Origin of the sequence: Bradyrhizobium sp. 190, from assembly GCF_023073415.1 — a bacterium.
GTDB lineage: Bacteria > Pseudomonadota > Alphaproteobacteria > Rhizobiales > Xanthobacteraceae > Bradyrhizobium.
The window spans coordinates 1-86,639 of the sequence record NZ_JADPJL010000016.1; the positions used below are offsets into that span (position 1 = coordinate 1).

Here is an 86,639-nt window from a genome sequence, read left to right on the forward strand (position 1 = left end):
CCGCTCCCTTCCGGTCGGCAATCTAGCGCCGGCCCGTTTCTATGCCACAGGGGGAGCGCAGCGCCGCGCATAGTTTTTTAGAAGGAGCGCTCACCAAGGTGAGATTGCTGAGCGCAAAGCGATGATCGACCGCGAGCATGATCTGTCGATCACCAGGCAGGTGGGAGTTTTGCAGATCAGCCCGCGGCAGCGTTTATTACCTGCCGCGGCCGGTGCCGGACGCCGAGCTCGCGATCATGCGGCGTCTCGACCGGCTGCATCTGGAGTTTCCCTTCGCCGGTTCAGCAAATGCTGAGAGGCCTGCTGGCTGCCGAGGGGTGCAAGATCGGCCGCCGGCATGTGAAGACACCGATGCGGCGGATGGGATAGAGGCGCTCTATCGCCGTCCGCGCACCACCAGACCCGAGCCCGGCCACAAGATCCATACCTGCTGCGCGGCATTGAGATCACGCGACCCCGAACCAAGTCTGGGCGATGGACATCACCTACATCCCGACGGCGAGTGGCTTCGTCTATCTCGCCGTGGTGCTGGACTGGGCAACACGTCGTGTTCTGTCGTGGCGGCGTCGATCACCATGGAAGCAGTCTTCTGCGTCGAGACGCTGGAGGATGCCTTGGCTCGCCGAAGAAGCGGCGCAGCGCCTCACGCACCACGGCTCCTCCACGAGATCCTTGGCAATCACCTTGTGGCCCGCGGCCTGCGGCTTAAGTCGGTTAGCAAGTTTCCTTCCGCACACGGGCGTACCGAAATGGCCTACGGCGAGTCTCCTGCCGGTTGGAGCGCTGTAATCGTTGTTCGCTTACTGACAACGGCAGAGCTGCTGTCACCTTCAAAACAGCTGTCGCCTGAAGCTGGGCTATGTTTTTGAAAGCGAAATCAGAAGCTTAAACAGCAAGAACAGCGCTGGCATGGCGGTTGCTAGTAGGTTGCCGCAACACTGACTGAGGGCTGAGTGCACGCCGACGCGCAAAGACTAGCGATGCTCTCCTTCCCTGAACCCGTGTGCCCTGTTTCTAAGGAGAAACAAGCTCGCGCGCAAATCGCGCAATCTTTGGCAATCGGTTGATGGAGAGCAACATGGCTTCACTGAGACAAATCGCATTCTACGGCAAGGGTGGCATCGGCAAGTCGACCACCTCACAGAACACGCTGGCGGCGCTGGCCGAGATGGGCCACAAGATCCTGATCGTCGGCTGCGATCCCAAGGCAGACTCGACCCGTCTGATCCTGCACGCCAAGGCCCAGGACACTATTCTGAGCCTGGCGGCGAACGCCGGCAGCGTCGAGGACCTCGAAATCGAGGACGTGATGAGGGTCGGCTACAAGGACATCCGCTGTGTGGAGTCGGGTGGCCCGGAGCCGGGTGTGGGGTGCGCCGGCCGCGGCGTCATCACCTCGATCAACTTCCTGGAAGAGAATGGCGCCTATGAGGACATCGACTACGTCTCCTACGACGTGCTCGGCGACGTCGTCTGCGGCGGCTTTGCGATGCCCATCCGCGAGAACAAGGCGCAGGAGATCTACATTGTGATGTCCGGTGAGATGATGGCAATGTATGCCGCCAACAACATCTCCAAAGGCATCCTGAAATATGCCAACTCCGGCGGCGTGCGGCTCGGCGGCCTGATCTGCAACGAGCGGCAGACCGACAAGGAGCTTGAGCTGGCGGAGGCGCTGGCCAAGAAGCTCGGCACCCAGCTGATCTATTTCGTGCCGCGCGACAACGTCGTGCAGCACGCGGAACTGCGCCGCATGACCGTGCTGGAATATGCGTCGGACTCCCAGCAGGCCGATCACTATCGCAATCTCGCGACTAGGATACACAACAATGGGGGCAAGGGCATCATCCCGACCCCGATCTCCATGGACGAGCTCGAGGACATGTTGATGGAGCACGGCGTCATGAAACCGGTCGACGAGTCCATCGTCGGCAAGACCGCCGCCGAACTCGCCGCCTCGTAAAGAGAGCGCGCGAATGAATGCCGGCCTCCTCGATCTTGGCTCTGGGAGGCCGGCGTTCTGGCGAAGATTTGGCGCCAGCACCGGATTCGCCGAAGCATGCTTGACCGTAGTGGATTCGTAAAGCGATGTTCGAAGTACAATGGTTCCGATGAGTATCACCAGAGTGCCTGACGAGAGTGGCGAGCCACATACCGCAATTGCGACCTATCAGCTGCTTACAGGCTGCCATCCCGCAAAGGCCGACTTCAATAGCGACACCGATTTCGATCGCCACGTGCTTGCGTCCATTCTGGCCGCCGCGGCGATGGAGCGCGGGTGGATTTCCGACAAGGCCGGCCTGTCCAGCGAAGAGCTGGCGGCATTGCTGGAGCAGCACTTTCCGTCGATTCGGATCAATGCCGAGCAGCAGCTGTTGCATTTCAAACGCGATGGGAACGATGAGGTCGCTACGTTGCGTGATCTCCTGCTCGCGCAACGATCGACCGAGGGGGAGACCGGCCGCTGGCTGGCTGCAATGATCGCGCGTCGCGCCCTCGAGCCAAATCACTTATGGGAAGATCTCGAATTACGCGATCGTGACGAAATCTCCCGCCTGTTAAGCCGTCATTTCGCGCCGCTCGCCGCGCGCAATATCAACAATATGCGCTGGAAGCGCTTCTTCTATCGAACCCTATGCAAGGACGATGGCCTCGTGATGTGCACGACGCCGGTGTGCACGCAATGTAACGACTTCAACCTCTGCTTTGGCGATGAGAGCGGCGAGAGCCGGATGGCAGAGCGGCGACGAGACGCTCTGTTGCCGGCGGATGCCCTAGCTGAGGCGCGCCGAACGGATCGTCTGTTGGCGAGCCTTCCTGTCGAAAACCGCGCCGGTCCTGGGGGGGGCGACGACGTACAGGTGGACGCGGCTGAGGCCGATTTTGGCGGGCTGGCCCGTCGGTTTTGCGACGCTGTCGCGTTTGCAACAGCCGGGCTGCCGTGAAAATTGGCGCTTTCTCAGTGAATTAAGTCGAATGCTGACTTGGCATGCGGGTTGCTGAAACCTTCTTTGGCAAGAGCAACAAGGAGCCCCCATGACCGCCGCCGCCGCTGCGAAATCTCCATGGTCCGACACGGCTCGGACCAAGCCGATCGTGCTCACCGACACGACGCTGCGCGATGGCGAGCAGGCCCCGGGCGTCGCCTTTACCACGGCCGAAAAGGTAGCGATCGCGCAGGCGCTGGCACGGGCCGGAGTCACTGAGATCGAGGCGGGGACACCCGCCATGAGCAGTGGAGATCGCCGCCATCCGCGCCATTGTCGAAGCCGACCTGCCGCTCACTACCATTGGCTGGTGCCGGATGCGTGAAGCCGATATCGACGCAGCGATCGAGGCCAAGCTGTCCATGGTCAATGTGTCGATCCCGGCCTCTGACGTGCAGATTGCCGCCAAGCTTGGCGGTGACCGCGAGCTGGCACTGGAGCAGGTGAAGCGGGTGGTCGGTTATGCCCGCGAGCAGGAGCTTGAGGTCGCTGTCGGTGGCGAGGACTCCTCCCGCGCCGACGTCAACTTCCTCATCACGCTGATCGCAACTGCAAAGGCCGCCGGCGCGCGGCGCTTCCGCATTGCCGATACGCTCAGCGTGCTCGATCCCGACTCCGCCTTCGCACTGATCGGGCGTCTGCGCGCGACAACCGATCTCGACCTCGAATTTCACGGCCATGACGATCTTGGGCTCGCGACCGCAAATACGCGTGCCGCCATCAAGGGCGGCGCGAGCCACGCCTCGGTGACTGTAATCGGACTGGGCGAGCGGGCGGGAAATGCGCCGCTGGAGGAAGTCACGGTCGCGCTCAAACAGCTCTACGGGCGCGAAACCGGCATCGTGCTGCCGGAGCTCGAGAAGGTAGCCGTAGTCGTCGCAGCCGCGGCTACATGTGCGATTCCTCTGAACAAGGCGATCGTGGGTGGGCATGTGTTCACTCATGAATCCGGCATTCATGTCGATGGCTTGTTGAAGGATCAACGCACCTATCAGTCGCTCGACCCGCAATTGCTCGGCCGCTCCAACCGCATCGTGATCGGCAAGCATTCCGGACTTTCGGCAATCACCTCGCTGTTTAAGGAGTTGCAGCTCGCCATCAACGCAGAGGAGGCGAGGCGGATCTTGTCGCGGGTGCGCCAACATGCCGTCGAGCACAAGGGGCCGGTGCCGCGCGAGACCGTGGTGGCGATCTGGCGCGACGTCTGCGAACGATCGTTGACCGACTGCGCGTGAGGGCCATGTCCAGCATCGTTACCACCGATCCAGTTGCAGCTATCTCTCCAGGGCGAAAGCGCTCGCTGCGCGCGCTGATTCGCGGTGACATTGGTTGTGTGTCTCTGCGCGGTCGCTCGGCGCACAATCAGCTCGCGAAGTTGCTGACCTATCGCGCTCATCCTTACCGTGATCTGCTGTTGCACCACGAGCCCTCTCTGGACAGCCGGCTGGCGAATTCCGGAGCGGCTGTTGTTCCGGTTCGGCCGCTTCCTGGCTCATACCGACATCCATCCTGGCGCGACCGTCGACCTCTTCTTCATCGACGTGACGCCTGTGTCGTGATCGGCGAGTGCCGAAGTGGCTAGGAATTTAATGCTCTATTACCGCATCAGCCTTGGTGGCGTGTCTTGGTCGCGGTGTAAGCGCCAGCCTACCCTAGAGGACTGCGTGATGGTCGACGCCAGCACAAAAGACCATGGGTCCGATCAAGGTCGGATGCGACGCGCGCATCCGAGCGACAATTCACTTATCATCGAGAGCCGTCCGACGTCACCGTGGTCGGCATCCCGGCACGCGCGTGCGGTCGCAGCGGAGCCATCGCTGCTTTATCGGCGATTTCGACCTCGACCGTCATCTGATGCTGTTTCCGGCGACGCGATCGCCGTCCTGTTCGACCCATTTCGAGTTTCTGGAGGCGCGATTGGCCATACGCAGCGTCGCCTGCGCGAGGCGGGGCTGCCGCGAGGCGACCAGCCTATTCCGGGTCCCGAGCAGGGGTCGGCGACCTAACCCAGGGAGATATTCGATGAGCGACACACAATCGGCTGCCGGCATCCTCTATCAACTCAACAAGGCCTGCTCGGCGGAGGATTTTTTTGCCCTTCTCGGCGTCGACTACGACCCCAAAATCGTCAACGTCGCGCGCCTGCATATCTTAAGGCGCATGGGGCAATATCTCGCCAAGGAACAATTCGCCGGTGCCGCGGAGGCAGAGGTGACGGCGCGGTGCAAGGCGGTACTGGAGCAGGCCTATGCCGATTTCGTAGCATCATCACCGATCGAACAGCGGGTGTTCAAGGTGTTGCAGGATGCGGTCGCGGAGCCCAAGAAGCCGGCGGCCTTCGTGCCATTGAGTGCGCTGAAGTAACCCCGCGCATCACTTCAGTGACGGTTAGCAACTAACCATGTCGGATCGGCGCGTTAACCCGTCTTGCTCTTAATGGAGATCAACTCCATGCAGCAACGCGCGAAGTGGCGTTGTCGCATTCCCGACTATGTCGGACTTGAACTGCAGGCGATTTCGACAGTCAGTTTATCAACTTCTCGCAACGCATTGGTTTCACACCAAGTTTTCGATGGCGCCGCAACTGGTACAACACTTGCTGTTCTCCGACTAAGTCCGCCATTGACGCCGAGTTGACCGAATTATCGGCTGTCCGAGATGAGATTCGGAGCAAGACCAATGATGTTGTTGTTAATGCTCGCTACTCGCGCCGGGATGATCTTGTGGGTCACGTTCGCGATAATGCCGTTAGAAATTGCCTTTAACGCCATTGAGACCGGGATTGAGCGGGAGATGGCCGCCAATGGGTAACTCGCGCGTCCACGGTACCTCTGGAGCAGTATCGTTTGCGTCAAGGAGATCCCGGACTCTGCGGAGGTCCGCGTGCACCCCGTGACCAACACCCCCATGCGCCAAGAGGGCCGACCATCATCAACCCCTACGACCTGTTCGCGATGGAAGCCGCGCTCGAATAGCGTGACCGATTTGGCGACGAGATCATCATGCTCACAATGGGGCCGCCATCGACTGAGAACTCCCTGCGCAAGGCGCACCTTCGGTGCCGATCGTCCAGTGCTGCTGACCGACCACTTCTTTGCCGGCGCCGACACGCTTGCCACGACTTACGCGTTCGCGACCGCGATCCGGAAAATCGGTGATTGGTTTAGCACGCCCGATATCATCTTCACCGGCAAACAGATCATCGACGGCCACACCGCTCAGGTAGGGCCTGACATGGCTAGGCGGCTCGGTCTGTTGCAGCTCACCTATGTCGCCAAAATCGCCGGACTCGAGCTCACCTCCCGCCCCGTCGACGCGGAGCCGCGCGCCGAAGGCGGCGTGCAGGGGGTGCACACAAACCTGCCCTGCCTGATCACTAGGCTGGAATTGACGAACCAGATTTGCGGCGGCCTCGATGGTCGCCCCCCGTGCGCGGCACGGGCGCCGGTGGTGAAATCGAGCGCGCAGCAAGCCGGCTTCGAGGACGTCTCGAACGGTGCCTGCGCGGCTCACCGACCATCATCAAGTGGGTCTTTGCGCCTCGCCGCGCGCCGCCAAGGCGGTGCTAGTGGAAGCTGCCAAGGAGCCGGCGGAGCCGCTGATCGAACGCATCTTCGAGCGCAAACCGAAATCCGAAGCCTATCTTGCGGTGCTGGTGCGCTGATTGTGAGGAGTTTGAGCCATGAGTAGCGTCATCAAAGGTCCCACGCCTGCCGCCGGCGGCCGCGCAGCAGCGAAGAAAGAATTGCCGGAGCACTTCAAGGCCTACAAGCATATCTGGGTCTTCATCGAGCAGGAGCGCGGTCAGGTGCATCCCGTCTCCTGGGAACTCTTAGGTACGGGCCGCAAGCTCGCCGACAAGCTGAAAGTCGATCTCGCCGCGGTTGTAATCGGCCCGGAGGGCGAGGCGACGCGCAGCGCCGCCCTCGAATCCTTCTGCTACGGCGCTGATCTTGTATATCTCGTGGCCGACAATGTGCTATCGGAGTATCGCAACGAGTCGTATACCAAGGCGCTGACCGATCTCGTCAACACCTATAAGCCCGAGATCCTGCTGTTGGGCGCCACCACGCTCGGTCGCGATCTCGCGGGCTCGGTCGCGACAACGCTACTGACGGGTCTCACCGCCGACTGCACCGGACTCGACGTCGACGCGGATGGTTCGCTTGCGGCCACGCGTCCGACCTTTGGTGGCACGCTACTTTGCACGATCTACACCTTGAATTACCGGCCGCAAATGGCAACCGTTCGCCCACGCGTCATGCCGATGCCCGAGCGCGTCGCACGCGATGCCGCCCGTATCATCATTCATCCGCTTGCCCTCGTCGAAGACGAAATCGTCACCAAGGTCCTATCGTTCATCCCGGACCGGGATTCCGCAAAATCCAACCTCGCTTATGCCGATGTCGTTGTCGCCGGCGGCTTGGGCCTGGGATCGCTCGAGAATTTTCAGTTGGTGCGACAGCTCGCCGCCATGATTGGAGCCGAATTTGGCTGCTCGCGACCACTGGTACAGAAGGGCTGGGTCGCCTCCGACCGGCAGATCGGACAAACCGGCAAGACCATACGGCCAAAGCTCTACATCGCTGCCGGCATTTCCGGTGCGATCCAGCACCGCGTCGGCGTCGAGGGCGCGGACCTGATTGTCGCCATCAACACTGACAAGAACGCTCCGATTTTCGACTTCGCCCATATCGGCATCGTGACCGATGCGATTCATCTGCTGCCGGCGCTGACGGCCGCATTTCGTGCACGGCTGTCGCCGCATTCGCGCGACCGCATTGCGAGCTAGCGCCACTAGTGAGAAGGAGAGGCTCATGATCGAAGAACGTTTCGACGCCATCGTGGTCGGCGCGGGCATGGCGGGCAATGCCGCGGCGCTGGCCATGGCCAAGCGGGGCATGAAGGTGCTGCAGCTCGAGCGCGGCGAATATTCGGGATCGAAGAACGTGCAGGGCGCGATCCTCTATGCCGACATGCTGGAAAAGCTAATCCCGGACTTTCGCGAGGACGCGCCGCTCGAGCGCCATCTGGTCGAGCAGCGGTTCTGGATGATGGACGATCGCTCCCATGTCGGCCTGCACTACTGCTCCGACGAGTTCAATGAGCAGCGGCCGAACCGCTACACCATCATCCGCGCGCAGTTTGACAAATGGTTCTCCTCGAAGGTACGCGAGGCCGGCGCGACGGTGCTGTGCGAGACCACGGTGACCGAGCTCGCGCAGGATGCCAATGGCAAGGTCGTCGGGGTGCGCACGGATCGCGGCGACGGCGAAGTCCATGCGGATGTCGTGGTGCTGGCCGAGGGCGTCAACGGCCTGCTCGGCACGCGTGCGGGTCTGCGCGAGCGTCCCAAGCCTGATAAGGTGGCACTCGCGGTGAAGGAAATGCACTTCTTGCCGCGCGAGACCATCGAGGAACGGTTCAATCTTGAAGGCGACGAGGGCGTCGTGATCGAGGCGGTCGGCACCATTTCCCGCGGCATGACTGGGATGGGCTTCATCTATGCTAACAAGGAGTGCATCTCGCTCGGCATCGGCTGTCTCGTCGCCGACTTCCAGCGCACGGGCGAGACGCCCTATGGACTGCTCGATCGCTTCAAGCGGCATCCGTCCGTGGGGCGGCTGATCAAGGGTTCCGAGGTGAAGGAATATTCCGCGCATCTGATCCCTGAGGGCGGCTACAAGGCGATCCCGCAGCTTTATGGTGAGGGCTGGGTGGTGGTGGGCGATGCGGCGCAGCTCAACAATGCCATTCATCGCGAGGGCTCTAACCTCGCGATGACCTCGGGCCGCATCGCGGCCGAAGCAATCTCGCAGGTGCGGTCGCGCCGGGCTCCCATGAGCGCTGAGAATCTCGCGCTCTACAAGAGGATGCTGGACGACTCCTTCGTGATCAAGGATCTGAAGAAATACAAGGATATGCCGACGCTGATGCACACCAATTCGCAAAACTTTTTTCTCACCTATCCGCAGCTCGTCTCCAGGGCGATGCAGAACTTTGTGCGCGTCGACGGCACGCCAAAGACTGAGAAAGAGAAGGTGACGTTGAAATCCTTCGTTAATGCGCGGTCCTGGATAGGTTTATTCGGCGATGCATTCCGCCTCGCTCGCGCCTGGCGCTGATCAGCCAAATTCGATGCCGAACCCAAGGAGCTGAAACATGACTGTCGAGCCCTCCGTTCGCGTTGAGGATAAGTTGTTCTACAACCGATATCTTGTCGACGTTGGTCGTCCCCACATCAAGGTACGCTCGCACACCGAGCCATCGCCGCAGCTACTTGCGCTTTTGAAAGCTTGCCCCGCGCGCTGCTATGAGCTCAACGACAAGGGCCAGGTCGAGATCACCGTCGACGGGTGCATCGAGTGCGGCACCTGCCGCGTTATCGGAGAGCCCACCGGTGACATCGAATGGAGCTACCCGCGTGGGGGATATGGGGTGTTATTCAAGTTTGGGTGAAGGCTGTACGACAGGCGGCGTGTGCTCGCCATGGATTGAGACGATCTCGCGGCGGATACAGTTTCGCCTCGCACCGCTTGCGAGACTGAGATTGGAGCAAAGCTCGAACTCTGGTGAGGGGGGACTCTCCGCGAACTCATCGCTGTAATTCGGCGGATACTTCTCACGGACATCACCAAACGGGGAAACCGCCGAATGAGGCGGCCTGATCCAGCTTAGGCTCGCGAGCTTTTCTTCCGAGGAGCCGTGCGAAGTCGCACCTATGTTATTGAAAAGATGGTCATTTTACAATAATGTCGGCGATCGACGACATTCGCAGATGTCGCCGAACGGTAACTTTTCTTATTGTAAGCGAACGGTGACATCTGCTATTGTAGGCGAACGCTGACATTTGGATCCCCCATGCTCATACGCACACCTGCCGACCTAGGCGCCGTTATTCGCGACAGACGCAAGCGTCTCAAGCTCGATCAGTCGACACTGGCCAAACGCATTGGCGTCAGCCGTCAATGGGTGATCGATATCGAGCATGGTCACCCGCGCGCCGAATTGGCTCTCGTGCTCCGCGCCCTTGACGCTCTTGGCATCCTTTTGGATGCAAGCAGCGAGTCCAGTACTAGTACTAGTCGCGTCTCGGCACCATCCGCCGTCGATATCAACGCCATCGTCGCCAAAGCCAAAAAGGGCAAAGCATGACGAACGAACTTGTCGTGCTCTTGGATGGCAAAGAAGTTGGCCGCGTGCGCAGCGATGCGCGCGGCCGGCTGACCTTTATCTATGACAGCAACTGGCGCGGCACGCAGGGAGCTTATCCCCTATCACTCTCGATGCCGCTTGCCGCCGAGCAACATGGTCCCGCGTCCGTTCAGGCCTTCCTGTGGGGACTTCTGCCCGACAATGAGCGTGTGCTTGATCGTTGGGCCAAGAAATTCCAGGTCTCCGCCCGCAACGCCTTTGCCCTCATCTCTCACGTAGGGGTGGATTGCGCCGGTGCGATCCAGTTCGTCACGCCCGATCGGTTGGAAGCCTTGAGAACAGGCGAAAACGACAAGATCGAATGGCTCGGCCCGCCGGAAATCGCCAAACGGCTCCAGGCCTTGCGAGAGGATCACGCTGCCTGGCGTTTGCCGCGGGACACCGGCCAATTCAGTCTCGCGGGCGCCCAGCCGAAAACGGCTCTTCTTTTGAAAAAGGGCCAATGGGGTATTCCGTCTGGGCGCGTTCCGACCACGCATATCCTGAAACCGCCGACAGGCCATTTCGACGGACACGCCGAAAATGAGCACGTTTGCCTATTGCTCGCGCGCAATCTGGGCCTCCCGGTCGCAGACACCAAAGTGATGCGGTTTGAAAACGAAGTTGCCATTGTGGTCGAGCGCTATGATCGGCAACTCAGCGGAAACGACATCATCCGGATCCACCAGGAAGATGTCTGCCAAGCAATGGGCATCCCGCCGACGAAGAAATATCAGAACGAAGGTGGACCGACGCCAGCCAATGTGATCGACATCCTGCGTACCAACTCGACCGACCGCGCGGCCGACGTTCAGACCTTCGTTAGCGCCCTCGGCTTTAATTGGCTCATCGGGGGGCCTGATGCGCACGCCAAGAACTACTCGTTGCTTCTGGCGGGCGGTCCCCATGTACGTCTTGCGCCGCTCTACGATGTCGCCAGCATTCTTCCCTACGACGATGTGGACATTCGGAAGATCAAGCTCGCAATGAAAGTTGGAGGTGAATACAAGCTGGACTTAATCGGCTTGCGCCAGTGGCAAAAGTTTGCCCGCGAAACGCGCATTGATACGGACGAACTTATTGCCAGTCTGATCTCAATGGCTGAGCAGATTCCCGACCTCGTGACTGACATTCGCGCGCGAGCGCTAGAGGAAGGATTAGACAATGCCGTCATCGGACGGTTGGCCAAGGCATTGAGCACAAGAGCGCGAGATTGCGAACGTCTTCTGAGGGGCGGCTAGAGTTCGGCAAGTTGATCCGGCATGATCATCATCGGTCCGGTATCCGCCGGCGGAACCAACGCCGGCTTCCCGCAACGTCTTCTCATGGGCGTCCATGCAGGCGCCGCTGCCGTTGATGGCACTTACTGCCAGCGACCCATAACTCGAATCGGCCCTGTCCGCGCCGAGATCGCCGGTGACGATGCGGCGCATGGAAGCCGAAATGTGGTCGCGGCATCCCATACAACGACTAGAGATGCTGTTTGTGAATGCGATTGTAGTACCGCGAGGGCTCTTGGAGGGTGACGCAGATGCAGTCACTATGGATTTCGACTTCGCGCGATGATGAGGGACTCTCGCCCGTGGCCATCCGCGCATGGGCCTTGATCGGCTTGTTTGTCAATCTCGCTTTTGTTGGACTGGTCCTATTCTGCTGCTGAGCTCAGATCTGGCCAACTTAGGTTGATCGCATCCGGTCTCTGACCATGTCGTTTGGGTAACTTGCGTTGCTCTACCAAGCTTACGGAAAAATCGAACAATGTTGAAGACGAAAAAGTGGTGGTAGCTTTCGATGACGCAGATGCACTAGGTATTACAGCACGAAATGCGTCGAAGATTGTTGTGCCTTTGGCGAGCGTTTCCCGTATTCGGTCTCTGGTTTCGACACCGCCCTTATCCTGCCGTCTCATGAACTCGGCAGGTCATCGTCCATCGTTGCGGTGCGGATCGCAATCTTCGTGTCGATGTGCCCGTTGAAACCGATCGGCCCGCAATAGACCTCTCGCGTCACACGCTCGATCTCGGCGATAATTTCGAACCGCAGCACTTTTGGTGCCGTAATGCAGCCGCCCCGGAAAGGGTAGGGTGGCGGCTCTCAATCTCCTGCAACTTCTGAGATCGACGTTTGTGCGGTGAGGCATAGAATTCGTGATCGCTGGAACACGACCGAGTGCCGAGTGCAAACGCGTGCCACATTGGTACGCATCAGCTTGACGATCAGAGTGTTCGCGTCACGGTCCTTGTCGGGCCAGACTGGGACTCAGCGCGGCGTTAGTCTTCCTTGCAATCAGCGGAACGCCTGGCAGGTCGCCTCGATCCGCTTGCGCGGAGAGGCCGAAATCAGAGCAAAGCTCGGGCCCCTCCGCGAACTCAGGTTCGTAGATATCGCTCTAACCCTGACCCTCTCCCACAACAAGAGGGCGGATGCATCACTCCTCCGCCTGGACCACGCCGTGCCCGGCCGCCTCGATCGCAACCGCAACCGATTGCACGATCGCGGCAAGGCGCACCGCAGTCTGGATCGCGGCGGAACCGACGCCGGCTTCCTGCAGCGCCTTCTCATGGGCATCCACGCAGGCACCGCAGCCATTGATGGCGGAAACCGCCAGCGACCACAGCTCGAAATCGGCCTTGTCAACCCCAGGATTGGCGATCACGTTCATGCGCAACCGCGCCGGCATGCTCTTGTATTCCGGATTGGAAGCGAGGTGAACGAAACGGTAATAGACGTTGTTCATCGCCATCACGCAAGCTGCGGATTTCGCAGCCGCAACCGCCGCCGGCGTCATCACGGCAGCCGCCGCGGATTCCATTGCGGCGATCACTACCGGGGCGCGGGTCGCGATCGCGGTCGCCAGCAATAGCCCGTATTTGCTCTGCGGTGACAACGTCTCATCAGCCACCATCGACGCCAGATTGAGTCTGACGTCCTTGGCGAAATCTGGAATCTGGTCCTTTAATTGCTCGATAGACATGATACCTCAGGCTACTTTCAGAGTTTCGCCGCCGATCTCGCGGTTGCAGGGGCACAGCTCGTCGGTCTGCAGCGCGTCCAATACTCGCAGCGTGTCCTTCGGGCTGCGGCCGACATTCAGGTTGGTCGCATAAACGTGCTGGATGGTGTTGTCGGGATCGACGATGAATGTATAGCGATAGGCGACGCCGTCAGGTGATCGCACACCCAGGCCATCGACCAGCGCGCCATTGGTGTCGGCAAATTGCCAGATCGGCAGATGATGCAGATCCTTGTGCTCGCGCCGCCAGGCGAGCTTGCAGAACTCGTTGTCGGTCGAGCCACCCAGCACGACTGCATCACGATCGGCGAAATCGCTGGACAGGCGCGCGAACTCGGCGATCTCGGTCGGGCAGACGAAGGTGAAATCTTTTGGGTAAAAGAAGATGATTTTCCATTTTCCGGAGAAGCTATCTTCAGTCAACGTCTCGAATGCGCTCTGCCCCTCCTCGTACTGCAGGTGAAAGCCGGGCTTCACGCCTGTGATTTCGAACGACGGCAACTTACTTCCTATTCCAAGCATATTGTCCTCACAAGGTTGCTTTTGCGCGGAGAGCGACATTCCGGCAACAGCGAAGCAAACTATATGCCATTCGTCCTCAAAATCCTCGGTTGCCGGAATGCGACAATCGGATGCTTGGGCATGCAGGCATTTGAACGCCATCGTTTCGGCTGAATGCTTCACTGCTTCCTCATGGCGTGTGCAGGCGGCAGGTTGCAGCCGTTGAAAGAGTTGCCCAGCCACGGTTAAGTTACGACGGCGAAGCAATGTCGGGACTGGACAAGATGAAGGCTCAGCGCACGCAATGTCCTGACAAGCCTCGTGATCGCCGTGCTTGAGGGCACCACGAACGCTCAAAAGAGTGGGCGGGTACCGGGCGGTTTTCATCGATGGTCATCAGGCCGTGGACGATGACGGGCTCAAGGTTGGCGATGCCATGTCGGCCGTGATCAAGTCGTCGGATATGATGATCGGTAAGTAGCTCTAGCCGAACTGGAATGCGCCCGGACGCGCGGCAGGCGCCCTGTGATGTCGCGCCATCATTCCCCCACGACTTGGTGCTCGCAAGGTGTCGTGCCGAAATCTCCGGTGAAAGTCCGGAGGCGGCAAGGCATTTTTCGGGAACGCCGGTGAGGAGCGGCACGCCAGATATGATCGCATCGGCAAGTTCGTCGCGCAGATCTTGGACGCCTCCTGCTTGGAGAATTTATTGAACACGAGCAGATCGACATCCTTCGTTCATCGCGCAGGAAGGGATAACTGTGGCGCTGCCAAGCTCATTAGCCTAGAAGCTTACACCAAATGGCACCGGTGCCGGGTGGCTGGCAGATCGAAATCTCGTGCCCGTCATTTCGAGCGGGACCATGGTCTTCGTGCTCATTGCGTCCTGAAGTTTCGCTGGACGATGCTGCCGACGCGCGCGCGTTGCCGCGCGAGATCCTGGGTTAAGTCGGCGAGCAGCATATCGACTTCCTGTCCTGGGCCGGTAGAGGATTGTCATGACGCGGTTGGGATCAATCTAGGAGAAGTTAGTGAAGATGGCCTTGGTCCTCTTTCCGCTGGTATCAGGCCGCGGCGCTTTCCTGTCCAGCATCTTCCGCTGGCGTGGAAGCCGTTATAGCCGGCAGCGGAGGTCCAGACACCGTGAGCAGTGAGACGCCCTCGATCTGGGCAAATACGTCCATTCCATTCTCGAGCCCTAGCGTATCAAAGGAGAAACGCGTAATGCGCGCCAAAATCTCCGCGCCAGAGCCTCCGCTGCCGAGCCCAAGCAGCAGCGTGAGCTCACCCGGGCAGAGCGGCAAACAGGCCTTTATCCGCGCCGGAAAGACATTGAGCATGGAGTTTGCGAGCGGCGCTTCGCGTGCAAGGCTGACGTCGCTGGCTGCGATGCGCAGCCGCTGGTGCACGCCGGGTGGAAGGGGCGCCGCCGGCACCAGCAAGCGCGCACCTTTGACGGAGAGGATGAGTAGGCCATAGCGTCTGTCATAGCCGGCGGTCACGGCATCAAGGCTGACAGCAGCCTCGCGGCTTGCCGCAAGCGGCAGCGCAGGATCGGTCTGCAAGACATGTAACGGCCCAGCCGCAGTCACCGTGCCATGATCGGTGATAACGAGATGATCGGCAAGGCGTTCAATATCAGCCATGTCATGGCTGATATAGATCATCGGCAGCGCGAACTGTTTCTGCAGGCACTCGAGCAACGACAGAATCTCTCTCTTGGCGCAGCGGTCAAGAGCGGCAAGCGGCTCGTCCATTACAAGCAACTTTGGCTGGGATAACAGCGCCCGGCCGATTACAACGCGCTGCCGCTCGCCGCCGGCGAGGTGCGCTGGCGAGCGGTCGAGCAGCGGCGCGATACCCAGAAATGCGAGTACCTTCTCAAAGACGATCAGCATCGGTTCGCCTTTGGGCGTGCCGTAGAGCAGGTTTCTCTGGACCGTCAAATGGGGAAAAAGGGTTTCCTCCTGGAACACATAACCGATGGGGCGCAAATGCGGTGGGCGGAACATGGTCTCATCCTGCCACAACTCACCATCGATGCCACAGAAAGCGTCGGGTAAATGCTCGAGACCGGCGATGCAGCGCGCGATCGTGGTTTTGCCGCAGCCTGGCGGTCCGAAAATCGCTGCCACACCTTTAGCCGGTACGCTGAACTGCGCGTCGAGTGGAAAGCTACCCAACTGCCTCTTGAAGGCGATTTCGATCCGGCCTGGTGTGGCTGTTCTCACGTGCGCCTCGTTCCGCAGCATTTCTCGATCAACGTTAAAAGGATGATTACCGCAAAGGCGAACATCACCATGCCGCCGGCAAGCTGATTTGCTTCGCGCCAGCGCGACGCTTGGACATAGTCGAAGAGAAGGGCCGACACCACCTTGGTGCGTCCAGGAATGTTGCCGCCGATAATCAGTACGAGGCCGAATGCGCCGATTGTATGCGAAAAACCAAGCACCGCGGCTGTGAGAAAACCCGGTCGCGCCAGGGGCAGGGCGACGGTAAAGAACGCATACAATGGAGAGGCGCGCAAAGTGGCCGCAACTTCCAGCGGACGGTTGCCGATGGTAACGAAGGAGTTGCGGATGGGCTGGACCACGAAAGGCAGCGCCCACAACACCGATCCTACCACGAGTCCCGCAAAAGTGAAAGCGAACGTGCGTCCGCCCCAGAGAGAGGCGAGAAGGCCGCCAGGGCCGCTCGGGCCGAGCAAGACCAACAGATAAAAACCGATTACCGTTGGCGGTAGCACCAGCGGCAGCGCGATGAGCGCGGCCACCGCCTCAGCCCAAAAGCTCTTTGACCGTGCTAGCCACCACGCGAGCGGCGTACCAACGATTAGCAGGATCAGGGTCGTCAGGCTCGCGAGCTCGATCGTGAGCCCGAGCGATTGCCAGATTTCTGTCGAAAAGCGCCCCATGCACGTCTACTCCGGTCGTCGAACCCGTAGCCATCGCGCGCGACGACGGAGTGGGTTTCCGGTGTTTCGAGAAAATTGACGAAGGCGCGTATCACGGTGCTGTCGGCGCAAATCTTGACCAACATGGGGCCCTGCGGGATGGGGATATAAAGCTTCTTCGGCACCAGACAACGCGAACCACTGGCGCCGTTGGCCGAAAGGAACATCTGAAATGAAGCGCCTTGGGTGATCTGGCTGTACAACTGTCCACTCGCCCCAACCACGGCCTCGTCCCAGGTCTTCTGCTCGAACGAAGCTGCAGTCTCCTTCGCGGGCTCGCGAATCGCGGCGAGCGCCACATTGGTGTTCGCCGCCTCCGCATTTCCGAGCATAAGCAGAATCAGAGTTGCATTGATCAGGATTAATCGGGCAAGTGTCACCGGACAGCTCCTAGGGACGGAAACGGTGCCACTGCTTTCTGGTCACAGCGGCTCTTCGCTGCTCGATCCTAGCAATCGGCGTGCCGCTCGCAGAATTTGATGCGTGCCTTGCTTGAGAAGAGTGAAGCACGCATAGACGTCAGCTTGCCTTCTGGAATGGCGACACCCGTCGTCGGATGTCGGACATCGACGTCGTCAACCGCACACGGACTGGCATTACAAGATGGGGGGCAGACGTGATGCCGATCGCCTCTCGTCCAAGCTTGAAGATTGCTTCAGAATGGTGAAGGCAGTGTCGGGACTAATCGCCAATGTCACCAAGCGCGTGCGGGTTAAAGACCTTGGCTGGTTTGTCATAGGCCCGTTCGATTCGACAACTCATGGATCTCGGCTTTCATACAGCACAAGCTGCATGCCTGCGAATGATTTCATGATTGTCTTCAGAACGCGCGTCACTGCTCCGCGGCTCTATCGCTCGACTCGTGATCTGCATCGTCGCTCTCATCTAATTCTGGTTGACGTGATAGGTTAGCTCGAGGATCCACAATGCTAACCACGCTGCTCTGGCGTTGCCAACCGAACAACCCGTGTTCAATTTCTGACAACGGCGCAAAAGCACGTCGGGTTCAAAACACCGCGGCTTGCGCCGCCGTGGAGGCTTTGAAACCGTAGTCAGGCGCTTAAGTGCGCTGACGGCGCTGGCATGAGCGTTGCTATTGAGATGCCTCAACACGAAGTGAGGGCTGAAGGCACGCAGACGCGCAAGATAGGCGATGTTCTCCTTCCTTGAACCCGCGCGCCCCCGTTTCCTACAAAGACAAGCTCGCGCATAAAGCCGCGCAGCTTCTGGCAATAACCTTGGAGAGCAAAATGGTACTGCGCATGGAATCCGAGGCTCCTCCCATAAAAGTGCAGAGCTGGTTGCGTGGCCAGCCCCTGAGGAGCTTGCAAGGAGAAAAGGTCTACATCATCGAATTTTGGGCAACTTGGTGCGAGCCATGTGTGAAGGCGATGCCCCATTTGGTGCGACTCCAAGAGGAATACAGAGACAGGGGACTTGAGGTCGTCGGAGTCGCAGCTAACGAAGAAGGGCCAACGCTGGACGAGGCTCGAGCCAAGTTGGACGCGTGGTTGACCGAAAAATTCCCGAAGCTGGGCTATTCAATCGCGCTCGACTATTCAGGAGAAATGAACAAGCTTTGGATGGAGCCCAGTTCTTCACTCGGGATTCCTACCTCGTTCGTGGTCGACCGTGACGGCCACATCGCCTTTATCGGTCATCCGACGCAACTCGATAACGTCTTGCCGAAGGTTCTCAATGGCATCTGGCGCACCAGCGATGAAGCCAAAGCCGCCGATACGAAGCGAATCGGCGAAGCTCAGCGCCTGCGCGAAACACTAGCGTTGCGTAAGTCGATACTCGCCAAACTTACGCCCGCGATAAAGGCCGAGGATTGGGTGACGGCGCTTTCGGCAGCCGAAGAGGCCGTCGCCGTGATGCCGGACGACATCAGCTTCCGCCTGATTCATGTAGATCTTTTACTTCACAAGATGCACGACATGCGGACGGGCTTGCCGGCCATGCGCCGATTGATTCGAGACGCGATCGGCCAAAGATCGGAGGTGTGGATGGCCGGAGTTATGGGCGAACTCTTCGATCCGGTGAAGGACAACTCCTACGTTCCGCCTGCCGAGCGCTTTGCGATGGGCAAGGAGTTGGCCGAACACATGCTGACGCTGAATCCTCCGCAACGCGGCGAGGGCGATAAGTTCAAGTCCTATGGAGCGATCGCTCAATATTATTACGAGAGCGGCAACAAGGATCGCGCGATCGAGTTGATCGAGCTTGCGCTGAAGTCGTTGGACCATCCGGAGCCTATCCACGAAGAAGTGAAACAGCGCTTCGCGCCGCGGTTGCTTCAGGCCCTGGCCAACTACAAGGGTGAAAAGGTTTGTTACGGGAATTTCTGTTCGGCTCCGCAAAACAAGTCTCCTGAAGTGCCAAAGCGCAGGCGCCGGAGGAGAAAAAAATGAAAAAAGGGATGGTAATCGGAATTGTGCTTTCTGGTCCATGCCCCCCACTTCTCTGGCGGCCACTCGCAAGTGGTCGTCCCGTGAAATACCTGATTTTGAATCAGATTGATTAGGTGTTGTCTGGCGAAGAAGCTGGCCGGGATTTGTCACAACAATAGGCTGAGCTACCTAAGACGTCGGAACTTGTGGTCGTGGATGGCCTTGGTGACGTTGCCCTCCCGGCACAAAAGTAGTTGCGGCCCAGTCGACGCTCGGACTTAAAGTGGCCGATGACCGGCTCCGACCGCGAAGCTCCTCGCAAATTCGTTGACAATCGGCTCGTCTGCCGCGTCTACCCTGAGGTGAACACCCTCGTATAGTCAGTCGGGGTTGCGGTATAGGTTTATCAGCATAAGAGGCTTGATGGCGTTCCCGATCAGCGCCTCCCATTCCGAGATCACGGTTAAAGCGCGTGGCCAGCGATGTGACCACCCTGAAGGCGATGCTGCGCGCCGAGCGAGCGGCTCGATGCCGCGGCAGCGGAAGCTCAGGCACGAGCGCGACTGAGACTCGCTAGCAGCGCATAAGTTTCTCGTTCAATGCACTTCAGCAGATACTGTCTCCAACAATCTTTGAAGCGCTTGCGAGCCATGACGCTGTGTTGATTGGCAAACAGAGCTATCAGCGCTGTCTTCGGCAAGCGCTTCCGCGCATGTGTAGGGAACCTTGTCAATCGGCGCGAGGAGAACGAAACCGACAGCAAACAGAATTGCGATAAAGAAAGCGATGTCCGCGACCGATACGTAGAGAAAATTGACAATTCTTGAGAAGGCGGTTCTGGACGCCTCCTGAGGGATTTGTGCCATGATCGGCTCCGCTAAACCCAAACTTGCCGCACGCAGTGAGGCGCCGACAAATAGCGAAATCATTCGCTCAACGCCATAGGCGATTGGCTTGTCTCTAACACGACAATGAGCGTTTCTTGAAGAAGGAATCGCGCGGAAGCTACTCGACGTGGAGCAGGGGCTTCTCGATTCTGGTAGCTGAACAGAATTCGACGATGCGCTAGTTTTCTTCCAACCATGCAGTCGTTCTTGTGAACGGCCGCTCCATTTCCGCGGCTCGCGGTGAAGTGACGTCAGCGAGAAGCCGCTGACGCATGCCGTGTTAATCTTGCTGAGACAGCGGAGACCGACCATGGGTACCCGCAATCTGCGCGCAAGATCATAAGGACGGCTCTTCCCGGCTGGAGACGGTTGTTAACGGACTTCAGTCTCCGGTTTATGCATTCTGCAGCAATGGCTTGAGTCGCTTTGCGCAGCGCCTGGTTGCGCCATCGTTTAATAATGATCATCCCCAGAAATGTGGCGATTGAGATCGTCCAGGTCCGCAGCGATGCGAAGCAGAGGCCGACCATTCAGCACCAAGTCGGCCGAAACAAACATCAAAGCCACCACGAGACCTCATGCAAGGCGGCGACCACGTTACCTTGATTTGCGCATCTTGCGCTGCCGCAGATGTCGTCGCAAAGAGCGACATACAGGAACGAAATGGTGACGTGCAACAGTCAGTCCGTAACAGGTCGCGCGCAGGAAAAGCATGGCCGCTGGTGCGGTGCTGCATTTGAACGCCGTTGGCACGGCCGTTGCTTTTGAGACGTCAACAACACTGAGCTAGACTCATTGAGCACACCATTACGGTTGAGTTGGAGGATTCCACCATCGGCAAGACCGCCGCCCAAATCCCCGCTTGCTGGAGGATTAAAAGACCCCGGTAGGCTTCCGACCATCCGTTGAAGGAGGCGCGTTTGAATCATTTGCGAGCTCAGGTTCGGGTCGTGCCGAATCCCTCACGTTCATCGCTGGATCGGTATATGGCATCTCGTTCGCCGATTCTGCGCTCCCAGTCAGTGTGCGGGTGCCCTCTGCCGCATGGCACCGCCATTGATGTCGAAAGACGGCGCGAACACGACTAACGCGCGACGCGCGATCACGCGTTCGTGCCGTTAATTCGAGTGTCTGGTCTGGCTGATCCGCGCTGAGCTCGGCGAGGAAGTCCGTCTGTCCGGAGTAATGCGTCATAGGTCAATAATCGCCGGATCTCTGCGCTATTTCGCAGCTAGCTTCGCAAGTTTGCGCTGCTCTTCCGACTATAGAAGGTCGTCTTCGTAAGGAGAGTTGCGAATGAGGGGCAATGTTACCAAGGAAGTAAGGGGGCACGCGTACCGCGTTGACCTTACGCCTCTAGCCAGCTGCGAATATGTGGTGGCTGGGTGATAAGCGAGACCGACGCCGACGCCGGGGTTTGGTCGCAAAGGACTACAACCATCGCAAAGCCGGAGGAGGCGAAGGTGCGAGAGAACCAGATCCGCTTCAGTTATCTTTCATCTGGCGCTGGACCAGGAGCATGTGCGTGGCTCAAAGAGGACTAGCCCAGAGTGCCTTTGAATGATCCAGCTGCCGTAGCGGCAATCGTCTCAACTTTGCGGCGTGTTCACGGCGACAACATTGCACGTACGTTGCTCGCAGACGGCGTGAGCTTGGCGGTACTTATTGATGCGGCGTTCTCCTTGCCAATAAGCAACAGTGACGCTGTCCGAATGATCGCAAGGGCGCTTGACTCTGGCGATTTCAGCGTCACACCGGAGTTGGGGCCGCTCTGGCGCGTGCGGTACATTTATGAAGATCGACGTGCATCGATGCACGTCGTGGATATGGAGGTGTTAACGCCGGGCAGGACCTTCGCGAGCACTGAGATTTCGTTGCTGCTGTCCGTATGAGACGAAGTCAAGGTCCCTCTGATGTTCTTCTGTCAACCGGTCTGCAAACTTGGAGTCGGCTTTTGGACTGGGATCCCCAGCTCAGGAGTGAGAATATCGCAAGCCGAAACTAGGCTGTCGAGATGTACACAAGCGGATACGATGCGAAGCCCAAGAAGCGTGCGGGCCGCTCGCTCATTCGGGCTCTGAATAATGTCATAAGAGACGAGCAGTTGGCGCACGCTTTCGTTGGGCTCCTGGGTCACCGTGCTTGTGCGACCAGGCGGTTTCATTGGAACAGCGCGCTGATCCATAGGTCGGAACCTTTAGATACCGAATTTATCTGATGCAAAACGAGTCGCGATCGCACTTAGCGTGCGCGTGACAGGGATTCTCCCTTAGTTTAGCCGAGGCGGGGCTGCCATACTATTGGTCCCACGGTCGTCCTAGTTCAGTGCGAAGCGTCCAAATCGCGCTGTTTGCAATATGCAGTATGTCCTGCTCGCCATTTCTCAGTGAGAGTTCCAGATTAGCTCGTAATCGATCGCGCAGCAATTCCTTAGCATTATGCACAAGCAATGGATCCGTCTCGACAAAGCGCCATGACTTCTCAAATGCGGCGCTCACGAGGTCGTCCTCAGAGGCTTGGTGCCGCGCGGATGAAGTGTGGTCCATGATTAAGAACTCCAGAGTGACATCCTCATAGGGGGATACACAACCCGCCCGGTCGAAAGTGGGGATGTCGACCGGCCGGCCCGCATTTTGGCAAAGACCAAGCCTTATCAGATCCAGCATACAAGCGCTCCCGCCAAACAGATGCCACGCGTTGCAAGTAGATTGCCATAACGCTTTAGCGCACCTGAAGTCCTTCAGTTTGTTGAGAGCACTCTCGATGCACCGACAAAACTAATAAGGACGTTTGGTGAAGCTGAGATGACTGATTCGGCCTTCAAGCCCACTAAGATTTCGTGCAATTTGGAATCAGATGGCGCCGTTGCAAAGCATGTGTTCGTCTCACTCTGCGGATCAGTGGGTTCCGCGAGGAATAATTGTGTCGTTCACTTCTGCTGAGTACGCATCCGGCGTAGGCCACAGGCCGATTGGATTAGTCGGCCAGCGCTTGAGCCAAGTCGGATGTTCTTTGTGCATCCGGACGAGCTCGATCAGGTTTTCGTTTCCGAAGTCGGTGAATGCCATGACGCCGTGTTCGCCGGCGCCACAGACCCAGATGACGCCGTCCTCGGGATTTGGCCGCTCCGGCCCTTGAAACCGGGAGGCCTATTTAGGAAATAGTCTCGGTTGCCAAACGCTTTATCGGCATATTGAACGGTCGAAGGGATGATCGCTTGGACATGCTGGTGGCAGGCTCGAAGGGTGGCCGGGTACTGCTGGTGCGGTGGCGCGGCGACGAGCTTTGGATGTTTCCTGGCGGATGCCGGCGCGGCCGCGAAGCGGCGGAGCAGTGCCTCTGGCGCGAGATCAAATCTCCATGCGGTATGTGGCGTCGCAGGATTTAGGCCAGCGCGAGGCGGCGAGTTGTCGTGCGTTTCGTGTGCAACGTCGTGTTCGCAACATGTTGGCGGATACCAGACGAGTGCGGGTTGGCTTTAGGAAGAGAAAGCACGCGCCACGCTTCGTTTTGCGTTCAGTTGCCCGCGCAGCGGTCCATGCGCGGGAGCATCAGGCGATTGGCCCGGCTTTTGCTCCCCTGCTTGCCACGGCATGCGGCTCCCCTGCTTTGTCGGGATCGTCCGCTGCAGAATGAGGATCTCTATGCGACCAAAGGTGATGCCATGAAGAATTGGAGTTCCGTGACGACCAAGGTGCTAAGCACGGCCACTGTTGCAATGGTCTTGATGACGCGCACCGCGCTGGCGAACGAATACAACATGGATAATAGCAGCAATGCTAGCCTGCGGTACGTTCCTGAAAACAGGATCGTCCTTGCCCAGACCACGCTCACCTCGGAACGACCGGCAAGCTTCACGCTTCAGAACGGGATGCAGGTGGTGGTGATCCCGGATCACCGCACACCCGTCGTGACGCAGATGATCTGGTACAAGGTGGGCTCCGCCGACGAGACGCCCGGCAAATCGGGGCTTGCGCATTTCCTCGAACACCTGATGTTCAAGGGCACCGCCAAGCATCCGCCCGGCGAATTCTCCCAGACCGTTCTGCGCGTCGGCGGCAACCAGAACGCCTTCACCTCGATGGACTACACCAGCTATTTCCAGCGTGTGCCGCGCGAACAGCTGACGAAGATGATGGAACTCGAGGCTGACCGGATGACCGGTCTCATTCTCCAAGATGAGAACGTGCTGTCCGAGCGCGACGTCGTGCTCGAAGAGTTCAACATGCGCGTCGCCAACAATCCCGATGCGCGGCTCACCGAGCAGATGATGGCGGCGCTTTACCTCAACCACCCCTACGGCCGCCCCATTATCGGCTGGCGGCAGGAGATCGAAAAGCTCGACCGCGAAGATGGGCTCGCGTTCTACAAGCGCTTCTACGCGCCCAACAATGCGATCCTGATCATCGCGGGCGACGTCGATCCCAAGGAAATCCGCCCGATGGTGGAGAAGAACTTTGGCGACATCCCCGCGCAGCCCTCGATCCCTGCAAAACGCCTGCGGCCACAGGAGCCGACGCCGGCGGCGCCGCGCACCGTGACCCTGTCCGATCCGCGCGTCGAGCAGCCGGCTTTGCGCCGCTACTATCTGGTGCCGTCGGCTCACACCGCGGCCGCGGGCGAGAGTCCTGCGCTTGACGTGCTCGCGCAACTGATGGGCGGCGGCTCCAACTCCTATCTCTATCGCGCGCTGGTAATCGACCGTCAGCTCGCGATCAGCGCCGGCGCAAGCTACCAGGGCACCTCGCTCGATCCCTCGCAGTTCATGATCTCCGCCACGCCGAAGCCCGGCGTCGAGTTCACGCAGATCGAGGATGCCATCGACAAGGTGATCGCCGACCTCGCGCAAAATCCCGCGCGCGCCGAGGATCTCGAGCGGGTCAAGACCCAGTTGATTGCGGAAGCGATCTACGCCCAGGACAACCAGGCCACGCTGGCGCGCTGGTATGGCGGCGCGCTTACCACGGGACTTTCCATCGACGATATCCGGAGCTGGCCGGACCGGATTCGTGCCGTTACCGCCGAGCAGGTCCGTGACGCCGCACAGAAATGGCTCGACAAGAAACGCTCAGTGACCGGCTATCTGATCAAGGATGCCGCGCCCAAACGCGAGGAGAAGCGCTCATGACCTATTCCTTCACACGGCGTGCGGCCCTCATCGGCGGAGCTTCGCTTGCAATCGCGATGCTCGCCTCGGCACCTTCGCAGGCCGCCACCAAGATCCAGCGCCTGGTCTCGCCCGGCGGCATCGAAGCCTGGTTCGTGCAGGACGCCACCGTCCCGCTGATCGCGATGAAATATGCCTTCGGCGGCGGAGCGACCCAGGACCCCACCGACAAGCCCGGCGTTGGCCACTTGACGGCCAGCCTGCTCGACGAAGGCTCCGGCGACCTCGACTCGAAGACCTATCACGAGCGGCTCGATCGCCGCGCCATCGAGCTGAGCTTTACCTCGACCCGCGACCAATTCCGCGGTTCCTTGCGCATGCTCAAGGACAACAAGGATGAGGCCTTTGACCTCCTGCGGATGGCGCTGACCTCGCCGCGTTTCGATGCGCCCGACGTCGTACGCATCCGCGCGCAGGTGCTCTCGAGCTTGCGGCGTGAGTCCACCAACCCGAGTTCGCTCGCCAATCGCAAGTTCCTCGAAGTCGCCTTCAACGGCCATCCTTACGGACGGCAATCCCAGGGCACGCTGGACAGCGTGCCGAGAATCGAGATCGCCGATCTCAAGGACTATGTCCGCCGCGTGATCGCGAAGGACACGCTCAAGATTGCGGTGGTCGGTGACGTCGATCCCGAGACCCTCGGCAAGCTGCTTGACAAGACCTTTGGCAGCCTGCCGGCCAAGGCGCAGTTGACAGAGGTGCCCGACGTGCTCGCGGCAAAGCCGCCGCAGCGCGTCTGCATTCCGCTCGACGTGCCGCAGACGGTCGTGACCTTCGGCGGTCCCGGCGTCCGCCGCAGCGAGCCGGATTTCATGGCGGCCTACGTCGTCAACCAGATTCTTGGCGGCGGCGATCTGTCATCGCGGCTCTACCGCGAAGTCCGCGAGAAGCGCGGGCTTGCTTATTCCGTCTATGAGACGCTCTTGTGGATGGATCATGCCGCCCTGTTCGTCGGCAATACCGGCACCCGCGCCGATCGCGCCGGCGAGACGGTGGAAGAGATCGAGAAGCAGGTCCGCCGGATGGCCGAGGAAGGCCCGACCCAGCAGGAGTTCGACGAGGCCAAGTCGTATCTGAAGGGCTCGCAGATGCTCGCGCTCGATACGTCGTCAAATCTCGCACAGGCGCTGCTGCAGTATCAGCTCGACAAGCTGCCGATCGACTATATCGAGAAGCGCAATGCCCTCGTCGACGCGGTGACGCTGGAGGATGCCAGGAAGGTCGCGCGGCGGCTGTGGGGCCAGGGCCTGCTCACCGTCATTGTCGGCCGCTCCCCGCAGGCCGCAGCCCAGCCAACCACCGCGCCATCGGCCACGACGCAGCCGCCACCGGCGGTACAGCCAGGCGCCGCGCCATCAGCCACAACGCCGGGACCACCCAATTGACCTTTGTGTCGTGAGGTGACATTCGGTGCGCGTTAAGGACAAGCTGTCCCATAGCCGTTATTTGGCCGACATCCGACCTGCCTACATCAAGGGCGGCCTCACGAGAGCCCGTCAGTGCAGTTAGTCGCTCCTGCTGAAAGCTGTTGCCACGCCGCTACGAGTCGAACACCAAGGCCGTGCCGAGACTACCGCTGACGGTCGCATCGAATGTGGCCCTCTCGGGTCACCGGCGAGCCCCGCCAGCTGGAGTCAGCCACACGGCGGCTACGGCGGCTATTCAAGTTTCGGTGACGATTGGGCAGCTGCGATGGGCCTAACAAGGACCGTCTTTGGTTCGATCCATCTGGCCGCGCACGCCAATCCCGCTCCCCCGTTGCGGCTGGTGAAGCTAAAAAGATGTTCAGCCCAACTTTTCGCCAAAAAGGGTCAATGTCCTTACTAGGGTTTCGGGAGCTGTTTGGCTGCTCTGCTGAACTGCTGGATGGTATGATGGGGAACTTTTGTCATCGTCGCCTGAACCGGAAGCGAAGAGGAGCGAACCGCTACGAATATGTTTGCCAGTCAGCTGCTATCACAACCACCGTGATCGGCATTGTTGGCATGGCCACGTGGCTCCTCAATAAACAGGCGAGGTTGAGAGATTTGGCCGAGCTGAAGCTCCATGATCTTAAGCCCTCTAACCTCTGCTGAGCAGGATGCGATCAGACAACCCGCGTCTGGCAACGTTACGCATATCTGCGATCTGCACTTTAATGGGAAAACGGTTCGCGCTCCTCGCATTGAGCGGACTGGTGCCCACGGGCTCGTCCTCCCGTACGCCGGGCGGGATCGGTGCATTGCTCCGGATCTACCGAAGGGCGGACGGCGATGTGATCGAGAGCTTTCCATTAACGAATAGGGCTAAGATCTGCCCATCATTCCAAGCAAGCACGTGAAACTGTATTCCTTGGACGGTCTCACGAGAAGTAATGGTGCCTGCGCAGCCGAACAGGTAAACAACGTCTGCGTAGTTTGAGCCAAGCCGAACGTTGCTGAGCTCCGAATCCTTGACGCGACAATGCCCGGCCGGGAGTGAGCGAGCGTTAACTGACTTGTAATCCGCATCCAGGTCACCAGGCGTGGCCGGATTGACGGGAGCTCCGCTTGGCGGGACGCCGGCTTGTGCCGGTGGAGGGCCGCTCGAGATCTGGGCCAGCTGCACGAATAACCACGTGAAGGCCGGAATCGCTTTGATCCGCAGGACTACTCGCCAGTTGATGGAACAGCCTATCAGGGCGAATGCTTGATAGATTTTCATCGAATGCCAATGCGTTCAAACGTCCATACTCAGCCACTCACGTAGGAAGGCGGCACGTCACCTGCAATCCACAATCAAACGCTGTATGCGAAAATGTGCGGTTCACCTCGAGTTACTTTCATTAAGAAGTCGGACCACTTGGAGTGGTCAAAGCACCTGTACTCTCAAGCCATTCGGTGCGAGTGTTAAGTTCGTCTTTTCACTGGACATTAATAACCCGCAGCAACGTAGCGGTGGCTGACATAGTCGTATCCGCTAGCTCGCCGCGGAACAAGTCGATCTCGCAATACGCCCATCTTTTCGAGCTCATAGAATCCGACGATATGACAATCGAGATATGACCAACGCGACCGCAGCTGTCCGAGCGTGCGGTTTCATATCGCTCCTCCTGCCGATTGGCGGCAGAGAGATGTGCGGAGTAGACCCAACGTCGGCCGCGGTCGCGCGGAGTCCATCCCTACGTGATGGGCGAATCGATGATGCTGCGTGAATAAGCAAGCAATCTGCCGATATGAAAAATGTCAGATTCTGCAGGCGCTTCGCATGAATCTGTTTGAGCCGGCTTGAACCTTACGTAACGTCAGGGTGTAGAGAGCCTCATCAAGGTAGCGAACAGGGGCTTGTGGTGTCCGACAGGAAATCCGACAAGACTCGTGTTGCCCAACGAAACTAAGTGTGCCGCCTATGCTAATTGTTATTCTGCTGTCCATCTCTTTCGCTATGTTCGGCACAGTTTACGCCGTGAGCGCATGGCTCTCCCATGGGAAGCGGGAGCGCGACGCCCCTTGCGTTCGCCCTACCCAAAGGCCCAGGAGGCGAGCATTCTAACCTGAAATCAAAAGAGCGCCTGACGCCATGGGCCGCACTCTTAGTCCGGCTCGCCGCTGCCTCTAAATCCATCTGCAGCTTGCTATAGGCGCCCATTCTCCCGAAACCACCTCGATATCGCGAGCCGGAACTATGAGAAGATCGTCATCGCCGACATCAAAAGCAGCGACTCGCTGATGGGCATTTGACGATGCCGGTTTCGAACAAATTCAGAGCCTCGTTTCTTTGACTGTCGGACGTTAATTCAACCAGCACGGTAGTGTTGAGGCCGAACCGGTTCAGGTTAAGCATCGCCCAGATATTAGGTGTCATATCCTTTCGTCTCCAATGCCTCTGCCGACGCGCGATTGTGATGACGGATAATTGCATTCGAATCGATCCGCGCGCTGGTGCTGAGTTCGGCGATGGAACGTCACTCGATGGAATACTGCGCGACGTTGCTAAGAATCGCTGAATTTCGGCGCCACTTGGCCGCCCGCGTCTCAGGTCTGCACCGCTCTTTCGATTATATATCGGTGATCCAAGTTAGGAGATTGCAATTGAAGGTCGGCGTTCCCAAGGAAATCAAGACGCACGAATACCGCGTGGGCCTGACCCCTGGAGCGGTCCGCGAATATGTGGCCGCAGGCCACAGCGTGCTGCTCGAGACCAATGCCGGTGCTGGTATAGGCGCTACGGATGACAATTATCGCAAGGCTGGCGCAACCATTCTGGAATCTGCTCGCGAGGTGTTCGCGTCGAGCGAGATGATCGTAAAGGTCAAGGAGCCACAGCCGTCCGAGTGGACTCAGCTGCGAGAAAATCAGATCCTCTTCACTTATCTTCATTTGGCCCCGGACCCCGAGCAGGCCAAGGGCCTCATGAAGTCTGGCTGTACAGCAATCGCCTACGAAACTGTGACTGACGCGCATGGCGGTCTTCCGCTCCTTGCGCCGATGAGCGAGGTTGCGGGCAGGCTTGCGATCGAGGCGGCAGGTAGCGCCCTGAAGCGGTATGGGGGCGGGCGCGGGCTGTTGATTGGCGGCGTGCCGGGTGTCCAGCCGGCTCGTATTGTCGTCATCGGAGGTGGCGTTGTCGGCATGCACGCGGCACGAATGGCGGCAGGCTTGGGTGCCGAGGTCACAATCCTTGACCGTTCGCTTCCCCGGCTTCGTGAACTGGATGAACTATTCGAAGGGCGCGTTCGTACTAGGTTCTCAACGATAGAAGCTGTTGAGGAGGAAGTATTTGCAGCGGACGTTGTGATCGGCGCCGTACTGGTTCCCGGCGCGAGTGCACCGAAACTTGTCAGCCGGAGCATGTTGAGCTCGATGCGCAAAGGCTCCGTCATCGTGGATGTAGCTATTGATCAGGGCGGATGCTTCGAGACATCGCGTCCGACGACGCACGCTGATCCAATTTTCGAGGTGGACGGCGTCATTCACTACTGTGTGGCCAATATGCCGGGAGCTGTCCCGCTGACCTCTAGCCAAGCACTGAATAACGCAACTCTGCCTTTTGGTTTGGCTCTCGCTAACAAGGGATTTGCAGCCGTCCTCGAAAATCCACATCTGCGGGCAGGCCTCAATGTCTATCGGGGGCGGCTGACTTACAAGGCGGTGGCCGAGAGTCTCGGCTTGCCATTTTCACCGATCGAACAGGCTGCGGCCTGATCCCAGAGGCCCTCAAGGGCGTTTCCTCCCTTACTTGGGCCACTCCTTCGGAGTGGCCCCTTTTTTCGGAGGCTACGATTCCCCTCAACGCAGTTTGATTGTCCTCTCGCAGATCAAGTCGGGCAGCTCTCCCAGAGAACATCCAGTCAGCTGCCCGGCGACACGAAAGCGTGGGGCTGGTGGAGATAGCGCCGTCGGTCGGAGCGCTCGCCTCCCGGTTTTGTAAACCGCCAAGGAGACCGGCTACCGCGGCTTCCACCCATTCGGGGTTGGCGCTGGGTAGACGCCGAACGAGAAAGAAGGGGTGATGATGGCGTTGAGCAACACGGAACTGCGCTACTACGACAGCAATGTCCTGCGCCTCCCTGACGACAAGCGGACGGAATATCATGAACAGGTGGATCGCCTGATCGCCGAACTGTGCAAGACCGTCCGCGACAAGACCGAGATCAAGATCACAAAGGTAGTAAAGGCTGGCTCCTTCGCCAAATATACCATCTTACGAAAGACGAGCGTCGATCCGGTTGATGTCGACGTGGTATTCTATATTTCCGGGCGTGATGCCGATAAGGAGACGCTCGATAGTCTGAACAACACCATCTACGACCTGCTGATCAAGCAGTATCCCAACAAATCGGTCGAAGATTTCGAGATCCAGCGCAAGGCTGCGACCGTGACCTTTGTCGGCACGGGGCTGAGCGTCGACATTGTCCCGGTGATACAGGACGAGAACCGGCCAGGCTATGGCTGGCAGTTTGATATCCATGACGGGTCGAAAATCCAGACCTGCGCTCCCTGTCAGATCAAGTTCGTCCGGGATCGCAAGAACCGGGACAGCGATTTCCGCACGCTGGTGCGCTTGGCGAAGAAGTGGCGCAACCATGCCGATATCAAGCCGCTCAAATCCTTCGCGATCGAGCTCATCATGGCCCATCTGCTGGCGAGGCAGGGTAATTTCGGGAGCATCGAGCAGCGCTTCCGGAATTTCCTTCTCTACATCGCCCAATCGGGTCTGAAAGAGCAGATTAGCTTCCCCGAGAATACGGCGCCGTTCGGGACCTTCACCGATCCCGTTGTCATCCTCGACCCTGTTTACAGCCTGAACAACGTGACAGGCCGGATTTCGGAAGCCGAGCGCAAGGAGATCGTCGCAGCGGCGGAGGCGGCGTGGGAGACCGCGAATTTTGCATCGGCCGAAAATGACAATGAGGTCTGGAAGGAGATCTTCGGCCCTCGCTTCAAGACGGAGGACTGAAATGAGCCAGACCAGAACCGCCACTGCCACTGCCACCTACACGGTCGTCGACATCGAGAATGTAGTTCGGCGCGTGAAAGCCGATCTCATCATGATCGCCGACAGCACTGGCGCCTGGACTGCTGCAGAGGCGGCGCTGTATGCTCATGACATCGAGGTTCTCGCAAAAGCAGGCTACCTCTCGTGGGTTGACGTCACGCTTCTCAGTAATGGCCTCGAGCTCAAAGCCGTCAGGTTTGAGGTCGACACGGAAGCGGGTTCGCTCACCACGAGCCGCCCTGGCGGGGTGCGCTGGCCGAAGGTCGCGGGTGCATATCTGCGTGTCATCCTCAGCTACACCGAAGCGTACACGAGCGCGGCGCGCGAGGCGGTGAAAGGAAAGCTGAAAATCGGCTGGGTTACGTCATACGAGGATACCAGTCACGCCAACTTGACGTCTTCAGGCGGCCGCAACTACGTCAGCAACGCCTATGGCATGCAGAGAAAGGATTGGGTGAAGTGAGTCAGCCGAGCATCTTCGATAGCGAAACCCCACTGCCTAGCGAGGCGCTCGCCAAGCGGGAAAAGACGTTGCTACGATTTGCTGCGCGTTATGCCCGTATCCATGACCAGCTTCGGTTGCTGCTGAATGTCGGTGGTCTCGGCGAATGGAACCGAAAGCACCATGGCGGCAAGCTCGCGATCTGCGAACTTGTCGCCGAGCAGTACCCGCTCGTGATCTTTCATGGCGACGTTGGGACCGGCAAGACGGCGATGGCCGAATGCATCGCCAACAAGCTCGTCGCCGAGGCGAGGAGCGAAGATTCGATCCTTTTCAAGCTGTCGAACCGCGTGCGCGGCAGCGGCATGGTCGGCGAGATGGGAACGCTGATTGCTGAAGCCTTTCGCAAGGTGATCCAGTCGGCTGGCAAGAGCCGGCGTGCCATCCTGATCATCGACGAGGGAGACAGCCTTGGCGCGTCCCGCGCGCAGGAACACAGCCATCACGAGGATAAGGTGGCGGTGAACACTCTGATCCAGGGCGTCGACGATCTTCGGCAGTATGGCGGCCGCATCGTCGTCATCCTCTGCACCAATCGGCTCTCGGTGCTCGATGCCGCATTGCGTCGGCGCGCAGCAATCATTGAGGAGTTCAAGCGGCCCTCGGACGAAGAACGCCGCCAGCTCTTTCAGATGGATCTCGCCGGTCTGAACCTTCCGGAGACGCAGATCTCCGATCTTGTGGCGGTCACTGGTGCCCGCGGCAGCAATCCGGCTTGGACATATTCGGATATTCGCACGCGTCTTTACCCCGCCGCCTTAGCGAAAGCCTATCCGCAGCAGGCGCTCCGGTTCGAGCATTTAAAGTCAGTCGCCGCGGCGCTTCATTCCTCGCCGGTGATGGAGGATAGGTAATGCCGCGGTCCCCTCTCTACGGCCGGCGCATTCACATTTCTGGGAGCGTTGTGGATGATACAACAGTCGCGCCAGCAAGCGAGGTCCACGGGGCGAGGGAGCTGATCGCTGGGCTGGCAAAAGAGCTGATCAAGCGTGGCGCCAACTTCGTGGTCCCTGTGGATGCTGAGCCGCTGCGCAAGGTCGACGCTTTACCGATCTGCTTCGATTGGCTGATCTGGAAGACAATCAAGGACAGTTTGGCGCTGCGACCGGCGAACGTGCCGGGTCCCCTCGCGGTCGCGGTGCAACATCAAAAGACTGAAGATCAGATTCCGGAGGACTATGTAGGTCTCTGGGACGAGCTGCGCGCCTCACAGCTAATCAAAATCGAGAGCGCGGCGCACTGGAACATGAACAGCAAGCGGATGGAGGCTCAGGCTCGATTTGGCGATATCCTCATTGCACTGGGAGGCACCGAGGGCGTGCTCTATCTTGCAAACCTCTATCATGATGCCGGCAAGCCGATTATTCCGCTCAATCTTGCCCTCTGTCCCGAAACAACCGGTGCGCGATGCCTCTATAATTTCGGGCTGGCTAGCAGCCAGACCCGCCGCCTGTTTCAGATTGCCGACGACGGTGATGCGCATGACTGGGTCAACAGAATTCGCTTCCCGCAGCGGCAGTCGATCGCGGATCGCGTTTCTGTACTGGTCGAGCTGCTTGAGTCACTTGAGAGGCCCAAAGCCTTCGCCGTCCGACTACTGAACCCTGATCTGCCCGACTATGCTGACGTCCAGAATTTCTTCGATACGGTGGTTCAGCCCGTGGTCGAAGGTGAGCTTGGGTATCACCTCGTCGTTATCGACGGCCGCCAAGCTTATGAGTATTCCCGAATTGACCAAGAGATATTCGCGAAGCTCCATCGCAGCAGCGTGGTGCTAGCTGACATCACAGGCGCGCGGCCAAACTGCTTTCTTGAGCTTGGATACGCTCTGGGCCGCGGCCTGCCGACGATGGTAATGGTGCTTGAAGGCGCGAGCTTGCCTTTCGACATTACGACATTTTCTGGGCTTCATTGGAAAACGTCCGGCACTGTGGACGACAGGCGGCGCGCGTTCCGAGAGCACTGGCAGGCGATCCGCAACCGCCCCTCACTCGTTCCAGCGGAGCCGTTGATCTCATGAGCGACAAGCGCGAAGTTTTCGTCTCGGTCGACGTGGAAACCGCCGGTCCGATCCCCGGCGAATTCAGTCTATTGTCTATCGGTGCCTGCTCCATCTACGAGCCAGAGAAGACATTCGCGTGCGAGCTGAAGCCGATCAACGCGAACTTCGATCCCAAGGCTTTGGAGGTGAGCGGGCTCTCTCTAGACGAGCTCGCGCGAACAGGACTTATGCCCTCCAATGCCATGCGAACCTTTTCGCACTGGCTCTTGACCTTGGCGCGTCGGAATGAAACCCTCGTATTCGTCGGTTTTAACGCGCCGTTCGACTGGTCCTTCGTGAACTACTATTTCCATCGGTTTACGGGCAGCAATCCATTCGGCTTCACGGCGCTCGATATCAAGGCGCTCTACATGGGTGCGACGGGCTGCCGCTGGAGTGATACGCGTTCGAGCAGGATTGCTGAAAAGCTCAAACCAGCTTTGGCCGGGACGCATGATGCGCTGCGCGACGCGCTGTACCAGGCTGAGATTTTTCGGCTGATCAGGTCCGAGCTCATTGATAAGAGCTGACAGCACAGTCTGACTCTGCTATCCGCGATTACTCGATTGCGATCGCGAATGCTTCCGGAGTGGCTACGCTTCTACGCGCGGTGCCACTACATTACGTTACTCGCCGGTGAAGTACTGGAAATACGGGTCGTGGACCCAGCGCTCGCACACCCCCTCGTCGGATAGCCCGTAAATGTGCTTGAGCAGCAGAAGCCCGATCATGAAGCGGGTCGCGATCCCCGGCCGGCCGTGCTCGCTGTAGAGCGGCGCAATCTCGCCGTCGATCCAGTCCCAGTCGATCTTGCCGGCTAGCAAAACCAGTTCGTGCTTCAGATTGATGATCTGGTCGAGCCGAGCCCGGAACAGATCGTTCGATCCAGTCGTCTGATGCTTCTTCGGCCGCATCGTCCCCCCCCGATGCAGACAAGGAATCATGCTTCCCGCTTCGAGGGAATCCCGAAAACGAAATCGCAAGGTTCCGACGCCCAAAGCATCAAAACCTTGCAATCTGGAAACGTCCCTTAGTTCAAATCGAGATTCCAGATCAGTGGCTTACGCCTTCTTCACGGACGACCACGTTACCCTCACGGCACAGCGCCACGGATTATGGCCTTGGCTGTCTCTGTGGATCTTCCGACCGCCTCTTCGTAACGTGCCCCGAACTACCAAAATGCTCATTCCTTCCCAGTTGCTCTCTGCAAGCCGGAAAGCCAATTTGTTGAACAGCCCTCGGCCGTCATGAGTTGCCATATCCACCTGTAAAGCTTGCTCCGTCAGCCGCACCGGCTGGCAGTCCGGACGCGTCAGCAATACGCATATATCATCTTTTGGTGTGAGGATCGTCGTACGGATCTTCGCGCGTGTCACGCTGACGCGAAAGTTCTGGCGCGCCTGGATCATCGCTCCGTCCCGGAGATTGCCTCCGACAATTCGGTCAGGGTTGGCCACGATCTCGCCTCTGACGCGCCTAGGCCAGCTTCCCGATCGATCAGTTGCCTGAAACTCGTGATGCATTCCTGATCCCGCTCCTCATGATGCGGGTGATCTGAGTCCTTCTCGTCCAGGCCGCGGGTCGCGTGAGCCGCAAGCTCGATATCATCGATCATGGTCGAAAGCCGGCGCGCTGCAATGGTGATGGATGGCCGGGTCTCACCGTGAACGCATGACACCGAGAGCGCCTGAATTTGCGAGTCATCCTTATAGAAGCGTTTCTTCTGCCAATCCTCGTCTGCCGATCCCTGTCGGCCAAGAAGATCAAGCAGGTTCTTGACGATGGAATGCACCTGTGTGGCGTCTTGTGCGTGGTCGCAAGCCGAATCCGCAGCGCTAATCGGGCCGCGAAGCGCCGTTCGCTTCGTCTCCTCAAGCTGCTCCGCAACCTGGAACTGGAACGCCGCCCTCTCGGCCTCGGACATCTTCTTCGACCGAGGCTCCACGCCTTCGACTATGAGCAGGACCTGCTTGCGCCGCCGCATGCGATGTCGCGCGAGCCTGCCCGCGGGCGTCTGCAAATAGGCCTTAATCTCACTTTCCGATTTCATGTCACGTGCTGGCAGAACGAACGTACCGCCGAACATAGCCGATCCAGATCAGTCGTGAAGGCCTAACCCCGATCCCTTGCGCGTGCCGGCGGCGCTTCGCGTCAAGAGCCGGCTAATGCGGTCTGCAAAGCAAGTCTTACTCCTGGCTCAATCGCCGGAGTACATCACGTCCGAAACGGCAAACTCCTGCTCGATGAAGCGACGCGCCAATTTGTGCATGACACGGGCCGCCGTGTGCAGACGAACGACCTCGTGGGCGTCGTCGGGATCGGATTTCGAGTGCTTACCTGCATGAGCTACCGCGATGCGGCATGAATCGTGGATGTATTTGTGCGGCGGGTCGTTACCGCATAAGGCCAGGAAGCGGTTGATGTCGTCGTCTTCCTTGGGCTCAATCTGCAACGCCTCAAAATGAGTGCGAAACCATGTCCGCGCGGCCTCTTTGCCGGGATGCCGGATCTCGATGATCTTGTAATAGTTCAGCACGGCATAGCTGATGAATCCGTTTTGCTGTGCATTGCGCGCTTCTCGGTAAAGCGCAAGCGCGCGCCGGACCTCCTCGGAATTCGGTATCTTCCGGTCAAAAATGTAGTCATGCGCCATTGTGAAGGCGAGATCGCGCTTTGACAACGGAACCGGCACAGGATTTCCCGACCATCCATATTCCGCGATCGCGAAATTGTCGTCGCACCATGCCATCACGCTAAGAAAGCGGTTGATGACCGTCATGGCGGTCGACTCGTCAACGCGGTTGGCCGTCAGATCGATGTGAACCGATTGCACGTGGTCCTTGGTCTTGGGCATAAGCACAAGCTGGTATTGATCGAAGGTGATGAGCTTTTCCTCCTTCGGCCACGTGACCTGGTTATCCACGCCGACATGGAGAAAGCGCGAGCCATTGCGTACGCCGAGCTTCCGGTAGCGTTCCTGCTGGGCCTCTTCGGCATCGTACTCCGAGCCATCGCCTTCGGGTGGTGCCGGAAAGCGCTCGGCAAGCTCACATTCCCGCGCCAGCCGCCGAAAGAATTCCTGGGTAAACGACATCTCGCGCATCGCGGGCGCGTTCATCCGGCCGCAGTCAGGATCGAAACCGATTTCGCTTCCCTTCGCGAGCAGCGCAACGGATCCCTTCGGTACGAAGTAGGCTCGCCGCTTTTCTCCATCGCGCATATAGACAACCTCGGCCCCGCCATGGCTATTCACGCCCGTTTCGGCGATGGTCAGCTTCATGCGAACGAAACTCGCCCGGGCTATCTTGTTTGCCAGAAGGACGGTGACAACGTCGCTGATCGTCTCCGCCATGAAGAAGGACGCGTCGGCGCCCCCAACCGGGCGCAACCCTTCAAGCACCGTCGCCACATGCCCGGCCCAGCCGGGATGCGTCGTCACGAGCCCGAAGATGGCAGCTGCTATCTGATGGCCGGATAGCTTCTCCTCGCGCCGCTCCCTTCCGCGAGGAAGTCGGCCGTATCGACGGATTGACTCAAATCGCTGATCCATTTCCTGCGGCGAGCTATATGATACGTCGCTATTCTGGTTCAGTAAGCCGAGGATACGAGCAAGGTTCTTTGCATACATCGCGTTTCTCTCTCCGCGGGGTCCCGCCTGCTTCTAGTCGCAGGCAAGCCGATAATCCCGGAGCACGGGATTGGACCCAGCTCGCGGTATTCCTTCTTCAGGGATAGGTAGCTCGAGAGCGGTCAGAAGGTAGCAAAGCGCCTCCATCGCCCGCGTCGATTTCGAGAAGGCGCGGAATTGGGCGTCGCTCTCCGGATTGAAGTGGCCATGGGCGCTCTTGCCGCGAAAGCTGATCGCGCGCTTGAGGTGGTAGACTGCCTCGTCGGGCAGAACGCCTTTGCCGAAGCGTGCTTCGACCATGCCAACGAGCCGCTTGAACTGCTGCTCGGCAGTTTCCGCCCTGATCCAGCGGATAGCGCCCGCAATCCGCTCGCCAATGGCAACGTCATGGCCGAGCTCTTGCGCTTTCGCCGCCGCCACGGCCAAGATTGCATCGATATCGGAACCGGAGAGCATGGGTTGCGCTTTCGCGATAGGGATGTCCTCAAGCCAGCGGCAAGCGTTGAGCAGCCGTTCCGAAGAGACCACATTCTTCAAGCCGAAGCTTGCCATCATGAGTGCGTTGGGTCGCCGCCATGCCGCCGCCCGGTTCATCCAGGCAACAAGGCATTCCCGGAAAGAGGCCAGCTCCTTGTCGTCCCAGCATCGTACCGGCGAGCCGCCGACCCAGAGATCGCGATTGTCGACCTCAGCCTCGGGCCAGATATAGTGCACTTCATGCTCGCCGGGATATTCGTGCTGTTCGGCGGCTTCCATCATCTGCGCGAAGGAAAGGCGGTCGATCCGGATTGCCGATGGCTTAAGCTGCACACCGAAGCAAAACGACAGGAAATTCACGTAATCCGAGACGTGCTCGATGTAGTCCCGTAGGCTTGGCGGCTCTTCGAATTCGATTTCGAAGGTTGGCCAGAGCTCTTTCGGCCCCTCAAACTCCCCGCCATAGGTCGCGCTATACCAAGCTCGAACCGTCAAGCCCTGGGCAGTATCGTTGAAGATGATGAGGTGCTCTTCCGTTGGGAACCGGTTGCGGCCGATCGCTTTGACTTTACGGTCATGGCGCATCAGTCCATTCGTATGCTTCACGTGGAAGGAGACCCTCTTGACTCTGTCCTCGGCTCTCCACGGATCGTGGCCAACGACAGCAACGTTTGAAAGAATTTCTTGCCGGTGCGTCTCCCGTTGCGGCGCGATGTTGCGCGAACTCGTTCCTGCGATCGTCGTGACGTTGGAATGCAGCGAGACGATTTCATTCGTCTCGGTTTGCAAAAAGACCGGCTGCTCCCCCTTGATGTGAAAGAAGTCCGCGTAGCTATAGATCCGGGCGCGAATCTCTTCATCCGAGACCAGCACCGTTCCCGTGAGGTTTTCACCGGTAACAAGCTCGATGCAATGCAGCGGCTTCCCGCTCTCGATCTTCGGCATGCAACACCTTTGGTGCTTTACGTGCTCTGCATCATGTACGAGCTAGAACCGCCATGCCGCCAGAGCCGCAAAAAAAGATCAACACTGCCGCACAAACCGCCAGCGCGCCGACCGCATTAATCCTGAATCCCCACAGACTGACTTCGAGCCTTGGCTCACGCATCGCGCAATTCTCCATTTAGAACTTAGAGAACGGCTATGCGGAGGGATTTCTTTTTGTCGCCGGTTTTCTGCCGGTCGTCAACCACGCGCGGCTTTTCGATCGTGGATGCTTTTAAAGGAGCTTTGAAGGGCATTTGAAGGCCGTTTGAAAACCTGCAGGGGCCCGGGAGTTCGGCTGCGCTGTCGTCTTAGCACGCATGGCCCAGGTGATTCCCCTGTTCTGTCAGAAGCAGCCGTCACAAAAGAGGGCTTGGGCGCGTGCGGCAAGCCGCACCGGCGCCACCCGTCTACCGAAAACGATCCCAATACACTGGTGTCCGAGGCAGATGCCAAGAATGGGGAGGCACCTGAAGGTTCGCGGACATCGCCGTAGATATCCTGGCCTCACTTGGGGTGCAGGGGCCAGGAGAAATCACCACTGCGAGCGGCTTGAGGTCAACAAATCTCTGACGCAACGAGAACACCGGCGGCCACACGGAAATCTATCCAACAAGGGCGTTTAGAAAGCCCTGTTCTGCATGCTCCGGGCTTCACGTTACGGGGCATCTAGAACGTTTAAACCGTACTTTTGGATCTGTTCGGTCAGGAGTGCATTGAAGCAGGATAGGATGTTGTGCGGTCAAGGACCAAGCTTCGTCGGGCAAACGGGCGAACGATCCGTGTTGCCCGAGGCAGACTGCTGCCTCAACCCGCGGCTTGAAGGCGATGACAAAACGACAGCATCTACATGCGCGCCAATTCAGCAACGAAAGCCCGTTCACAGGCTTCCACGTCGATCCATTGTCAGTTCCCATGCGTCCTGCGCCGAAGGCCGATCCTTTGTCCCGCCGCCGTAGGAGGGCGGTTGTCAGCGGAGTTTCAGTCATGGTCCTATGCGTTCCGAAAAAAGCCGTGCCTTTGCAAAATTGGCAGCAGCTCATGATGGTCATGAATGATGTAATCCGGCTGCGCAGCCTGCAAACGCGACTCGGAAACAAATCCGCCGGTAATGGATATGCTGATAAGCCCGAGGTCGCGTGCAATTTCCGTTTCAACCGGCATATCGCCGATGATGAAGGTTGACTCTGGCTTCAGATTATTTGCTTGCATATACAGGCGAAGCCGTTCGCCTTTGCTCATGCTTTTGAATTGAGTGGCGCGGCTTTCGAAGGCTAGAACCTCGTTGACGCAATCGTCGATTCCAAGCCTGCGGATTTGGGAACGAAGAGGATCGACTATATAGCTGCTGAGAACGATCGTTGAGACCGCCTGTCGACGTGCCGCTTCTAAAATGCAGCGCGCGCCTTTGCGCAGATCGGCCTTGCGCGCCAGCGGTTCGTAGGTGTCGTGAAAAATAGCGCTGCCATCGCTATCCACGATTGCGGCTTCACCTTCCGACATTCCGACACTGCGGTAAAGAACAGAAAGCGGGAGCTCGCACTGTTGCCGAAAAGTTTGCATATCGATATCAGGGCGACCGAAGCGCCCTAGAATGAGATTGATCGTTTTCAGCAACGCATCGGCGTCGTCGAGCAGCGTGCCATTCCAATCAAATACTAGAGTAGGTTTCATGATGACCTCAGGCAACGGCTGATTCCGGGAAGGGAAGATCGGCGATTAACTTGTTCAAATTCTTGTTCGCGCGTTTTTGCCCCGCTGGGGTTGGCATCTCGAACGTAAACGGCGACAAATCGATTCCATCATGCCCCTGCGGAAGCAAGGATACGAGAACTTGGAAGGGTAGATAAGTGATAGTCGCAGCATCGATGGATACGGCAATTGTGCTTTCGATGATCCTGAGCATTTGCGGTTCGATGTTATGAAAACGCAGGCTTTGCTTCCGCTGTTCGGATGGCAGAGCTTTCCATATTTGCCAGAACACCAACTCATCCATCGTGTCGATACCCATGCCGTAGTAATTTGGCGCCACTATAGGTGGTGAACCGATTACCCAATGCACAGCCTTTGCCCCGGCGGAAAGGAGCATATTCGTGACAGCCCGACTCGTATCGCCGCGAATGAGGGCTTCATCGACCATGATTATGGTGCTGTCAGCAACGTCCTCCTCTGCGACACGGTATTTCTGGTCAATAAGAGATCTTCGCTCGCTAATGATACCTACAAGCGTCCGCTGAGAAAACTGTGTTGCGACGACTTCGTGACGTCGGACGATGGCACCGTCTTCGGCGAGTGATGCAAACAGACCATCAGCATACGGCCCTCCGGTTCGCGGCATGGAAGAAACGATAAAAGGGGCGGACCCCACTTCTACTGCCAGTCTCGGCGCAATAAGTTTACCAAGAGCCACTCCGATATTGTAACGGGTTTCGAGATGAGATTGGCGTTTCGACGTGTTGGGGCTTCCTAGGTAAAGCGTCTCGTAGGCGCACAGCTTGGTTTTATGTCGAGCATCGCCCACAGATCGATCAAGGCATACTCCCGTTTTTCCGTTCACATACTTGATGTGGCCTGGTAAAATTTCGTCTGCCTTGCCTTGTAGTCCGGAAAAGGCACAGTTTTCCGAAGCAAAAAGCAGAAAGCCGTCGTCGGTTTGCATGAATTCCAAAGGTCGCAAACCATATCGGTTGCGGAAAGCAATGAGATTTCCTTCACCATCCAACAAGAGTGCGCTGACGGCGCCATCGACACGGTCATCTATCTCCCGAAAGAGGTTTTCGTGATTCACCGGCAGACCATGCTGCCAATAATCACTTTGACAGGTACGCTCAATCAGCTTGAGCAAGAGTTCGGCATCAGTTTTGCCGTCAAAGCTGTGCCCTTGGACGAGCAATTCCTCTCTAAGTTCATCAGCGTTGACCAAGGCCCCGTCTAGGGAAATCGTCAAATGGCGGAAACCGTCTTTATGGTTGTGAACAGGCTGAACGTCGCTCTCGTCGCGCTCCCTGTTAGACGGACTACGAATGTGTGCAATCGCTACGCGGGGCCTGAAATTCGCATACTGTTCATTATAGTCATTTGTTGTTAATTCGCGTGCCGGCTGAGACGACTTTGTATACTGAACACGTTTTTCATGCATGAAGACGGCAAGACCGAACCCCGCCTGTCCACGAAGTGCAAGTTTCGGAAGCATGTGCTGGAGCCGATCATAAACGGTCTCCTGTGAATGACTTGAAGGCAACAGAAAAACACCAGCAACGCCGGACATGCTATTATCCTTCAAAGAAAAGATGACGATTGTTATCGTCGTCATTCGACAAACTGCGTGTGTCGTGTTCAACCAAGACTCCGCGCCCGAATCCGACACTAAGGCGATGTATTCCGCCGGCGCGGTGCGAAGCACGTCGTTCTGCTCCCCTTTCAGCAAGGAGCGTGCCAGCGTCTTAGGTGGCACGGCTCACGCCGGCAGATCGCGACGGCTCCGGAAATACGGGAGTTTTGATCAAACGGCCGCGATCCGAGCTGTTGGATCTACGACATGTTGGCTGAGGCGCGACGCGTTTTACGCAAATAGGCGTCGCGAATTGAACGTCCGCAGTCGGCGCGGCGCTAGAGTCATCCAGATCGCCCGCATGCAGTGTCGCCGGTAATTGTTACAAGATCATTGGCTCCCGGTGCACCATATGCGGTGCGCGTAAGTGCGGATAGCGCGACCAACCGCAAGAAGAACATGCACCTGACCGTCGCGAAAGCCCGGTGGCTTGGTCGATGACGGCTGCAGGATCGGCCTACTCTCCCCAGTAGGCGCAACGTGCGCTCCGGTTTCGAGACGGTGGGATCGAAAGGAGAGGGCAGGCCAGGTGCAGATGATCGATGCCGTTGAGGCGCTCGCCATCGATCCCGCCGATGTCGCAAGCCGACCCGCTGGCACCACGTTCATAACCGTCTGTCTGTGAAACCCGCGTTCCTACCCGAAGAACATCAGTCTATTGTCAGAGAGTGGATGGATCTGCTCCAATGAACAGGACCGCGATGTAGCTCTCATAGAGTGTGCGGTCTCAGTCGAGAAGGGGCAGGCTAACAGCCTCGAATATTGGCTGCGACAGCCAGACGGCGCTTTCCGCTGGTACCGGTGCACGGCCGTGCCGCTCAGGAATCGGGGCGGTAGCGTTCGGGAATTGCTTAGCTTTGGATGGATGTGCACCACGACAAACTTTCTGGCCGCCACAATGGCTCATCGAGGCTCACTGGGACGCAACTGCGGGCGCCCGGCGGCATTCTGAAATGGTCGGTCAAGCAGCTGGCCGGGCGAAGTGGGGATATCCTCCGCGGTCATTCGCCGGCTCGAGGAGTACAACGACACTCCGCCGATGGTCGACGAGTTGATGGAAATCCTCCGGAGCACGTTTTCGGCTGCGGAAATCGAATGTTTTTCCCGCTGTGGCAAGCCAGGTAATCCGGTCGCGATAGATTGAGCTTTGCCGGCGCAGGGCTCTGATGATCTTCTGTCGTCCCTCCAGTTGACCGATTCTAATTTCCCCGATAGCTAGGCGACCTCTTCTCAAAAAAGGCGTTCATTCCCTCTTGCTGGTCGGACGTCGTGAATGCGTGCCTGATGGCTTGTCGTTCAAATTCTAGACCGGCATCAAGCGTGGTTTGGTAGGCGGCGAGTACAGCCGCTTTAGCCAGTTCTATGGAACGCGGCGGCTTGTGCGCAATAATTTCGGCAACTTCGAGAGCGCGGCTCTGCGCCTTGCCGTCTGCCGTGACCTCGGCAACAAGCCCAGCTTGATGGGCTGCGCGCGCAGAGATGGATTGTCCGGTCAGGATCATGAGCATCGCGAGTGATTTGCCGGCCACGCGGGTCAATCGCTGGGTTGCTCCGTCTCCCGGCAATATCCCGATATTGATCTCCGGCTGCCCGAAGGCGGCGCCTTCACCGGCGATCACGATGTCGGCCAGCAGCGCGAGCTCGTGACCACCGCCAAAGCAAATCCCCTCAACCGCGGCAATAAGTGGCTTGGGGAAATTAGCGATATCCCGCCAGGCAGAACGTCGCGCGGAATTGTCGACGGCTTCGAACCCTCGTTGCCGCATTTCCTTGATATCGGCACCGGCGGAAAAGAACGCATCGCTGCCACGAAGAACGACGCAGCGGACGTCATCATCCAGCGTGGCCTTGCAAAGGGCGGCCGCGAGTTCCGCGATCAGATCATTGCTCAGCGCGTTTCGTTTGGATGCCCTATTCAATGTCAAGAGCACCACATGCGGCAAGGGAGACGTCCAAAGAATGAGGTCAGGCTTGGCGTTCAACGCAGCACCTTTGCAAATTACGGATAAGCGCCATTTACACTGAAATAGCATTCGCGAACAGCCGTCCTGCATGCCAGCCGGGGCTGCGGCCCTTCATCGCGGCCGCCTTGGCAGGCGGTCGGCGGTCCGTGGTGACGCGGTGGACGACCGCATCACCAGGCGATAGGGCAACAGGACGCTCTTGGGGACGGGCCTTCCCGCGATCGCATTGATGAGATAGTCGGCTGCGCCGCGGCCTATTTCAGCGGCGGGAATACTGATCGTCGTAAGCGGCGGATCCATCTGTGCCGACAGTTCCACGTCGTCGAAACCGGTAATCGAAAGCGCCCGCGGCACGCTCAAACCCATCTTGCGGGCTTCCGTAATGGCGCCGATGGCCAGCGTGTCGGTGGTGCAGATCACGGCGGTCGTGTCGGGATGGTCAGTGAGCAGTTGGCGAAGCGCGCTTCGTCCTTGCGCGAGCGAGTGGTCGGCCTTGATGACTTGAGTCGGCTGGAGTCGGATATCGACTTCAGCGAGAGCGCGCTGGATGCCATCGAGTCGCGCGCGCGAACGGTCATTTGACGGCCGAATGTTGGCAATTGCACCGAAACGAACGTGTCCCAGGCCGAGAAGAAATTCGGTCATCTCGCGAGTGGCGCGTTCGTTGTCGATGCCAATGGCAGGAATGCCGCCGCCCGCCTTCGAGACATAAGTCGTAATGACGGGCACGCCAGTTTGCTCTACCAGAGCTCGTAACTCCCGACCGTGCGAGCCTCCCACTAGCACAATGCCGTCTATGCCGCGCTCGATGAGGCTCTGCATCTCCTGCAACTCGCGGCGTTGATCATACTGCGAATTGGCGATGAATAACGTGTAGCCGCTTTCGCTTAGTCGGTTCTGCAGGGCCTCCACGCCTTCGGCAAAGATGCCAAGGCCTAGCGTCGGAACAATCGCGCCGATCGTCCGCATGCGTCCCGATTTCAGCGCCCGGGCCGCGCTGTCCGGCGTATAGGATAGATCGGTGATGTATCGCATCACTTTATCGCGCAGTTCGGGCCTGACAATTTCTGGATGATTTAGAACCCGCGACACCGTCGCCGGCGACACGTTCGCCTTTCTCGCGACGTCCTCGATCTTCACCCTTGGCTGCGACCGGCCTTTGGGATCAGCGATCGATTTCTTGTCCATCTGATCTGCTCGGATTGTCCCATAACGGGCTGTTAACATCCGTTCGAGTTAAACCACCTGAAGCGTTGCTATCTCAAGCGCAGTGTGCACGAGATCGGTGCTTTTTCATTGAACAGTATGCGCGCGCCCAAGCCACAGCAAGCAGAGCGCGCCGGCGGCCATGCTCCGACCGTGCGGCGCTTAACGCCCTTGACTCCGCTGGTCGGGGTGACTAGAAATCATGAAAACGATTTCAGAGAGGCGGGAGTTCAGCGACATCTCCGCGAGATCGTCAGAGAGAGCCAAGCAAGAACGTATGGTCGATCTTCTCAAGGGCGTTCGGGTCCTCAGCTTCAACCACTTCCTGATGGGCCCGATGGGCGTGCAATTTCTCGCCGATCTCGGCGCGGACGTGATCGCTGTGGAGCCGCCGGACGGCGCCTTCCAGCGGAAATGGGGCGGGGCGGACAAGCAGGTAGATGGCCAATCCATGCTGCTTCTGACCGGCAATCGCAACAAGCGTAGTCTGACGCTCGATCTCAAGAAGCCGGACGCGGTTGCCGTTGCGAAAAAGCTGATCGCAACATCGGACGTCATCACCGAGAATTTCCGGCCTGGCGTGCTCAACAAGCTTGGGCTTGGCTATGAGGACGCCAGGAACATCAAGCCCGATATCATCTATGCCGCTGCGTCCGGATATGGCGCGGACGGGCCGTACGTCAATCGACCTGGCCAGGACCTCTTGGTTCAAGCGTTGGCGGGCCTTGCTACCATCACCGGAAGCCGCGAACACGGCCCGCGCGCTGTGGGTGTTTCGGCAGTTGATCATCACGGCGCCGTTCTCTTTGCGGCTGGCATCCTGGCCGCATTGGTGAGGAAAGCGCGCACTGGGCAGGGGTGTCGGGTCGATGTCAGCCTGCTGTCAGCAGCCCTCGACCTGCAGATGGAGTCCTTCACGTGCTATCTCAACGGGCAGAGACCGGACGATGTCCGCCAGCCGGGGCCGATCGCAGGATGGTATTATGACGCACCTTACGGCATCTATGCCACCCGTGACGGACACATCGCGATTTCGCTCGGATCGCTCGACGTGCTGGCGGATGTGCTTTCGCTTCCCGCCGATCAGCGCGTTCCCGACACGGAAGCTTATCGGCGGCGCGACCAGGCATCGGCAGCTATTGCGGCCAACATCGCCGAACGCACGACATCGGAGTGCCTTGCGCTGCTTGAGGCTGGCGGAATCTGGCACGCCCGCATCAATGACTATTGCGACGTCGTCGTCGACCCGCAGGTCGTTCACAATAAAAGCTTCCAGGTCGTGAAAGGGGCGACAGGGGCGCCGATTACCCTCGTCAGCCATCCCGTGTGTTACGACGGCGAGGTGCCGGAAGTACGTTTGCCGCCGCAGAAGCTCGGGGCGCAGACAGAAGAAATCCTAAAGGAGCTCGGCTACGACGCTCGGCAATTGAAGGATCTCTACGACAGAGGCGCCGTCGGCTCTCTGACATCTCTTTACTCAAAAGGGCTTTAGCGAAGGCAGCGTTTGAGGGCGCGCAGCCCTTGGGTCTCCTCTATGCCGACGTCGCGCTCGTCCATCGTCAGCAGGAAACGCGCTGGATGCAGCAGTTGATCGTGGGCGCCGGCTGGTAGCTGTCGCATGTGCCGGCTGGCATGGTGGCGTTCTGGGACCTCCAGGATCTGGCGATCCCAATACGCAGACCGATACGGTGGGCACCGCAATCGTCTGCTCGGCCTTGCTTAAAGTTAGGACTTCATCGTCGCCTCCGAGACGGCGCGGTTCGGCTTTCCGGAGATTACCGTCAATATCATGCCGGGCATCGTCCAGCTCGCGCATCAGCGCCGGCGTGAACGCGTTCAGCTTGTCGGGGCGATTGATGATGAGCAGGGGCGTGCCTTTGCTGACATGTGTTCCATAACGGCGGACAGAAAGCCGACCGACAGTGTTTCCTGCACGATCCGCTTTTTTGAAACGCGTGGTACTTGGCATATTCCTCGTTGAGGTGGACGCCATACAAATCGCCACGATGCCGGGCGAATGCATATACATCATATTCTGTCACGGTCTTTGCGACGTTGGTCGGTATCGCCGATCGCAGTCATGTCAGGTCGCTTGGCCATGATGTTGGATTTGATCTTTCAAGCTGCCGGACATCCGCTAACCCCTTGAAGCAGGCTTTGCTGCCGCGGACGTGTGGGCATACTCTTCCAAATGGTGGAAGGACGCGCTGCCAGCGTTAGCACACAGTGCGAATATTTGGACTTTTCGGCGATCGCGCGCAGGGCGCTCGCAGAAGCGCGCGCACTTGTCACCGCAAAGCAATTTGTGCGTCGCAGCGAATGGATCGCACTATCCAGATGCCGATGTAACGCAAGAAAGTACAAGAAATTCGGAAAGGCGTCCTAACGCGTTGCGCTCTGTTCGCCAATACTTTCGCCGCTCATCGACGTCAGTTCTACGGCAAGGGCGCCGTCGGCTCTGAGTCTCTCAACTGAACAAGAACAAGCTTCTCCAGAAGCACGCTTTTTCTAAGAGGAGGAAACCATGGGAATGGAAAATAAGCTCGCGCGCGCGCTTCTTATCGGTGGCGCCTTCGGTGCCGTTTGCTCTTCGACGGCGGCGCAAGCGGAAACAGCGCTGAGCATCTGTTACATCAATCATCCGGTGCAAGTCGCAAACGTCGCGATCCTGCAGAAATGGGCAATCAAGCAAGGCGTCAAGCTGACTAAGACGGTAACGTCCTACACCGTCTATTTGCCGAAGATCACCCAGATGCTGACCTCCGGGACGAACGACCAATGCGACATCATCTGGAACAATGATGACTGGGGACAGGATCTCGCCCACTATCTTGAACGGCTTGATGACGTTCCGAATGCCCGCAAGGTCGAGGTGGGGCAGCTTGAGCCATTCCATACTGCCGACGGAAAGACGACGGCGGTGTCGATGACGACCACGGCCGGCATTCTGTTCTATCGCACCGACCTCATTCCCGAGGCGGAACTGCCCAAGACATGGGACGATCTCGTCAAGATCAGTCAGACCCTGCAGTCCGAAAAGAAGGTGAAGTGGGGTTATGTCGGCGGCATGAGTTACACCAACACCTTCTTCAGCTTTTGGTGGACGCTCTGGAACAACAATTGCGACATCTATGCACCCGCGTATGAGCGCGACAACAAGAAGCTTGCAGCCGACGGTTGGAAGCCGATGATTTACTCTCCGTGCCAGGTGCAGACTGCGGAGTTTTGGTGGGATGCTCTCAATGGCAAGAAAATAAGCCCGCTTGGCATGACGACCTATTCGCGCGATGAGGCGAATGCGATCTTCCAGGCTGGTGATGCCGCATTTACGGTGGCCGACACCACGTTCCTCGGCACCTTCAATAACCCCGAGAGGTCATCGGTCGCAGGAAAGGTCGGCATTGCGCCGTTTCCGGTCGGCCCGATGAGCGACGGCGTCCGCACCTGGATCGACGTCTGGGGCTGGTCAATCCCAAAAACCCTTCCAAGTGATCGCAAGACTGCGGCCAAAAAGCTGCTTGGCGCGATGCTTGGCGATTCCGACGGTCAGATCGAGCAGTGGAAGCAGACCGGGGCCCCGCCGCCAAACACCGACGTCTGGCCCACGCTCGAAAAGAACGACCTGACCTGGCGCAGGCTCCGCATGATCCTTTTCAAGCCTGATCATGTCCATGCTGCCTACTATTTCCGCAACTGGGCGACCGTGCACAAGGTCTATTCGGACACGCTGATCCGCGCAATGAAGGGCAAGCGTGAGGACATTGCTGCTACCCTTAAGGCTAGTTCCGATGCCATTCGTGCCGGCGCTGTGGCTAACGACTGATGATTGTTCGTTCCACGAAATTAGGACTCGATGAGAAAGAGCGCTTCATGCTCTTTCTCATTGCGCCGGCTGCGATCGTTCTCGCTTGCTTCGAGATCATTCCGATCTTGATCGGAATGAATGCGAGCTTCCGCGACTGGTCGCTTGTCAACCCGCAAAGGACCTGGGTCGGACTGAAGCAGTACGTCGCCGTCTTCACCGACCCTGTCTTCTTGAAGATCGTTCTGCCCAATACGTTTCTCCTGATGACCGCATCGGTTGGCCTGTCGCTTGCATTCGGCCTCGCTCTGGCATCATTGCTCAACCGTCCGTTCTTTGGCAGGGCAGTTGTGCGGACCATCATCTTGCTGCCGCTGACGATCGCGCCTGTTATCACCGCGACTATGATAAGGTGGTCTTTCAATGATCAGTTCGGCGTAATTACTAACTTCCTCTCGTATCTCGGTCTTGCCGATATCGGCTGGCTATCCGACCGCTGGCCGAGCTTTGCGCTCGTCATCATGACTGACATCTGGATCTGGACACCGTGGTTCACCATCATCCTGCTAGCCGCATTGCAGGGCCTGCCGCCCGAACCGTTCGAGGCCGCGCGGATCGATGCCGCAACGCCATGGTGTATCTTCAGGCGCATCACGATGCCAATGCTGCGTCCGGTGATCATCGTTTGTGTCCTGATCCGCGCAATTGACGCGTTTCGCACTTTCGACCAGGTCTGGATCCTGACCGGCGGCGGGCCTGCTCGATCAACGGAAGTATTCAGCGTCTACACCTATGTTCTGGCTTTCGTTGATCTGGACATCGGACGTGGCGCGGCCGCCGCCGGGGTCGGCGCGATCATCATGCTATTTGTTGGCGGCGTCCTCTATAAGCTCGTCAACCGAAGCGTGGAAGTATCGCGATGATTGCGCTCGCTCTTGATGGTCTGCGGCGTGCTATCTTTGCGATCAGCATCGTTGCTATATTCGTTCTGTTCGTCGGTCCCATTATGATCTTGGGCGTGACGTCGGTCCGTCCCGCGTCTGGCGCATTCTACATCTGGCGCGGCACCAATTTCACGCTCAACAACTTCGTCGAGGTGCTGCATCAGTCCCAGGTGCTGGAAGCGATGTGGAACAGCTTCGTGCTTTCAACATTGGCGACCATCCTCTCGCTCGGCATCACGGTCGGAAGCGGTTATATGCTGTCGCGCTTCGGCGGCTGGATCCAGCGCAGCTGGTTTGCGACCATCTACGTCTTCCGTACCGTTCCCTACATTTCCTGGGTGCTGCCGCTTTATCTGGTCAATACCCGCCTTGGGATTTACGACAGCTATCTCGGTCTGTTACTGCCGCACATCGCGGTGCACGTCTGCTTCTTCTCATGGCTGATGAAGGGCTTTTTCGACGGCGTCAACCCGTCGATGGAGTATGCGGCCCTGATCGACGGCTGCACGCGATGGGGTGCGTTCTGTCGAGTCGCGCTTCCCGCCGCTATGCCTGGGATAGCCGCGCTGGCGATCCTTTGCTGGCTCTCGACGTGGAATGAGTTTTTGTTCGCCCTGATCCTCTCTGGCAAACGCACGCCCCTAATTACGTCAACTATGGCGCAATTCGTCACCGAGACCGGAACGGAATGGAATTTGATGAGCGCGACGGCCGTGCTTGCGATGCTGCCGGCGCTGCTGGTGACCATCTTCGGTCAGAAATACGTCATTCGCGGGCTACGCATGTAGCCGGCGCGACTCAGAGGAAGGTTATGGCACAGATCGTTCTACATGATGTCGTAAAGAAGTACGGCACCTTTCAGGTTGTTCACGAGGTCAACCTCAATATCGCAGATGGTGAATTCGTGGTGCTCGTCGGTCCATCCGGATGTGGCAAGTCGACGACGCTTCGCATGATTGCGGGTCTTGAGAGCATCAGCGCGGGGACTCTCCGAATCGGCAACAAAGTCGTCAATGACGTGCCGCCAAAAGATCGGGACATCGCGATGGTGTTTCAGAACTATGCGCTTTATCAGCACATGACGGTGTTCGACAACTTGGCATTCGGGTTGCGAAACAGGAAAGTCCCTGAGATGGAAATCAGGAGCGAGGTCACCCGCGCAACGCAAATGCTTGGTCTGGAGCCTCTCCTCGCTCGCAAGCCGTTTCAACTTTCCGGCGGGCAGCAGCAGCGTGTGGCTCTCGGACGGTGTATCGTAAGGCGGCCACAAGTCTTCCTATTCGACGAGCCGCTCTCGAACCTGGATGCCAAGCTGCGTGCGCAGATGCGGATCGAGATCAAGGCGCTGCGCGAGCGCGTGCCTACCACTTCCGTCTATGTCACCCATGATCAGGTCGAGGCGATGACGCTTGGTGACCGGGTCGTAGTCATGAAGGACGGTTGGATTCAGCAGATCGGCACGCCGCTGGAGGTCTACAATCGGCCGGCCAACCGGTTCGTCGCGAGCTTCATCGGGGCGCCTGCCATGAATTTTATGGAAGTCGAGCTTGTCGAAGAACACGGCGTCGTGTCGGCGCAGGCGAAGGATTTCAAAGTCGAGCTGCCGGATGAACAGGCGGCAGTCCTACGCAAGCATAGCGCCAAAACGGTGACTCTGGGTATCCGGCCCGAGCAGATCCGTCTAGGCATGCCTTCCGGCAATACGGGTTCATCCTTCAGCGGGGTCGTCACCGTCACCGAGCAACTCGGCTCGGAACTGGTGATCGCTCTCAACGTTGCGGACAGCACGATCATGGCGTCGCGCATTTCGCCGGAGACCGGGGTAAGCCCTCATGCCAGGGTGCAGATGTGGGTGGATGGCAAGGCGCTGCAGTTCTTCGATCATGAAAACGGAAAGGCGATAACGTGCGCACCATGCACATTGAGATAGCTAATAGCGGAAGGGCAAGAACAATGACTGAGATGCAGACGAAGGTTGGTGATAGCGTTCGATTCTCAAAGACAGTCGGAGAGTCCGATATCTATCTCTTTGCGGGTCTGACCGGAGATCTTTCGCAAAATCATGTAGACGACGAATTCATGAGCCATTCGATTTACGGCAAGCGCATTGCCCATGGCGCGTTGATGGTCGGATTCATATCCACGGCCTCGACCCGAATGATTGAGGAAAGCCTGAGGAAGGGTGTCGATTCGACGCCCGTGTCGCTTGGCTACGATGGCGTGCGGTTTCTAAAACCCGTCTACATCAACGACACGGTGACAGTGACCTATACCATCAGCAAAATCGACGAGGAGCGCCGCCGCACGCTCGCCAATGTGGACGTCACCAATCAGCGTGGCGAACTCGTCGCCGTAGGCAAGCATCACCTCAAATGGACGCGCAACGCGACGAACAGGCCTGCGTCCTAGGCGGAGAAGGCGATCGCAGATGTATGTAGAGGGAAGAGGCGGTCGGAAAAAAACTGGAGGAAATAGTGAGCACAGCAGGGCCCCGATGGGGAGAGGCGATCGAACGAATGCGCTGCCGAGTCGATCAGACGCTCGAGAGCCTACAATCGGAGTTCCCGCATTGGGCCGAGGCCGCGACGGGAAAATGGACGACGACTGTCGACGGCGACTGGACCGGCGGCGCGTGGCCGGGCATGTTGTGGTGGTTTGCGCGGCGAACAGGAAGCTACAGATATCAGGATGCTGCCGCGCTGTGGAGCGGCCGGCTCAAACCGCGGGCGCACCTGCAAACTGCGTTCAAGGGCTTTGGTTTCTATTACGGCGTTGCACTTGGCGACCTCCTGTGCGCGGACAAGGATGCCGCGGCATTGGCGCTGGATGCTGCCAAATCGCTGAAGAGGCAGTATGACCCGAGGCTGGACCTCATTCCGCTCGGCAGCGACGCGGAGGAGTCGGAGGACGTCGGCAATTCCTTCAGCAGTATCGATTCCTTGCAGGCGGTTCCGCTCCTGTTCTGGGCAGCGGACAAGACAGGGGAAGCGTCATTCGCCGACGTCGCTGCGCGACATACGACGCGGGTGCTGGATATTCACATGCGGCCCGATGGCTCGATTGTGCAGTCGAGCGAGCTCAATCCGGCGAACGGCGAGATCGTCCGACAGTTTACTCACAAGGGCTTTAGCGACAGCAGCGTTTGGGGAAGGGCGCAGGCCTGGGGCCTCGTCTATGCCGCAGTCGCGCTTGCCCATCTTCCTCAGGAAAAGCGTTGGATGGACCAGTTGATCGCGGGCGCCGACTGGTGGTTGTCGCATGTACCTCCCGACCTCGTGGCGTTCTGGGATTTCGACGATCCTGCGATCCCCAGTACGGAGACCGATACGGCGGCTACTGCAATCGCTTGCTCGGCGCTGCTCAAGCTGGGGCGGCTTGCGCCGTCCGCCGATCTCCGCGCGAAATATCAAGACGCAGGCGAGCGCACAGCTAGGGCTCTGATCGACGGCTATCTTACGCCTGTCGCCGCAGGGGAGAACCGTCCGCAGGGCATGCTGGTCGGTGCCTGCTTCAACAAGCGGCGCGACGCCCGCGCGCGGGACTCCGCGACCAATGCTGAGACGATCTTCGGCTCCTATTATCTGCTGGAGTCGCTGATCGTTCTGGATGGTTTGATCGAGGCGGAAAAGATCTAGACAGTCGATCGAACTCACCTCTCCCGATACGTGGGAAGCATGTCATGACAAGAGCAGATTCTCCGGTCTACAGTGGCCTGTTCCCGGTCGCTCCCACCCCGTTCACGGAAAACGGTGACCTCGACCTCGAAGGCCAGAAGCGTGTGCTTGACTGCATGATCGATCAGGGTGTCGATGGCATCTGCATTCTGGCTAATTATTCCGAGCAGTTCCTGTTGTCGGACAAGGAGCGCGACACGCTGGTCGATCTCTGCCCGTCGCATGTCGCCGGCCGCAAGCCGGTAATGGTGACATGCAGCCATTTCAGCACCCGGATCGCGGAGGAGCGGGCGCGCTATGCGACCGAGCGTGGCGCGAGCCTGTTGATGCTGATGCCGCCCTACCATGGCATGGGCCTGCGGGCGGATGAAGCGGGCATATTGCAGCATTTCGATCGTGTTGCCGAGGCTGCGAAGATTCCAATCATGGTTCAGGATGCGCCGCTAAGCGGCGTGACGCTGACGGTGCCGTTTCTGGCGCGTTTAGCGCGTGCGGTGCCGCTCGTCAGCTATTTCAAGATCGAAGTACCTTTTGCCGCGGCAAAACTCCGCTCGCTGATCGAGGCCGGTGGCGAGTCCATCATTGGCCCATTTGACGGGGAGGAGGCGATTACCATGATGGCCGATCTCGATGCCGGCGCCACCGGCACCATGTCGAGCGCGGTGCTTCCGGATCTGCTGCGCGATGTTATCGATAATCAGAAGGCGAGACGTCGCGCAGACGCCGCGGCCGCCTACGCCCGCGTCCTGCCTTTGATCAACTTCGAGAACCGGCAATGCGGTTTGCGTGCCGCCAAGAGTGTGATGGCGGAAGGCAAGGTCATCAAATGCGAGGCGGTGCGCCATCCGCTCGAGCAGATTCATCCGGATACAAGGGCCGGGCTGATCGAGCTTGCGCGGGAAGCAAATCCTCTGGCGTTGCACTGGGGACGCTGACGACGGGACGCGGCTTGCAGTTCCGACGCGAAGGTCGAAGATACCGATGAAATCCTGAGGATTGCACATGATATCGCTGAGCGCTGCATCAGTTCTGCCAGATGACGGCACCGCCGGGACGCTGGTCGGCCGGGTCTGGCTGCCTTCTGCGGGCGGGCCTGCGGTGGTGGCTGTTTGGGAGGACGGCGTCTACGACTTAACCGCGCGGTTTCCGACCATGAGCATGCTGGCCGAGGAGGCTGATCCGGTTCGCGCGATTCGCGAGGTGCCCGTCACCCGGATCTCGGATCTTGATAGCGTCCTAAGGAACACGCCTCCGGATAGCCGCGACTTAGGCAAGCCTTGGCTTCTTCCGCCGATCGATCTCCAGGTGTTGAAGGCCGCCGGCGTGACTTTCGCAGTCTCAATGCTGGAGCGGATGATCGAGGAGCGGGCGCTCGGGAACCCCTCGGCGGCCGCGAAAATTCGCGCTGAGGTGGCCCGCCTGGTCGGCGATGATCTTTCCAAACTCAAGCCTAGCTCACCACAGGCGATGCGATTGAAGGAGGTACTGATCGAACAGCAGGCCTGGAGCCAGTATCTCGAGGTCGGAATCGGGCGTGACGCTGAAGTTTTCACGAAGGCGCCGGTGCTGTCCTCCGTCGGAACGGGAATGGACGCGGGGCTTCATCCCAAATCGACCTGGAATAACCCGGAACCGGAGGTCGTGCTCGCGGTCTCCAGCCGCGGCAAGATTGTCGGCGCTGCACTTGGCAATGACGTCAACTTGCGCGATTTCGAGGGGCGTTCGGCACTGTTGCTGTCGAAGGCCAAGGACAACAATGCATCCTGCGCCATTGGACCGCTGCTGCGGGTGTTCGACCGGACCTTTCGCTCGACGATATCCGCAAGATGGACATTGCAATGACCGTCACCGGCAACGATGGGTTCATTCTCGAGGCGCATTCATCGATGTGCAAGATCAGCAGAGACCCTGAGGATCTAGTTGTGCAGACCCTCGAGCCCGCGCATCAGTGCCCTGACGGTTTCGTGTTGTTTCTTGGTACGATGTTCGCGCCGGTAAAGGACCGCGATATTGCTGGCCAAGGCTTTACCCACAAGCGCGACGATATCGTCACCATCAAATCGCCAGAGCTTGGAACACTCGTCAACCGGATGCGTCCGAGCGACGAATGCGAGCACTGGACTTTCGGCTTGACCGCATTGATGAAAAATTTGGCTGCGCGGAGAAATCTATAATCTGATGCCGCACCGAGAGCGCATAGGCGCTTTCCCACGTTTACTCTGCTACCTCGTCCGATCGCGAACTGCTCATCAGGTTTCCCGAATTTCGATCTCTTAAACATGGTCACAGCCATGCAACTCGACAAAATCGATGCTCGTCTTCTTGACCTCGTGCAGCGGAACAATCGTTTGAGCAGTGAAGAACTCGGCGCGAAGGTCGGTTTGTCTGCATCCGGAGTTCAGCGTCGACTGAAACGCCTACGATCGGAGCGCATCATAGAAGGAGACGTTTCAATCGTCTCCCCAAAAGCGGTCGGACGAAACGTGACCCTGCTGGTTCACATTTCGTTTGAGCGTGATCGGAGCGACATAATCGATCGCTTTAAGCGGGCAATCCGCAAAATGCCTGAGGTGATGAGCGGATTCTACGTTACCGGACAGACCGACTTCGTTCTCCTCGTAACAGCAAATAATATGGAAGAGTACGAGCACTTCACTCGGTGCCTAGTACACGAAAACCCAGACATAAAGCGCTTTGAAAGTAGGTCGTTTTGGACAGAGTCAAAGCCGGCTTCACGTTACCAATGGCTTCTATCGCATGCTGGTGACCAGCGAGGCGTAGGGCGGCCAGCGGTTTGAGGTCTGCTGGAGAACCCGCTCGGCGGCCGAGCTTAGGCCGTGTGGTGTTACGAGAAGCGTGAATTGTGGAACGACGGCTGGCCTCGTCAGCCGAGGCGGGCAGGATTGAACTGACGCTGCGATCCTATTTGATATTGCTTTCGTTGTACTTTTAGGTCCGGCGATCTGCTTTTGTGTTCTTGGGTGGCGCTGTTGCTCCCTAGAGAGCACTTTGGAGCTGTCCGCAAGCCCGCGCCGCCCATAGCCCGTTGGCGAATAATGCTCCCAGCGCAGTGACGGAGTTGACACTCCCACCTCAGTGTTCCTATTTTGTTTCAACATCAATCCATGGGGTCTAATTCGCCACAGCAAGCGACTAGCGTTGCTTGACAGCCTTTATGGTCCGTCGGGAATGGAGCGCCCTTGGTTAGCAGTTTGGTAACGGGGTTCTGCGGTAGTACGTACGATGCTCAGAGGGCTGGTCTGGTGCGGACATCTTCCGCGAAAGAGCTCGAAGGTCTTGTTGATAGCGGGGTTGTAATTGAAACGGCCTCGCCGCTTCTTCATGTACTCTGCGACGAGCCACTGGGCCACACTCTCGGGAGTGACCCTTGTGGGATCAATACCAAGCGATCTCGCCACATCAAGAACATTCACCAGATAGACGCCCACCATAACCTTCTCGCTTTCGTGTTCTAGTGAGACATTTCGTAACTCTTGAAGTGCTTTCGCACCTCCCCTGTACCCACAAAATGAGATAGCAACCGATAATTCCGAAACTGATGTCTAACTTTCCCAGCGACAATAGCCGGATGAATCTGAAGTGCGTTAGCGAGATTGATCACGCCGGTTGGAGTGGGGTGAAACCGCACATCAGTATTCTCCCAAATGGATCTGGGGATGCATGCTTCTTCGGCCCATTGGTCTGCTTCATCTTCTCTAGAATCGCGATTCGCTCCAGCACTATCACGCAAAGTGAGATCATCAACAAAGCCAACGTCTGCTGCATTCTCAAGGTGTCTACCGACGTGGGCCAGCTCATGAAGTAAGCAGAACCAGAAATTATCAATCCGATCATAACGCAGCGTTAGTCCAACAACGGGCGTGCCATCCGCCAACTTTAGAGCGGCTCCATCCAGGTGCGTCTTGGAAAGATGCTCTAAGATGATCAGATGAATGCCGTTCTTTTCAAGAAACTCCTTTGCCAAAAGTGGCCCATTCTCAGACCAGCTCAATTTCGCAACCATCCTAAGGAAATCCGGAGTAACTGTTCCCGGCCTATATTCCTTGGGTAGCTTTTTCTCTGAGGCTAACGCTAGTAGCTGCAAGCACCATGCATTCAGAGCAAACGGATCGGACTTTGCATTTGCGCGTGCATGATCATTCTTTCTGTACATGGCTTCGACAACTAGACTTGTTCGCCCGGCTCGATGCATGAGGTCGCGCATTATTTCCTCAGCATAATGAGTTACCTTCGGGCGCTTCGGGAGCCATTTGAGCTTCATCATTTCGGCGACGGGAAATTTGGCCCAATCGATCTCAGACTCTTCAATGTTTCCAACAGATCTTCCCTTGAGCAGTACATCGCTCGGAATACCTAGATGCTCGTGAAGAGCGCGCGCCATCGTCATAGTAATTTGGCGCTTCCCGGAAAGCACTTCAGAGACTTTCGCGCGACTGCCGATAAACGGCACTAAGTCCCGCGCCGAAAGTCCCGACTGCTCCATACGAAATTCAATAGCAGCGACGGGGCTCGGAAAGCCCATAGGAATATTCTTGGATTCGTACAGCTCAACAAGATCAGCGAGCACATCCAATTCGGTGCCTTCGGGCGTACCGGCGCGCGCTTCCATCAGCTCGGAAATGCGATCTAAAGCCGCTTCATAGTCAGCCTTGGTTCTAATCGGCTTCACATTCATCTCACACCTCCTCCGCATCAATCCCGTCGTACTCCGCATGTGTCCCCACAAAGCGGATATAGACGACCCGATAGGGATAATTGATGCTAACGACTAACCGGAATTCGTTCCCTTTGATGTTGAAGACGACTCTGCTGTTCTTCAGAATGCTGCTATTCCGGTACTGAGTTTTAACGGCCGACGGTTGATCCCAATCGGCTGCTTCGGCTTCGCGATACCAAGCAAGCAGCGGCTCCTCCGCCTCGGGGTATCGGCACCAGAAGTCGCGCAGCGTTCCTTTCGCAATGACACGCATGACAATATAAGCCGTTCCCAAAACGCCCGCAAGCTATTCGCTCCCAAAATGTATGGAAGTGGTAGAAGCGTGTCAATGTCATTTTTCGTTAGTGAAATCAATAAGTTAAGTGAAGGCGAGGGGAATCGGGGCGAAGCGCATTGCTTATACAACCAGTGAGAGGTCCTGTCAGCCAAAGGGGCTGCATCAAGAGCTTGGCGCCGCGGCGGACCGATGCTCCTAGCCCGGACAGGCGCGGTTTCGCTATAGCGACGAAAGAAAGCCTGAGACCATGCCGCAATCATTCTGGTCCGCATCGATGCCGGCAAGAAGATGCGTCGCTACTATAAGCTCGACGTACAGCCGGACCTGTTCGGCTGCTGGTCACTCATTCGGGGAGTGGGGCCGCATCGGCCGACCGGGCCAGGCGCGCATCGACAACTTCCCGACGCGCGGTACACAGCTACAGCGAATTGGTTCAAGCGCGCGTCGCCATGCGCGAGGCAATGAAGAAGGGGCAGCCACGGCATATATGCGCGATTTGCGGCACGCCGGTGCACCTGGTCGCTAACATGTGTAAACGCTTCTTCTTTCGCCATTAGACGGAAGATGGCTCATGTCCGGCGGTGCCGCGGAATTCGTTGAGCGAAGAAGAATTCGCACACGAAAATATCACGGTCTGCGCGAAAGCGAAGCGCACAAGCGGATCAAGCAGCTTATTGAACGCAGCTTACGAGCGGACCCAGCATTCGACAGAGACAATCATTCACGAGAAACGTTGGAATGCGGCAGACGATCCCCAGACGTGGCGAAAGCCCGACGTTCAGGCGACATCGACCCGAGATTCCCGGAAGTCGCGCGTGCCGGGCAGATCAGGTCGGCAACGCCAGTTCACCTCACGCGAGTGTCGGCACCGCCATCAGAGGTCGGAATTGACCGGGCAGCATGACGCGGCACAGCGCCTCGGTGAAGAAGAAGTCGCCGAACATGGTCGCGCTGCGCACACCCTCATTGTGCGGCTTCGAGTAGCAGGAATTCTTCAACAAGCCGCGATGCGACCCCTCTCGCGCGAACTCATTCCGGCACAGCGCTTCCAGCATCGCCAATCCCTGGTCGGTCCACGCTGAAGCTGCGGTGTCATCGGGATGCAGCCGCCCCAGTTCGAGCAACGCGGATGAAATCACGGCCGCTGCTGCCGTGTCCTTAATGTCGGCGTCGGCCTCCGCCGCATCGAAGTCCCACGGCGGGACCTGACGTCCAGCGAGCCGCTTCATATGGTAATTTGCAAGCTGTTCTGCGAGGTCCAGATATCGGCGCTGCCCGGTCTCTCGCGCGGAGTTGACATAGCCGTAGATGGCCCAGCTCTGACCGCGGGTCCAGGCGGATTCACTGCCTGCTCCCTGGAACGTATAGCCGCGCTTCCGCGCGCCGCTCACCACGTCGTACTCCACCGCATGATAGGTGGAATGATCGGGGCGAATGAAAGCCTTTGCCGTCATGTCGGCATGCGCTTCGGCGGCCAGACGATAGCTGCGATCGCCGCTATAATTGGTTGCCCAATACAGCAGCGAGAGATTAGCCATGGTGTCGATCGCTGAACTGCATTGCCCGCGGGGGTCGTCCAGCGGACCCCAGGAGGCGAGATACGCGCCGCTTCGCGTGGTGATAATCCGTGCCCGCAGCTTGTCGGCCGCCCTCATAGCGATTTCCGCATACCAGCGATCGCCAGTGATCACGTGCGCGGGAATAGCGCTGCTGTCAAATATGAAGCCGATATCATGGGTGTTGGGGTCGTCCGCGCGCTGCGCCACTAGCCGCATGCGTTCGCGCGCCCAGATCAGGTATTTCGTCTCATTGGTATGCAGATAACAGGTCAACAACAGGCCCACCCAGAAGCCGCACAGCCAATTGCCGTGGCTCCAAGCTTCGCCGTTATAGCCAGCAGACAGCGAAGCCGGCAGCTTGATCCAGGAGCCGTCCGGTGCCGTGACATGCGGAAATTCGACGCCCAATGTCGGCTCGTCTTCGGCCACTTTGCGGGCCATGACGTCCAGGACCTCGGTGAACAGTCGCCGCTGCGCGGCAGTGAGCTCGATCGAATTGTTGGCGGTGTCCGGCATGCTTCTTTCCGAGAAAACATAGGTTAGGTGAGATCTTCGTGGCGACCGCCCGACGGGTTGGAGGGCAGCCATTTTGGTTTCGGCGATCGGATCAGAGATTTAGCGTGGCGAGGCTTTGGCGGAATTCGATCGGCGATCGGCTGGTGTGCTTCTTGAAACAGCGGCTGAAATAGGCGGGGTCCTCAAAGCCGAGACGATCGGCGATCTCGGCCACGCTGATATCGGAGTGCAGCAGCAGCCGCTTGGCCTCTAACATGATCCGCTCGCGAATGAGCTGGGCCGCAGTTGAGCCAAGGGCTTGGCGAGTGGCTTCGTTGAGCGCGCGCTCGGTTACCTTCAAAAGCCTGGCATATTCCGCCGTCTCGTTGATGGTGCCGAAATTCTTCTCCAGCGCGCTCTTGAAGCGGCGTGACAGGAGCAGACTTCGGGACGACAAGTCGACGATGGCGGAAGGTACGGCTATACGCGACGTCTTCATAAGGAAGATCCGCAAATAGGACCAGATCACATCCTCATGTCCGGTCTTCTCCGCCGTGTATTCTTCGATCATGGCGTCCGTGATCTGGCGGAGGCTCTCGGCCTGCATCTCGTCCAGATAAAGCGCATTGTTGAGATTTTCGAAACTGTAGATCGGAATTTCGGTGAGCGAATGCCGGTTGTGGACTCTGAAAGCGAAGAATTCCGGGCTGAAGCTGATGGTGTGCCCGATCGCGTCTTCCGAGAGCGTGAAATCGTGGATCTGCCCTGGGGCCATGAAGAACAGGCTGTTCGGCCGCACTTCATATTTGACGGAGTCGATGATGTGGCAGCCGGTGCCGCGGGTCACCCAGACGATATGATAGAAGTCGTGCCGATGCGGGTAGGGCAGCGTCGATTTCATCTTCTCCAGCGGTGCAAAATGGATGTTGAGCGACTTGATCTCGGAGCCGTAATCGTAGTGCTCAATCTTCACGACCGGCAGTGAACAACACGGTTGCCGGTGCGCTGGCTGGCCTCGTGAAAAGAAGGAGCGGACTGCCGCCGGTCGTTGGCCCAGTCTCGCCGGAACTGATCCTTCTACGTCATCCATCGGCTCTGAGGACGCCATGGTCGGTGATCGTTGAATTCTGAAAACGATTTCAGTCATTTTATAGCATCGGTCGCGGTAATATGCCAGCCCCGTCCTCTTTAAGGATCCGCCGTCTGGCGAATTTCTGCTGCAGGAACGAAGGCCCTATCGGAAACGCAGATACTTGTAAGCCGAAAGTCCGCTGAGGACTGCCTCGCCCGTCTGTTTGCGGACCATCGTATCCAGGATCAGAATCCGCTTGGTTTCCTTCTTGCCGACGATAGTGACCTTGGCCGTGATCTTGTCGCCGATGAAAACCGGCTTCAGGAACGCAGTTCTTGTCCGACATAGGCGAACCGGGTCCCGTCAGTTCGGTATACGTCCGCGACACCACGGCGGCGGTGAGCAGGCCGTGCACAACCCGCCTGCCGAACGGGGAACGCGAGGCGAACTCGTCATCCATGTGCAGTGGGTTGAGGTCTCCGGAGAGGTAGCCGAATGTGTCCACTTCCGTTTCGGTGAACGTGCGGGTCACCGCATGCATTCGGCCAATCTCGAACTTGCTGAAGCTTGGTAGTCGCCAGGATTCCGGCTTGGTTGCGATGATCACGAGGCGGCCTTATTGGTGATGGCTATTCCGCCGTCAGACAATGCGTCGATTTCGTCCGCTGCATAGCCAAGCTCGGCCAAGATTTCCCTGGTATGTTCGCCTTGCCGCGGCGGCAATCGCCGTAGCGGTGGCGCCTCGCCATCGTAGCGGACCGGATGCGCCAAGAGCCGCACCTCGCCGGCTTGAGGGTGCTCGATCGTCATGATCATCTTGTTATGTGCGACCTGCGGATCGCTTTCGACCTCTTCATAGTCATTCACCGGCGCGTACCAGATGTTGTGGGCATCGAAGATCTCCATCCACTCCGCCGTCTTGCGGGTCTGCACGCGCTCATAGACGATGTGATGGATCTCGTCGCGCCGACGCATCGGATCCTTAGGGTCGTTGAAAGCTGCCAGCTTCGGATAGTCGAGCGCCGCGGCCATCTGCGATATAGGCGTTAGCGAAATCGCGATCCAGCCGTCCGCCGTGCGATAGATCCCGTACGGAGCGGGGTGGAAGCGGCTGCCCAGTGGCGGGTCCGTGCGCGCCCAGAGCCGGCCTTTATTGAGGTAATAGGTAAACGGCTCAATCTGCAGATCGAGGGCTGCATTGAGAAGGTTGCTCTCCACCAGGGCACCGCGTCCGGTGCGCTGACGCGAAAGCAGCGCCGAAACGACGCCGAACGCTGCAAGCACGGCGGCGTGCTGATCGACAATTGCGGAGCCAACCGGGGTAGGCGGCGCGTCGGCCCCGCCCGAGAGCATGGTCATGCCGCTCATCGCCTGCAGCAACATGTCTTGGCCCGGCCGTTTCAAGTAGGGGCCGGACGATCCATAGCCCGAGCAGGAGCAATATACGAGGCGGGGGTTGACGGCCTTCATGTCTTCATAGCCGAAGCCAAGCCGCTCCAGGACACCCGGGCGGTAGTTTTCAACCAGCACGTCGGCTTCGCGCACCATGTGCATCACGATATCCTTCGCCTTTTCATTGCGAAGATCTAGCGAGAGGCTCCGCTGATTGCGATTGCCGAGCAGAAAGAAAATGCTCACGCCTTGCTTGAAGGCATCGAAGCCGGACCAGCCGCGCTCAAATGCGCCTCCAGGAGGCTCGATCTTGATTACGTCCGCCCCGGCGTCAGCCAGCATCTGCACGGCCGCAGGCCCCTGCAGAAAGTGCGTGAAACTCAAAACCTTAATGCCCTTGAGCATGGAAACCTCAGGCTGGACTCAGCAGTTGTTCTCAAACGTCAGCGCACACGCTTTGCTTTCATTGCGCGAGTAGTTCGCGCCAGATGATCGTGCGCTCCATTTCGCATGCGCGTTCCACGATTTTCAGCACCTTGGCATCACCAAAGCCACGCACGATCGCAAACTCGCTCTTGATGTCGTAGATGCCATGGATCTGGAGCGCCTGCGCGCCGCCTCCATCGCTCCTTCGATCGAGAACAGGTTGGTCATGGATGGCTGCTGAAGCTTGCTCCAGAAGATGGTCGGCGGGCACTTGGCAGTTCCGTTGATCGAGCCTGAACAGGACGCGCTGACCCCTTTGCATGTCGCGATAGGCCTCGACGCTATTCATCTCGATAAGGCCGTCGATGTCGTTGCCAGCCACAAAGGCCTTTTGACCCGCCCCCGTGATCATGACGACGCGGGTCGCGCTATCCCACGCAGCATCGTCAAGCATGTGGTCCAGCTCGTGCATCAACGCCGGCGTGAACGCGTTCATCTTGTCGGAACGATTGATGGTGAGCACGCGCACGGCGCCAAGCTGCTCCGCCACCACCAGGTTGTCGCCGTCAGCTGTTTGCATCAAAGGACCTTCAGGTAGTTGCTGCCCGACGCCCCGATCGTGCCGCTCTCTGGTTGTGACCTCGTAATAAAATGCAGGCGTTGCGCTCCTCGTCCTTCTCAGCAACACCAGCTTTGCGGCGAAGGCATAGTCAGATATCTGGTCATCCAAATGGTAGAAGCCGTTCAGTGCCCGCGTTAGGACAGTTCGCGCGAATGCTTGTACTTTTCGGCAACCGTCCGCTGTGCGTTCACAACAGAGCACTGCTTGCTGCGGAAAGAATTGTGCGTTGCAGCGAACCGAGGCCGGTGCATATAGAGATGCTGTTGTCCGCGAGAAAGCAGAAGAAATCGGAAAAGCGTCCTACCACGTGGCTCTGGTGGCGCTGATTGCGCGCTTCAGAAGGTGTGACGAGGTTGTCTCCGAGGCCAATCGTCTTCCTAATGGACTCACCTGCCTATACCCGATCGACAACGTGGCTGCGAACGGGAGAACATCGAAAGGGCATGGATCACCCGTTGCACTTACTGAGGTGCCATTCGGCGAAATCAGGGATTCCGGCTATGGCGCCGGAAGGCCGGAGGCGATCGAGGGATAGGATATCCCAACACCAAGTTCGTAACCTGGGTCTGCGTATAGCTTGGAACTGGGTTTTCTTGAGTAATAAACTCAGCGCGAAGCTCAAAGCTGATTCGCCCTGAGCCGCTCGTGCTGCAACGTTCATCAAAGAAAGAGACGTTGGCTCGGCCTCGACAAGTGCATGAGCGGACTGCTGAGGCAGTCGTCCGTGAAGAATGTCCAACGCACTGATGTGGAATCGAGAACGACGGCGATTGACTGAACGATTTTGCCGGAAAATGAGGGTTTGCGAGAGGGATTCGTTGCAAATTCGATGCGTGATTCTGTGGTCGTAAGATGCTTCGTGGAGGGGGAGTTCGCGTTTCAGATGAGATATTTTCGTGTCTCGTGTTTCTTTTACGGAAGGCAGAGATACTCACAGCTGCTTTCGGTGCGAACGGATTGGATCACATTGGCAAAGGTCCCTCAGGTCTCGCGGTATGGGGGGTGACGATAAGTACGGCGTCAGCTTTTCTAATTCGGTAGATGACGCTGATCGCACTCAAGGCACCCGCTGTTCGAACATAGGCGAGAGTTGCCATTCCTACTCCCGAGCCGCAGGCAACGCCCTGCAAAGCAGCTTGGACGGCCAACCTCGTGCCGAATAACAGCGATCACGAAAGTAGTGGTGGCTAGCTACGGTTGCGACACCTTGCATGGGAGCGAACATTGCAGGAGGGCTGGTTGCCCTGAATGAAAAATCAGCCATTGTGAGATAAGCCCAACACCTCACTGTGGTGCGATTGGAGCCCCTCTCGAAAGGATTGCAGAAATTCCTGTACTTTGACAGGCTGGCCGAGCTGTGCACTTTCAATGGCGGAGAACACCATCGCCACAGACTGTAGGTTGTCCTCGACGTTGGTAGCCATCGCCGGGCCGCCGTCAAGCCAATGGCAGAATTGCTCAATCAACAGTGAATTGTGCCACTTCTTCCCAGCGAGCGGCGACACATGCTGCCCTTTCCCTTGCTGGCTCTTTTGATACATCCGCTTCGGGTCTCGATGGAACACCTCGACCTCGCGATGATCGAGGATAGCCGTCCCGGATGCCGTTTCGACTCGAAAATATTCGCACGTCCAGTCGTTGAGCCCCGTCGATTGTGCTGAGGACCCTTCGTATACTCCATGCGCGCCGTTGGCGAAGTCCATCAACACTATGACGTCTGTGTCGCCGTTGTATTCCGCCCATTCCGGCTTCCAACAACGGGCAAAAATTGACGTGCAGGGTGCCCCCGCCAGATCGGCCATGATATCGAGGTGATGCACTGCGCCCTCGATTAGCATGGGATGAGCCATTTCGTGGCGAAAACGTCTCCACGAATCATAAACGCGGTAATCGCCAGCGAACCGACACGATACCGTATTGACCCGGCCGAGAGCGTCCGCACTGATGAGTTCTCTCAGTGTCGATTTATCCTGATCAAACCGGTGGCTCATGGTTACTCCCATCTTGCGACCAGCAGCTTTCACTTTGTCAGCGATCCGGACAGAAGCTTCCATTGTCTCGGCAATCGGTTTCTCTGACAGAATATGCATTCCTCGAGCAAGGGCTAGATCGACGATGAACTCGTGCAGAGCGGGCGGGATCACGATAGTACAGAAATCGGCTTTTACCGCCCGGAAACCTTCTTGTGCCGAGGTGAAGCACTGCTCCGTCTTCAAACTGAGGTGCCTCCGGCCCTTTTCCATGGCTTCGGTGTCGATGTCCACCAGGCCGACCACCTCGATCGTCCCGTCTGTCACGTACGGCGGCAGGAACGTATCGCACCAGCGCTCTCCGAAGCCGCCGGCTCCAATATGCAGGACCTTATAGGTCATGAATGTTTCCTTCAAATGGGTGGGACTTGAACCGAGTCACCCCCCCTCCGCGCGAATGTCAGCCGGACCGTGCTTGTGCTCCCAGAGGTGCCCAAATCGCTTCTTGCCTTCGAGTGTTGTCTCGAAATAGGCGGCCGTTATGTCGGCCCGAACCTGAGGGAGATCGTGATGGTGACCCATGCCAATGGCGACGCAATCACCCGCCTCGACTTCGAAGCTGCGCGATCCGACCAGGACGGTGCCAGCCCCCTCCATGATGACCCAGTATTCGTCACAGTCGTGATAGTGAGAGTCGAAATTGGTCGACTTGGGATAGCTAACTGGGTCTCCCTTTGCCCAAGCTGGAGTGCTCGGACCAAACTTGAAAATGCCGCATCCGCCCAACTCAGTGCCCCATCTACCGGAAAAGATGAGGACTTGCGCCGTGAGATCGCCGGCATCCGCAGCAAAAGGACCGTTGGCCTCATCGACGTCACAGAACTGACCTTCACAGAGCACTTGCGCCCCCTCTCGGCTCGTCAACCGGCAAGATCCGCGTGTGACGAGTAGACGCTGTTTTTTGGCATTGATCCCTATCGGGCGAAGCTGCCCAGTGAGTTCGACAAACTCGAAACCCGTGAGTTCGCACCAATCCGACGACCGTTCTCCGCTTCTGAAAACCGACATAGTGTTCCTCTCCATTCTGCAGTCAGGCTGTTTGGCAGCGGATCGTCTTCAAGGCGACCGCTTGGGACTCAATTGCTTCCTCGGTAGGCACCCGATCCAAGCTGCTTGTTCCGTAGATTCCATGGCCGCCGGGGCTGGCACCGAGAATGAAGCGAGCATCTTCCGGGTTGGCATTTGGACCAGCCTGATAAGGGATGATGATATCGTCGCGAGTCTCTCGCCGCCGCCTCGATACACCAGTTTGATAAGATCGTCGCAGTGATCCAGGGACTTGGCCAAGCGAGCACCACATCGCAGCGACCCGTCGTCAGGCCATATGACACACGAGGATATCTGCCCCAGCCTTCTTCTGGACTGAAGACGTAGAGGGTAGTCAACGCCTCGAGCTCGGTGGCCTCGACGATCATATCGCTCCCCTGCGCATAGCTCATTTCGGTCGCGTCGAGGTTCTGGCGGGCAAAAGTTCATCGATCAGACGACCGGTCGGTAAGTTCTGCACGCCAGAGAAACCGATCTCCTTATTTCCTTAGTTATCCCCTAAGATGCTTGAAATGACGACGAACGGACCCGTGTTGTTGGGTCTGGTAGAACCGGCATGTGCTTACTTTGGGCAAGATACTCGCCCGCTTATGTGCATGACGATCTAATCGGCATTTCCGGGCAAGCGCCACGGCCGCCCATGCGATAGCTCGCTTCTTGTCCGATCCAGCAAGGTGACAATGTCCTTACGTTGGCAAAGTGGTTATCGCTTAGCATAGGCTCCTTCTTGCTAGCCTCATAGAGGAGGTCCGTTCCATGGATACCAGCCTCGAGTAGCTTCTAACTGTCCTGAGCCCCGCATTCTCCTCCAAGAATCGGTAGGGCCATCACCTCCGTGAGATGAGGTCGGCAAACTGGAGCGTTTTTGGTGAGTGTTGCGCTGCCGAATCCCCTCGGCTGGGAGAAGTCGGGAGACGATGAAGGCCTCAAAATTTTCGGACGCTAAAAAGGAGTCCATTCGAAGCAGGGTAATGACGGGTCACGGTTGCGTACGTCCGCCGGTGATCCGTCGTGAATACACGCAGGCAGACGTAAGGAACTGCGAGCGCACTCGAAGGCGAAGACGCCCGCTGCCAAAATCGCGCAGCTTACAAAGCGAACAATCGTATCGTTGCGGAGATAAAATCAGGATTCCCTATCGTTCATGGACGCTGGCCCGCGCCGCACAGTAGGGCAGGCCGGCAAGGCCGAGCCTGCAAGCCTTATTTCGTAATTCTTCCCACAACTGCTGGGAGCAGGATGCGACCTGGCGTTTCGCGAAACGCCGAACGGAATTGCGGATCATCAGGTGCTGATCGTTCAGCGAATGGGGCATGCTCATGGGATCACTTGGATTTCTCGGAAGTCGAACTGTCGGTGAGCGCTTTTTTGGGCTTGCGGCGCGCGGCAAAGGCGCGCAAACCCTCGCGGGCGGCAGTGGTGTCGAAGTTGACGGCGTAGTTCGCGGCCTCCAGATCCAGTCCCGCATTCAGCGGGATTTCGGCGGCGCGGTTGACAGTGCGCTTGGCCATTTCCATGGCGAACGAATCGTGTGTTGCGAGCTGTTCGGCAAAGGCCAGCGCCGCCGACTTCAGCTCTGGCGCGGAAGCGAAAACATGAATGAAACCAAACTCCCGGCATTCCGCGGTCGTATAGTGGCGCCCGGTCAACACCATTTGCTTGGCGCGCGCCAACCCCATCTTTCTGACCGCGAGCTGCGTTCCGCCCCAACCCGGGATGGTATTGAGTGTAATCTCCGGAAAGCCAAATCGCGCCGTATCGGACGCGACGATGAAGTCGCACGCCAGCGCGAGCTCGAAGCCGCCGCCCAATGCATAGCCATTCACCATGGCGATAGTCGGCTTTGCGAATTCATATAGCCTGAACAGGACGCGCTGACCCCTTTGCATGTCGCGATAGGCCTCCACGCCATTCATCTCGATAAGGCCGTCGATGTCGTTGCCAGCCACAAAGGCCTTTTGTCCGGCCCCCGTGATTATGACGACGCGGGTCGCGTTATCCCGCGCAGCATCGTCAAGCATGTGGTCCAGCTCGTGCATCAACGCCGGCGTGAACGCGTTCATCTTGTCGGCGCGATTGATGGTGAGCACGCGCACTGCGCCAAGCTGCTCCATCAGCACTACATCGTCAGCTGTTTGCATCAAAGGACCTTTAGGTAGTTATTGCCCGAGGCCACGATAGTGCCGCTCTCTGGTTCGTGACCTCGGAGTAAAGATGCAGGTGTTGCGCTCCTCGTCCTTCTCACGCACCACCAGCTTTGCGGTGATGGTGTCCCCCGAAATAGACCGTGGCATCGAAGGTGACGCCATATCGGTAGGGCACTGCGCTTCCGGAGCCTTTGCTACCATATATCCCATCACGTGGAGAGAAGGCCGACCGAGAGCGCTCCCTGCGCGATCCGTTTTTTGAAGCGCGTATTCTTGACGTACTCCTCATCGAGGTGCAGGCCGCAGAAGTCGCCGACAATGTCTGCGCATGCATATACGTCATATTCGGTCACGGTCTTTGCGACGTCGGCGATATCGCCGATGGCATAACAGTTCATGTTAGGTCGCTTAGCCATGATGTTGGGATTGATCTTTCGAGCTGCCGCTTCTGATCGTCTCGACCTCTGCGAACCTGGAAGTAAGCTTCGGCTGCCGTGGACGTGTGGGCTTACTCGTCCAAATGGTAGAAGCGACCCCGTGCCGGGGTTAGGACACTTTGTGCGAATGCTTGGACTTTTCGGCAACCGCGCGCTGGGGGCTCGCAGAAGGGCACCGCACTTGTCACCGCTGAAGGCGGCGAATGGATCGGCGCAGCTATCCAGATGCCGATGTCACGTAAGAAAGTACAAGAAATTCGGAAATGCGTCCTAACGCGTTGCGCTCTGTTCGCCAATACTTTCGCTCAATTGAAGTCTATCGTCGTATATCAAGAAAGCGCGAAGGGGGATTGGCAGCGTGAAACATTTGGCGTGAAGCTTCGGGTCCATCCTGAGTTCAAGGCGCCGGCGGACTGTCTGCCCGTGATTACATGGCGCGGTGTAGGACATTACCGACCTCGCGATGACCGGACTTCGCATTGTCTTCGTCCTCTATGGCGGCGAAATGCTCTCGCTAATAGAGACGGCTACCGCGTGGTCACTGCCAATCTCGATGGTCTACCACTATCTTGTCGTTCCGCTCGGCGGTGCACTGCTCATTTTGCATGCGCTGGTGCGGATGGTCGTGGCGCCTGTCGCCCGGTACGGGGAGACACCGGTCGGCGCGTCGGAATATCGACTACATCTAACAGTTGGGAGGCGCGATCGTGTGGGGTCTTCGTGTTGGCAACGTCCTTCTTGGGCTCGGCGCGCTGATCTGCACTGGAATTGCGAGCAGGCGCGCCGTCGCGTCGACCGGCGCGCGGCTGCTGGTCGTTCCACAGCAGCTCTTTGCCAACCAGTATAGTGTCGGCCCGCTGGCGATTCCGTTTTTCATGGACGCCGATCGCTCCGAACTTCGCGGCCGCACCGACATCGATCGCGGCAAGCGGATTGTGCGCGGTGGTGGCGGGTTGCGGCTCTTTTCGATCCGACTTTTGACTGTCGGACTTGGGCTGACGCTGACGCCCGGGTTCGCCGCTGCAGGCGAGGCGCTGAAGGTGACGAATGCTCGGGTTTCCGCATCCGATCAGATCGGTGTCGATCTGCCGCTTTTGATGACAATCAAAAACGATGCAGCCGAAGCTGACGCCATCTTGCGCGTCCGCTGTCCATTCGCGAATTTTTCGGAAAAGCACACTGTCGATCGCGGCGAAGGTGCTCCCGCCATGCGTGCGATCAAGTCCATTCCGATTCCGGAGAACGAGACGCTCGAGCTCAGGCCGGATGGATACCACGTCATGTTGCTCCAGTCTCGGCAGAAACTTGTCGAAGGCGAGACGTTCACATGCGCCGTCGTTTTCCAGAATGCCGGAACAAAAGAAACGGAGGTGCAAGTTTCACGAACGCCCGGATCTAAGACAGCGGACCGGTGAGCCCGCTGGATAAGGCTTCTCAGCCGAACGCCCGGACGCTTGCCAGACGTTCGATCAATCATAACCATACCAAACCAAAGGAGGGCACTACTCATGGAGCGATTGTCAAATCACGCAAGAAAATCGACGCGCGCGCGGCTGCTTGCGGTTGCAATCGCCGCGGGAGGCATGATGGCGGCGGCGCAGGTCTGCGCCGCGGATGAGGTCACTCAGGAACGGCTGCTCAAGGTCGACAAGGAGCCGGGCAATTGGCTGCATCATCATCAGAATTATTCGGCTCACCGATTCTCCACTCTAAAGGAGATCAACCGCGATAACGTGAAGAACCTGAAGGTCGCCTGGACCATGCACCTCGGCGGGGTCGAAGGCGGTGGGATCTGGAGCCATGGCGGGCTGGAAGGCACTCCCATTGCCGAGAACGGCTTTCTCTACGTGACCGATGGCTGGGGCTCGGTCTACAAGATCGATGCCCATGGTGGCCGTGGCGTCCTGGTCTGGAAGATGGATCCCAAGACGGACCGTGACTGGGCTGGTGCCGTGGCCTGCTGCGGCGTCGACAATTGCGGCGTCGCGCTGTGGGGTGATCTCGTCATTTCGCATACGCTCGATGGCCGGCTGATCGCGACCAACAAGGAAACTGGCCAGGTTGCGTGGCAGCGGACTGTTGCCGATCCGGACAAGGGCGAGGTCATCACCGGCGCGCCACTGATCGTCAAGAACATGGCGATCACGGGAGTCGCCGGCGCGGAGTACGGCATCCGAGGCTGGATCGCCGCCACCGACCTCGCGACCCAGAAGGAGATCTGGCGCACCTACACAATCCCGGGCAAGGGCGAGCCCGGCAGCGAAACCTGGAAAGACAGCAACAACGCGGCCGCCTCCGGCGGCGGTTCGACTTGGGTTACCGGCAGCTACGATCCCGCCACGGACACCATCATCTGGGGCGTCGGTAATCCCGGGCCTGACTGGGACAGCGCCTATCGGCCGGGCGACAACCTCTACACCGACAGCTCGCTGGGCCTTGATGCCTCAACCGGCAAGGTCAAGTGGCACTTTCAGCACACGCCGAACGATCCCTATGACTACGACAGCGTGGCAGAGAACGTGCTGGTCGACATACCCGGACCGAGTGGCCCGCGCAAGCTCGCGCTTGAAGCGGACCGCAACGGCTTCGCCTACGCGATCGATCGCACCACCGGCAAGTTCGTGTGGGGGGTGCCGTTCGTCAAAAAGGTCACTTGGACCAAGGGACTCGACCCGGAGACCGGCAAGCCGGTCGAGTATGACCCGAACAAGGCCGTGCAGACTTACATTGCGTCGGTGACGCCGAGCCGCACCAACATGGAGACCGACATCTGCCCCGGCAACATGGGCGGTAAGAACTGGCCGCCGACGGCCTATAATCCCGACCTGAAGCTTTGGTACATCCCAGTGATCGAGAGCTGCAATCGCGTCAAGGTCGAGGTGATGACGCCGGAGAAACTGAAGCCGCGTGAGTTCTGGACCGGCGGCGGCACGAGCCAGCCGTTCAAGATCACGGGCAGCGTGACCGCGATCGATGTGGCGACCGGCAAGATCGTCCAAAAAATGGAAACGCCGTTCCCCAATCTGGGTGGCATGTTGGCTACTCCCGACCTCGTCTTCACCGGACAGCCGTCCGGCGAAGTGATGGCGCTTGACGCCAAATCGCTGCAGAAGCTTTGGGAGTTTAATACCGGCGGCGGCGTCAACGCGCCGCCCATAACCTTCACCGTGGACGGCAAGCAGTATGTCGCCATCCTGGTCGGCCTGGGCGGCGCCTGGGACAAATGGTTCATCGATTCGACGCCCGAACTGAAGAAGATACAGCCGGGATCGATGCTCTACGTGTTGGCGCTCTGACGTGCTCGCAAAGGAGGGTCCGTTAATCCGGACCCTCCAGCCCTTTAAAAGAGAGACGTGATGATGGCTTTCAACGCATCTCCAGTGGCGACGAGTATCCTGCTCGTGAGCGTCGTCGCCCTGAATCTTTCGATGTCAGGTTTCGCCCATGGTCAGGCGGCGCAAGCACCAGTGTCGGACCCGACCAGTGCCGGCAAGGACTTATTCAGCAAGGCCAATTGCATGGGCTGCCACAAATGGCACGGCGATGGCGGCGGCGGCTACGGCGGTGATGCGCTGTCGCTGCGCAAGACCGAGCTGACCAAGGAGCAGATCATCGAGACCGTGACTTGCGGCCGGCCCGGGACCGGCATGCCGTTCTTCGTGCGAGGCGCCTATGACACCACCAAGTGCTACGACATGACGCGGCAGGATGTCGGTGAACGCATGCCTCCCGAAGGCGGCACGTTTCTGCGACCGAACGATATCGCAGCGGTTGCTGACTATGTGATCGCCCACGTTAAGGGCGCGGGCGAGCCGACCTACGCGCAATGTACGACCTTCTTTGGCAACACCTCGCGCGTATGTGACATCTACAAGGCGGGCGCCGAATCATCCAGCAAGACGGTGACTGAGGGTTCGAAATGAAATCGGCACGTCGCGCCGTGATATCGGTTGGGCTCATTCTTGCCATTGGTATGCAAGCCGCTGTCGCGCAGGTCGAGCCCGAACATGATGTTCGCGATATCACCGTTGGCAGGCCCGTCAGTATTGTATCGGACGCCGGCTACGCGAATCTGAGCTGCGCCAGGGGACCAAAGGCCAAGCTGCCAGCTTGGTCCGCGTGGGATGAGTGCCCGGCCGAGCCCGATGGGGTACGAGCAATTCACTTCGAGTTCGATCGTGAGACCAGCCGAGAGGGCACGATAATTGCGGGTCATCCGGTGCTTTTGACGGTCTTCATTGACGGCAAGGGCATCGTATCGGGCCTCGATATCGAAACCGATCCGAATGCAAGACTGTATGCTCGGAAGAAGGCCTTTCTACTCGCTACGCAGGTCAGGTCACGTTACGGCGGCGAAGGATGGGCATGCACCGAACGGAAGGCGGAAGCCGACGAGCAACCGGTCGGCGGTGTTTTCATCCGCGAAACATGCCGAAAGGCACTGCCCGACCGGTTGCTCACGGTCGATCGCAACTTGTTCAGGCGAGCCGGCCGAGACATGAGGGACTTCGTTGATCGGACGCATGTTCGGATTACCCGGGAAATGCAATAGGGCTCCTCTGCCGAGCCGGTACATTGGTAGTTTCCAGTTCTTCAACTTGCGTCATCGGGCTTGGAGAGTTGCCGAGGATGCAAGAGGGCGTGTGCTCGATGCGCAGGCCAAGCTCAGCCTCTCCACGAAAAAAAGAGATGAAGTGGAACGCGCCGAAGATCGTAGAACTGCCGGTCGGCATGGAAATCAACATGTACGCCTGTGCCAGCCGCGGTCGGTATCCCGGAGTGTAGGCTTCGTTTGAGGTATTTCGCCTGTTGCCTGATCGGCCCGGTGCAGGTCAGCTGCGGGCGGGTGCCGTAACTTTGCGAGTTGGAGCAGCTTTGCGATGCTGCCACTCGTTTTCACCGGAATGTAGTTAAGTTCAATCGCCTCGAATTCGTCCCGTAAGGAGGTTTTTGGCAAATGGCAAAGTTAAACATCAACGGCAGAGACCTCTCCGTGGATGCGGCACACGATACGCCGCTGCTCTGGGTCATCCGCGAGCAATTGCAGATGACCGGTACGAAATTCGGTTGCGGCGCCGGTCTTTGCGGCGCCTGCACGGTTCACGTCAATGGCGAAGCCGTTCGCTCCTGCCAGACGATGGTGAGCGACGCCGTCGGCAAGAAGATCACCACCATCGAAGGTCTGTCCGCCAAGGGCGATCATCCGCTGCAGAAGGCCTGGATCCTCGAGCAGGTCCCGCAATGCGGCTACTGCCAGTCCGGTCAGATCATGCAGGCGGCATCGCTGCTTTCCAAGAACCCCAATCCGACCAAGGATGAAGTGGTCGCGCATATGGACGGCAATCTGTGCCGTTGCATGACCTATTCGCGCATTCAGAAGGCGATCATGCGCGCCGCATCCGAAATGCGTACCGCCTCCAACGCCGGCACCGAGCGGAGGGCCACATGAATAAGTACATCAAAGTCACCGATAGCGCGCCGGCCGATCTCAGCCGCCGCTCGTTCCTGGTCGGCTCGGCAGCTACCGGACTCGTGCTGGGCTACGCCGCGGTGCCCGGCATCGATTCTGCGCTCGCGGGGCCCTCAAATTTCGAACCCTCGGTCTGGTATTCGATCGCCCCCGATGGCCTCGTCACCGTCACCTGCGGCAAGGCGGACATGGGCCAGCACATCGCTTCGACCATGGCGCAGATCGTTTCCGAAGAGCTCGGTTCGAGCTGGAAGGACATGCGGGTCCAGCTCGCCTCCAACGATCCCAAGTTCAACGACCCCGTGCTCGGCGCGCAGATTACCGGCGGCAGCTGGAGCACGATGATGAACTTCGATGCGATGAGCCGCGCGGGCGCCGCGGGCCGTATTGCATTGACGGAAGCCGCGGCCGCCTCGATGGGCGTGCCGGCCGGCGAACTGGTGGTACGGAACTCCACCGTCGCGCATCCGAAGTCGAAGAAGTCGATGAGTTTTGCCGACATCGTCAAGAGCGGCAAGATCACCAAGACCTTCACACCGGACGAGCTCAAGGCGATCAAGCTGAAGACCCCCGATCAGTACACTATGGTCGGCGTCTCGGTTCCGCAGCTGGATATCCCTCCGAAGGTCAACGGCATACGGCATCGACGTCATGCTGCCGGGCATGGTCTACGGCAAGATCGTCACCCCGCCGGTGCGCTATGGCGCCACGGTGAAATCGGTCGACGATACCGCGGCCAAGAAGGTGCCGGGCTTCATTAAGGCGGTGACGCTGGACGACAAGACCGGCAGCACCACCGGCTGGGTGGTGGCGGTGGCTAATACCTATGCCAACGCCTGCAAGGCGGCGGACGCGCTGAAGATCACCTATGACAACGGGCCGAACGCCAAGCTGTCCAGCCAGTCGTTGCTCGACGAGGCCAAGCGGCTGCAGGCGCTCGACGATTCCGGACAGTTCTTCGTCAAGGACGGCGATACGGCGGCGGCGTTCGGGACCGCGGCCAAGGTGCTGGAGGCCGAATACACCACCAGCATCAACATCCATGCGCCGCTGGAGCCGATGAACGCTACGGCCGAGTTCAAGGGCGACATCCTGCACATCTATTCCGGCAACCAGTTCGCGACGCGCTCCGGCGCGATCGCGGCGGGTGCGGCCGGGATCGATCCCAAGTTCGTCGTCATGCACCAGATGTGGCTGGGCGGCGGCTTCGGCCGGCGGCTCGATGCCGACATGATGGTGCCCGCGGTGCAGGCGGCAAAAGCCGTCGGCAAGCCGGTCAAGGTGATCTATTCGCGCGAAAACGACATGACCATGGACTATTCGCGCCCGCTGACCTTCCAGAAGGTGAAGGCCGGTTTGGACGCCGACGGCAAGCTGATCGCGCTCAACCACGACGTGGTCTCGGCCTGGCCGACCGCGCGCTGGGGAATCCCCGATTTCCTGACGCCATCGGTCGACAAGAAGGGACCGCTTGATTCGTTCACCGTGAATGGTGCGGACTTCTTCTATTCCGTGCCCAACCACTATGTGCGCGCGATCAAGAACGAGCTCGCGCACAACGCCACGCCTTCGGGTCCGCTGCGCTCGGTGGCGCCGGGCTGGACCTTCTGGGCGGTCGAAAGCATGATCGACGAACTCGCGCATGCGGCCGGCCAGGATCCCGCGCAGTATCGCATCACGCTACTGGACGGCAAGGGCAAGAACGATGGCGGCGCTCAGCGGCTGCGCAACACACTGCTCGCAGCAATTGGGCTTGCCGGCTACGGCACCAAGCAGCTTCCGAAGGGAGAAGCCATGGGGGTAGCCTGCGTGTCCTCGCAGGAGCGGCAGACCGCAAGCTGGACGGCCTGCGTCGCCCATGTCGCCGTCGCGCCGTCTGGTGAAGTCAAGGTGAAGAAGCTGACGGTTGCGACCGACGTCGGCACCGAGGTGCATCCCGACAACGTCCGCGCCCAGGTCGAGGGTGCGGCGCTGTGGGGCCTGTCGCTTGCGATGTACGAGAAGGCCACGCTGAAGGACGGCGGCATCGAGCAGTCCAACTTCGACACCTACACGCCACTGCGCATGAGCCAGGTGCCGGAGGTCGCGGTTGCGGTGATCGCCAACGGTGACAGGGTCACGGGCGTTGGCGAGCCGGCCGTGACGGTCGTCGCACCGGCCATCGGCAACGCCATATTCAATGCCTCCGGCGCCCGCGTCCGCGCATTGCCGATCACGGCGGAAGCCGTGAAGGGCGCGATGAAGGCGTAAGCCCCGGTCACAAGCACCCGATAGGGACGATTCGCGGGGGGTCTCCTCCGGCGAAATTTTTTGCGAATTGCACTGTCTGAAGCGGGCAACCGAATAGGTGGGTTAGTTCAGCTCCCCGGATTCCGAAAATACCCGCAAATTGTCCTGTTAGCGGGGAATTCGGCTCAGGAGACTGGCTTCGGCCGGCCGCACGCACCAGGGCTTGCTTGCCAGGTTTCGATCGCGGGCGCCTGGTACGCCGGCTGCCGATCCGCATTGTTTTGTATGACCAGGCTTTACCAGGCCGTCACCGTCAGCTGTTTGCATCAAAAGACCTTCAGGAAGTGCTGCCTGAAGCCACGACAGTGCCGCTCTGGTTGCTGACCGCGTGGCAGTAAAGATGCAGGTGTTGCGCTACTCGTCCTTCTCACGCACCACCAGCTTTGCGGTGACGGTGTCCCCGAAATAGACCGGGGCATCGAAAGTGACGCCATATCGGTAGGACACTGCGCTTACGGAGTTTTCGTCCACAGCATGCCATCGCACCATACGTACTCAACCTGTCCCCATTCGCAGGCGGCTGCGGCATCCGGGAAAAACCCACGTCCATGGAAGTTAGCACTCGTATTGCAAAGCAGCGGAATGCCCGTGAGTTTTTCATATTCCACGAGAAGTTCGGCGACTTTTTGCTGAGAGGTCCTGCAAACGGTCTGCAATCGCGCAGATTGGTCGAGATGTACAACAGCAGGGATTTTGTCGCGCCATTCTGCTCGTGTCTGGTGATCGAAAAGCATGTAAGGGTCCGGCGTTCCAGGACTGAAAATATCCGGCGCACGATCCTCCAGGCATATCGGCGCCACCGGCCGGAAGTGTTCGCGAAGTTTGATGTCGTTGAGATAATCCTTCATTCGCGGTGAAGTTGCGGCTGCGAGAATGCTTCTGCTACCTAATGCCCGTGGTCCAAGCTCGGCGCGGCCGGCAAGGAAAATTACGGGCTTGTTGCTGGCGAGAATGGTCGCAAGTTCACCCATACTACACGGCGCGACCTCCCATTCTGGCGGGACATCGCGAGCTTGCAGGGCTGGACCACTATAGACCGACCATTCTAACGGCACGAAGCCTTTGTCCGCCGCTAGAGCGGAGCAAGCGGCGCCAATTGCCGAGCCACTGTCATTCGGAAAGGGCGGCACCCAGACGGCATCGAACAGGCCACTAGCACGTAGTGCACTGTTCCATTTGATATTGAGGCCGCAGCCTCCGGCTATACACAAATTGCGCGGCGGTAAACACGAATGCCGCTGCAAAGCAGTCGCCATTTCGCGGAGGAGCAGACGCTCAAGAAAACAATGAAACGATGCGAGCACATCTTCGGGTGCCTTGGCCTTCAACAGGAGCGCGCTGGCCTCGAAAAAGTCATGCACAGCCCCAAGCGGGGAGCCCGTGCCACGCGAGGACTCCGCGCTGTAACGATGGACAAGCTCAGTGTCGGCCGCAAAGCGCTCCTCATAGCGCTCCTGAAATACCGTGACAATGTCTTCATCAACCGACCCGAGCGCGATGTAGGCCATCAGCTTGCCGGCCACACCGAGGTCCCAGTCGGTACGGTTCGCCTGCTTAAACGGTCCGAAGTGATAGCCCGCGGCAGCATAGACCTGGCCAATCATCGGGAACAGGCATCCGAGGAACCGGGCTGCGTGGCGTTCTACATAATAGAGACGTGGAAAGGTGCCGCCGTCCCACACCAGGCAGAACGCGGGTTGTCCGGCTTTGGCAAAGGGGCTAGTGCAGTATGCCGATGCCACATGGCCTGTGACGTGCGGATAACTTTTATAAGGGAAGACCGTATCGTCGAGCATCAGGCCAAAGCCGTCGCGCGAAGTGAGAAGGCCTTCGGTATGGCGCTCAAAATACGTCGCCCCTTTTAGAGTGATAGGCGCCGCCCCACTGAGGACGTGGAACTGCGACTCTACCTCCCCCCACCAGCCGTCTATGACGAACTGATCGACATCCCGCGCGTCCAGACCGTGCTCCGCCAAAGCGAGAACAACTGCATCGAGATTGTCGATGCGTTGATACCGCGGATTGTTGCTCCGCTTTTCCTGCTCGACACAGAAGACAAGCCGTCCATCCTCGACCAGAGCGATCGCTCCGTCATGCGTCAGCTTGATACCGCAGATGCGCATAGTGTCTCCATAGCTAACGCGGGCAATTCGATTCCTATCGAGTGAATCGGACGCTGAAAGCATGCAAGTAAGCAGTCGTTTAATTAGTCTTCCCGGCACTGCTCGCGCTCGAGCTCGATCAACCTTTCATTCCGCATGTCTAAGGCCGTCTCCCAGCGCGAGATCCGATTACCAGATAACTCGCCTAGCGCATTGCATGATTTGGGCCACTGGAATCAGAGGAATCCCTCGCCGTTTCCCAGCTGAATCTCGCGTTCGCAATCAACTTGGCGGGTTTCCAACATAGGCACGTGCGTTTTCGGACAGAAGCATGCGTGACGCCCATCAACCGTGAAGCGTTCTCCGAAGTAGGCCGCGAGCCGGATTTTCCGTCTCGGGCTATCTATTCGACTTGCCAGGTCAGGATTTGAGGTGCCGCAACACGCCGACCATCCATGCATCAATCATCGAGAGCTACCGCGTAGACGCCAAACAGGGGAAGGAATCTGGTTTGCTTTGCGGTAACCTCGGCATCGACCGGTGGTTCGACTGTCTCGTTTCTCGACCTGGCCCTGAAAGAGCAGGAGCGTCTCGGCTATTGGCACGAATATAACGCGAGAGGAAAGCCGTCAAAGATGCAGGCTCCACATCGCGAGCGGCGGTTCGCGCAACGGGGGGATAGAAGTGCGCTGTTGCCGACGTTAGGACGCGTTGTCGAAATCCTTCGATTTCTAAGAAGCCTCATCGATTGCTGTCGCATGGATTTGTTGTTGCGCTGCAAGTATTCGTCACCGACGCCACGAGGATAATAAAACAGCCATATAGGGTTTCCGCGAAGTCATGCCGTTTGATGGGCCTCGTCAAGCGCCGCAATATTTGTGCAACGCAACGTTGCATTGCTCGTTTCTGCACTCCCGCTTCCAAGTACATCTCGTCTAAAAGTACAAGAAATATGGAAGAGCGTCCTAACGCGGAAATTGGCAGATCACCATACTTCTCCCTCACCGGCGTCAACCGCCGCGTCATAAAATACCAGGGGGAGACACCGTGAGCAGCACATCGCACAATATTGTTAGATCGTTGTCAGCCTGCATCCTTGTCTGCGCGCCTGCGGGCGTTGCCCGTGCGCAATCGGCTGACAAGATCGTCATGAAGCTCGGCCACACGCTGGCTGCGGACACTCACTATCAGCTTGCGGCGCTGGAATTCGCCAAGACCGTCACAGCTAAGACGAGCGGTAGGATAGAGATCCAGATTGTTCCGCAGTCGCAACTCCGCGACGAAGTGCAGATGACGCAAGAGTTGCGGGCATGATCGCGCGTGTTGCACGCTCGATCGAACCGCCGTTGATCGATGCGGCGGTGAACAGACAGAAGCCGATGGGTGGCATATGCGAGCGGCATTGGATCGTTAATAGCCAATTTGCCAAGGCGCCGCTTACTTGATTGCCAAATATGACGCGACTGTGCCAGGCGCGATCCTGTCCTGAATTTTCCGACGATCGATACTCGTAACCGATTGTCACCAGCCGAGCGGAACCGGACACATGCACGATATTACTCAAGCCACTGCCGCCCCGATTCGGCCAGAGAAGCTAGTTGTCACCAGGAGAATGACAGCCGGTCTCGGTGGAGGCGTAGCCCTGGAGGCCTATGACTGGAACATCTACGGCGTGATGGCTGCGTTTCTGTCGCCGCACTTCTTTCCTTCCGGTGATCCGATCACCTCGCTGCTCGCGGCGCTCGCGGTGTTTGGGGCGGGCTTTCTCGCGCGGCCGCTCGGGGCTGCCTTGCTTGGTCCAGTCGCAGATCGCATCAGCCATAAGCGAGTAATGATGATCTCAGTGACGGCGATGGCGCTGTCCTCATTGCTGATCTCCATCTTGCCGACTTATAACGATATCGGCGTCACGGCAGCTGTGGCGCTGCTTCTTATTCGAATCATTCAAGGACTTTCCCTTGGCGCCGAGTCGGGTGTCGCGAACGCCATCGCGATCGAACTAGCACCACCGGGGAAGGAAGGGCGTTACCTTGGCCTGATCGGTGGTACGTTCATTCAGCTGGGCGCCATCGGGGCCAGCATGGTCGCCTTTCTGGTGAGTGCCTCAGTGGCACCTGAGGTGATGCGCGAGTGGGCGTGGCGTATACCCATCGCGTTTGGCGGCGTGCTCGGCTTGTTTATCATTTATCTGCGGAGAGCCATGCCGGAGACTTTGGTCAATCGCGCGATGCATCGCCAAGATGAGTTGTCGCGCATTCACGAAACTACCAGCGGCATATGGAAAACGCTATGGAGCGTCCGGCTCTCGTTGCTCGCGGTCGTCCTGGTCATTGGATCGGTGCAGATCGCTAACTACGCATGGATTGCGGGTCTGCCCAACATGGCCAATACGGTGTTCAAGGAGAATAGCACCTGGGTGTTCGGAATCCTGACGCTGATGGGGCTGACCTGGATGGTCACCGCCCCCTACGTGGGCGCCTTCGCGGACAAGGTGCGACCCTCGCGCGCGTTCACGCTGCTGCGCCTGCTGCTCATCCCGTGCTTCTTTCTTACATTGGTCTATTCGGAGAAGGGCATCTCCACTTTCTTCATCGTCATGGTGTTCGGCGGAGCTATCGTAGGCTTCAACATGGGACTCTACAACTTCATCGCCACCACGCTGATGCCGCGTGCCGTGCGGACCACGGGGGTAGCCCTCGGCTATGCTTTGGGTGTCTCGTTATTTGGCGGGACTTCACCATATCTCATGGTGTGGCTGCAACGCGAGCACATGACCTGGATATTCCCCGTCTACGGATCATTGATAGCGCTGCTGAGCGTAGTGGTCTATCGCATCGCCAAGAAGCGCGGCCGCGTCTACATCGGCAACTGAACCCCGTCTGTCTGCCTACTCCGCGCGCCGAGCCAAGGCAAGCAGAGGAACTTTGTTGGAGCCGAACGTTGTCGAGAAGCGAATATCTATCCGAGCGCGCGGGTATGCTGGCGCATATTCCGCAGACCCGAGGCGCTACAGCTCAGGGCGGCCTCACTGGGCGCGCATTGGGGACGGAGAATGGGCGTTCACGCCGGGTGGCGATCGGACAGGAGGGGCGTTCGTCGGCGAGCTTTGGCTCGCAGCTATCGCTAATCCAGAGCGGTTCCAAATCGTCGACGCGCATGCCGCGCTGCGCCGGATGCTGCCGCGCTCCCTACACTGGACAGCGTTCTAGGGCTTCGGCTTCTATCACCGTTCCGCACTCGGAAGCATCCTCCTCAGAGATGAAGCCGCACGGGAAGTTGCACTCCCGGCGGCAAGGTCGAAGACGCCAGTGCTGTTGGGGCTGCCGAGAGCAGCAGCGACTCGCTCTAGGCGACAAGCCTGCTCTACTGAGCCTTGGCCCAGCTGGGCGACTCTCAGGTGGAGGCGGTCGCCAACACTTACGTGCGGCGGCTGCTCGAAATCCATGTGCGTCCGGATGATTTGGTCACCCGTCAACCACGCTCGCCCCTCCCACCGGGTGGCAGAACGCACACACACCACGCAAAGGCATCGATGGCAGCATATGTGACGTTCGCAGGTATGGGCTATGCTGTACACCACCCATGCCGTCATGGTTCGCCCGACGGAGCCCCTGTGGCCGGGTGCTGGACTGTGGATCGACCATGTTTCCGCGGATCTGGTTTCTATTGGGATCGGCAATTCCGAACACCAGCCGGGATACCGCGGCCACGGCCTTCGCCGCGGTATTGGCGTTGCGGCTGGCTGGCCTCCGCACTTGGCCCTCAGGAGGCGCCAAGTACCGTATTCGCGGCGCGTACCGTGACGCAGTTGATCGCGGAGAGCGTCAGCTCCGGCGTGCGAGCGTCCGCCTGGAATTCTCACAAATGGATGCTTTACCCGAAGAGCAGTCGTGCGCGACATCGACACTGCAGAGAACGTCGAGCTGATCTTCTACTTCTTTGAACGCCTTGCCATTCTGACGGGGCTAGTGCCGGCTGGCCGGATCTACTCAAGATGCGCCGGGGTCGCAAATTCCGGGAGCTGACTCGGAGCGACAGCCGAAAACCGGCGGGTTGCTCTCAGGTGGGAATGTCACCGACGTCACCAAGGTCCCAAAGAAATGCTTTTACGTTGCGTCGAACTGAGATGCTTCGTGTCCACTGTAGGCGTGGTCTACAGCGTTACCTCAGCTGACGGAAGTACACGAGCTATCGTCTCCGCCAGAAGTGATGCGTACACCCGAGTTCTTCTTTGCATTCAAGAGCCCCCGCACACGCCACAATGACAGTACGATCCATTTACTTGCCCTCGACGCTCAATCAGAATTCCGATCGCCAGTGACCTCTCGTCTATTTTGTCCATACGTCATGCGACTTCATCCAGTCGAAAAAATTTCAACGCGTTACTGTCGAATTAATAGGACTTGGCGACGACTTCCCAGAACTGGAGTCCATCGAATGAAAACACCCTCATCGCCGCACTTCACGCCCGTGGATCTGAAGCCATATTTCAATGCCAGGCGCCGGGACCTGGACGAGCGGCTCGGCAAGCGCGCGGGCGACACCGGCTGGATCGACTCATTGCGGGGGCCGCAGACGCATCGCGGCATCCCGTTTCTATTCGGCGACGATGCCGGGCCGGACGTGCTGGCCTTGCGGACTGGGGAGGCTCCTACCGAAATCTCACTGTTACACACATTGGCCAGCTACGTGCTCTTTGTGCATGTGGTCACGGGCCATCAACCCGTGAGGCCTGAAGGGTTTGGCGAGATCGGGCCGGCCGCGCACTCGGCGGACGGCAACCCGCTCGGCAATCGGGTGTCGACATATGCGCTCCGATATGCCGACGGCAGCGTCGCGGACGTGCCCGTGCTGCGGCGGTTCGCAATCCAGCAGAAACACATCGTATGGAGCGCGAGTGCATTCGGGGCCGTGCCGCTGCGTGGACCCATCGTGCATGCGAGCACCGGAGAAAACTTCGCGCTCGGGCGAGCGGCGGGCACTAGCTACATCAACGGCGAGGCTCGCACCGAATCGGGACGCATGGATCGTGAAGGCGAGAACTTGTGGCTTTATGCGCTGCCGAATTCGCATCCAGAGAAGGAGCTCGTGGGCCTGAGCCTGCGCCCGGAGCAAGAGGCTTCGCTCGTCTATGCGGTGAGCACGACACAGCTGTCGGAGCATCCGCTGCGCTTGCAGGGCCGTCGCAAGCTGAGGATGCGGCTGCCGCCCGGGGTGCATCTGAATAAGCTCGGCGAACTGGATGTCGACCATCGCGGCGAGCAAATCGGCATGGACCTGGGCACGGTCATCTCCGCCCGCGCGGTGCTTGAGTACTCCAGAACGGATTGGCTCGGTGACAAGCCTGACGTGCAGCCTGTGCGCTCCAATGACGAGATCATCGTCGAGTACTCCGCGCACCCCGACGCAAGGCTCTACCTGCGCTCCGACGACGGCCGCTTGCATGTTCAGGACCTTCAATCGCTGGACGCCGTCGGGAACGCAACAGGCACATCGCTGGACGCGGTGCCCATCGAGCAGGCGAGGCAACCCGTCAAGATCCGCATCGTTGAGAAGGTCAGCGGTGTGCGTGTCGCTGCACGCCTGCATCTCCACGGAGCACACGGGGAGTATCTGCCGCCCAAGGGACACCATCGCAAGGTGAACACCGGCAGGTTCGAGAACTTCGCCGGCGAGCTGGCGAACGGCCTGAACCAGTACGCCTATGTGGATGGCAGCTGCGACGCGGACCTGCCGATTGGGCCCGTGTTCGTCGAGATCAGCAGGGGCTTCGAGGTGCGGCCTGTGCGTCGCATCGTCGAAGTCACTACGGACACAGAAAGCCTTACCTTCGAGCTGGAAAGAGTGCTGCGCTGGCGCGAACAGGGCTGGGTCAGCTCCGATACGCACGTCCACTTCCTGAGTCCGCAGACAGCCCTGCTGGAGGGCAAGGCGGAGGGTGTCAACGTCGTCAACCTGCTCGCGGCGCAGTGGGGCGAGTTGTTTACCAATGTCGCCGATTTCGACGGACGCACGACAATCGGGGCGAAGGACTTCGGCGGTGACGGGGAGTTCCTCGTCCGCGTCGGCACGGAGAACCGGATGCAGGTTCTAGGGCACATCTCACTTCTCGGCTACGAAGGCGAGATCATCAATCCGCTCTCTTGCGCCGGATCCAACGAAGCGGCGATCGGCGATCCGCTGGAAGCGATCATGGCCGACTGGGCGGAGCGTTGCCGGCAGCAACGGGGACTGGTCGTGATGCCGCACTCGCCCAACCCGCAGGCCGAGCGGGCGGCCGACATCGTGCTCGGCTTGATCGACGCGATGGAGATGATGTCGTTCAACCCGCTAACTGCGCAGATCAGCGCCTTCGGTCTGGCCGACTGGTACCGGTACCTCAACATTGGCTACCACCTTCCGCTGGTGGCAGGTTCCGACAAGATGGACGCG

At 58.6% G+C, this 86,639-nt stretch carries 69 protein-coding genes and 9 pseudogenes; 42 read left to right on the top strand and 36 right to left on the bottom strand.

The annotated features are described in order from the left end of the window. Positions 1-73: 73 nt before the first annotated feature. The 9 genes and pseudogenes from IVB22_RS14350 to IVB22_RS14390 all read left to right on the top strand — a co-directional run. A pseudogene (locus IVB22_RS14350) lies at positions 74-623 on the top strand (DDE-type integrase/transposase/recombinase); the annotation flags it as partial. Positions 624-1,078: 455 nt separating this feature from the next. After that, positions 1,079-1,963, top strand: a complete 885-nt coding sequence (gene nifH / locus IVB22_RS14355; RefSeq protein WP_247517996.1) for a nitrogenase iron protein — start codon at positions 1,079-1,081, stop codon at positions 1,961-1,963. 163 nt (positions 1,964-2,126) lie between these two features. Next, entirely contained in the window at positions 2,127-2,945 is an 819-nt protein-coding gene (locus IVB22_RS14360; RefSeq protein ID WP_308200399.1) for a nitrogen fixation protein NifQ, read from the top strand. Between the two features lie 91 nt (positions 2,946-3,036). Next, positions 3,037-4,222 (top strand): annotated as a pseudogene (nifV, locus tag IVB22_RS14365) (homocitrate synthase). 787 nt (positions 4,223-5,009) lie between these two features. Continuing rightward, a complete protein-coding gene (gene nifW, locus IVB22_RS14370; RefSeq protein ID WP_247517997.1) occupies positions 5,010-5,351 on the top strand; it encodes a nitrogenase stabilizing/protective protein NifW in 342 nt (113 codons plus the stop codon). 528 nt (positions 5,352-5,879) lie between these two features. Then, positions 5,880-6,651: pseudogene (locus IVB22_RS14375) on the top strand (nitrogen fixation protein FixA). An 18-nt stretch (positions 6,652-6,669) separates the two neighbouring features. Further along, positions 6,670-7,779: an electron transfer flavoprotein subunit alpha/FixB family protein gene (locus IVB22_RS14380; RefSeq protein WP_247513651.1), complete on the top strand. Its 1,110-nt coding sequence runs from the start codon at positions 6,670-6,672 to the stop codon at positions 7,777-7,779. A 25-nt stretch (positions 7,780-7,804) separates the two neighbouring features. Continuing rightward, complete coding sequence (locus IVB22_RS14385; RefSeq protein WP_247517998.1) at positions 7,805-9,112, top strand: FAD-dependent oxidoreductase; 1,308 nt, start codon at positions 7,805-7,807, stop codon at positions 9,110-9,112. 37 nt (positions 9,113-9,149) lie between these two features. Then, positions 9,150-9,446 (top strand): ferredoxin family protein, encoded by a 297-nt coding sequence (locus IVB22_RS14390; protein ID WP_247517999.1) that lies wholly within the window; start codon positions 9,150-9,152, stop codon positions 9,444-9,446. A gap of 260 nt (positions 9,447-9,706) precedes the next feature. On the opposite strand, the gene IVB22_RS41905 is transcribed toward IVB22_RS14390, so the two are convergent. After that, positions 9,707-9,811: a fibronectin type II domain-containing protein gene (locus tag IVB22_RS41905; protein WP_374207530.1), complete on the bottom strand. Its 105-nt coding sequence runs from the start codon at positions 9,809-9,811 to the stop codon at positions 9,707-9,709. Between the two features lie 37 nt (positions 9,812-9,848). Here IVB22_RS41905 and IVB22_RS14395 point away from each other — a divergent pair, with 37 nt between their 5' ends. Both IVB22_RS14395 and IVB22_RS14400 read left to right on the top strand, forming a co-directional pair. Then, a complete protein-coding gene (locus tag IVB22_RS14395; protein WP_247518000.1) occupies positions 9,849-10,142 on the top strand; it encodes a type II toxin-antitoxin system Y4mF family antitoxin in 294 nt (97 codons plus the stop codon). Further along, positions 10,139-11,422: a type II toxin-antitoxin system HipA family toxin gene (locus IVB22_RS14400; protein WP_247518001.1), complete on the top strand. Its 1,284-nt coding sequence runs from the start codon at positions 10,139-10,141 to the stop codon at positions 11,420-11,422. Before IVB22_RS14395 ends, IVB22_RS14400 begins: the two co-directional genes overlap by 4 nt. Before the next feature lie 54 nt (positions 11,423-11,476). Here IVB22_RS14400 and IVB22_RS14405 read toward each other — a convergent pair. From IVB22_RS14405 to IVB22_RS14435, 7 genes and pseudogenes are all read right to left on the bottom strand, one after another. Then, positions 11,477-11,587 (bottom strand): annotated as a pseudogene (locus tag IVB22_RS14405) (carboxymuconolactone decarboxylase family protein); the annotation flags it as partial. 499 nt (positions 11,588-12,086) lie between these two features. Continuing rightward, positions 12,087-12,227: a chorismate-binding protein gene (locus IVB22_RS14410; protein WP_247518002.1), complete on the bottom strand. Its 141-nt coding sequence runs from the start codon at positions 12,225-12,227 to the stop codon at positions 12,087-12,089. A 382-nt stretch (positions 12,228-12,609) separates the two neighbouring features. Continuing rightward, positions 12,610-13,155: a carboxymuconolactone decarboxylase family protein gene (locus IVB22_RS14415; protein ID WP_247518003.1), complete on the bottom strand. Its 546-nt coding sequence runs from the start codon at positions 13,153-13,155 to the stop codon at positions 12,610-12,612. A 6-nt stretch (positions 13,156-13,161) separates the two neighbouring features. Then, a complete protein-coding gene (locus tag IVB22_RS14420; RefSeq protein ID WP_247513689.1) occupies positions 13,162-13,716 on the bottom strand; it encodes a peroxiredoxin in 555 nt (184 codons plus the stop codon). Positions 13,717-14,759: 1,043 nt separating this feature from the next. Further along, positions 14,760-15,926 carry a molybdenum ABC transporter ATP-binding protein gene (modC, locus tag IVB22_RS14425; RefSeq protein WP_247518004.1) on the bottom strand — a complete coding sequence of 389 codons (1,167 nt, stop codon included), beginning with the start codon at positions 15,924-15,926 and terminating at the stop codon, positions 14,760-14,762. Then, the gene (gene modB, locus IVB22_RS14430) at positions 15,923-16,609 is read right to left on the bottom strand and encodes a molybdate ABC transporter permease subunit (RefSeq protein WP_247518005.1); all 687 of its coding nucleotides are present in this window, start codon (positions 16,607-16,609) and stop codon (positions 15,923-15,925) included. The genes modC and modB overlap by 4 nt, the downstream gene beginning before the upstream one ends. Next, a complete protein-coding gene (locus IVB22_RS14435; protein WP_247518006.1) occupies positions 16,546-17,028 on the bottom strand; it encodes a hypothetical protein in 483 nt (160 codons plus the stop codon). The genes modB and IVB22_RS14435 overlap by 64 nt, the downstream gene beginning before the upstream one ends. 870 nt (positions 17,029-17,898) lie before the next feature. On the opposite strand from IVB22_RS14435, the gene IVB22_RS14440 reads away from it, so the two are divergent. Next, the gene (locus IVB22_RS14440; protein WP_247518007.1) at positions 17,899-19,062 is read left to right on the top strand and encodes a TlpA disulfide reductase family protein; all 1,164 of its coding nucleotides are present in this window, start codon (positions 17,899-17,901) and stop codon (positions 19,060-19,062) included. Positions 19,063-19,637: 575 nt separating this feature from the next. Here the strand turns inward: IVB22_RS14440 and IVB22_RS14445 are convergent. The 3 genes from IVB22_RS14445 to IVB22_RS14455 all read right to left on the bottom strand — a co-directional run bounded on the left by IVB22_RS14445 (position 19,638) and on the right by IVB22_RS14455 (position 22,996). Continuing rightward, positions 19,638-19,970 carry a hypothetical protein gene (locus IVB22_RS14445; protein ID WP_247518008.1) on the bottom strand — a complete coding sequence of 111 codons (333 nt, stop codon included), beginning with the start codon at positions 19,968-19,970 and terminating at the stop codon, positions 19,638-19,640. Between the two features lie 2,255 nt (positions 19,971-22,225). Further along, positions 22,226-22,594: a hypothetical protein gene (locus tag IVB22_RS14450; protein ID WP_247518009.1), complete on the bottom strand. Its 369-nt coding sequence runs from the start codon at positions 22,592-22,594 to the stop codon at positions 22,226-22,228. Positions 22,595-22,825: 231 nt separating this feature from the next. Next, entirely contained in the window at positions 22,826-22,996 is a 171-nt protein-coding gene (locus tag IVB22_RS14455) for a hypothetical protein (protein WP_308200400.1), read from the bottom strand. A gap of 692 nt (positions 22,997-23,688) precedes the next feature. Between IVB22_RS14455 and IVB22_RS14465 the strand changes: the two genes are divergently transcribed. The 5 genes from IVB22_RS14465 to IVB22_RS14485 all read left to right on the top strand — a co-directional run bounded on the left by IVB22_RS14465 (position 23,689) and on the right by IVB22_RS14485 (position 32,014). Beyond that, positions 23,689-25,056 carry a pitrilysin family protein gene (locus IVB22_RS14465; RefSeq protein ID WP_247518053.1) on the top strand — a complete coding sequence of 456 codons (1,368 nt, stop codon included), beginning with the start codon at positions 23,689-23,691 and terminating at the stop codon, positions 25,054-25,056. Next, the gene (locus IVB22_RS14470; protein ID WP_247518010.1) at positions 25,053-26,480 is read left to right on the top strand and encodes a pitrilysin family protein; all 1,428 of its coding nucleotides are present in this window, start codon (positions 25,053-25,055) and stop codon (positions 26,478-26,480) included. Before IVB22_RS14465 ends, IVB22_RS14470 begins: the two co-directional genes overlap by 4 nt. A 2,664-nt stretch (positions 26,481-29,144) precedes the next feature. Further along, positions 29,145-30,257 carry an alanine dehydrogenase gene (ald, locus tag IVB22_RS14475; protein WP_247518054.1) on the top strand — a complete coding sequence of 371 codons (1,113 nt, stop codon included), beginning with the start codon at positions 29,145-29,147 and terminating at the stop codon, positions 30,255-30,257. A gap of 307 nt (positions 30,258-30,564) precedes the next feature. Beyond that, positions 30,565-31,512 (top strand): CBASS oligonucleotide cyclase, encoded by a 948-nt coding sequence (locus tag IVB22_RS14480; protein ID WP_247518011.1) that lies wholly within the window; start codon positions 30,565-30,567, stop codon positions 31,510-31,512. Position 31,513: 1 nt separating this feature from the next. Further along, complete coding sequence (locus IVB22_RS14485) at positions 31,514-32,014, top strand: hypothetical protein (RefSeq protein WP_247518012.1); 501 nt, start codon at positions 31,514-31,516, stop codon at positions 32,012-32,014. Between the two features lie 71 nt (positions 32,015-32,085). On the opposite strand, the gene IVB22_RS14490 is transcribed toward IVB22_RS14485, so the two are convergent. Then, positions 32,086-32,238, bottom strand: a complete 153-nt coding sequence (locus tag IVB22_RS14490; RefSeq protein ID WP_247518013.1) for a hypothetical protein — start codon at positions 32,236-32,238, stop codon at positions 32,086-32,088. 27 nt (positions 32,239-32,265) lie between these two features. On the opposite strand from IVB22_RS14490, the gene IVB22_RS14495 reads away from it, so the two are divergent. The 3 genes from IVB22_RS14495 to IVB22_RS14505 are packed head-to-tail and all read left to right on the top strand — an operon-like array spanning position 32,266 to position 34,624. Next, a complete protein-coding gene (locus tag IVB22_RS14495; protein WP_247518014.1) occupies positions 32,266-32,907 on the top strand; it encodes an ATP-binding protein in 642 nt (213 codons plus the stop codon). Further along, the gene (locus IVB22_RS14500; RefSeq protein ID WP_249805206.1) at positions 32,907-34,073 is read left to right on the top strand and encodes a hypothetical protein; all 1,167 of its coding nucleotides are present in this window, start codon (positions 32,907-32,909) and stop codon (positions 34,071-34,073) included. Before IVB22_RS14495 ends, IVB22_RS14500 begins: the two co-directional genes overlap by 1 nt. Continuing rightward, entirely contained in the window at positions 34,070-34,624 is a 555-nt protein-coding gene (locus tag IVB22_RS14505) for a 3'-5' exonuclease (protein WP_247518016.1), read from the top strand. Before IVB22_RS14500 ends, IVB22_RS14505 begins: the two co-directional genes overlap by 4 nt. Before the next feature lie 99 nt (positions 34,625-34,723). Here the strand turns inward: IVB22_RS14505 and IVB22_RS14510 are convergent. The 10 genes and pseudogenes from IVB22_RS14510 to IVB22_RS14555 form a co-directional block, all read right to left on the bottom strand. Next, positions 34,724-35,008 (bottom strand): annotated as a pseudogene (locus tag IVB22_RS14510) (transposase); the annotation flags it as partial. Between the two features lie 147 nt (positions 35,009-35,155). After that, complete coding sequence (locus tag IVB22_RS14515; RefSeq protein ID WP_247518017.1) at positions 35,156-35,503, bottom strand: hypothetical protein; 348 nt, start codon at positions 35,501-35,503, stop codon at positions 35,156-35,158. Then, on the bottom strand, positions 35,500-36,144 hold the full coding sequence (locus IVB22_RS14520) for a hypothetical protein (protein WP_247518018.1): 645 nt from the start codon (positions 36,142-36,144) through the stop codon (positions 35,500-35,502). The genes IVB22_RS14515 and IVB22_RS14520 overlap by 4 nt, the downstream gene beginning before the upstream one ends. A 147-nt stretch (positions 36,145-36,291) precedes the next feature. Continuing rightward, positions 36,292-37,722, bottom strand: a complete 1,431-nt coding sequence (gene mauJ, locus IVB22_RS14525; RefSeq protein ID WP_247518019.1) for a methylamine utilization protein MauJ — start codon at positions 37,720-37,722, stop codon at positions 36,292-36,294. 33 nt (positions 37,723-37,755) lie between these two features. Beyond that, positions 37,756-39,144, bottom strand: coding sequence for a hypothetical protein (locus IVB22_RS14530; RefSeq protein ID WP_247518020.1), 1,389 nt, complete (start codon positions 39,142-39,144; stop codon positions 37,756-37,758). A gap of 430 nt (positions 39,145-39,574) precedes the next feature. Then, positions 39,575-39,746, bottom strand: a pseudogene (locus tag IVB22_RS14535) (aminodeoxychorismate/anthranilate synthase component II); the annotation flags it as partial. A 430-nt stretch (positions 39,747-40,176) separates the two neighbouring features. Beyond that, the gene (locus IVB22_RS14540; protein WP_247518021.1) at positions 40,177-40,872 is read right to left on the bottom strand and encodes an HAD family hydrolase; all 696 of its coding nucleotides are present in this window, start codon (positions 40,870-40,872) and stop codon (positions 40,177-40,179) included. Continuing rightward, positions 40,865-42,637, bottom strand: coding sequence for a hypothetical protein (locus IVB22_RS14545; protein ID WP_247518022.1), 1,773 nt, complete (start codon positions 42,635-42,637; stop codon positions 40,865-40,867). The genes IVB22_RS14540 and IVB22_RS14545 overlap by 8 nt, the downstream gene beginning before the upstream one ends. A gap of 1,076 nt (positions 42,638-43,713) precedes the next feature. Next, the gene (locus IVB22_RS14550; protein ID WP_247518023.1) at positions 43,714-44,496 is read right to left on the bottom strand and encodes an enoyl-CoA hydratase-related protein; all 783 of its coding nucleotides are present in this window, start codon (positions 44,494-44,496) and stop codon (positions 43,714-43,716) included. Between the two features lie 93 nt (positions 44,497-44,589). Beyond that, positions 44,590-45,666 (bottom strand): LacI family DNA-binding transcriptional regulator, encoded by a 1,077-nt coding sequence (locus IVB22_RS14555; RefSeq protein ID WP_247518024.1) that lies wholly within the window; start codon positions 45,664-45,666, stop codon positions 44,590-44,592. 295 nt (positions 45,667-45,961) lie between these two features. On the opposite strand from IVB22_RS14555, the gene IVB22_RS14560 reads away from it, so the two are divergent. After that, on the top strand, positions 45,962-47,176 hold the full coding sequence (locus IVB22_RS14560; RefSeq protein ID WP_247518025.1) for a CaiB/BaiF CoA-transferase family protein: 1,215 nt from the start codon (positions 45,962-45,964) through the stop codon (positions 47,174-47,176). Here IVB22_RS14560 and IVB22_RS41380 read toward each other — a convergent pair. Beyond that, on the bottom strand, positions 47,173-47,304 hold the full coding sequence (locus IVB22_RS41380; RefSeq protein WP_256467417.1) for a hypothetical protein: 132 nt from the start codon (positions 47,302-47,304) through the stop codon (positions 47,173-47,175). The two genes, IVB22_RS14560 and IVB22_RS41380, sit on opposite strands and share 4 nt — an antisense overlap. A gap of 169 nt (positions 47,305-47,473) precedes the next feature. On the opposite strand from IVB22_RS41380, the gene IVB22_RS14565 reads away from it, so the two are divergent. The 10 genes and pseudogenes from IVB22_RS14565 (at position 47,474) to IVB22_RS14610 (ending at position 56,871) form a co-directional block, all read left to right on the top strand. After that, positions 47,474-47,665, top strand: coding sequence for a hypothetical protein (locus IVB22_RS14565; RefSeq protein ID WP_247518026.1), 192 nt, complete (start codon positions 47,474-47,476; stop codon positions 47,663-47,665). 543 nt (positions 47,666-48,208) lie between these two features. Continuing rightward, positions 48,209-49,507, top strand: coding sequence for an extracellular solute-binding protein (locus IVB22_RS14570; protein ID WP_247518027.1), 1,299 nt, complete (start codon positions 48,209-48,211; stop codon positions 49,505-49,507). A gap of 47 nt (positions 49,508-49,554) precedes the next feature. Further along, entirely contained in the window at positions 49,555-50,409 is an 855-nt protein-coding gene (locus IVB22_RS14575) for a carbohydrate ABC transporter permease (RefSeq protein WP_247518028.1), read from the top strand. Then, entirely contained in the window at positions 50,406-51,218 is an 813-nt protein-coding gene (locus tag IVB22_RS14580) for a carbohydrate ABC transporter permease (RefSeq protein WP_247518029.1), read from the top strand. Before IVB22_RS14575 ends, IVB22_RS14580 begins: the two co-directional genes overlap by 4 nt. Positions 51,219-51,241: 23 nt before the next feature. Continuing rightward, complete coding sequence (locus IVB22_RS14585; protein ID WP_247518030.1) at positions 51,242-52,360, top strand: ABC transporter ATP-binding protein; 1,119 nt, start codon at positions 51,242-51,244, stop codon at positions 52,358-52,360. A gap of 23 nt (positions 52,361-52,383) precedes the next feature. Next, the gene (locus tag IVB22_RS14590; RefSeq protein ID WP_247518031.1) at positions 52,384-52,839 is read left to right on the top strand and encodes a MaoC family dehydratase; all 456 of its coding nucleotides are present in this window, start codon (positions 52,384-52,386) and stop codon (positions 52,837-52,839) included. Positions 52,840-52,946: 107 nt separating this feature from the next. Beyond that, positions 52,947-54,065 carry a glycoside hydrolase family 88 protein gene (locus IVB22_RS14595; protein WP_247518032.1) on the top strand — a complete coding sequence of 373 codons (1,119 nt, stop codon included), beginning with the start codon at positions 52,947-52,949 and terminating at the stop codon, positions 54,063-54,065. Positions 54,066-54,109: 44 nt separating this feature from the next. Next, entirely contained in the window at positions 54,110-55,039 is a 930-nt protein-coding gene (locus IVB22_RS14600; protein WP_247518033.1) for a dihydrodipicolinate synthase family protein, read from the top strand. Between the two features lie 67 nt (positions 55,040-55,106). Next, a pseudogene (locus IVB22_RS14605) lies at positions 55,107-56,278 on the top strand (fumarylacetoacetate hydrolase family protein). Positions 56,279-56,395: 117 nt separating this feature from the next. Then, positions 56,396-56,871 (top strand): annotated as a pseudogene (locus IVB22_RS14610) (Lrp/AsnC family transcriptional regulator). A gap of 705 nt (positions 56,872-57,576) precedes the next feature. Here IVB22_RS14610 and IVB22_RS41600 read toward each other — a convergent pair. The 12 genes from IVB22_RS41600 to IVB22_RS14670 form a co-directional block, all read right to left on the bottom strand. Beyond that, complete coding sequence (locus IVB22_RS41600; protein ID WP_308200401.1) at positions 57,577-58,800, bottom strand: hypothetical protein; 1,224 nt, start codon at positions 58,798-58,800, stop codon at positions 57,577-57,579. A 1-nt stretch (position 58,801) separates the two neighbouring features. Then, on the bottom strand, positions 58,802-59,095 hold the full coding sequence (locus IVB22_RS14620; RefSeq protein WP_247518034.1) for a type II toxin-antitoxin system HigB family toxin: 294 nt from the start codon (positions 59,093-59,095) through the stop codon (positions 58,802-58,804). Positions 59,096-59,970: 875 nt separating this feature from the next. Then, positions 59,971-61,194, bottom strand: coding sequence for a glycoside hydrolase family 88 protein (locus IVB22_RS14625; protein WP_247518035.1), 1,224 nt, complete (start codon positions 61,192-61,194; stop codon positions 59,971-59,973). A gap of 91 nt (positions 61,195-61,285) precedes the next feature. Continuing rightward, positions 61,286-62,146 (bottom strand): helix-turn-helix domain-containing protein, encoded by an 861-nt coding sequence (locus IVB22_RS14630; protein ID WP_247518036.1) that lies wholly within the window; start codon positions 62,144-62,146, stop codon positions 61,286-61,288. Positions 62,147-62,321: 175 nt separating this feature from the next. Beyond that, positions 62,322-62,852 (bottom strand): MaoC/PaaZ C-terminal domain-containing protein, encoded by a 531-nt coding sequence (locus IVB22_RS14635; protein ID WP_247518037.1) that lies wholly within the window; start codon positions 62,850-62,852, stop codon positions 62,322-62,324. Then, complete coding sequence (locus tag IVB22_RS14640) at positions 62,849-64,042, bottom strand: CaiB/BaiF CoA-transferase family protein (RefSeq protein ID WP_256467418.1); 1,194 nt, start codon at positions 64,040-64,042, stop codon at positions 62,849-62,851. The genes IVB22_RS14635 and IVB22_RS14640 overlap by 4 nt, the downstream gene beginning before the upstream one ends. A 58-nt stretch (positions 64,043-64,100) precedes the next feature. Beyond that, complete coding sequence (locus IVB22_RS14645; RefSeq protein WP_247518038.1) at positions 64,101-64,793, bottom strand: enoyl-CoA hydratase/isomerase family protein; 693 nt, start codon at positions 64,791-64,793, stop codon at positions 64,101-64,103. Positions 64,794-65,941: 1,148 nt separating this feature from the next. Continuing rightward, complete coding sequence (locus IVB22_RS14650; RefSeq protein WP_247518039.1) at positions 65,942-67,057, bottom strand: Gfo/Idh/MocA family protein; 1,116 nt, start codon at positions 67,055-67,057, stop codon at positions 65,942-65,944. Between the two features lie 36 nt (positions 67,058-67,093). Next, positions 67,094-67,723, bottom strand: coding sequence for a cupin domain-containing protein (locus tag IVB22_RS14655; RefSeq protein ID WP_247518040.1), 630 nt, complete (start codon positions 67,721-67,723; stop codon positions 67,094-67,096). Between the two features lie 22 nt (positions 67,724-67,745). Further along, positions 67,746-68,015, bottom strand: coding sequence for a phosphoenolpyruvate hydrolase family protein (locus IVB22_RS14660; protein ID WP_247518041.1), 270 nt, complete (start codon positions 68,013-68,015; stop codon positions 67,746-67,748). A 1,072-nt stretch (positions 68,016-69,087) separates the two neighbouring features. Then, positions 69,088-69,903 (bottom strand): enoyl-CoA hydratase/isomerase family protein, encoded by an 816-nt coding sequence (locus tag IVB22_RS14665; RefSeq protein ID WP_247518042.1) that lies wholly within the window; start codon positions 69,901-69,903, stop codon positions 69,088-69,090. A 215-nt stretch (positions 69,904-70,118) separates the two neighbouring features. After that, entirely contained in the window at positions 70,119-70,307 is a 189-nt protein-coding gene (locus IVB22_RS14670; RefSeq protein ID WP_247518043.1) for a MaoC/PaaZ C-terminal domain-containing protein, read from the bottom strand. 914 nt (positions 70,308-71,221) lie between these two features. Between IVB22_RS14670 and IVB22_RS14675 the strand changes: the two genes are divergently transcribed. From IVB22_RS14675 to IVB22_RS14705, 7 genes and pseudogenes are all read left to right on the top strand, one after another. Then, complete coding sequence (locus IVB22_RS14675; RefSeq protein WP_247518044.1) at positions 71,222-71,761, top strand: copper chaperone PCu(A)C; 540 nt, start codon at positions 71,222-71,224, stop codon at positions 71,759-71,761. 93 nt (positions 71,762-71,854) lie between these two features. Then, positions 71,855-73,642, top strand: a complete 1,788-nt coding sequence (locus IVB22_RS14680) for a PQQ-dependent dehydrogenase, methanol/ethanol family (RefSeq protein ID WP_247518045.1) — start codon at positions 71,855-71,857, stop codon at positions 73,640-73,642. A 132-nt stretch (positions 73,643-73,774) separates the two neighbouring features. Then, positions 73,775-74,269: a c-type cytochrome gene (locus tag IVB22_RS14685; protein WP_247518056.1), complete on the top strand. Its 495-nt coding sequence runs from the start codon at positions 73,775-73,777 to the stop codon at positions 74,267-74,269. After that, positions 74,266-74,898, top strand: coding sequence for a hypothetical protein (locus tag IVB22_RS14690; RefSeq protein ID WP_247518046.1), 633 nt, complete (start codon positions 74,266-74,268; stop codon positions 74,896-74,898). The genes IVB22_RS14685 and IVB22_RS14690 overlap by 4 nt, the downstream gene beginning before the upstream one ends. Positions 74,899-75,035: 137 nt before the next feature. After that, positions 75,036-75,131: a pyrroloquinoline quinone precursor peptide PqqA gene (gene pqqA / locus IVB22_RS14695; RefSeq protein WP_247518047.1), complete on the top strand. Its 96-nt coding sequence runs from the start codon at positions 75,036-75,038 to the stop codon at positions 75,129-75,131. A gap of 172 nt (positions 75,132-75,303) precedes the next feature. After that, positions 75,304-75,795, top strand: a complete 492-nt coding sequence (locus tag IVB22_RS14700; protein ID WP_247518048.1) for a (2Fe-2S)-binding protein — start codon at positions 75,304-75,306, stop codon at positions 75,793-75,795. After that, positions 75,792-78,066, top strand: a pseudogene (locus IVB22_RS14705) (molybdopterin cofactor-binding domain-containing protein). Before IVB22_RS14700 ends, IVB22_RS14705 begins: the two are co-directional and overlap by 4 nt. A gap of 491 nt (positions 78,067-78,557) precedes the next feature. Here the strand turns inward: IVB22_RS14705 and nodU are convergent. After that, on the bottom strand, positions 78,558-80,228 hold the full coding sequence (nodU, locus tag IVB22_RS14710) for a nodulation protein NodU (RefSeq protein ID WP_247518049.1): 1,671 nt from the start codon (positions 80,226-80,228) through the stop codon (positions 78,558-78,560). Positions 80,229-81,356: 1,128 nt separating this feature from the next. Here nodU and IVB22_RS41910 point away from each other — a divergent pair. The 4 genes from IVB22_RS41910 to IVB22_RS14725 form a co-directional block, all read left to right on the top strand. Beyond that, the gene (locus IVB22_RS41910) at positions 81,357-81,521 is read left to right on the top strand and encodes a hypothetical protein (RefSeq protein WP_249805212.1); all 165 of its coding nucleotides are present in this window, start codon (positions 81,357-81,359) and stop codon (positions 81,519-81,521) included. After that, on the top strand, positions 81,518-81,652 hold the full coding sequence (locus IVB22_RS41385; RefSeq protein WP_256467419.1) for a hypothetical protein: 135 nt from the start codon (positions 81,518-81,520) through the stop codon (positions 81,650-81,652). The genes IVB22_RS41910 and IVB22_RS41385 overlap by 4 nt, the downstream gene beginning before the upstream one ends. 101 nt (positions 81,653-81,753) lie before the next feature. Beyond that, positions 81,754-83,079, top strand: a complete 1,326-nt coding sequence (locus IVB22_RS14720) for an MFS transporter (protein ID WP_247518051.1) — start codon at positions 81,754-81,756, stop codon at positions 83,077-83,079. A 1,565-nt stretch (positions 83,080-84,644) separates the two neighbouring features. After that, a partial coding sequence (locus IVB22_RS14725; RefSeq protein WP_247518052.1) for a hypothetical protein occupies positions 84,645-86,639 on the top strand: 1,995 nt, incomplete at its 3' end.

Bases quoted from the DNA above. Each gene is read 5' to 3' on its own strand.
- nifH (WP_247517996.1), top strand. From the start codon at position 1,079: ATGGCTTCACTGAGACAAATCGCATTCTACGGCAAGGGTGGCATCGGC.
- nifW (WP_247517997.1), top strand. From the start codon at position 5,010: ATGAGCGACACACAATCGGCTGCCGGCATCCTCTATCAACTCAACAAG.
- IVB22_RS14380 (WP_247513651.1), top strand. From the start codon at position 6,670: ATGAGTAGCGTCATCAAAGGTCCCACGCCTGCCGCCGGCGGCCGCGCA.
- IVB22_RS14385 (WP_247517998.1), top strand. From the start codon at position 7,805: ATGATCGAAGAACGTTTCGACGCCATCGTGGTCGGCGCGGGCATGGCG.
- IVB22_RS14390 (WP_247517999.1), top strand. From the start codon at position 9,150: ATGACTGTCGAGCCCTCCGTTCGCGTTGAGGATAAGTTGTTCTACAAC.
- IVB22_RS41905 (WP_374207530.1), bottom strand. From the start codon at position 9,811: ATGTCACCGTTCGCTTACAATAAGAAAAGTTACCGTTCGGCGACATCT.
- IVB22_RS14395 (WP_247518000.1), top strand. From the start codon at position 9,849: ATGCTCATACGCACACCTGCCGACCTAGGCGCCGTTATTCGCGACAGA.
- IVB22_RS14400 (WP_247518001.1), top strand. From the start codon at position 10,139: ATGACGAACGAACTTGTCGTGCTCTTGGATGGCAAAGAAGTTGGCCGC.
- IVB22_RS14415 (WP_247518003.1), bottom strand. From the start codon at position 13,155: ATGTCTATCGAGCAATTAAAGGACCAGATTCCAGATTTCGCCAAGGAC.
- IVB22_RS14420 (WP_247513689.1), bottom strand. From the start codon at position 13,716: ATGCTTGGAATAGGAAGTAAGTTGCCGTCGTTCGAAATCACAGGCGTG.
- modB (WP_247518005.1), bottom strand. From the start codon at position 16,609: ATGGGGCGCTTTTCGACAGAAATCTGGCAATCGCTCGGGCTCACGATC.
- IVB22_RS14440 (WP_247518007.1), top strand. From the start codon at position 17,899: ATGGTACTGCGCATGGAATCCGAGGCTCCTCCCATAAAAGTGCAGAGC.
- IVB22_RS14445 (WP_247518008.1), bottom strand. From the start codon at position 19,970: ATGATTTCGCTATTTGTCGGCGCCTCACTGCGTGCGGCAAGTTTGGGT.
- IVB22_RS14450 (WP_247518009.1), bottom strand. From the start codon at position 22,594: ATGCTGGATCTGATAAGGCTTGGTCTTTGCCAAAATGCGGGCCGGCCG.
- IVB22_RS14455 (WP_308200400.1), bottom strand. From the start codon at position 22,996: ATGGCATTCACCGACTTCGGAAACGAAAACCTGATCGAGCTCGTCCGG.
- IVB22_RS14465 (WP_247518053.1), top strand. From the start codon at position 23,689: ATGGATAATAGCAGCAATGCTAGCCTGCGGTACGTTCCTGAAAACAGG.
- IVB22_RS14470 (WP_247518010.1), top strand. From the start codon at position 25,053: ATGACCTATTCCTTCACACGGCGTGCGGCCCTCATCGGCGGAGCTTCG.
- IVB22_RS14480 (WP_247518011.1), top strand. From the start codon at position 30,565: ATGATGGCGTTGAGCAACACGGAACTGCGCTACTACGACAGCAATGTC.
- IVB22_RS14485 (WP_247518012.1), top strand. From the start codon at position 31,514: ATGAGCCAGACCAGAACCGCCACTGCCACTGCCACCTACACGGTCGTC.
- IVB22_RS14490 (WP_247518013.1), bottom strand. From the start codon at position 32,238: ATGAAAGATCACGAGCGGGTACTGCTCGGCGACAAGTTCGCAGATCGC.
- IVB22_RS14495 (WP_247518014.1), top strand. From the start codon at position 32,266: ATGGCCGAATGCATCGCCAACAAGCTCGTCGCCGAGGCGAGGAGCGAA.
- IVB22_RS14500 (WP_249805206.1), top strand. From the start codon at position 32,907: ATGCCGCGGTCCCCTCTCTACGGCCGGCGCATTCACATTTCTGGGAGC.
- IVB22_RS14505 (WP_247518016.1), top strand. From the start codon at position 34,070: ATGAGCGACAAGCGCGAAGTTTTCGTCTCGGTCGACGTGGAAACCGCC.
- IVB22_RS14515 (WP_247518017.1), bottom strand. From the start codon at position 35,503: ATGATCCAGGCGCGCCAGAACTTTCGCGTCAGCGTGACACGCGCGAAG.
- IVB22_RS14520 (WP_247518018.1), bottom strand. From the start codon at position 36,144: ATGAAATCGGAAAGTGAGATTAAGGCCTATTTGCAGACGCCCGCGGGC.
- mauJ (WP_247518019.1), bottom strand. From the start codon at position 37,722: ATGTATGCAAAGAACCTTGCTCGTATCCTCGGCTTACTGAACCAGAAT.
- IVB22_RS14530 (WP_247518020.1), bottom strand. From the start codon at position 39,144: ATGCCGAAGATCGAGAGCGGGAAGCCGCTGCATTGCATCGAGCTTGTT.
- IVB22_RS14555 (WP_247518024.1), bottom strand. From the start codon at position 45,666: ATGGACAAGAAATCGATCGCTGATCCCAAAGGCCGGTCGCAGCCAAGG.
- IVB22_RS14560 (WP_247518025.1), top strand. From the start codon at position 45,962: ATGGTCGATCTTCTCAAGGGCGTTCGGGTCCTCAGCTTCAACCACTTC.
- IVB22_RS41380 (WP_256467417.1), bottom strand. From the start codon at position 47,304: ATGCGACAGCTACCAGCCGGCGCCCACGATCAACTGCTGCATCCAGCG.
- IVB22_RS14565 (WP_247518026.1), top strand. From the start codon at position 47,474: ATGCCGGGCATCGTCCAGCTCGCGCATCAGCGCCGGCGTGAACGCGTT.
- IVB22_RS14570 (WP_247518027.1), top strand. From the start codon at position 48,209: ATGGGAATGGAAAATAAGCTCGCGCGCGCGCTTCTTATCGGTGGCGCC.
- IVB22_RS14575 (WP_247518028.1), top strand. From the start codon at position 49,555: ATGCTCTTTCTCATTGCGCCGGCTGCGATCGTTCTCGCTTGCTTCGAG.
- IVB22_RS14580 (WP_247518029.1), top strand. From the start codon at position 50,406: ATGATTGCGCTCGCTCTTGATGGTCTGCGGCGTGCTATCTTTGCGATC.
- IVB22_RS14585 (WP_247518030.1), top strand. From the start codon at position 51,242: ATGGCACAGATCGTTCTACATGATGTCGTAAAGAAGTACGGCACCTTT.
- IVB22_RS14590 (WP_247518031.1), top strand. From the start codon at position 52,384: ATGACTGAGATGCAGACGAAGGTTGGTGATAGCGTTCGATTCTCAAAG.
- IVB22_RS14595 (WP_247518032.1), top strand. From the start codon at position 52,947: ATGCGCTGCCGAGTCGATCAGACGCTCGAGAGCCTACAATCGGAGTTC.
- IVB22_RS14600 (WP_247518033.1), top strand. From the start codon at position 54,110: ATGACAAGAGCAGATTCTCCGGTCTACAGTGGCCTGTTCCCGGTCGCT.
- IVB22_RS41600 (WP_308200401.1), bottom strand. From the start codon at position 58,800: ATGAATGTGAAGCCGATTAGAACCAAGGCTGACTATGAAGCGGCTTTA.
- IVB22_RS14620 (WP_247518034.1), bottom strand. From the start codon at position 59,095: ATGCGTGTCATTGCGAAAGGAACGCTGCGCGACTTCTGGTGCCGATAC.
- IVB22_RS14625 (WP_247518035.1), bottom strand. From the start codon at position 61,194: ATGCCGGACACCGCCAACAATTCGATCGAGCTCACTGCCGCGCAGCGG.
- IVB22_RS14640 (WP_256467418.1), bottom strand. From the start codon at position 64,042: ATGCTCAAGGGCATTAAGGTTTTGAGTTTCACGCACTTTCTGCAGGGG.
- IVB22_RS14650 (WP_247518039.1), bottom strand. From the start codon at position 67,057: ATGACCTATAAGGTCCTGCATATTGGAGCCGGCGGCTTCGGAGAGCGC.
- IVB22_RS14655 (WP_247518040.1), bottom strand. From the start codon at position 67,723: ATGTCGGTTTTCAGAAGCGGAGAACGGTCGTCGGATTGGTGCGAACTC.
- IVB22_RS14660 (WP_247518041.1), bottom strand. From the start codon at position 68,015: ATGTGGTGCTCGCTTGGCCAAGTCCCTGGATCACTGCGACGATCTTAT.
- IVB22_RS14665 (WP_247518042.1), bottom strand. From the start codon at position 69,903: ATGCAAACAGCTGACGATGTAGTGCTGATGGAGCAGCTTGGCGCAGTG.
- IVB22_RS14670 (WP_247518043.1), bottom strand. From the start codon at position 70,307: ATGAACTGTTATGCCATCGGCGATATCGCCGACGTCGCAAAGACCGTG.
- IVB22_RS14675 (WP_247518044.1), top strand. From the start codon at position 71,222: ATGGACGCCGATCGCTCCGAACTTCGCGGCCGCACCGACATCGATCGC.
- IVB22_RS14680 (WP_247518045.1), top strand. From the start codon at position 71,855: ATGGAGCGATTGTCAAATCACGCAAGAAAATCGACGCGCGCGCGGCTG.
- IVB22_RS14685 (WP_247518056.1), top strand. From the start codon at position 73,775: ATGTCAGGTTTCGCCCATGGTCAGGCGGCGCAAGCACCAGTGTCGGAC.
- IVB22_RS14690 (WP_247518046.1), top strand. From the start codon at position 74,266: ATGAAATCGGCACGTCGCGCCGTGATATCGGTTGGGCTCATTCTTGCC.
- pqqA (WP_247518047.1), top strand. From the start codon at position 75,036: ATGAAGTGGAACGCGCCGAAGATCGTAGAACTGCCGGTCGGCATGGAA.
- IVB22_RS14700 (WP_247518048.1), top strand. From the start codon at position 75,304: ATGGCAAAGTTAAACATCAACGGCAGAGACCTCTCCGTGGATGCGGCA.
- nodU (WP_247518049.1), bottom strand. From the start codon at position 80,228: ATGCGCATCTGCGGTATCAAGCTGACGCATGACGGAGCGATCGCTCTG.
- IVB22_RS41910 (WP_249805212.1), top strand. From the start codon at position 81,357: ATGAAGCTCGGCCACACGCTGGCTGCGGACACTCACTATCAGCTTGCG.
- IVB22_RS41385 (WP_256467419.1), top strand. From the start codon at position 81,518: ATGATCGCGCGTGTTGCACGCTCGATCGAACCGCCGTTGATCGATGCG.
- IVB22_RS14720 (WP_247518051.1), top strand. From the start codon at position 81,754: ATGCACGATATTACTCAAGCCACTGCCGCCCCGATTCGGCCAGAGAAG.